This is a genomic window from Enterobacter sp. HK-058-C-ECC (assembly GCF_047531125.1).
In the GTDB taxonomy this organism is placed as follows: domain Bacteria; phylum Pseudomonadota; class Gammaproteobacteria; order Enterobacterales; family Enterobacteriaceae; genus Enterobacter; species Enterobacter quasiroggenkampii.
Genome location: NZ_JBLKCH010000002.1, coordinates 358,218 through 472,099 on the forward strand (window position 1 = coordinate 358,218; position 113,882 = coordinate 472,099).

At 53.2% G+C, this 113,882-nt stretch carries 109 protein-coding genes, 2 tRNA genes, 7 pseudogenes and 1 other annotated feature (2 of these 119 cut by a window edge); of the genes and pseudogenes, 47 read left to right on the forward strand and 71 right to left on the reverse strand.

The window, feature by feature from the left end; translation table 11 throughout:
* The 12 genes from ACMWJS_RS05755 to pspA form a co-directional block, all read right to left on the reverse strand.
* Positions 1–1,737, reverse strand: partial view of a glycoside hydrolase family 65 protein gene (locus ACMWJS_RS05755; protein ID WP_414746786.1) — the 5' portion only. 543 nt of this gene lie to the left of the window's left edge; only the first 1,737 of its 2,280 coding nucleotides appear in the window; its start codon is at positions 1,735–1,737; its stop codon lies off the left edge, out of view.
* The gene (locus ACMWJS_RS05760; protein WP_414746787.1) at positions 1,731–2,789 is read right to left on the reverse strand and encodes a Gfo/Idh/MocA family protein; all 1,059 of its coding nucleotides are present in this window, start codon (positions 2,787–2,789) and stop codon (positions 1,731–1,733) included. The genes ACMWJS_RS05755 and ACMWJS_RS05760 overlap by 7 nt, the downstream gene beginning before the upstream one ends.
* A gap of 11 nt (positions 2,790–2,800) precedes the next feature.
* Positions 2,801–3,589, reverse strand: coding sequence for a sugar phosphate isomerase/epimerase family protein (locus ACMWJS_RS05765; RefSeq protein WP_414746788.1), 789 nt, complete (start codon positions 3,587–3,589; stop codon positions 2,801–2,803).
* A gap of 17 nt (positions 3,590–3,606) precedes the next feature.
* A complete protein-coding gene (locus ACMWJS_RS05770) occupies positions 3,607–4,659 on the reverse strand; it encodes a zinc-binding alcohol dehydrogenase (protein ID WP_334760909.1) in 1,053 nt (350 codons plus the stop codon).
* A 28-nt stretch (positions 4,660–4,687) separates the two neighbouring features.
* Complete coding sequence (locus tag ACMWJS_RS05775; RefSeq protein WP_008501243.1) at positions 4,688–5,530, reverse strand: carbohydrate ABC transporter permease; 843 nt, start codon at positions 5,528–5,530, stop codon at positions 4,688–4,690.
* Complete coding sequence (locus ACMWJS_RS05780) at positions 5,517–6,398, reverse strand: carbohydrate ABC transporter permease (RefSeq protein ID WP_045908871.1); 882 nt, start codon at positions 6,396–6,398, stop codon at positions 5,517–5,519. Before ACMWJS_RS05780 ends, ACMWJS_RS05775 begins: the two co-directional genes overlap by 14 nt.
* A gap of 22 nt (positions 6,399–6,420) precedes the next feature.
* Entirely contained in the window at positions 6,421–7,713 is a 1,293-nt protein-coding gene (locus tag ACMWJS_RS05785; RefSeq protein ID WP_063621847.1) for an ABC transporter substrate-binding protein, read from the reverse strand.
* A 14-nt stretch (positions 7,714–7,727) separates the two neighbouring features.
* Complete coding sequence (locus tag ACMWJS_RS05790) at positions 7,728–9,425, reverse strand: alpha-amylase family glycosyl hydrolase (RefSeq protein ID WP_334760914.1); 1,698 nt, start codon at positions 9,423–9,425, stop codon at positions 7,728–7,730.
* Between the two features lie 196 nt (positions 9,426–9,621).
* Positions 9,622–9,846 carry a phage shock protein PspD gene (pspD, locus tag ACMWJS_RS05795; RefSeq protein WP_023312043.1) on the reverse strand — a complete coding sequence of 75 codons (225 nt, stop codon included), beginning with the start codon at positions 9,844–9,846 and terminating at the stop codon, positions 9,622–9,624.
* A gap of 12 nt (positions 9,847–9,858) precedes the next feature.
* A complete protein-coding gene (pspC, locus tag ACMWJS_RS05800; RefSeq protein ID WP_023617934.1) occupies positions 9,859–10,218 on the reverse strand; it encodes an envelope stress response membrane protein PspC in 360 nt (119 codons plus the stop codon).
* Positions 10,218–10,442 carry an envelope stress response membrane protein PspB gene (gene pspB / locus ACMWJS_RS05805; RefSeq protein ID WP_023312045.1) on the reverse strand — a complete coding sequence of 75 codons (225 nt, stop codon included), beginning with the start codon at positions 10,440–10,442 and terminating at the stop codon, positions 10,218–10,220. Before pspB ends, pspC begins: the two co-directional genes overlap by 1 nt.
* 49 nt (positions 10,443–10,491) lie before the next feature.
* The gene (gene pspA, locus ACMWJS_RS05810) at positions 10,492–11,160 is read right to left on the reverse strand and encodes a phage shock protein PspA (RefSeq protein ID WP_023617933.1); all 669 of its coding nucleotides are present in this window, start codon (positions 11,158–11,160) and stop codon (positions 10,492–10,494) included.
* Positions 11,161–11,326: 166 nt separating this feature from the next.
* Here pspA and pspF point away from each other — a divergent pair, with 166 nt between their 5' ends.
* From pspF to ACMWJS_RS05845, 7 genes are all read left to right on the forward strand, one after another.
* Positions 11,327–12,304 carry a phage shock protein operon transcriptional activator gene (gene pspF / locus ACMWJS_RS05815; RefSeq protein WP_334760916.1) on the forward strand — a complete coding sequence of 326 codons (978 nt, stop codon included), beginning with the start codon at positions 11,327–11,329 and terminating at the stop codon, positions 12,302–12,304.
* A gap of 87 nt (positions 12,305–12,391) precedes the next feature.
* A complete protein-coding gene (gene sapA, locus ACMWJS_RS05820; RefSeq protein WP_045908875.1) occupies positions 12,392–14,032 on the forward strand; it encodes an ABC transporter substrate-binding protein SapA in 1,641 nt (546 codons plus the stop codon).
* On the forward strand, positions 14,029–14,994 hold the full coding sequence (gene sapB / locus ACMWJS_RS05825; protein WP_023616846.1) for a putrescine export ABC transporter permease SapB: 966 nt from the start codon (positions 14,029–14,031) through the stop codon (positions 14,992–14,994). The genes sapA and sapB overlap by 4 nt, the downstream gene beginning before the upstream one ends.
* Positions 14,981–15,871 (forward strand): putrescine export ABC transporter permease SapC, encoded by an 891-nt coding sequence (gene sapC / locus ACMWJS_RS05830; protein WP_045908876.1) that lies wholly within the window; start codon positions 14,981–14,983, stop codon positions 15,869–15,871. Before sapB ends, sapC begins: the two co-directional genes overlap by 14 nt.
* Complete coding sequence (sapD, locus tag ACMWJS_RS05835; RefSeq protein ID WP_008501228.1) at positions 15,871–16,863, forward strand: putrescine export ABC transporter ATP-binding protein SapD; 993 nt, start codon at positions 15,871–15,873, stop codon at positions 16,861–16,863. Before sapC ends, sapD begins: the two co-directional genes overlap by 1 nt.
* A 1-nt stretch (position 16,864) precedes the next feature.
* Positions 16,865–17,671 (forward strand): putrescine export ABC transporter ATP-binding protein SapF, encoded by an 807-nt coding sequence (gene sapF, locus ACMWJS_RS05840; RefSeq protein ID WP_008501227.1) that lies wholly within the window; start codon positions 16,865–16,867, stop codon positions 17,669–17,671.
* Positions 17,672–17,819: 148 nt separating this feature from the next.
* On the forward strand, positions 17,820–18,761 hold the full coding sequence (locus ACMWJS_RS05845; protein ID WP_223539066.1) for an ATP-grasp fold amidoligase family protein: 942 nt from the start codon (positions 17,820–17,822) through the stop codon (positions 18,759–18,761).
* On the opposite strand, the gene ACMWJS_RS05850 is transcribed toward ACMWJS_RS05845, so the two are convergent.
* On the reverse strand, positions 18,742–19,806 hold the full coding sequence (locus tag ACMWJS_RS05850; RefSeq protein ID WP_414746789.1) for an ATP-binding protein: 1,065 nt from the start codon (positions 19,804–19,806) through the stop codon (positions 18,742–18,744). The genes ACMWJS_RS05845 and ACMWJS_RS05850 overlap by 20 nt on opposite strands.
* Entirely contained in the window at positions 19,803–20,507 is a 705-nt protein-coding gene (locus tag ACMWJS_RS05855) for a response regulator (RefSeq protein WP_008501224.1), read from the reverse strand. Before ACMWJS_RS05855 ends, ACMWJS_RS05850 begins: the two co-directional genes overlap by 4 nt.
* Before the next feature lie 271 nt (positions 20,508–20,778).
* On the opposite strand from ACMWJS_RS05855, the gene ACMWJS_RS05860 reads away from it, so the two are divergent.
* The 6 genes from ACMWJS_RS05860 (at position 20,779) to pdeR (ending at position 30,894) form a co-directional block, all read left to right on the forward strand.
* Positions 20,779–21,165: a transporter gene (locus ACMWJS_RS05860; RefSeq protein WP_262802796.1), complete on the forward strand. Its 387-nt coding sequence runs from the start codon at positions 20,779–20,781 to the stop codon at positions 21,163–21,165.
* A gap of 95 nt (positions 21,166–21,260) precedes the next feature.
* Positions 21,261–24,356 carry a multidrug efflux RND transporter permease subunit gene (locus tag ACMWJS_RS05865; RefSeq protein ID WP_414746790.1) on the forward strand — a complete coding sequence of 1,032 codons (3,096 nt, stop codon included), beginning with the start codon at positions 21,261–21,263 and terminating at the stop codon, positions 24,354–24,356.
* Between the two features lie 270 nt (positions 24,357–24,626).
* Positions 24,627–25,415 carry an enoyl-ACP reductase FabI gene (gene fabI / locus ACMWJS_RS05870; protein WP_003856831.1) on the forward strand — a complete coding sequence of 263 codons (789 nt, stop codon included), beginning with the start codon at positions 24,627–24,629 and terminating at the stop codon, positions 25,413–25,415.
* A 154-nt stretch (positions 25,416–25,569) separates the two neighbouring features.
* The gene (locus ACMWJS_RS05875) at positions 25,570–26,556 is read left to right on the forward strand and encodes a CMD domain-containing protein (protein WP_069719060.1); all 987 of its coding nucleotides are present in this window, start codon (positions 25,570–25,572) and stop codon (positions 26,554–26,556) included.
* A gap of 88 nt (positions 26,557–26,644) precedes the next feature.
* On the forward strand, positions 26,645–28,579 hold the full coding sequence (locus tag ACMWJS_RS05880; RefSeq protein WP_032647557.1) for an exoribonuclease II: 1,935 nt from the start codon (positions 26,645–26,647) through the stop codon (positions 28,577–28,579).
* Positions 28,580–28,902: 323 nt separating this feature from the next.
* Positions 28,903–30,894: a cyclic di-GMP phosphodiesterase gene (gene pdeR / locus ACMWJS_RS05885; RefSeq protein ID WP_045908882.1), complete on the forward strand. Its 1,992-nt coding sequence runs from the start codon at positions 28,903–28,905 to the stop codon at positions 30,892–30,894.
* Here pdeR and ACMWJS_RS05890 read toward each other — a convergent pair.
* Entirely contained in the window at positions 30,891–31,760 is an 870-nt protein-coding gene (locus ACMWJS_RS05890) for a crotonase/enoyl-CoA hydratase family protein (protein ID WP_032674921.1), read from the reverse strand. The two genes, pdeR and ACMWJS_RS05890, sit on opposite strands and share 4 nt — an antisense overlap.
* 193 nt (positions 31,761–31,953) lie before the next feature.
* On the opposite strand from ACMWJS_RS05890, the gene ACMWJS_RS05895 reads away from it, so the two are divergent.
* The 3 genes from ACMWJS_RS05895 to osmB all read left to right on the forward strand — a co-directional run bounded on the left by ACMWJS_RS05895 (position 31,954) and on the right by osmB (position 33,412).
* Positions 31,954–32,136, forward strand: a complete 183-nt coding sequence (locus ACMWJS_RS05895) for a hypothetical protein (RefSeq protein ID WP_045908883.1) — start codon at positions 31,954–31,956, stop codon at positions 32,134–32,136.
* A 44-nt stretch (positions 32,137–32,180) separates the two neighbouring features.
* Positions 32,181–32,933, forward strand: coding sequence for a DNA-binding transcriptional regulator YciT (locus ACMWJS_RS05900; RefSeq protein WP_045908884.1), 753 nt, complete (start codon positions 32,181–32,183; stop codon positions 32,931–32,933).
* A gap of 260 nt (positions 32,934–33,193) precedes the next feature.
* The gene (gene osmB / locus ACMWJS_RS05905; RefSeq protein ID WP_008501216.1) at positions 33,194–33,412 is read left to right on the forward strand and encodes an osmotically-inducible lipoprotein OsmB; all 219 of its coding nucleotides are present in this window, start codon (positions 33,194–33,196) and stop codon (positions 33,410–33,412) included.
* 105 nt (positions 33,413–33,517) lie between these two features.
* On the opposite strand, the gene yciH is transcribed toward osmB, so the two are convergent.
* The 5 genes from yciH to pgpB all read right to left on the reverse strand — a co-directional run bounded on the left by yciH (position 33,518) and on the right by pgpB (position 37,167).
* A complete protein-coding gene (gene yciH, locus ACMWJS_RS05910) occupies positions 33,518–33,844 on the reverse strand; it encodes a stress response translation initiation inhibitor YciH (RefSeq protein WP_063145056.1) in 327 nt (108 codons plus the stop codon).
* The gene (gene pyrF / locus ACMWJS_RS05915) at positions 33,844–34,581 is read right to left on the reverse strand and encodes an orotidine-5'-phosphate decarboxylase (RefSeq protein WP_063621865.1); all 738 of its coding nucleotides are present in this window, start codon (positions 34,579–34,581) and stop codon (positions 33,844–33,846) included. Before pyrF ends, yciH begins: the two co-directional genes overlap by 1 nt.
* A 185-nt stretch (positions 34,582–34,766) precedes the next feature.
* Positions 34,767–35,936: a lipopolysaccharide assembly protein LapB gene (gene lapB / locus ACMWJS_RS05920; RefSeq protein ID WP_048029769.1), complete on the reverse strand. Its 1,170-nt coding sequence runs from the start codon at positions 35,934–35,936 to the stop codon at positions 34,767–34,769.
* 6 nt (positions 35,937–35,942) lie between these two features.
* Entirely contained in the window at positions 35,943–36,251 is a 309-nt protein-coding gene (locus ACMWJS_RS05925) for a LapA family protein (protein WP_008501212.1), read from the reverse strand.
* Positions 36,252–36,399: 148 nt separating this feature from the next.
* Entirely contained in the window at positions 36,400–37,167 is a 768-nt protein-coding gene (gene pgpB, locus ACMWJS_RS05930) for a phosphatidylglycerophosphatase B (RefSeq protein ID WP_048223612.1), read from the reverse strand.
* A gap of 197 nt (positions 37,168–37,364) precedes the next feature.
* On the opposite strand from pgpB, the gene ribA reads away from it, so the two are divergent.
* Positions 37,365–37,955: a GTP cyclohydrolase II gene (ribA, locus tag ACMWJS_RS05935; protein WP_008501210.1), complete on the forward strand. Its 591-nt coding sequence runs from the start codon at positions 37,365–37,367 to the stop codon at positions 37,953–37,955.
* A gap of 182 nt (positions 37,956–38,137) precedes the next feature.
* Here ribA and acnA read toward each other — a convergent pair whose 3' ends face one another.
* The 5 genes from acnA to topA all read right to left on the reverse strand — a co-directional run bounded on the left by acnA (position 38,138) and on the right by topA (position 45,622).
* The gene (acnA, locus tag ACMWJS_RS05940; RefSeq protein WP_032674926.1) at positions 38,138–40,813 is read right to left on the reverse strand and encodes an aconitate hydratase AcnA; all 2,676 of its coding nucleotides are present in this window, start codon (positions 40,811–40,813) and stop codon (positions 38,138–38,140) included.
* Between the two features lie 161 nt (positions 40,814–40,974).
* On the reverse strand, positions 40,975–41,073 hold the full coding sequence (gene ymiC / locus ACMWJS_RS05945; RefSeq protein WP_032623144.1) for a small membrane protein YmiC: 99 nt from the start codon (positions 41,071–41,073) through the stop codon (positions 40,975–40,977).
* A gap of 310 nt (positions 41,074–41,383) precedes the next feature.
* Complete coding sequence (locus tag ACMWJS_RS05950; RefSeq protein WP_213327741.1) at positions 41,384–41,524, reverse strand: YmiA family putative membrane protein; 141 nt, start codon at positions 41,522–41,524, stop codon at positions 41,384–41,386.
* A gap of 338 nt (positions 41,525–41,862) precedes the next feature.
* Positions 41,863–42,837, reverse strand: coding sequence for an HTH-type transcriptional regulator CysB (gene cysB, locus ACMWJS_RS05955; RefSeq protein ID WP_008502814.1), 975 nt, complete (start codon positions 42,835–42,837; stop codon positions 41,863–41,865).
* Between the two features lie 187 nt (positions 42,838–43,024).
* On the reverse strand, positions 43,025–45,622 hold the full coding sequence (gene topA / locus ACMWJS_RS05960) for a type I DNA topoisomerase (RefSeq protein WP_414746791.1): 2,598 nt from the start codon (positions 45,620–45,622) through the stop codon (positions 43,025–43,027).
* Between the two features lie 399 nt (positions 45,623–46,021).
* Here topA and ACMWJS_RS05965 point away from each other — a divergent pair, with 399 nt between their 5' ends.
* Positions 46,022–46,273: a YciN family protein gene (locus tag ACMWJS_RS05965; RefSeq protein WP_003856804.1), complete on the forward strand. Its 252-nt coding sequence runs from the start codon at positions 46,022–46,024 to the stop codon at positions 46,271–46,273.
* A 34-nt stretch (positions 46,274–46,307) separates the two neighbouring features.
* On the opposite strand, the gene sohB is transcribed toward ACMWJS_RS05965, so the two are convergent.
* On the reverse strand, positions 46,308–47,354 hold the full coding sequence (gene sohB, locus ACMWJS_RS05970; RefSeq protein WP_063621870.1) for a protease SohB: 1,047 nt from the start codon (positions 47,352–47,354) through the stop codon (positions 46,308–46,310).
* A 251-nt stretch (positions 47,355–47,605) separates the two neighbouring features.
* Here sohB and ACMWJS_RS05975 point away from each other — a divergent pair, with 251 nt between their 5' ends.
* A complete protein-coding gene (locus ACMWJS_RS05975) occupies positions 47,606–48,367 on the forward strand; it encodes a YciK family oxidoreductase (RefSeq protein ID WP_008502811.1) in 762 nt (253 codons plus the stop codon).
* On the forward strand, positions 48,364–48,954 hold the full coding sequence (gene cobO, locus ACMWJS_RS05980) for a cob(I)yrinic acid a,c-diamide adenosyltransferase (RefSeq protein WP_045908891.1): 591 nt from the start codon (positions 48,364–48,366) through the stop codon (positions 48,952–48,954). The genes ACMWJS_RS05975 and cobO overlap by 4 nt, the downstream gene beginning before the upstream one ends.
* Before the next feature lie 35 nt (positions 48,955–48,989).
* Here the strand turns inward: cobO and rluB are convergent, their stop codons facing one another.
* The 3 genes from rluB to rnm all read right to left on the reverse strand — a co-directional run bounded on the left by rluB (position 48,990) and on the right by rnm (position 51,460).
* On the reverse strand, positions 48,990–49,865 hold the full coding sequence (gene rluB / locus ACMWJS_RS05985; RefSeq protein ID WP_008502809.1) for a 23S rRNA pseudouridine(2605) synthase RluB: 876 nt from the start codon (positions 49,863–49,865) through the stop codon (positions 48,990–48,992).
* 96 nt (positions 49,866–49,961) lie between these two features.
* The gene (locus tag ACMWJS_RS05990) at positions 49,962–50,582 is read right to left on the reverse strand and encodes an L-threonylcarbamoyladenylate synthase (RefSeq protein WP_003856793.1); all 621 of its coding nucleotides are present in this window, start codon (positions 50,580–50,582) and stop codon (positions 49,962–49,964) included.
* Positions 50,579–51,460 carry an RNase RNM gene (gene rnm / locus ACMWJS_RS05995; RefSeq protein WP_045908893.1) on the reverse strand — a complete coding sequence of 294 codons (882 nt, stop codon included), beginning with the start codon at positions 51,458–51,460 and terminating at the stop codon, positions 50,579–50,581. The genes ACMWJS_RS05990 and rnm overlap by 4 nt, the downstream gene beginning before the upstream one ends.
* Positions 51,461–51,599: 139 nt before the next feature.
* Between rnm and trpL the strand changes: the two genes are divergently transcribed.
* From trpL to trpA, 6 genes are all read left to right on the forward strand, one after another.
* On the forward strand, positions 51,600–51,644 hold the full coding sequence (gene trpL, locus ACMWJS_RS06000; protein ID WP_106993556.1) for a trp operon leader peptide: 45 nt from the start codon (positions 51,600–51,602) through the stop codon (positions 51,642–51,644).
* Positions 51,621–51,714, forward strand: a sequence feature (Trp leader region). (Overlaps the previous gene by 24 nt.)
* Positions 51,715–51,739: 25 nt before the next feature.
* Positions 51,740–53,302: an anthranilate synthase component 1 gene (locus ACMWJS_RS06005; RefSeq protein ID WP_045908894.1), complete on the forward strand. Its 1,563-nt coding sequence runs from the start codon at positions 51,740–51,742 to the stop codon at positions 53,300–53,302.
* A complete protein-coding gene (gene trpD / locus ACMWJS_RS06010) occupies positions 53,302–54,897 on the forward strand; it encodes a bifunctional anthranilate synthase glutamate amidotransferase component TrpG/anthranilate phosphoribosyltransferase TrpD (RefSeq protein WP_008502806.1) in 1,596 nt (531 codons plus the stop codon). The genes ACMWJS_RS06005 and trpD overlap by 1 nt, the downstream gene beginning before the upstream one ends.
* A gap of 3 nt (positions 54,898–54,900) precedes the next feature.
* Complete coding sequence (gene trpCF, locus ACMWJS_RS06015; protein WP_414746792.1) at positions 54,901–56,259, forward strand: bifunctional indole-3-glycerol-phosphate synthase TrpC/phosphoribosylanthranilate isomerase TrpF; 1,359 nt, start codon at positions 54,901–54,903, stop codon at positions 56,257–56,259.
* Positions 56,260–56,269: 10 nt separating this feature from the next.
* Positions 56,270–57,463: a tryptophan synthase subunit beta gene (gene trpB, locus ACMWJS_RS06020; protein WP_414746793.1), complete on the forward strand. Its 1,194-nt coding sequence runs from the start codon at positions 56,270–56,272 to the stop codon at positions 57,461–57,463.
* A complete protein-coding gene (gene trpA / locus ACMWJS_RS06025; protein ID WP_414746794.1) occupies positions 57,463–58,272 on the forward strand; it encodes a tryptophan synthase subunit alpha in 810 nt (269 codons plus the stop codon). The genes trpB and trpA overlap by 1 nt, the downstream gene beginning before the upstream one ends.
* A 339-nt stretch (positions 58,273–58,611) precedes the next feature.
* On the opposite strand, the pseudogene ACMWJS_RS06030 reads toward trpA, so the two are convergent.
* From ACMWJS_RS06030 to ACMWJS_RS06040, 3 genes and pseudogenes are all read right to left on the reverse strand, one after another.
* Positions 58,612–58,704: pseudogene (locus ACMWJS_RS06030) on the reverse strand (DNA-invertase); the annotation flags it as partial.
* Positions 58,705–59,187: 483 nt separating this feature from the next.
* The gene (locus tag ACMWJS_RS06035) at positions 59,188–59,664 is read right to left on the reverse strand and encodes a nuclear transport factor 2 family protein (RefSeq protein WP_334754979.1); all 477 of its coding nucleotides are present in this window, start codon (positions 59,662–59,664) and stop codon (positions 59,188–59,190) included.
* Between the two features lie 243 nt (positions 59,665–59,907).
* A complete protein-coding gene (locus ACMWJS_RS06040) occupies positions 59,908–60,534 on the reverse strand; it encodes an NADPH-dependent F420 reductase (protein WP_334754980.1) in 627 nt (208 codons plus the stop codon).
* Positions 60,535–60,634: 100 nt separating this feature from the next.
* Here ACMWJS_RS06040 and ACMWJS_RS06045 point away from each other — a divergent pair, with 100 nt between their 5' ends.
* Complete coding sequence (locus ACMWJS_RS06045) at positions 60,635–61,546, forward strand: LysR family transcriptional regulator (protein ID WP_334754981.1); 912 nt, start codon at positions 60,635–60,637, stop codon at positions 61,544–61,546.
* A gap of 196 nt (positions 61,547–61,742) precedes the next feature.
* Positions 61,743–62,714: an alpha/beta hydrolase gene (locus tag ACMWJS_RS06050; RefSeq protein ID WP_334754982.1), complete on the forward strand. Its 972-nt coding sequence runs from the start codon at positions 61,743–61,745 to the stop codon at positions 62,712–62,714.
* Between the two features lie 262 nt (positions 62,715–62,976).
* Here ACMWJS_RS06050 and ACMWJS_RS06055 read toward each other — a convergent pair whose 3' ends face one another.
* From ACMWJS_RS06055 to ACMWJS_RS06070, 4 genes are all read right to left on the reverse strand, one after another.
* Positions 62,977–64,185, reverse strand: coding sequence for an MFS transporter (locus ACMWJS_RS06055; RefSeq protein WP_334754983.1), 1,209 nt, complete (start codon positions 64,183–64,185; stop codon positions 62,977–62,979).
* A gap of 352 nt (positions 64,186–64,537) precedes the next feature.
* Positions 64,538–65,458, reverse strand: a complete 921-nt coding sequence (locus tag ACMWJS_RS06060; protein ID WP_334754984.1) for an alpha/beta hydrolase — start codon at positions 65,456–65,458, stop codon at positions 64,538–64,540.
* A gap of 881 nt (positions 65,459–66,339) precedes the next feature.
* Complete coding sequence (locus tag ACMWJS_RS06065) at positions 66,340–66,867, reverse strand: tail fiber assembly protein (protein WP_334754985.1); 528 nt, start codon at positions 66,865–66,867, stop codon at positions 66,340–66,342.
* A gap of 10 nt (positions 66,868–66,877) precedes the next feature.
* Positions 66,878–67,462 carry a hypothetical protein gene (locus tag ACMWJS_RS06070; RefSeq protein WP_334754986.1) on the reverse strand — a complete coding sequence of 195 codons (585 nt, stop codon included), beginning with the start codon at positions 67,460–67,462 and terminating at the stop codon, positions 66,878–66,880.
* Here ACMWJS_RS06070 and ACMWJS_RS06075 point away from each other — a divergent pair.
* The 3 genes and pseudogenes from ACMWJS_RS06075 to yedF form a co-directional block, all read left to right on the forward strand.
* Positions 67,420–67,815, forward strand: a pseudogene (locus tag ACMWJS_RS06075) (tyrosine-type recombinase/integrase); the annotation flags it as partial. The gene ACMWJS_RS06070 and the pseudogene ACMWJS_RS06075 overlap by 43 nt on opposite strands.
* Positions 67,816–67,980: 165 nt before the next feature.
* The gene (gene yedE, locus ACMWJS_RS06080) at positions 67,981–69,192 is read left to right on the forward strand and encodes a selenium metabolism membrane protein YedE/FdhT (protein ID WP_414746795.1); all 1,212 of its coding nucleotides are present in this window, start codon (positions 67,981–67,983) and stop codon (positions 69,190–69,192) included.
* The gene (gene yedF, locus ACMWJS_RS06085; protein ID WP_003856774.1) at positions 69,189–69,422 is read left to right on the forward strand and encodes a sulfurtransferase-like selenium metabolism protein YedF; all 234 of its coding nucleotides are present in this window, start codon (positions 69,189–69,191) and stop codon (positions 69,420–69,422) included. Before yedE ends, yedF begins: the two co-directional genes overlap by 4 nt.
* Positions 69,423–69,578: 156 nt before the next feature.
* Here yedF and ACMWJS_RS06090 read toward each other — a convergent pair whose 3' ends face one another.
* Positions 69,579–69,788 (reverse strand): hypothetical protein, encoded by a 210-nt coding sequence (locus ACMWJS_RS06090; protein ID WP_223539077.1) that lies wholly within the window; start codon positions 69,786–69,788, stop codon positions 69,579–69,581.
* A 145-nt stretch (positions 69,789–69,933) separates the two neighbouring features.
* Positions 69,934–70,566: an outer membrane protein OmpW gene (ompW, locus tag ACMWJS_RS06095; RefSeq protein ID WP_032674934.1), complete on the reverse strand. Its 633-nt coding sequence runs from the start codon at positions 70,564–70,566 to the stop codon at positions 69,934–69,936.
* Positions 70,567–70,848: 282 nt separating this feature from the next.
* Between ompW and ACMWJS_RS06100 the strand changes: the two genes are divergently transcribed.
* From ACMWJS_RS06100 to yciA, 4 genes are all read left to right on the forward strand, one after another.
* Complete coding sequence (locus ACMWJS_RS06100; RefSeq protein ID WP_032674935.1) at positions 70,849–71,253, forward strand: YkgJ family cysteine cluster protein; 405 nt, start codon at positions 70,849–70,851, stop codon at positions 71,251–71,253.
* Between the two features lie 25 nt (positions 71,254–71,278).
* On the forward strand, positions 71,279–72,022 hold the full coding sequence (locus ACMWJS_RS06105; RefSeq protein ID WP_045908900.1) for a YciC family protein: 744 nt from the start codon (positions 71,279–71,281) through the stop codon (positions 72,020–72,022).
* 56 nt (positions 72,023–72,078) lie between these two features.
* A complete protein-coding gene (locus ACMWJS_RS06110; RefSeq protein ID WP_028018783.1) occupies positions 72,079–72,618 on the forward strand; it encodes a septation protein A in 540 nt (179 codons plus the stop codon).
* A 104-nt stretch (positions 72,619–72,722) separates the two neighbouring features.
* On the forward strand, positions 72,723–73,118 hold the full coding sequence (yciA, locus tag ACMWJS_RS06115; RefSeq protein WP_008502796.1) for an acyl-CoA thioester hydrolase YciA: 396 nt from the start codon (positions 72,723–72,725) through the stop codon (positions 73,116–73,118).
* Positions 73,119–73,156: 38 nt separating this feature from the next.
* Here the strand turns inward: yciA and tonB are convergent, their stop codons facing one another.
* Positions 73,157–73,885 (reverse strand): TonB system transport protein TonB, encoded by a 729-nt coding sequence (tonB, locus tag ACMWJS_RS06120; protein ID WP_414746920.1) that lies wholly within the window; start codon positions 73,883–73,885, stop codon positions 73,157–73,159.
* Between the two features lie 220 nt (positions 73,886–74,105).
* On the opposite strand from tonB, the gene ACMWJS_RS06125 reads away from it, so the two are divergent.
* Positions 74,106–74,402: a YciI family protein gene (locus tag ACMWJS_RS06125; protein WP_023327637.1), complete on the forward strand. Its 297-nt coding sequence runs from the start codon at positions 74,106–74,108 to the stop codon at positions 74,400–74,402.
* Positions 74,403–74,443: 41 nt separating this feature from the next.
* On the opposite strand, the gene ACMWJS_RS06130 is transcribed toward ACMWJS_RS06125, so the two are convergent.
* From ACMWJS_RS06130 to ACMWJS_RS06165, 8 genes and pseudogenes are all read right to left on the reverse strand, one after another.
* Positions 74,444–75,397 carry a helix-turn-helix domain-containing GNAT family N-acetyltransferase gene (locus tag ACMWJS_RS06130; RefSeq protein WP_414746796.1) on the reverse strand — a complete coding sequence of 318 codons (954 nt, stop codon included), beginning with the start codon at positions 75,395–75,397 and terminating at the stop codon, positions 74,444–74,446.
* 236 nt (positions 75,398–75,633) lie between these two features.
* On the reverse strand, positions 75,634–76,653 hold the full coding sequence (locus ACMWJS_RS06135; protein ID WP_414746797.1) for a restriction endonuclease: 1,020 nt from the start codon (positions 76,651–76,653) through the stop codon (positions 75,634–75,636).
* A 148-nt stretch (positions 76,654–76,801) separates the two neighbouring features.
* Positions 76,802–77,023 (reverse strand): DNA-binding transcriptional regulator, encoded by a 222-nt coding sequence (locus ACMWJS_RS06140; protein ID WP_414746798.1) that lies wholly within the window; start codon positions 77,021–77,023, stop codon positions 76,802–76,804.
* 76 nt (positions 77,024–77,099) lie between these two features.
* Positions 77,100–78,269, reverse strand: a pseudogene (locus ACMWJS_RS06145) (phage late control D family protein).
* Positions 78,270–78,314: 45 nt separating this feature from the next.
* A pseudogene (locus tag ACMWJS_RS06150) lies at positions 78,315–78,506 on the reverse strand (phage tail protein); the annotation flags it as partial.
* Complete coding sequence (locus tag ACMWJS_RS06155) at positions 78,440–79,360, reverse strand: baseplate assembly protein (RefSeq protein ID WP_414746799.1); 921 nt, start codon at positions 79,358–79,360, stop codon at positions 78,440–78,442. The gene ACMWJS_RS06155 and the pseudogene ACMWJS_RS06150, both read right to left, overlap by 67 nt.
* Before the next feature lie 5 nt (positions 79,361–79,365).
* Entirely contained in the window at positions 79,366–79,716 is a 351-nt protein-coding gene (locus ACMWJS_RS06160; RefSeq protein WP_414746800.1) for a GPW/gp25 family protein, read from the reverse strand.
* Positions 79,713–80,357 (reverse strand): annotated as a pseudogene (locus ACMWJS_RS06165) (phage baseplate assembly protein V). Before ACMWJS_RS06165 ends, ACMWJS_RS06160 begins: the two are co-directional and overlap by 4 nt.
* An 87-nt stretch (positions 80,358–80,444) precedes the next feature.
* Between ACMWJS_RS06165 and ACMWJS_RS06170 the strand changes: the two are divergent.
* Positions 80,445–81,503 carry a hypothetical protein gene (locus ACMWJS_RS06170; RefSeq protein ID WP_414746801.1) on the forward strand — a complete coding sequence of 353 codons (1,059 nt, stop codon included), beginning with the start codon at positions 80,445–80,447 and terminating at the stop codon, positions 81,501–81,503.
* A gap of 32 nt (positions 81,504–81,535) precedes the next feature.
* Here ACMWJS_RS06170 and ACMWJS_RS06175 read toward each other — a convergent pair whose 3' ends face one another.
* From ACMWJS_RS06175 to ACMWJS_RS06195, 5 genes and pseudogenes are all read right to left on the reverse strand, one after another.
* Positions 81,536–81,985 (reverse strand): phage virion morphogenesis protein, encoded by a 450-nt coding sequence (locus tag ACMWJS_RS06175; protein ID WP_414746802.1) that lies wholly within the window; start codon positions 81,983–81,985, stop codon positions 81,536–81,538.
* The gene (locus ACMWJS_RS06180; RefSeq protein ID WP_414746803.1) at positions 81,978–82,445 is read right to left on the reverse strand and encodes a phage tail protein; all 468 of its coding nucleotides are present in this window, start codon (positions 82,443–82,445) and stop codon (positions 81,978–81,980) included. Before ACMWJS_RS06180 ends, ACMWJS_RS06175 begins: the two co-directional genes overlap by 8 nt.
* Positions 82,408–82,653 carry an Rz1-like lysis system protein LysC gene (lysC, locus tag ACMWJS_RS06185; protein WP_080297781.1) on the reverse strand — a complete coding sequence of 82 codons (246 nt, stop codon included), beginning with the start codon at positions 82,651–82,653 and terminating at the stop codon, positions 82,408–82,410. Before lysC ends, ACMWJS_RS06180 begins: the two co-directional genes overlap by 38 nt.
* Positions 82,541–82,966, reverse strand: coding sequence for an Rz-like lysis system protein LysB (lysB, locus tag ACMWJS_RS06190; protein WP_414746804.1), 426 nt, complete (start codon positions 82,964–82,966; stop codon positions 82,541–82,543). The genes lysC and lysB overlap by 113 nt, the downstream gene beginning before the upstream one ends.
* A pseudogene (locus ACMWJS_RS06195) lies at positions 82,963–83,470 on the reverse strand (lysozyme). The gene lysB and the pseudogene ACMWJS_RS06195 overlap by 4 nt, the downstream one beginning before the upstream one ends.
* An 11-nt stretch (positions 83,471–83,481) precedes the next feature.
* On the opposite strand from ACMWJS_RS06195, the pseudogene ACMWJS_RS06200 reads away from it, so the two are divergent.
* Positions 83,482–84,197, forward strand: a pseudogene (locus ACMWJS_RS06200) (tyrosine-type recombinase/integrase); the annotation flags it as partial.
* Positions 84,198–84,306: 109 nt separating this feature from the next.
* Here the strand turns inward: ACMWJS_RS06200 and leuE are convergent.
* Both leuE and ACMWJS_RS06210 read right to left on the reverse strand, forming a co-directional pair.
* On the reverse strand, positions 84,307–84,942 hold the full coding sequence (leuE, locus tag ACMWJS_RS06205) for a leucine efflux protein LeuE (RefSeq protein WP_196346497.1): 636 nt from the start codon (positions 84,940–84,942) through the stop codon (positions 84,307–84,309).
* Positions 84,943–85,053: 111 nt separating this feature from the next.
* Positions 85,054–85,227 carry a YciY family protein gene (locus ACMWJS_RS06210; protein WP_021240326.1) on the reverse strand — a complete coding sequence of 58 codons (174 nt, stop codon included), beginning with the start codon at positions 85,225–85,227 and terminating at the stop codon, positions 85,054–85,056.
* A 144-nt stretch (positions 85,228–85,371) separates the two neighbouring features.
* On the opposite strand from ACMWJS_RS06210, the gene cls reads away from it, so the two are divergent.
* Both cls and ACMWJS_RS06220 read left to right on the forward strand, forming a co-directional pair.
* Positions 85,372–86,832: a cardiolipin synthase gene (gene cls / locus ACMWJS_RS06215; RefSeq protein WP_008502791.1), complete on the forward strand. Its 1,461-nt coding sequence runs from the start codon at positions 85,372–85,374 to the stop codon at positions 86,830–86,832.
* Positions 86,833–86,865: 33 nt separating this feature from the next.
* A complete protein-coding gene (locus tag ACMWJS_RS06220) occupies positions 86,866–87,195 on the forward strand; it encodes an HI1450 family dsDNA-mimic protein (RefSeq protein ID WP_006810881.1) in 330 nt (109 codons plus the stop codon).
* A gap of 31 nt (positions 87,196–87,226) precedes the next feature.
* Here the strand turns inward: ACMWJS_RS06220 and ACMWJS_RS06225 are convergent, their stop codons facing one another.
* The 7 genes from ACMWJS_RS06225 to ACMWJS_RS06255 all read right to left on the reverse strand — a co-directional run bounded on the left by ACMWJS_RS06225 (position 87,227) and on the right by ACMWJS_RS06255 (position 95,112).
* Positions 87,227–88,096 (reverse strand): ion transporter, encoded by an 870-nt coding sequence (locus ACMWJS_RS06225; RefSeq protein WP_063621888.1) that lies wholly within the window; start codon positions 88,094–88,096, stop codon positions 87,227–87,229.
* 14 nt (positions 88,097–88,110) lie between these two features.
* The gene (gene oppF / locus ACMWJS_RS06230; RefSeq protein ID WP_008502789.1) at positions 88,111–89,115 is read right to left on the reverse strand and encodes a murein tripeptide/oligopeptide ABC transporter ATP-binding protein OppF; all 1,005 of its coding nucleotides are present in this window, start codon (positions 89,113–89,115) and stop codon (positions 88,111–88,113) included.
* Complete coding sequence (locus ACMWJS_RS06235) at positions 89,112–90,125, reverse strand: ABC transporter ATP-binding protein (protein ID WP_024907097.1); 1,014 nt, start codon at positions 90,123–90,125, stop codon at positions 89,112–89,114. Before ACMWJS_RS06235 ends, oppF begins: the two co-directional genes overlap by 4 nt.
* A gap of 11 nt (positions 90,126–90,136) precedes the next feature.
* Positions 90,137–91,045, reverse strand: a complete 909-nt coding sequence (gene oppC / locus ACMWJS_RS06240; protein WP_008502787.1) for an oligopeptide ABC transporter permease OppC — start codon at positions 91,043–91,045, stop codon at positions 90,137–90,139.
* 12 nt (positions 91,046–91,057) lie between these two features.
* Positions 91,058–91,978, reverse strand: a complete 921-nt coding sequence (gene oppB / locus ACMWJS_RS06245) for an oligopeptide ABC transporter permease OppB (protein ID WP_008502786.1) — start codon at positions 91,976–91,978, stop codon at positions 91,058–91,060.
* An 84-nt stretch (positions 91,979–92,062) separates the two neighbouring features.
* Entirely contained in the window at positions 92,063–93,694 is a 1,632-nt protein-coding gene (oppA, locus tag ACMWJS_RS06250; RefSeq protein ID WP_008502785.1) for an oligopeptide ABC transporter substrate-binding protein OppA, read from the reverse strand.
* Positions 93,695–94,464: 770 nt separating this feature from the next.
* Positions 94,465–95,112, reverse strand: a complete 648-nt coding sequence (locus ACMWJS_RS06255; protein ID WP_008502784.1) for a YchE family NAAT transporter — start codon at positions 95,110–95,112, stop codon at positions 94,465–94,467.
* Between the two features lie 478 nt (positions 95,113–95,590).
* Between ACMWJS_RS06255 and adhE the strand changes: the two genes are divergently transcribed.
* Positions 95,591–98,269, forward strand: a complete 2,679-nt coding sequence (gene adhE, locus ACMWJS_RS06260; protein ID WP_028013432.1) for a bifunctional acetaldehyde-CoA/alcohol dehydrogenase — start codon at positions 95,591–95,593, stop codon at positions 98,267–98,269.
* A 68-nt stretch (positions 98,270–98,337) separates the two neighbouring features.
* On the opposite strand, the gene tdk is transcribed toward adhE, so the two are convergent.
* A complete protein-coding gene (gene tdk / locus ACMWJS_RS06265; RefSeq protein ID WP_414746805.1) occupies positions 98,338–98,952 on the reverse strand; it encodes a thymidine kinase in 615 nt (204 codons plus the stop codon).
* Positions 98,953–99,501: 549 nt separating this feature from the next.
* Between tdk and hns the strand changes: the two genes are divergently transcribed.
* A complete protein-coding gene (gene hns / locus ACMWJS_RS06270) occupies positions 99,502–99,915 on the forward strand; it encodes a histone-like nucleoid-structuring protein H-NS (RefSeq protein ID WP_008502781.1) in 414 nt (137 codons plus the stop codon).
* 202 nt (positions 99,916–100,117) lie between these two features.
* Here the strand turns inward: hns and galU are convergent, their stop codons facing one another.
* The 3 genes from galU to rssA all read right to left on the reverse strand — a co-directional run bounded on the left by galU (position 100,118) and on the right by rssA (position 103,234).
* Positions 100,118–101,026, reverse strand: a complete 909-nt coding sequence (gene galU / locus ACMWJS_RS06275; protein WP_008502780.1) for a UTP--glucose-1-phosphate uridylyltransferase GalU — start codon at positions 101,024–101,026, stop codon at positions 100,118–100,120.
* 200 nt (positions 101,027–101,226) lie between these two features.
* Positions 101,227–102,240: a two-component system response regulator RssB gene (gene rssB, locus ACMWJS_RS06280; protein WP_032647605.1), complete on the reverse strand. Its 1,014-nt coding sequence runs from the start codon at positions 102,238–102,240 to the stop codon at positions 101,227–101,229.
* 91 nt (positions 102,241–102,331) lie between these two features.
* Positions 102,332–103,234, reverse strand: coding sequence for a patatin-like phospholipase RssA (gene rssA, locus ACMWJS_RS06285; protein WP_045908968.1), 903 nt, complete (start codon positions 103,232–103,234; stop codon positions 102,332–102,334).
* A gap of 114 nt (positions 103,235–103,348) precedes the next feature.
* Here rssA and ACMWJS_RS06290 point away from each other — a divergent pair, with 114 nt between their 5' ends.
* The 4 genes from ACMWJS_RS06290 (at position 103,349) to ACMWJS_RS06305 (ending at position 105,058) form a co-directional block, all read left to right on the forward strand.
* Complete coding sequence (locus ACMWJS_RS06290) at positions 103,349–103,807, forward strand: YchJ family protein (protein WP_414746806.1); 459 nt, start codon at positions 103,349–103,351, stop codon at positions 103,805–103,807.
* Positions 103,808–103,853: 46 nt separating this feature from the next.
* Complete coding sequence (gene purU, locus ACMWJS_RS06295; RefSeq protein ID WP_023312104.1) at positions 103,854–104,696, forward strand: formyltetrahydrofolate deformylase; 843 nt, start codon at positions 103,854–103,856, stop codon at positions 104,694–104,696.
* Positions 104,697–104,853: 157 nt separating this feature from the next.
* Positions 104,854–104,938: transfer RNA gene (locus ACMWJS_RS06300), tRNA-Tyr, on the forward strand.
* 35 nt (positions 104,939–104,973) lie between these two features.
* Positions 104,974–105,058, forward strand: a tRNA-Tyr gene (locus ACMWJS_RS06305).
* A gap of 138 nt (positions 105,059–105,196) precedes the next feature.
* Here ACMWJS_RS06305 and ACMWJS_RS06310 read toward each other — a convergent pair.
* Positions 105,197–105,640, reverse strand: a complete 444-nt coding sequence (locus tag ACMWJS_RS06310) for an Lrp/AsnC family transcriptional regulator (RefSeq protein WP_334754993.1) — start codon at positions 105,638–105,640, stop codon at positions 105,197–105,199.
* Between the two features lie 107 nt (positions 105,641–105,747).
* Here ACMWJS_RS06310 and ACMWJS_RS06315 point away from each other — a divergent pair, with 107 nt between their 5' ends.
* Positions 105,748–106,644 (forward strand): DMT family transporter, encoded by an 897-nt coding sequence (locus tag ACMWJS_RS06315; protein ID WP_414746807.1) that lies wholly within the window; start codon positions 105,748–105,750, stop codon positions 106,642–106,644.
* Here ACMWJS_RS06315 and narI read toward each other — a convergent pair.
* The 5 genes from narI to ACMWJS_RS06340 form a co-directional block, all read right to left on the reverse strand.
* Entirely contained in the window at positions 106,641–107,318 is a 678-nt protein-coding gene (gene narI / locus ACMWJS_RS06320) for a respiratory nitrate reductase subunit gamma (RefSeq protein WP_023312107.1), read from the reverse strand. The two genes, ACMWJS_RS06315 and narI, sit on opposite strands and share 4 nt — an antisense overlap.
* Entirely contained in the window at positions 107,318–108,028 is a 711-nt protein-coding gene (gene narJ, locus ACMWJS_RS06325) for a nitrate reductase molybdenum cofactor assembly chaperone (protein ID WP_414746808.1), read from the reverse strand. Before narJ ends, narI begins: the two co-directional genes overlap by 1 nt.
* Positions 108,025–109,560 (reverse strand): nitrate reductase subunit beta, encoded by a 1,536-nt coding sequence (narH, locus tag ACMWJS_RS06330; RefSeq protein ID WP_048029747.1) that lies wholly within the window; start codon positions 109,558–109,560, stop codon positions 108,025–108,027. The genes narJ and narH overlap by 4 nt, the downstream gene beginning before the upstream one ends.
* Positions 109,557–113,300, reverse strand: coding sequence for a nitrate reductase subunit alpha (locus ACMWJS_RS06335; protein ID WP_262789646.1), 3,744 nt, complete (start codon positions 113,298–113,300; stop codon positions 109,557–109,559). The genes narH and ACMWJS_RS06335 overlap by 4 nt, the downstream gene beginning before the upstream one ends.
* A gap of 380 nt (positions 113,301–113,680) precedes the next feature.
* Positions 113,681–113,882: the 3' portion of a NarK family nitrate/nitrite MFS transporter gene (locus ACMWJS_RS06340; protein ID WP_045908975.1), read on the reverse strand. 1,196 nt of this gene lie beyond the right edge of the window; the window shows 202 of its 1,398 coding nt (coding positions 1,197–1,398); its start codon lies off the right edge, out of view; the stop codon is at positions 113,681–113,683.

Sequence of the window (113,882 nt, forward strand, 5' to 3'; positions counted from 1 at the left end):
GTCAGCCTGCTTGAGGATTTGCATCTCGTTAATTTCCGCGCGAGAGTAATCCAGCAGGATGGTCTGCTTACCCGCTTTGGCTTTATAGCGGCTTAAATCGATGGCGGGTTTCGCCATGAACGAATCGTCCTGCGGGATCACTCCCCCGGCGTCGGCTTCCGGCAGCCACAAGCGGGCCAGGAAGGTGGTCGCCTTCTCCATGAAGCAGGCCTCTTCACGCTCAAACATCGACATAAACCGGCATGCGCTGGCCACGTTGTGCCAGGCCAGATAGTTGGTGTAGGCGTTGTTATTCACATGCTCGGTGTATTCGTCCGGCCCAATCACATCATGAATTTCCAGGCGCCCGTTGACCTCCGTGGCGCGGCCCATCCAGAACGTTGCCGTCTCCACCAGCAGGGTCAGCCCTTCATTACGCATAAACGCGTCATCGCGCGTGGCCTGCCAGTAGGCCACTACGGCCCAGGCAATGTCCGCCACGATGTGGTGTTCGGCCAGGGCGGAGGCCACTTTCTGCCGCATGCCCGTACGGATGTTGATAGCCGCAAACTCCGGCGTCTCCTCTTTGCCGCTCGCGGCACTCTCCCACGGGAACAGCGCGCCCGGCCAGCCGTTGCGGCGGGCTTTTTCCCGGGCCCCGGCCAGGTTCAGCCAGCGATAGCGCAGCAGACTGCGGGCCACCTGCGGACGAGTGAAAAGATGGAAAGGCAGCAGGAATATTTCGGTGTCCCAGAAGACATGGCCTTTATACCCCTCGCCGGTCAATCCCTTAGCGGCAATGCTGCTCCGCTCATCATGGGCTGGCGTCATAGTGGTCAGATGCCAGACGGCATAGTCCAGCGCCATCTGATCGTCAGGAGATGCAGAAGCCACTTCCACCCTGGCGTCACGCCATACGTCTTCCCATGCGCAGGCTGAACTTTCCAGCAGCGAGGCATAACCCCTTGCTGCACAAACCTTGAGATCCGCCAGCGCGCCGCGCGCGAAAGATTCCTGTGACAGGGCTTTATCGCTGCGATGGACCACCCAGACAAACTTATCCATCGTGACAGTGTCACCCTGCGGTATCGTCAGGGAATAGTGGGCAGAGAGCCGACGATTTTTAGCGGTAAAGCAGCTTTCGCTGTCGGCTGATAGCTGACAAAAGGCTGAGATGACAACATCAGCGGCCCGGTCCTGCGTTTCATACACACCCTGCATATAGTGCTGGTCGAACACCCTGACGGAAATTTCATCCAGATGTTGCCGGCCCGTATTGGTTTGTGTCGCATCAATGCCGGTTTTCATCACCACCTGCGAGGCATCATCCAGCGGGGTGATCGCAAGCTGCATGGCCACAAGCGGCAGCTGATCCAGAGAGACAAAACGACGACTCTCCAGGCGATAGCGCTTTCCATTGGGCGAACGCCAGACGACGCGGCGATGCAGTTCGCCATTGGCAAACGCCAGCTCGCGCTGCCACTCAAGAATGTCCCCGGCCAGAAGGGTGTAATTCACCCCGTCCAGCTCAACCTCGATACCGGTGATATCGGGCAAATTGATCAGCTCAGTGGTCTCGTTACGTCCCGCCTGATGATAGAGGCCCGCAAGATACATTCCTCGGGTTTGCTGGGTGTAATCTTCTTCATGCGCAGCGCGAATGCCCATGTAGCCGTTACCGCATGCCATAATGGATGCGTACTTATTCAGACTGTGCGGACAAAAGCCCGGATCGGTTAATACAGACACGCTCAGCATAATGTTACGCTTTCCCCTGTTTCTGCCGATTGATAAAGCGCCGCGACAAGCTGCTGAATCACCAGCCCCTGTTCAGCATCTGCAATCATTACGGGCTCTCCCTGCACGTGGCGGACAAAGGCCTCCATGCTGCGTAAATGGCGCTGGTCGTCAGCCTCTTCACGCTGAACCAGGGTTTGTAACGTCCCGGCGTCGTCCTGATAAACGTGGGCCGGGAAAAGCGTCGCCCCCGCCTTTTCACCGCAAAAGGCGACATTCATGATCGACTGCTCGCGGATATTCAGCGCGAACGAGGTGTCCAGACGCAAAATGCCGCCGTTGCAGAATTCGATAGTGCCAAACAGGGCATCTTCCACCGTAAACTGTGCGGGATCCCACGCGCCGAACTGGCCGCTGCTTTTTTGGGTTCCCAGCCTCTGGAAGCCGTGCGCCGTGACCCTTTTGACCGCCGGGAAACCCAGTACGTACATCGCGGCATCCATCATGTGAATGCCAATGTCAATCAGCGGCCCACCGCCCTGCAGCGCTTTGTTAGTGAAGACGCCCCAGCCCGGCACGCCACAGCGCCGCAGCGCCTGCGCCGAGGTGAAGTAGATTTCGCCCAGCGTTCCGTTCATCACGGCCTCGCGCAGCAGCTGCGTGTCGAGCGCGAAGCGGTGATGAAAATCATATGCCAGCACCTTCCCCGCCTTGCGTGCAGCCATCCGCATCTCATCGGCCTCTTGCGGCGTCATGGCGGGCGGTTTTTCGCACATCACATGACAGCCAGCCTCCAGCGCCGCCATCACATGCTCAAAATGAAATCGGTTTGGCGAACAAACGCTCACCACGTCCGGCTTAACCGCCTCCAGCATGGCGCACGCGTCCTGCCACGCCGACGGTATGGCATGACGCTCCGCAAAAGCCTGTGCCTGTTCGAGGCGGCTGTCCATGACAGCCACCATTTGAACATCACTGCGCGTGGCGTAATACGAGGCATGCACTTTGTCCGCAACCTGCCCGGCGCCAATGATGGCGACGCGCAGTGGCGACGTTGTTGAAGCACTCATCACGCTCGTCATCCTTAGCATTCACGTAAATAAGTGAGGGAATCCCGATAAGCCTGAGCGGGATCTTCAGCACGTACGCGGCACTCGTAAACCACATAGCCCTGGTAATTATCCGCACGCAGCTGATCGAACAGGCTGGCAAAATCGAGGCTACCGCTTCCCGGCTGGTAACGGTGGTTATCAGCGATGTGCACGTGGCCCAGCAGATCGCGATGCTGATGCAGCGCCTCCGTCAGCGAATCTTCTTCAATGTTCATATGATAGAAATCACCGATGATCTGCACGTGCTTGAGGGCGTTCTCTTCGATATAGCGTCGTGCGTCAGCCAGGGTGTTGATCATGTGATCCTGATAGCGGTTCAGCGGCTCCAGATAGACGGTGGTTCCGGTGCGCGCTGCCACCTCATCCAGCCAGCGCAGCGAAGCACTTACCGCTTTGCGGTCGCTTTCGAGGCTGCGTGGTGAAGTCATTGGCGGTAAACGGAAGGTGAACATGCCCCAGGCTGCAGGCACGATAATGCCCTTGCCGCCCACTTCGGCCAGCGCTTCCAGAATGCGTTCAATCTGCGCTAAGCCGTTCAGACGACGCTCTTCGATAAAGTCACCAATCCAGCCATCGTATCCGCCGCAGGCGGTCGTGACCGGCAGGCCGGTGGCCTTTATCGCCGCTTTCACCTCGGCGAGGTTTTCCACCAGCAGCTTGCCGTCAATTTCATAGCCATCAAAACCCATCGCTTTGATGTACTCGAATTTCTCCAGGATATTGCCCGGGAAAAAGGCCTGATTTTGTGTTGCGATTTTCATGAGTTGCTTTCCTTAGCTTAAAAAGTGACGCCCATTTTGATGCTCAGTTCCGGATGCTGATCCACATATTTCATGTAGCTTTCAGCGCTGCTGGTGAAGGTCACGACCGGGTCGATCAGATCTTCACAATTCAGATAACCGTTCATCAGCAGTTCCCAGCAGGTCTCTTCAATACGCTTGCGGCTCCAGCGCGGGTAGTCCGGGTTTGGCTCACTGCAGGCGCGAGAGAAGACTATCTTCGCGTTGTTGAAGTGCGCTTCACGCCCCAGATTGAAGCCTGCAGCGAACGGTTTAGCGAACGCAACGTAGGAAATGGTGCCGCCGTAGGCGAGGCCGCGCAGTGCGGACTGCAGCGCATCGGCAAAGCCGCTGGTCTCGATGATCACATCTGCGCCCTGCTTTCCGGTCAGCTTTTTAATTTCCAGACCGACATCTGTGCCGATTGGGTTCAGGCAATGGTCTGCGCCATGACGGCGGGCAATGTCGCAACGGTGTTCGATAGGATCCACGCCGATGACGACTGACGCGCCGGCTTTTTTCGCCAGTTGGATCGCAATCTGCCCAATCGCGCCAAGACCTACCACCACGACAAAATCCCCGACTCGCACGTTGGCATCACGCACGCCGCTCATGGCAAACTGTGCCGGATCGTAGCAGACGGCGTTCTTCCAGGAGGCACCCTGCGGCATTTTGCGCAGCTTGTAGTTGTTGACGGCATTCACGATGATCGTCTCCTGGAGCGGCCCGTAACAGCAGACGCGATCGCCCGTCTGGTATTCCGTGACGTCAGCGCCGCATTCGATAATGTCGCCAACAATCATATTGCCCAGCTGGAACTTACCGAATTCGATCCCGCGGGCCGCCCCCTCTTCGCGCCGGGTAAACATCTGCCACTCCGCATTGAACTCTTCATCGATAAACGGACTTGCCGCGCGGAAATCCACCACTTCGGTACCGTGTTTCGGTGCGCCAAAGCAGGCACGAATTTTCACTTCATGTCCCGCAACCGGGCGGTCTTCATACTCTACGAGCGCCGCCACGCGTGGCGCTGTCGCAACTAATTTTTTCATGATTGACTCCTTGTTAAAATTGGCCGCCTCAGCCCTTCACGCCACCGGCGGTCAAACCACTTTTAATAAAACGTTCAGACAGGGCGTACATGATGACCACCGGAAGTGCCGTCACCAGCGATGCCGCCATCATGCGACCCCAGATATAATCGGGTGTGCTAAAGAGCGTGTTCAGCCCGACCGGCAAGGTGAAGTTGCTGGCGCTGGACAGGAAAATGGACGCAAACAGATAGTCGTTCCACGCCACCATGAAGCAGTAGACAAACACCGATACGAGCCCGGATATCGCGAGCGGCACGGTAATACGGAAGATGATTTGCAGGCGGTTAAGGCCGTCCATCATTGCGGCTTCTTCTATTTCGTCCGGAATGGTGTCGAAGTAGCTGCGCAGCATGAACACCGCCGTCGGTAACGTCTGCGTCACCATGGTGATAATCAGCGCCAGCTCGGTGTCGTAGATCCCCAGCGCGGTGATGATTTTGAACAACGGCACCACCAGCAAGATGCCGGAGAACATGTAGACGGTGTAAAAACTCGCATTGATCGTCGTGCGGCCCTTAAAACGCAGCTTGGACAAGGCGTAAGCGCCCAGCGTACCGAGAAACACGGCAATCACCGATGAGGTCAGCGACACCACCATGCTGTTTCTGAAGTAATCCACAAACGGGAAGATCAGCGGGTTAAAGATGTCGATGTAATGCTGCAGCGTCCACGCCTGCGGCAGAATGGTCGGATGGAGCGAGATCGCCTCTTTGGCGCTCTTGAATGACGTCATCAGCATCACGAAGAACGGGAAAAGCGTGATGATCAGAAATACCGCCAGCCCCAGATAAAAACCAATACGGCTCAGTACGCGTTTATTTGTTGCCATTGAGGTTCACCCTTTTTCTGGTCAGCAGAATCACAGCGAAGATGATCACGAACAGCACCACAGAGATCGCCGCTGCTTTGCCCAAATCGTTGAAAGCGAATGCGGTTTTGTAGAGATAGACGCCCAAAATATCGACCTTCGTGGTCAGCAGGTAGACGTCAGCAAACATGTAGAACATCCAGATGGTGCGAAGCGTCACCACCGTGGCCAGAACCGGCATAATCGCGGGCAGCGTGACGATACGAAAACGCTGCCAGGCATTTGCGCCATCCATTTCCGCCGCTTCATACAGGGATTTATCAATGGTCTGTAAAATCGCCAGGAATGAGATAAACGCGTACGGGAAGTAACGCCAGATCGCGAACAGCACCACCAGTACGAAGCTGCTGTTCGGGTTGTCAAACCACAGCGGCGCCTGGTCATACAGGTGCAACAGGTCTACACCCAGATAGTTCACGATGCCGTAGCCGTTGTTGAACATGTATTTCCAGGCAAACACCAGCGAAATAGACGGCGTGACGTAGGATAAAATCACCAGTGAACGTGCCGTCTTGCGCAGGCGAAACTCGCGATTAAAGAAGATGGCGACGGCAAGACCCAGCACCGTGCTACCAATTACGACCAGCGCCGTGTACCAGAAGGTCATCCACAGCGAGTGCCAGAAAGCGGCATCGCTGAGAATGCGAATGTAATTGTCCAGTCCGACAAACACGGCGCTAATGCGCGGATTGAGCGGCAAGCGTAAAAAACTGATTTCAATATTGGAAATCATTGGCCAGGCCACCAGGCCCCCCAGCAGAATCAGGCTGGGGGCCAACAGCAGCATGGCGAAAGGCATATCTGAACGACCAGAAAACAACGTCTTCATAATTTCCTTCCGCAGAGCGCTCCTATCGTTGTGTAATGAGATCAGTCAGTCGCTTCTGGCTGCTGCTTAACGTTGTGTTAAGGTCCTTCTGCCCCACCGTGACGTTATGCACCATGGAACTGATAATGCCGGAGCCCGTCACGTCGCCCATGCGGGTGAAGTTTTTATCCCCCACGGCGCCAAACACCTGCACGTTCGGGAACTGCGCAATCAGCTCATAAGGCAACTGCCCAAACGCTTTAATCACGTCGTTGTTTTTCCAGGTCTCCGTGCCCACCACCAGTTTGTTTACCGGCAGCGCCGCGCCCGGCGACATCATGACCCAGTCCGTCGCGTTTTGAGCCTGTTCCATCCAGGTAACAAACTTCTCGGCCGCTTTGGTCTCCGCTTCGGTTTGTCCGGTGGTGATCGTGAGCGAGGTGATCATGCCGTACACCGCCGATGACGTTTCAGTCGGGACAACGAAGCCCAGATTAGAAGGGTTTCCGTCCTTGTAGACGGCAGGCAGGATGTAGGTGGAGTAAACCGCCATCGGCGCAGAACCGTTCATGAAGGCGTCTTTGATCTCCATGACATCGTTCGAACCCGGCATGGTGGTCGCAGCCAGCGCTTTATAAAACGCCAGCGCTTTTGCCATTTCCGGGGTATCGATATCGACATTGCCTTTTGCATCAAACACGTTCGCGCCACCGGAAAGGGCAAACTGAGAGAATGACTGCTCGGTCATCACGCTTTCCGCCGTCGGCAGCGCGATGCCGTAATGCTTTTTAGCCGGGTCGTTCAGACGCTGGCTGGCTTGCAGAAGCTGTTCCCAGTTATGCGGCTCCTCAATGCCCGCCGCGGCCAGCACATCTTTGTGATACCAGACGCCGGAAAGCCAGGCGCTGACCGGCACGCCCGTCCAGGCTGCGCCATCTTCCGTACGGACTACGCGTAAGATTCCGTCATAGAAGGTGTTTTCCCCCACCGCCTTAACGGCTTCAGCGATAGCGTCACGATCCAGAAGCTGTTCTTTATCCATCACTTTTGCGTAATCATGGCTGACCTCAATCACTTCAGGCAGCGCGCCGGTTCTTGCCAGCGTAATCACCTTGGTGTTGTAGGCATCCTCTTCCACCGGTACCTGTTTTACCGTGATGTCAGGGTTCTCTTTCTCGAATTTTTCGATCAGTTTCGTAATAACGGCCTGACGCTCCTGCTCTACCGACGAGTGCATAAACTCAATGGTGACAGAGGACGCTTTGTCATCCTTACAGCCTGATAACAGGGCGCACGAAACCAGTGCTGATATCAGCACAATTCTGGGTGTTTTCATGTTTAAGGTCCTTTTTAGTTTTCTTTAATCCACAAAACCTGCCATGGATTTAGGGTCAGAGTCGTATCGGTAATATCTTCTCCGCTAATCAATTCCCTTCCGGCGTGAATATCAGATTCAACCGTTTGAGGAGCATCACTGAAATTAAATAGCGCTGTTATTTTTTCACCACAATCCGCCACGCGAACAATTTTTAAAACATGCTCACCTGACGTGCTAAAATAAGCCTGACTGTCAGGGTGGAATGCTTTTTCCGCACGACGCAGTTCGATTAACTGGCTTAACGCACAATAGACCTGATAACGCAGACTATTTTTATCTTCAAGCGCACTATCAATTTGTCCTGCGGTATATTTTTCGCGATTTATCGCACGGTTATATCCCAGACGCTCTACCCCGTCATAATCATTACGGGAGCCGAGAACACTCTGAATATAAATCGCAGGTACACCGGGGAAGCTTAAAAGGACGGCATGGGCCAGAATAAACCGGGCAATACGATCGCTATCATGGCTTTCTCGCGTACTTAATGCATCCAGATAGGTCACATTAATTTCATAAGGGCTTCGCGTGCCATCCGGATTATTTTTCCAGTTAACCAACGCGCCTTCAGACTGAAGCTTCTCTACAAGCGAGAGGATCTCCGACTCAGGTAATATTCCGCGTAATGGGTTAAGACCAATGCCATCATGCGAGGCCAGGAAGTTGAACCAGGTGGTTTTGGTAGAAGGCAACGTAAGCGACGCCGCCCACTGACTCAGCGTGCGCACATCCTGACAATGCACCGCATGCAGCACCAGCGGGGGCAACGAGAACTGATAAACCATCTGCGCTTCATTTTCGCCGTTACCGAAGTAAGAGACGTTATCTTTATGCGGAACGTTCGTCTCGGTGATTATCACCGTGCCGGGGGCAACCGCCTCGGTAATGGCGCGGAAAAGCTGGATGAGCTGGTGGGTTTGCTCAAGGTGAATGCAGCTCGTTCCCGGTATTTTCCACATGAACCCAACGGCATCCAGTCGAATATATCGCGCCCCTTCAATAAGGTAATGCAGCAGCACGTCGACCATCGCAATCAGCACCTGCGGAGAGGCGAAGTTGAGATCAACCTGGTCCTCACTAAAGGTGGTCCACAGGTGTCGTACGCTGCCATCATGAAGCGTGAAAGGGGTAAGAAGCGGTAAGGCACGCGGACGCGTCACCGCGGATAAATCTGTTTCAGGATCGACAGAAATAAAGAAATCATCATACCCTGGCATTTGCTTCAGGTAATTAGCAAACCAGGCACTTTTGGCCGACATATGATTGCAGACGAAATCAAACATCAGGCTAGCTGACTGTTTTAATTCAGCAACATCTCGCCATGTTCCGGTTTCAGGCGCAACTTCATGATAATCAATGACAGAAAAGCCGTCGTCCGAGGACCACGGATAAAAAGGCAAAAGATGGACATGAGAAAAAGAACGCGAAAGCCATTTGTTATAAAAACGTGTAAAAACAGGGAGTGCTTTCTCCCCTTTCGCTGAAAACTGGTCGGCATAGGTTATCAGAACGACATCTTTTTCATCCCAGCCCATTTTACGCTTTTCTGTAATAACAGAGGCGGCCTTTTCAATATTTTCCAGCAGCACATGAAGATGTGCTTCAGAAAACGTTTTTCCATAAACAAGATTAATGAGTGCTTTAATTTTTTCGTTCACTTGATTTTCCATGGTAGCGGTCCCACGGGGTGGCAATCTACTCCCATGAAAAATATCTGTCAACGGACCGGGCAGGAGAAAAACACGATTGCAAAGCAGCTCAGCACAATATTGTGAGCTGCCGCAAAGAAAGCAGGGTTAACGAGGAAGTGCGGTTAATCATCGCCAGCCCCTCTCCTGGAAGAGTAAGGGCTAACGCGTGAGGGAATTACTGGGACAAGTAGCGGCGCGACAGCCGTTTTGCCACTTTTTGCAACAGCGGTTCGAGCGCCACGGCCAGAACCATTCTGACCGGCTTGCGGGCAACGGATTTTATCGCCCACCCCGCCACGCCTGCCGGGCCGAAACGTAACGCGGTCAGCAGGACCAGTTTACCTGCGATTTTGAGGCCGGGTTTAACCTTCTGACCGGCCTGTTGCCAGTGTTGTTTCATCTCTTCTCTCTCTTAAAGCTGACGAAAACGACTTCTCAGCGTAAAAGTATCCGACGTGACATAGCGTTCCATTTCCCGTAACCGCTTCTCCCCGGCAGCGAGTTGTTCATCAACAGCATTAAGGAGATCGCTGCTGGTGGGGGCGCCTTCCGCCGCCAGTTCTCCTTCCGGCATCGGGTCAAGAACAAACGACAGCACGATGTACGCGACCAGGGTAATAAATGCCAGACCAAAGAAGATCGACAGCACCGTCACCACGCGTACCAGCTTAACCGGGACGTCAAGATAATGAGCCAGCCCGGCACAGACGCCGCGTACCATGCCCTGCTGTGGAATTCGCCACAGCTTTTTGTTCAGATTCAGTCCAGACATTAACGGTCCCTCCAGTTTGGATGTTCAGCATCCAGGATGGCTTCCAGCGCCTGAATGCGTTCACGCATTTTGTTCGCCTCATCGGAGAGCTGTACCAGACGCTGTTGTTCACTCTGGGAGAGCTCGCCCCGTGAGGAACGGTTGCTGTAGTGCAGCCATAGCCAAATCGGCAAAACGAACAGCACGAAAATAGTCAGGGGAATAGCCAGAAAAAGCGCGCTCATGTGTACTCCTTGTCTTACGATGCGGCACGTTCAGGTGCCGCACGAATTATTATTGGTTATCTTGCTTCATTTTGGCTTTCAGTGCCGCCAGCTGCTCGCTGATTTCATCATCGGCCTTGAGGTCAGCAAACTGCTGATCCAGCGACTTCTGCTTACCGATACCGTGACTTTCGGCTTCCGCTTCCATCTGGTCGATACGACGCTCAAAGGACTCAAAACGGGCCATCGCTTCATCCAGCTTACCGCTGTCGAGCTGGCGACGCACGTCACGGGAAGAGCTTGCCGCCTGATGACGCAGGGTCAGCGCCTGCTGACGCGCGCGGGTTTCGCTCAGCTTGTTTTCCAGCTCGCCAATCTCTTTTTTCATGCGGGTGAGCGTGTCATCCACCAGCGTCACTTCATGCTCGAGCGTCGCGACCATGTCTGCCAGCTTCTGTTTTTCGATCAGCGCCGCACGGGCCAGATCCTCTTTGTCTTTGCGCAGCGCGAGCTCTGCTTTTTCCTGCCATTCGTTCAGCTGAGCGGTGGCCTGTTCAATACGACGCGTAAGCTGTTTTTTCTCCGCCAGCGCGCGGGCGGAGGTAGAGCGGACTTCAACCAGCGTGTCTTCCATTTCCTGAATCATCAGACGCACCAGCTTCTGCGGATCTTCCGCTTTCTCCAGCAGTGAGTTGATGTTGGCGTTCACGATGTCGGCAAAACGAGAAAAAATACCCATAATTGACTCCTCATAGTTATGTTATCGGGCGATGCCCTGCTGTACAGATAATACAAATCTCATGCCAACTTTTTATCTTATTGATTTAACAGGCCATGGTTGATTTTCATGCAGTGAAGAACTATTCTTGCTTGGTGAATATCGCTAAGGAGTGGTTAATTTCATCATGCCTGGATACAAAGACAATTTACTCGGCGAAGCAAACAGCTTTCTGGAAGTGCTGGAACAGGTTTCTCGCCTGGCGCCGCTCAATAAACCGGTGCTGATTATCGGCGAGCGCGGTACGGGTAAGGAACTCATCGCCAACCGTCTGCACTATTTATCCGGGCGCTGGGACGGCCCCTTCATTTCCCTTAACTGCGCGGCGCTGAATGAAAACCTGCTCGACACCGAGCTCTTCGGCCATGAGGCGGGCGCGTTTACCGGCGCCCAGAAACGCCATCCCGGACGCTTTGAGCGCGCCGACGGCGGAACGCTGTTTCTTGATGAGCTGGCCACCGCGCCCATGCTGGTGCAGGAGAAACTGCTACGCGTGATTGAATACGGCGAACTGGAGCGCGTCGGCGGTAGTCAGCCGCTGCAGGTGAACGTGCGCCTGGTGTGCGCCACTAACGCCAACCTGCCGGAGAGGGTGGCAGAGGAAAAATTCCGTGCCGACCTGCTCGACCGCCTGGCCTTTGACGTCGTGCAGCTTCCTCCGCTGCGCGAGCGAAGAAGCGACATTATGCTGCTGGCAGACCAGTTTGCGATTCAGATGTGCCGCGAGCTCGGACTGCCGCTGTTCCCCGGCTTCAGCGATTATGCACGGGAGACGCTGCTCGCGTACCACTGGCCGGGCAATATCCGCGAGCTGAAAAACGTCGTGGAGCGTTCCGTCTATCGCCACGGCAGCAGCGAGACGGAGCTGGACAACATCATTATCGATCCTTTCCAGCGCGGCGTGCCGCCCTTGCCCGCACCAGCATCTCCAGGCGACGCCCCTGCTCTTCCCCTTGATCTACGCCAGTTCCAGCACGACCAGGAGAAACAGTTGCTGGAGCAAAGCCTGAAGATGGCGAAATACAACCAGAAACGGGCGGCTGAACTGCTGGGTCTGACCTACCATCAGTTAAGGGCATTGCTCAAAAAGCATCAAATGCGCTGACAATATCAGCACTTACCATAGACATTTTTACGAAGCAGGCGTAAGTGCGATACACTTTGCAGATCGAACCTAAAAACCTTAAAAATTATGCGTCTGGTTTTATCGTCCTTTTTTGCACTTGGTCTGTTTAGCAGCCAGGCCTTTGCCGCGCCCGGGCAAACGCCGCAGCCTGACATTCGTGACAGCGGCTTCGTCTATTGCGTAAGCGGCCAGGTGGATACCTTTAACCCGCAAAAAGCCGGCAGCGGCCTGATTGTGGATACCCTTGCCGCGCAGCTTTACGATCGTCTGCTGGATGTTGACCCGTACACCTACCGTCTCGTGCCCGAGCTTGCGGAAAGCTGGGAAGTACTGGATAACGGCGCCACCTACCGTTTTCACCTGCGCGATGATGTCGCGTTTCAGCGTACGCCGTGGTTTACCCCCTCGCGCAAGCTGAACGCGGATGACGTGGTCTTCACCTTCCAGCGTATCTTCAACCGCAACCATCCGTGGCATAACGTTAACGGCAGCAATTTCCCCTATTTCGACAGCCTGCAGTTTGCCGACACCGTGAAAAGCGTACGTAAGCTCGACAACCGCACGGTTGAATTCACGCTGACGCGCCCGGATGCCTCCTTCCTCTGGCACCTGGCAACCCACTATGCATCCGTTATGTCGGCCGAATACGCGGCTCAGCTGACGAAAAAAGATCGTCAGGAACTGCTCGATCGCCAGCCGGTTGGCACCGGTCCGTTCCAGCTGGCCGAATATCGCGCCGGTCAATATATTCGTCTGCAGCGCCATGAACACTTCTGGCGCGGTACGCCGCTGATGCCGCAGGTGGTGGTGGATCTCGGCTCTGGCGGAACGGGGCGGCTCTCGAAACTGCTCACCGGGGAATGTGACGTGCTTGCCTGGCCCGCAGCCAGCCAGCTCACGATTTTGCGCGACGATCCGCGTCTGCGTCTGACGCTACGCCCGGGGATGAATATCGCGTATCTGGCCTTTAACACGGATAAGCCACCGTTGAATAACCCTGCCGTTCGACACGCTCTGGCGCTGGCCATTAACAACCAGCGTCTGATGCAGTCGATCTATTACGGCACGGCGGAAACCGCCGCCTCAATTTTACCGCGCGCCTCGTGGGCCTACGACGGTGAGGCTAAAATTACGGAATACAATCCAGCAAAAGCGCGTGAACAGCTGAAAGCACTGGGGGCAGAAAACCTCACGCTGCAGCTTTGGGTGCCCACCAGCTCCCAGGCGTGGAACCCCAGCCCACTCAAGACCGCCGAACTGCTGCAGGCGGATATGGCGCAGGTAGGCGTTAAAGTGATCATCGTACCGGTAGAGGGCCGTTTCCAGGAGGCGCGCCTGATGGATATGAATCATGATTTAACCCTCACCGGTTGGGCCACCGACAGCAACGACCCGGACAGCTTCTTCCGGCCGCTGCTGAGCTGTGCGGCGATCAACTCACAGACCAATTACGCCCACTGGTGTAACCGGGAGTTTGACGCCGTGCTGCAAAAAGCGCTGGCTTCCCAACAGCTGGCCTCGCGCATCGACGCCTATGATGAAGCGCAGAAGATCCTTGCTCAGGAACTGCCGGTGCTGCCGCTGGCCTCTTCCCTGCGCCTTCAGGCGTATCGCTATGATATTAAAGGCCTGGTGCTGAGCCCGTTTGGCAACGCCTCGTTCGCCGGCGTGTCGCGTGAAAAAGAACAAGAGGTGAAAAAACCATGATTATTTTTACCTTGCGTCGGCTCCTTTTGCTGCTGGTGACGCTCTTTTTCCTGAACTTTGTCGGCTTTAGTCTGAGCTATTTCACGCCCCACGCCCCGCTCCAGGGATCGTCGCTGTGGGATGCCTGGCTCTTCTGGTTTAACGGACTGCTGCACTGGGATTTCGGCGTATCCAGCATTAACGGGCAGCTTATTTCCGATCAGTTGAAAGAGGTTTTCCCGGCCACGATGGAACTGTGCATTCTGGCCTTCGGTTTTGCCCTGATGGTCGGGATCCCCGTGGGCATGCTGGCCGGAATATATCGCAACAAATGGCAGGATAAGTTTATCAGCGCCCTCGCCCTGCTCGGCTTCTCCATCCCGGTTTTCTGGCTGGCGCTACTGCTGACGCTTTTCTTCTCGCTGACAATGGGCTGGCTACCGGTTTCTGGCCGTTTTGACCTGCTCTACACGGTTAAATCGGTGACGGGCTTTGCCATCATCGATGCGTGGCTGTCTGATTCGGTGTGGCGTCACGAGATGATCGTCAGCGCCCTGCGCCATATGGTATTGCCGGTGCTGACGCTGGCGGTTGCGCCAACAACCGAAGTGATCCGCCTGATGCGCCTGAGCACCATCGAGGTGTTTGACCAGAACTATGTCAAAGCCGCCGCCACGCGCGGACTGTCGCGCCTGACCATCCTGCGCCGCAACGTCCTGCATAACGCGCTGCCGCCGGTTATTCCGCGTCTGGGATTACAGTTTTCCACCATGCTCACGCTGGCCATGATCACCGAGATGGTCTTTAGCTGGCCTGGCCTGGGGCGGTGGCTGATTAACGCTATCCGCCAGCAGGACTACGCCGCGATTTCCGCAGGCGTGATGGTGATTGGTTCGCTGGTGATTATTGTCAACGTGTTGTCCGATATTCTGGGTGCCATGGCCAACCCATTGAAGCATAAGGAATGGTATGCCTTACGATAGCGTATACAGTGAAAAGCGCACACCCGGTGTGCTGCGTACCGTGTGGCGTAAATTCTATGGCGATACCACGGCAATGATCGGCCTTTATGGCTGTGCCGGTCTGGTGTTGCTGTGCGTCTTTGGCTCCTGGTTTGCGCCGTACGGCATTGACCAGCAATTCCTTGGCTATCAGCTGCTGCCGCCGTCCTGGTCCCGCTACGGGGAAGTCTCCTTCTTCCTGGGAACGGACGACCTCGGACGTGACGTGTTGAGCCGCCTGCTGAGCGGTGCGGCCCCGACGGTGGGCGGCGCGTTTGTGGTGACGCTCGCGGCCACGATCTGCGGGCTGGCGCTGGGTATTTTTGCGGGATCCACGCATGGCCTGCGCTCGGCGGTGCTTAACCACATTCTGGATACGTTGCTGTCGATTCCGTCTCTGCTGCTGGCGATCATTGTGGTTGCCTTTGCCGGTCCGCACCTGTCGCATGCCATGTTCGCCGTCTGGCTGGCTATCCTGCCCCGCATCGTGCGCTCGGTTTACAGCATGGTGCATGACGAGCTGGAAAAAGAGTATGTCGTCGCTGCGCGTCTGGACGGCGCGACAACCTTCAACATTCTGTGGTTTGCCGTGCTGCCTAACATCGCGTCCGGGCTGGTCACCGAGATCACCCGCGCCCTGTCGATGGCGATTCTGGACATCGCGGCGCTCGGCTTCCTCGACCTCGGCGCGCAGCTGCCGTCGCCTGAATGGGGTGCGATGCTCGGTGACGCGCTGGAGTTAATTTACGTGGCGCCGTGGACGGTTATGCTGCCGGGTGCGGCCATTATGGTGAGCGTGCTGCTAATCAACCTGCTGGGCGACGGTATTCGCCGTGCAATTAACGCGGGGGTGCAATAATGCCGCTTCTTGATATTCGCAACCTCACCATTGAATTCAAAACCGGTGAAGGTTGGGTTAAAGCCGTCGATCGCATCAGTATCACCCTCGCGGAAGGTGAAATCCGCGGGCTGGTGGGGGAATCCGGCTCAGGCAAAAGCCTGATCGCCAAAGCCATCTGCGGCGTGGCGAAAGATAACTGGCGCGTGACCGCCGACCGTATGCGGTTTGATGATATCGACCTGCTGCGCCTCTCTCCCCGCGAGCGGCGTAAGCTGGTCGGTCATAACGTCTCGATGATTTTCCAGGAGCCGCAGTCCTGTCTCGACCCGTCCGAACGCGTGGGCAAACAGCTGATGCAGAACATCCCCGGCTGGACCTATAAAGGTCGCTGGTGGCAGCGCGTTGGCTGGCGCAAGCGTCGCGCCATTGAGCTTTTACACCGCGTCGGGATCAAAGATCACAAAGATGCGATGCGCAGCTTCCCGTACGAGCTGACCGACGGTGAATGTCAGAAAGTGATGATTGCCATCGCGCTGGCTAATCAGCCGCGTTTGCTGATTGCGGATGAACCGACGAACGCGATGGAACCCACCACGCAGGCGCAAATCTTCCGCCTGCTGTCGCGTCTCAACCAGAACAACAACACCACCATTTTGCTGATCAGCCATGACCTGCAAATGCTCAGCAAATGGGCGGATAAAATTGACGTGATGTATTGCGGACAAACGGTCGAAACCGCGCCGAGTGAAGACCTGATCACCGCACCGCACCACCCGTATACGCAGGCGCTAATCCGCGCTATTCCCGATTTTGGCAGCGCCATGCCGCATAAGAGCCGCCTGAATACCCTGCCCGGGGCTATTCCGCTGCTGGAATCGTTGCCGATAGGCTGTCGTCTGGGGCCGCGTTGTCCGTATGCTCAGCGTAAATGTATCGAGACGCCACGCCTGACCGGGGCCAAAAATCATCTTTACGCCTGTCATTTCCCGCTGAACATGGAGAGAGAGTGAAATGGTCGAAACCTTGCTTGAAGTCCGCAACCTGAGTAAGACCTTTCGCTACCGCACGGGGCTGTTTCATCGTCAAACTGTCGACGCGGTAAAACCGCTCAGCTTTACCCTGCGTGAAAAACAGACCCTGGCGATCATCGGCGAGAACGGTTCCGGGAAATCGACCCTGGCGAAAATGCTTGCCGGCATGGTTGAACCCACGGCTGGCGAAGTATTGATTGACGATCACCCTCTGACGTTCGGGGATTACTCTTTCCGCAGCCAGCGCATCCGCATGATCTTCCAGGATCCATCGACCTCGCTCAATCCTCGCCAGCGCATTTCGCAGATCCTCGATTTTCCGCTGCGTCTGAACACCGACCTGGAACCCGAGGCGCGCCGTAAGCGTATCTTCGAAACCCTGCGCATGGTTGGGCTGTTACCGGATCACGAAAGCTACTACCCACACATGCTGGCCCCCGGCCAGAAACAGCGTCTGGGTCTGGCGCGTGCGTTGATTTTGCGCCCGAAAGTGATCATTGCTGACGAAGCGCTTGCCTCGCTGGATATGTCGATGCGTTCGCAGCTGATAAACCTGATGCTGGAGCTGCAGGAAAAACAGGGCATCTCGTATATCTACGTCACCCAGCATCTGGGGATGATGAAACACATCAGCGATCAGGTGATGGTTATGCACCAGGGTGAAGTGGTCGAGCGCGGCAGCACGGCGGATGTGATGGCCTCCCCGCTTCACGAGCTGACAAAACGGCTGATAGCCGGTCATTTCGGTGAAGCACTGACAGCCGATGCGTGGCGCAAAGACCGGTAAACAAACGTTGCGCCGCTTAATAAGGATTAAATAGCCTTAATACGCTGTTTAATCCTTAACTTTTTCATCTCCACAGCGGCTCCATATTCTCAGCAAAATACATCAACAGTTCTTCTCCAGAATATCCGGACATTACGGAGGAGAAGAAATGAACAACGCCACTTACATTCTCAAATATACCGAGTATCTCATCAGAAAATGTCGTTCATTTTTAATGACAGACCTGTACTTTCATACTGTGAGGCTCAAGAAAAAATCGGGGAAGCACCCTGACATTAAATCCCCCACGACGTTGAGTGAAAAAATATGTCATCGTCTGGTTTATGACCACAATAACGTCTATACCCTGCTTGCCGATAAACTCGCCGTTCGGGAATACGTAATCTCCAGAACAACACGAGTCAAAACGGTGCCATTACTTGGCGTGTACAGTAAGGTGTCCCAGATTGATTTTTCGACGCTCCCTGAAAAATTCGTCCTTAAGTGCAACCATGACAGTGGCAGCACAATAATATGTACGAACAAAGCGCAATTTAACGTCAGGGAAGCGTGTAAAAAACTCAGTCTCGCGTTAAAGAAAAATATGTACTACACCACGCGCGAATGGCAGTATAAAAACATTACGCCAAAAATACTTTGCGAACCGTTTGTCGATCTCTTTGATGATGCAGACAGGAACACAGCCCCCGAAATGCTGAGGATCCATTGTTTTCATGGCGTTGCCCACTATGTTGAAGCGGATTTTACGGATGACAGCGGCAAAGGTTTCATCAACGTTTACGACAGGTACTGGAACTTACAACCCTTTCAGATGGAATATCCGAATACACCGCTGGCGCCAGGCGAGCCGGCATTGTTCCGACAAGCGTTGCTGGCATCCCAGGAGCTGGCGGATGGCATTGACTACTGCCGCGTTGACCTCATGCTAAAAAAAGATGAAATCTATTTCAGTGAAATAACCTTAAGCCCGAGACGCGGCAAACTGTCGATTACCCCGCAGGAATGGGATGCTAAGCTAGGAAAAATATGGCATTTACCGCCGGCAGGCACTTTTGACCTGCCGCTGACGCTCACGAGTCGGGCCAGGTGAGTTTAAATATCGAGTGGTTTTGCGTTGATAAGGTATAGGTAACATCGCCACCATGCGCCAGCATGATGGCTTTTACCACCGACAAGCCCAAACCACAGCCTTCCGGGTTCAACTGTCTGGCGCCGTTATCGCGCTGAAAGGGCTGAAACAGGAAGTCATGAAACTCCCTGGGAATACCCGGTCCCCCATCCTGAATCAGGATAAAATTGCCTTTATCCGAAACACCATTTTTTACCGTGAGCTTGCGCGAAGTGGAATAGTGTAAGGCATTGTCAAATAAAACGGTCAGACACTGATTGATGCGTAAGGGATCGAATACGCACTGCTGCTCCCTCAGTTCAGTATGGACGGTAAATGCCTTACGGTTGAACTCGGGCATGAAGGTATCGAGCGCGTCCTGTATTGTCCCTTTCAGATCCGTTCTGGCCTGGTATAACGTGTATCCTGCCCCGCCATCCGAACTGATAACCCGGAGATCTTCAATCAGACGGGTTAATCCTTCCGTCTGTTTGAGGAGGTTACTAAACAGCACCGGGTCCGGGGTAAACACCCCGTCAACCAGCCCCTGAAGCCTTCCGCGTAAAATGGTGACCGGGGTTCTGAGTTCATGTGCAATCGCAGCATTCCAGGATTTCCGCTGGATATCCAGCGTTTGCAGCTTTTCTGCCATTTCATTGAAATCCGTAACCAGGTGATTGATCTCTCCCAGCCGGGAACTGGCACAGAATGCCCTGGCGTCCAGATCGCCCTGAGAAATTTTTTTCAGGCTGGACGCGACCGCGTTTAGCGGGGTGAGTATTCGCGATGAAAGTTTGACCGTAAAGAATACGGCAATGATCAGGCTGATCGTTGTCGCGGTCCCAATCCATACCCAGTCCCACATCGTCATCTGCTCGTCATCGCCCGCAGCAGGGCCGCCGGGAAGATGATCCAGAATAAAGGAGTAAAAAAACCAGGAGCCCAGTATGGCGATGGCAATTATCGTAAACGTCAGCAACAGCATATACGTTAAGATCTGACAACTCAGGACAGACTCTTTATTCATTTCTTTTCCCCAAGCCGGTAACCCATGCCCCTGATGCTCTCGGGAACGCCATAAAGACCGGCCAGCTCCAGTTTTTTTCGCAGCTTGCTCATATGGCTGTCGACGGTTCTGTCGAGCGTATCGCCTTCCGGCAAACACGCGTTGAGCAACTCTTCACGGGAACAGACCTTGCGCGGATACCGCACCAGATAAGAAAGCAATTTAAATTCGGTCGTCGTTAAGACCGGGGAGATAACCTCGGGCCCCGCAGTAACCTCCACGTAGAAATCATCCGGATAGACCGTAATGAATGGCGTTCTGAGCGGCAGGGCCCCCGCCTGCTGAAGCGCAGGCTTTGTTCTACGCAGCACCGCCTCAACCCGTGCGACAACTTCCGAAGGATTGAAGGGTTTGATGACGTAATCATCCGCGCCGAGCCTCAGACCCATAAGTTTATCGACGTCCTGATCGAGAGCGGAAACCATAATGACGGGGACAGCACTTTCATGGCGAAGCGTGGTAAGCACGCTCCAGCCGTCACACACGGGCAGGTGAATGTCCAGCAAGATGAGATCCGGTTTATGGAGGCGATTGAGCGTTATCGCCTGCTCGCCCTGCCTGGCCCTGAGCGTTTTCATTCCCGAACGCTCTAAGTAGCTCATCAGTATATCGGCGATTTCGTCTTCATCTTCAACAACAAGGATCAGCGTATTTTTGTTCATATTATCTCCGCGGGTGAAATCCCTTTAAGCACGCTATCAGATATCTTGAGCACAATAAGACACAGCCTCCGGGAAAAAGTGCCGTAGTCACGAAAATTTCCCGGTTGATTTAAATGCCCGGTTATTTCTCCACACAGCCTACACATTCAGTCAATAAAGACTCGACAATGTCCGTTCAAAATCGCTAATGAGGCATAACGCGTTGTGCATTGCGCGCTGCAAATTACCACTGTTTCTTAAAGATTTTATGAAGTTGGCTGAAATAATGAACATGGAACTTTCTAAATATTTGTCTCCTAAAAAACTGGGTATATATTCCCTGTTTCTGCTGCTGTCGTGGGGATTACTTTATACCTGGCTGGTGCTGGTACACAGAATGGATGAGAAAGTCGCCTCGACGCTGCTCTCCTCACCCCTTATCTATGGCTGCATCGCATTGTCAGTGGTTTTTCTGGTCATACAAAATAAAGCCGGCGCGTTCATTGAGCTACTTATCATCGCCTTCTGGCTGATGGTGATTTTTGTTTATCTCATTATTACGTTCACCGTGCTGTTAAACGCGATGCCCGATATTGAGGATCTGATCTTTTACTATGAATGTTATTTGATCATTTTTTTTGGTGGAGCACCGCTGTACCTCATTATGAGAATGATCTGAGCCCTTGCTCCACACGGCCTCCATAAACCGCCCACTTCCGCTAAACAGGTGCGCGGTAGAGTCTCTGCCTCACTCTTTTGCACAAAAATAACCCAATGCCTCATTTTTTTATCGAACGTCCCATTTTCGCCTGGGTTGTGGCGCTGTTTATCGTCCTGACGGGTCTCCTGTCTATTCCTCGTTTGCCGGTTGCGCAGTATCCGGCGGTGGCTCCGCCAGGCATCATTATTTCCGTCAGTTACCCGGGGGCCAGCCCCGATATCATGAATACGTCGGTGATATCGTTAATCGAACGCGAAATCTCTGGCGTAGATAATTTGCTCTACTTCGAATCATCCAGCGACACAACCGGTTCGGCATCGATTACCGTCACGTTTAAACCCGGTACGGATATCAAGCTGGCACAGATGGATCTGCAGAACCAGATAAAGATCGTCGAGCCTCGTCTTCCTCAGGCGGTAAGACAAAACGGCATTAACGTCGAGGCCGCTAATTCTGGATTTTTAATGATGGTGGGGCTGAAGTCCACCAGCGGTCAATTCGAAGAAGCCGACTTAAGCGATTATTTTGCCCGAAACGTCAGTGACGAGCTTCGTCGCGTGCCCGGCGTAGGGAAAGTTCAGCTGTTTGGCGGCGAAAAAGCGCTGCGTATCTGGCTGGATCCGATGAAGCTCCACAGCTACGGCCTTTCGGTGAGCGATGTGCTTACTGCTGTTGGCCAGCAAAATGCCCTGGTTTCGCCCGGCAAAACGGGAGATGAGCCAGCATCTGCGGGACAAGGCGTAACATATCCCATCACCGTGAAGGGGCAACTCACTTCGGTAGAGGCGTTCAGAAACATTACCCTGAAATCAGATGCATCGGGCGCGAGGCTGAAACTGTCCGACGTCGCGCGCGTTGAGTCCGGCCTGCAAAGTTACGCTTTCGGTATCCGCGAAAATGGCGTGCCCGCAACGGCTGCGGCAATCCAGCTCTCGCCGGGTGCCAACGCAATGAGTACGGCTTCAGGCGTACGCGCGCGCATCGACGAGCTTTCCCAGGTATTACCGGAAGGAATGGCGTTTACGGTTCCCTTCGATACCGCGCCGTTTGTGAAGCTGTCTATCCTGAAGGTGGTTCAGACCTTTGTAGAAGCGATGGTCCTGGTCTTCCTGGTGATGCTTCTGTTTCTGCATAAGATACGCTGCACGCTTATCCCGGCGATTGTTGCTCCCGTCGCACTTCTTGGCACCTTCACGGTGATGTTATTGAGCGGATACTCCATCAATATTCTGACGATGTTCGGCATGGTGCTGGCGATAGGGATTATCGTTGATGATGCCATTGTGGTTGTGGAGAACGTCGAACGACTGATGGCGGAAAAATGCCTCTCCCCACAAGACGCTACACGGCAGGCCATGCAGGAGATCACCCCGGCGATTATCGGGATCACGCTGGTGCTAACTGCCGTCTTTATCCCCATGGGGTTTGCTGAGGGTTCGGTCGGGATTATCTATCGACAATTTTGTATTTCTATGGCGGTCTCCATACTGCTATCCGCGTTTCTAGCCCTGACACTAACGCCTGCCCTGTGCGCCACGTTACTCAAGCCGCACAAGGCAGGAAAGAGCGGAAGTGGAAGGTTCGCGGCCAGGTTTAACGCGCGCTTCCGTTTGCTCACCATCTGTTACGAAGCCGGGCTGGGTGCCGTTCTGAAGCGAACCGGGCGTATGCTGCTCCTGTACGTTGCGCTTTGCACGGCGCTGTTTGTTGGATTGTCTTCGCTACCGTCGTCCTTTCTGCCGGATGAAGATCAGGGCTACTTTATGTCCTCTATCCAGCTGCCTTCTGATGCCACGATGCAACGCACCCTCAACGTGGTTAAAAAATTTGAAGCGGAAATTGCGGCCCGGCCGGACATTGAAAGCAACATTATGATCCTGGGGTTTGGCTTTTCAGGTTCAGGACCGAATTCGGCCATGGCCTTCACCACGCTGAAGGACTGGAAAAATCGGCAGGGCTCGACGGCTCAGGATGAAGCCGACCACATACAGGACAGCATGACGAACGTCACTGATGCCGTCACAATGAGCCTGCTCCCGCCGGCCATTTCGGATATGGGCACCTCCTCGGGCTTCACCTGGTACGTTCAGGACAGAGCGGGAGCAGGCTATGAAGCTCTAAAGAGGGCCGCCGACGCGCTGGTTCTGCAGGCTAATCAACGCCCTGAACTCAGTGATGTCTATATAGACGGTCTGCCGGAAGGAACCAGCCTTGCGCTTCTGGTTGACCGGGAAAAGGCGGAAGCGATGGGCGTCTCATTCGATGAAATCAACCAGACGCTCTCCGTCACCCTGGGCTCAAATTACGTCAACGACTATACGAATAACGGCCGCGTTCAACAGGTGATTATGCAGGCCGACGCCCCCTACCGAATGCAGCCTGAACAGATACTGAAACTATCAGTGAAAAACCGGATGGGTGAGATGGTGCCGGTATCAACGTTTGCGACGATCTCCTGGAAGGTTGCGCCGCAGCAGTTGACGCGATACCAGGGTTATTCTGCTATACGGATTACCGGAAGTGCGGCGTCAGGCGTATCCAGCGGCACCGCAATGAAGATCATGGAGGGTTTGTCCAGGAGCCTGCCTCAGGGCATGGCGGGTGAGTGGGCCGGGAGTTCGTTGCAGGAGAAAAAATCGGAATCGCAGCTTCCGGGCCTGATCGCCCTGTCGATACTGGTTGTGTTTATGGTGCTCGCCGCCCTGTATGAGAGTTGGTCTATTCCTTTTGCGGTCATGCTGGTTGTTCCACTGGGCCTTATCGGCGCGGTGATAGCGGTGTTTGTTGCCGGTATGACCAATGACGTGTTCTTTAAGGTCGGTCTGATTACGCTCATCGGCCTGTCGGCCAAGAACGCCATTCTGATTGTGGAGTTTGCCAGACAGCTGCATCGCGAAGGGCAACCCCTGCTGGCGGCGACCATTCATGCCGCCAGTCAGCGCCTGCGCCCCATACTGATGACATCGTTAGCCTTTACCTTAGGGGTTGTTCCTCTGATGCTGGCCAGTGGTGCAAGCGACAGTACGCAGCATGCCATCGGTACCGGCGTATTTGGCGGCATGATTAGCGGTACGCTTCTCGCGATCTTCTTCGTACCGGTTTTCTTTGTCGTTATTGCGCGCTTCATCGGCAACATCAGGAAAGCGTGAACACCCTTGCGGGATCGCGCCTCCTCGCTGGTTGGATGAGGCGAAGCTGTTGCCGGGTGATATACTGGACGAATGCTGAAATTTCGCGCCCCCGCGTGTCCGCGACGCAATCTTCGGGACATGCGACTTCGGAGAAGTGCGAGAAATATCGTGACACAAGGGGCTGTGAGTGGGCTATAATTTCGAGCTAATTTCGAATGATTTTGAAATACTGCCTGTAACGCTATGAATTACAAGGCAAAATAAGCAATGAATATAAGGATTAAAGCTATGGGTTTTCTTTCCGGTAAGCGCATTCTGGTGACTGGCGTTGCCAGCAAACTGTCCATCGCATACGGCATCGCACAGGCAATGCATCGCGAAGGCGCTGAGCTGGCGTTCACCTACCAGAACGACAAGCTGAAAGGCCGTGTTGAAGAGTTTGCCGCGCAGCTGGGTTCCAGCATTGTTCTGGAATGTGACGTTGCACAAGACGAAAGCATCGACGGCATGTTTGCTGAACTGGCAAAAGCATGGCCGAAATTCGACGGTTTCGTTCACTCCATCGGCTTCGCTCCTGGCGACCAGCTGGACGGCGACTACGTGAACGCGGTAACCCGTGATGGCTTCAAAATCGCGCACGACATCAGCTCCTACAGCTTCGTTGCGATGGCGAAATCCTGCCGCGCGATGCTGAACCCGGGCGCAGCCCTGCTGACCCTGTCCTACCTGGGCGCTGAACGTGCTATCCCTAACTACAACGTTATGGGTCTGGCTAAAGCGTCTCTGGAAGCCAACGTACGCTACATGGCGAACGCAATGGGTCCTGAAGGCGTGCGTGTTAACGCCATCTCTGCGGGTCCTATCCGCACCCTGGCCGCTTCCGGTATTAAAGATTTCCGTAAAATGCTGGCACACTGCGAAGCGGTTACCCCGATTCGTCGTACCGTTACCATTGAAGATGTGGGTAACTCTGCAGCATTCCTGTGCTCTGACCTTTCCGCAGGTATCTCCGGCGAAGTGGTTCACGTTGACGGCGGCTTCAACATCGCTGCAATGAACGAGCTGGAAATTAAATAAGCTGTGACTCTCTTCCCGCCCGGGAAGAGAGTATTTCCCCCCGCGTCACCCCTTCGTTATTCCGTTCTGCTATTTGTTATCACCTAACAATATTTTTCCCTTTATCTGCCTTACGCCAGGATATTGATCGCCATTTTGAGATCAAGGAACGCACATGGAACAACGCCGTTTTTCCGGCAAAGGCCACTGGTATCATGAAACCCAGTCAAACCACGCGCAGACGGATGTTCTGCCCCTGGTGCCCGAAGCCGCTAACGTCGACGATCGTTTTTTGCTCGATTTAGCCCTGCCTGATGAGATTGTCGCCGCCTGTTCTGGCTGGCTTACTCCTGCCAGAGCCTTATGCCACCAGCTGTTTCCACTCTCAATTCCCGTGAACCGACTGCATACGCTCAGCGCTTACGATCGGCTCAGTACCGCGTTAACGGTCGCGCAGGCCTGCGGCGTTCAGCGGCTCTGTAACCACTACGCCGCCCTCCTCGCCCCGCTTCCCGGCCCGGACTCCTCGCGCGAAAGCAACCGCCGCCTGGCGCAAATCACCCAGTATGCCCGCCAGCTCGCCAGCTCTCCTGATGTCATTGATGATAAAGCCCGAAACCAGCTTGATGAGGTGGGCCTGTCCACGTACGACATCGTGGTGATTAACCAGATTATCGGCTTTATCGGTTTTCAGGCGCGCGTGGTCGCGATTTTTCAGGCGCTGTTGGGACATCCTGTTCGCTGGTTGCCGGGGCATCATATTCAGCCGCACACGCTTCCCGCGAGCCACGATGCATGGATGCCGCTTTTACCCGTCGTCGAGCTGCGCTACGCGAATGCGCATCAGCTGGAGTCCCTGTCCCGCTGGCAGTCCGAACCCGCGCTCGAGGCATTGACGCCGGTGCTTTGTCATGAGCCGACGCTGCTCGACCTGACCGGAGAAATCCTGTTAAACAGCCGCGCGGAGATCCCGCAGACCTCCCCCGCACTTTCGGCAGCGGTCGAACTGCTGACCCGCTCTCCGGACCGCTTCAGCGCCGCGCAGTTTACCCCGCTCACGGATCAAGGACTCCAGGGCGAATATGCCATCACGCTGCTTACCCAAAGTGCGTTTGATGGCTGGCTCAATCGTCTGAAAGTGGCGTTTGGTAAAGAGGAATAACCACACTCATTACCCAAAGACCGCTTGCTGAGACAGTGAGAATCGCGTAAAACTGTCAGCCGCTCAATGGCTACGAAAATAGAACATTATGTTTCAGGACAACCCGCTGCTAGCGCAGCTTAAACAGCAACTGCATTCCCAGACGCCGCGTGCAGAAGGGGTCGTAAAAGCCACGGAAAAGGGCTTTGGCTTCCTTGAAGTTGACGCGCAGAAAAGCTACTTCATTCCGCCACCGCAGATGAAGAAAGTGATGCATGGCGATCGCGTCATGGCCGTCATTCATACCGAGAAGGATCGCGAGTCCGCCGAACCGGAAGAACTGATCGAACCGTTCCTGACCCGTTTTGTGGGTAAGGTGCAGCGAAAAGACGATCGCCTTTCTATCGTGCCGGATCATCCTCTGCTGAAAGATGCCATTCCCTGCCGCGCCGCCCGTGGTGTTGAGCATGATTTTAAAGAAGGTGACTGGGCCGTAGCAGAAATGCGCCGTCATCCTCTGAAAGGCGATCGCGGTTTTTATGCGGAACTGACCCAGTTCATTACCTTTGGCGCCGATCATTTCGTGCCATGGTGGGTCACGCTGGCACGCCACAATCTTGAAAAAGAAGCGCCGAACGGCGTGGCAACCGAGATGCAGGACGAAGGTCTGACGCGTCGCGATCTTACCGCGCTGGAGTTTGTCACCATCGACAGCGCCAGCACCGAAGATATGGACGATGCGCTGTACGCTGAAGAGAGTGCCGACGGTAAACTGCACCTGACCGTTGCCATTGCCGATCCCACCGCCTGGATTGTTGAAGGCAGCAAGCTTGACGAAACGGCGAAAATCCGTGCGTTCACGAACTACCTGCCGGGCTTCAACATCCCAATGCTGCCGCGCGAATTGTCAGACGATCTCTGCTCGCTGCGTCCGAATGAAGTGCGTCCGGTCCTTGCCTGCCGCATGACCATTGCTGCGGATGGCGCGATTGAAGACGATATCGAGTTCTTTGCCGCCACCATCGAGTCGAAAGCCAAGCTGGCCTACGATAACGTCTCCGACTGGCTGGAAAATACCGGTAGCTGGAAACCTGAATCAGACGCCATTGCCGCGCAGATCCGTCTGCTGCATCGCATCTGTCTGAACCGCGGCGAGTGGCGTCAAACCCATGCGCTGGTGTTCAAAGATCGCCCGGATTATCGCTTTGTTCTGGGTGAGAAAGGCGAAGTGCTGGATATCGTGGCCGAACCGCGACGCATTGCGAACCGCATCGTTGAAGAGGCGATGATCTCCGCCAACATCTGTGCCGCACGCGTGCTGCGCGACAAGCTGGGCTTTGGTATTTACAACGTCCATACCGGCTTTGATCCAGCGAATACCGAAGCGCTGGCAGCCCTGCTGAAGAATCACGACGTGCACGTCGATCCGGAAGAAGTGCTCACGCTGCCGGGCTTCTGCAAGCTTCGCCGCGAACTGGACGCGCAGCCATCGGGCTTCCTGGACAGCCGCATTCGTCGCTTCCAGTCCTTCGCAGAAATCAGCACCGAGCCTGGCCCGCACTTTGGTCTCGGCCTCGAAGCCTACGCGACCTGGACGTCACCGATCCGTAAGTATGGCGATATGGTTAACCACCGTCTGCTGAAAGCGATTATCAAAGGCGAAACCGTTGCCCGTCCTCAGGAGGACACCACGCTGCAGATGGCCGATCGCCGTCGTCTGAACCGCATGGCGGAACGTGACGTTGGCGACTGGCTGTACGCACGCTTCCTGCAGGATAAAGCCGGTACGGATACCCGTTTCGCCGCAGAAATCATCGATATCAGCCGCGGAGGGATGCGCGTCCGTCTGGTCGATAACGGTGCTGTCGCGTTTATTCCTGCGCCATTCCTGCATGCTGTGCGCGATGAAATGGTCTGTAGTCAGGAAAACGGTACGGTGCAAATTAAAGGTGAAACAGTTTACAAAGTCACCGACGTGATTGACGTCACCATTGCTGAAGTCCGTATGGAAACCCGCAGTATTATCGCGCGTCCTGTCGCCTGATAACCTGTTCAATTGTCGGTCATTTCCTTTCCGGAAGGGCCGACAATTTTTCTTTTTACCCCCGCCACAAAAGCATTATTTTTTCTTACTATTTTCAGTCTCCCTTCGCCCAAATTCGCCATAATTATCTACAGTAAAAGAGTGTTGTTATATTCGGTTACGTGAATTTTTATACGCTCAGTATCCTTTTTAACCTGACTCGTTTTATTATCAGAAATCAGGGAAAAACAATAAGTTCACTTCGGTTTTACCGCTGTTTCTCAACGGAAAAGTCGACTGCAAATGAATAATTTGTGCGCTAATGAACAGCTGCGGGAGAAAACATGATGGACGATCTGGAGCAGAATTTGCTGTTTCGCTACATGGGGACTCACAGCCCATGGTGGCGTTTGTCAGCTGACAGCAATGCTCTGCACCTTGCCGCCAGTGAAAATGCCGATGTCACTCAGGTGATTGCGCTGGACGACGATCAGGCCGATCTTATCCGTCACTTAACCGTGATTACCTCCAGCATTTCCATGACGCTCTCGTTATTCGGGGAAGACCTCCCGGTTCACCTTGTTGGGCGGAAAATTACCCGTAACGAGTGGGCCGGTACCGCTTCCGCCTGGCATGATACCCCCTCCGTGGCGCGCGACCTGGCTCAGGGACTCTCTTTCGCGGAACAGGTCGTTTCAGAGGCTAACTCCGTCATTGTTATCCTCGATCAGAACGGCAATATTCAGCGCTTTAACCGACTAAGCGAAGAGTATACCGGCCTGAAAGAGCAGGAAGTGATTGGCCAGAACGTGTTTAAGCTGTTTATGAGCCGCAGCGAAGCGGCAGCCTCAAAGCGCAATATTTCCGGTTTCTTCCGCAACGGCAGTTCCTATGAAGTCGAGCGCTGGATCAAAACGCGTAAAGGGCAACGACTGTTTCTGTTCAGAAACAAATTCGTTCACAGCGGCAGCGGTAAAAATGAAATTTTCCTTATCTGTTCCGGTACCGATATTACCGAGGAACGCCGCGCTCAGGAACGGCTGCGCGTGCTGGCCAATACCGATACCATCACCGGCTTGCCAAACCGCAATGCGATCCACGACCTGATTTCTGACGCCATCACTCACCGCGGCGACACGCAGGTTGGTGTGGTGTATCTCGATCTGGACAACTTTAAAAAGGTCAACGACGCTTACGGACATATGTTTGGCGATCAGCTGTTACAGGCTGTCGCGCTCGCCATTTTGAGCTGTCTGGATGAGGAACAGGTGCTGGCACGACTTGGCGGTGATGAGTTTATCGTCATGGCCACCAATACCTCTCAGGGCTCTCTGGAAGCGATGGCGTCGCGCATTTTAACCCGCCTGCGCCAGCCGTTCCGAATCGGTCTGATTGAAATTTACACCGGCTGTTCCCTGGGCATCGCCCTCGCCCCACAGCATGGCAACGACCGGGAAAGCGTGATTCGTAACGCCGATACCGCCATGTACACCGCCAAAGAGAACGGCCGGGGCAAGTTCTGCGTCTTCTCGCCCGAGATGAACCAACGCGTGTTTGAGTATCTCTGGCTGGATACCAACCTGCGTAAAGCGCTGGATAACGATCAGCTCCTGATCCACTATCAGCCAAAAATCACCTGGCGCGGCGAGGTCAGAAGCCTGGAAGCGCTGGTCCGCTGGCAATCACCCGAACGCGGTTTGATCCCACCGCTGGAGTTTATCTCTTATGCCGAGGAGTCGGGGTTGATCGTGCCGCTGGGCCGCTGGGTGATGCTCGATGTGGTTCGCCAGGTGGCAAAATGGCGCGATAAGGGAATAAACCTGCGCGTGGCCGTGAACGTCTCTGCGCGTCAGCTGGCCGACCAGACTATCTTTAGCGACTTAAAGCAGGCGCTGAAGGATCTTAACTTTGAATACTGCCCGGTGGACGTCGAATTAACCGAAAGCTGTCTTATCGAGAACGAAGAGCTGGCGCTCTCCGTGATCCAGCAGTTCAGCAGACTGGGGGCGCAAATTCATCTCGACGATTTTGGTACCGGCTACTCCTCCCTTTCGCAGCTGGCCCGCTTCCCTATTGACGCCATAAAACTCGATCAATCGTTTGTCAGGGATATTCACAAGCAGTCCATCTCCCAGTCACTTGTGCGCGCCATCGTTGCGGTGGCGCAGGCGTTAAACCTGCAGGTGATTGCCGAAGGGGTCGAAAATGCAAAAGAAGACGCCTTTCTGACCAAGAACGGCGTCAACGAACGGCAGGGTTTTCTGTTTGCTAAGCCGATGCCCGCTGCCGCATTCGAGCGATGGCTAAAACGCTATCAGGCGCGAAAACAGCATTAACTGGCTTTACGCAAGCCCGCCGCGTGATGGCGGTTTTGCAGCATCACCAGACGCTCCATATAGGCGATATCTTTCGGTTCAAGGCAGAAAGCCGCGTCTACCCAGTCCTCCGTGATGTCCATCAGTTCACTGCGCGGCAATTGCAGAACGCGCGTCCGGGCGCGCAGCATCGCCCTCACGCCATTCAGTTTTGGCCGTAGCGTGTCGATGAAGGTTCGGGTGGAGACATAGCTTTGTCCGGGTTCAAACAGGAGATCCACCAGGCCGTGCTGTTCGTACCATTCCGCTGTATGGGATTCCCCTTTGTAGATGAGCTCCTCTGCCAGCTTCATGCCTGAACGGCGTGCAACCAGGGAATATCCCCCCATGCCCGGAAACAGGTTAAAGGCAATTTCGGGGAAACCTAAGCGGGCGTCGCGCTGAGCCAGAACGAAATGGTGCGCAAGAGCGGCCTCAAACCCGCCCCCTAACGCGCTGCCTTCAACCATAGCCAGAGAGATGGCCCCCGTATCAAATCCCCGCGAGGCCGCATGCACGCAATCAACGCAGGCGCGCGCATAGGCCCGTAACGCTTCACGTCGACCGTGCTGAATGCACTCAACGAAGAACTGCAGGTCACCGCCCGCGTTATACATTTCGGGAACCAGCGATCCGGTCACCCAAAAATCAACCGCAAAACCAGACTGGCGGACGAGCCATGAAAAATTCATGATCTCCTCTATCAACGCATGGTTAAAGCAAGGCCGTGGCTGAGCCCGTAACATCATCCAGACGGTATGTCGCTCCGCCTCGTAATACCCTGACAGCTGGGTGAACCGTTCAGTATCGGTAAACAGTGTACAGGTAGGCTGATTGATAACTGTCATAGTCTACTTCCTCCTATAAAAAAGCGCGTTGCGCGCAGTTTTAGACTAATCCACTCAATAAGCCCGCTGTATGAGGGGGAATAATTTTATCACTTCCGTTTATGTAATTTAGTTATTGCATTTTTTCCCTTCTCTTTTGAACCCAATTTCTGCATCATTGAAAATATTAACTTTTCGCGCCTGGGGTGAGATTATGTCTACGATTGACGCACAAGCTGTAGCACAACGAATTGATACCGTGCTGGATATCCTGGTGGCGGGCGATTATCACTCTGCTATCCGTAATCTTGAGATCCTGAAGTCTGAACTTCTTGCTCAGCATGGTGCTGACGCTGCGCCCGAAAACAGACAGCCAAAAGCGCCGTGGGAAGTTTAACGCCCACCGTTTCCGACCTCGTTTCGCTTTATTAAATGGATGCTATGAATTCCCGACAACAACTCATTTTGCAGATGGTCATCGATCAGGGACGCGTAAGCGTAGTCGATCTCGCGAAAACCACTGGCGTTTCTGAAGTCACCATCCGTCAGGATCTTAATCTGCTGGAAAAACAGAGCTACCTGCGTCGCGCGCACGGCTATGCGGTCCCGCTGGACAGTGATGACGTTGAGACGCGCATGATGAACAACTACGCGCTCAAACGTGAACTGGCGGAATTTGCTGCCTCCCTGGTGAACAACGGTGAGACCGTCTTTATTGAAAACGGCAGCAGTAATGCCCTTCTGGCGCGAACACTTGCCGATCAAAAAGACGTTACCATCATCACCGTCAGTAGCTATATCGCGCATCTGCTTAAAGAGACGCGCTGCGAGGTGATTCTGCTCGGCGGTATTTATCAGAAAAAAAGCGAAAGCATGGTTGGCCCGCTGACCCGTCAGTACGTCCAGCAGGTTCATTTCAGTAAGGCCTTTATCGGGATTGACGGCTGGCAGCCGGAGACAGGTTTTACCGGCCGGGATATGATGCGCTCTGACGTGGTCAATGCCGTACTGGAAAAAGAGTGCGAAGCCATTGTGCTCACCGACAGCTCTAAATTTGGAGCCGTTCATCCTTACACGATGGGTCCCGCTTCACGCTTTAGCCGTGTGATTACCGATGATCGTTTGAGCGAAGCACATCGCAATAAACTCGAAGAGAGCGGTCTGATCGTCAATATTATTGAAACCAGCGCCTGATTTCCCTCCGCGCCCGAATTTCGGGCGCGCATGTTCTTTCTCTGAGATGATTCTTAACCCTGCTTTAAGAGTTTTTACCTGTATAACCTGCCCTAAAGTCGTAAAATTACTGTTAGCGATATAACAGGAAGTGACTATCACCTGCGTGATGAAGTAACGCCTGCGCGACCAGCTTTCACGGGGAAAAGAATTAAGTATTCGATTCGTCTATACTTAACGTGTACATCTTTCCGTGAATCGATAATTCAGGAGAAAGTATTATGACCTTAACCAGCAAAAAATTAGCCGCCGCTGTTCTGGCAATCACTGTAGCAATGTCCCTGAGCGCATGCTCTAACTGGTCTAAACGTGACCGTAACACCGCGATTGGTGCCGGTGCCGGTGCTCTCGGTGGTGCAGTATTAACGGATGGTAGTACGCTGGGTACATTAGGTGGCGCTGCTGTCGGTGGTATTATCGGTCACCAGGTTGGCAAATAATTATTATCTAAGCCTTCCTCGATATTGCGATATTTAAACGCATTTCAGGTCTGACATACGCACGTATATAACACGAGCCACGGCATTTGCCGTGGCTCATTTATTTTAGCCGCCTGCCAGTTTAACTTTCATGCCTTTGGCTTCCAGCAGTGATTTTATTAAATCACGTTTATCACCCTGGATTTCAATAATCCCGTCCTTCACGGCACCGCCGCAGCCACATTTCTTTTTCAGCTCGGCAGCCAGCTTAGTCAGTTCTGCATCATCCAGATCAATGCCGGAGATAAGGCAGACCCCTTTCCCCTTACGTCCGCTGGTTTGACGCTGAATCCGAACGATACCGTCTCCCTTTGGACGCTCCACTTTGGCTTTCGGTTCGTCTATCCGCCCGGAATCGGTTGAGTAGACCAGACGGCTGTTGGAATCGGTCATTACGCCCCCTTGTTCAGCGATGCATTGATAGCCTTAAGCGTCTCAGCCGGGTTTGCAGACTGCGTCACCGGACGCCCGATAACCATATAGTCTACGCCCGCCGCCAGCGCCTGCTCAGGCGTCATAATGCGGCGCTGATCGCCCACGTCGCTGCCCGCAGGGCGAATCCCTGGCGTGACGAGTTTAAAATCCTGGCCCAGTGCTGATTTGAAACGTACCGCTTCCTGCGCGGAGCAGACAACGCCATCCAGGCCGCACTGCTGCGTCAAACGGGCGAGACGTTCAGCATGCTCCGCAGGTGACAACGTCACGCCAAGGTCGCGTAAATCACTTTCGTCCATACTGGTCAGCACGGTGACGGCGATCAGCAACGGCGCGTCCTTACCGAACGGCAGGAGCGCCTCACGGGCGGCGGTCATCATTCTTGCCCCACCCGACGCATGGACGTTGACCATCCATACGCCCAACTCTGCGGCTGCAGCAACGGCGTGGGCCGTGGTATTCGGAATATCATGGAATTTGAGGTCGAGGAAAACGTCAAAGCCGCGCTGTTGCAGATCGCGAACGATTTGCGGTCCAAACAGCGTGAACATCTCTTTGCCAACTTTCAGACGGCAGTCGCGAGGGTCGATACCGTCGACAAACGCCAGTGCAGCGTCACGCTTATTGTAATCAAGCGCAACAACAACAGGAGAATCCGTAATTACGCGGGAAGTGGAGGATGTAACAGACGTCATGACCAGCCCTTTTCGTCTATGGGCGCGCAGCGGCGCGGAACAGATAAACGGCCAGCATTCTACCTGCCGCCGCCGCAAATTGACAGAAGCCATTTATGTCCCTGCCAGGCTGGCAAACCGCACGGTGTTGAGAAAGTGCTAAAAGCCATCAGTATGTTGTAACTAAAATGAAGGCTTTTAAAAAATCACTGCCCGTCCAGGCCGCGGATTGGCTTGATGGTTGACCAGGCCCGGCATGAAGGACAATGCCAGTAGAGGGTATAGGCGGTAAAACCACACTTCTGGCAACGGTAGCGCGGCTTGCTGCGCACCTGTTCGCCAACCATGTCGCGCAGCACCATCAGGCTCTCTTTGGCGCGCCCTTCTTCCGCGTCGTTCAGGTGGTAATCCATCAGCTTATGGAAGACCCGCATCGTCGGATGACGCTGAAGCTGTCGGGTGATATAGACCTGCGCGGTGTCGCCACCCTCATACTGCTCAACAACGTCAGCGAGCATCAGTTCCGCGGTTGCGCCGGTATTCTCTTCCACGCAGCGACGCAGGAACGCCACCCACTCCTCCCGCTTGTCCAGCTGTTGATAGCAGGTTTGCAGCATCTCCAGCGTTTCACTGACCAGCTCTTTGTCCTGGTCGATAACCCGCAGCAGGCTTTCAACGGCTTTGGCGTAGTCGCCATTCGCCATAAAGACGCGCCCCATCATGATAGAGATACGGGCGCTGTTGCGGTCCGCGGCGGCACCTTTCTTCAGCAACGTCATGGCCTTATCCATGTCGTCGTTGCCCATCTGCTGAAGGGCAAGTTCACAGTAGAAATGGGCTATCTCAACGCGCTGCTTATCTTTACCCAGCTTCACCAGACGTTCGGCCGTATCAATGGCTTTTTGCCAGTCGCTGGTGGCCTGATAGATCTGCAGGAGCTGCTGCAACGCGCCGATGCGGAAATCTGTTTCATCCACCAGCTGAGCGAACATATCTTCAGCGCGATCGTACAACCCCGCGGCCATGTAATCTCGTCCCAGCTGTTGTACGGCCAGGAGTCGTTGATCGTAGGTCAGCGAGGCGCTTTCCATCAGGGTCTGGTGAATACGAATAGCGCGATCAACCTCGCCGCGCGAGCGGAACAGGTTACCCAGGGTAAGATGCGCTTCAACGGTCCCCGTATCCTCTTTCAGCATGTCGAGGAACAGGTCCACCGCTTTGTCCTGCTGATTGCTCAGGAGGAAGTTGACCCCCGCAACGTAGTCGCGGGAGAGTCGGTTGGCCTCATCCTGTTTTGTTTGTTGCGCACTTCTGCGGCCCATATACCAGCCATAGGCTGCGGCGACAGGCAAAAGCAGAAACAACAACTCCAGCATCGTCGATTATTCCTTCACGACCGGCACGCCAGAGCTTTCCGGCATGTCGGACGCAGGCGCAATGTGATGTTCGAGTCGTTTGATTTTACGTTCTGCGCGCGCAAGCGAAACACGGACTTTTAACCAGAACAAACCGCAAACCAACCAGCCAATGGCAAAGCCTGCAGCAAATAAGACCGCGAGCAGGCTCGACACACGGTATTCACCCTGAGCCAGCAGATAGTTAAACGTCACCTGCTGATCGTTTTGTGCACCCAATGTGACTGAAATGACAAAAATCGCCAATACCAGTAAGAAAATGAGTAAATATTTCACATTACTTCCCGTTATGTGGTTCAAGCGAATAAAGTGTGTTCAACTTAACGCAATCAGCCTTATAAACTACCATTTTAGTGACGGGCGCGAAACGGAAAAAGTGACGCGCACGTCATGGATCTATGGGCAAAATGCGGAATATCAACCGTCAGGCGTCCGTTTGGTCCCTTTCGGCTATTTCTTCTTTCTCTTCCGGCGGTGGCGTTAGCGGGCCGCAGAATCGTTCAGCCAGCCAGGTCGCCAGCATCACCAGCAGCCACGAGATGAGCGTGGCAACGACCAGATCCCGTGGCCAGTGCATCCCCAGCAGTAAGCGGCTGCCCATGACCGCCGTCGCCCAGACCAGTAGAATCACGATGGTGACCGTACGACGTCTTGGCCAAAGCAGCCCAACCCCCAGCAGCGCCCAGCTGGCGGCAAACATGGTATGGCCAGAAGGAAACGCGAACCCGGTCTCTTTCTGCCAGTGTTTTCGCAAGAATTTCGGGATATCTTGCTGTTCCGCAAGCTGTTCTTTGACCAGCGCGCCGCGATCTTTACGCTTTAAAGTGTAGAACTCATCCACCGGAACATGGTGCGTTTTTTCCAGCCAGACGACAAAAGGACGCGGCTCCTGAACGCGATCTTTCACCCAGGATTTTACGCCCTGACCGATAAGGATAGCGCCACCGAGGATAGCAAAGAGCATCAGCGCCGCGCGCAGACGAAAACGCAGGCACCACAGAAACCAGGCGCAGAGGAGAACGTGGGTAATTATTCCCCAGGGCTGGGTGACCGTTTCCGTAATCCAGTATAACGTTTTCAACCACGTGGCGTTCTGCCCGGGCTGCCACATCCACCCGGAAAGCCATACGGCCAAAGGCATAATCAGTAAAATGGCCGCACCTGCTGCCGTACGTCTGGCGATTGAATGCATGTTTTCTCCTTTTTCGCTAAGCGTCACAATCATAACTGAAATTTATTCACCTGGTGGAGATGTCGGATCGTGCGTTTAACGTTCATATAGCATGGTGCCCATTAGGCGAACATGCTGAGCTTGTGGCAAAATAAACTGATACAGAAAGCAAAACAGGGCACAGGCACGAAACGTGTCAGCCTACTCTGGAGAATCACATGCAGCTTAAACGTGTGGCAGAAGCCAAACTGCCAACCCCATGGGGCGATTTCCTGATGGTGGGTTTTGAAGAACTGGCAACCGGACAGGATCATGTCGCACTGGTGTATGGCGACATTTCAGGGCAGACACCGGTGCTGTCCCGCGTCCATTCAGAGTGTCTCACCGGCGATGCGTTGTTCAGCCTGCGCTGTGATTGCGGTTTTCAGCTGGAAGCAGCCCTTTCTCATATTGCTGAAGAAGGCCGCGGCGTGCTGCTTTATCACCGTCAGGAAGGGCGTAATATTGGTTTGCTGAATAAAATTCGCGCCTACGCGCTTCAGGACCAGGGCTACGATACGGTTGAAGCGAACCATCAACTCGGTTTTGCCGCTGACGAACGTGATTTCACCCTCTGCGCCGATATGTTCAAGCTGCTGGGCGTGGACGAAGTACGTCTGCTGACCAATAACCCGAAGAAAGTGGAGATCCTGACCGAAGCCGGGATCAACATCGTTGAACGCGTACCGCTGATTGTCGGCCGTAACCCGAAAAACGCCCACTACCTTGATACCAAAGCCGCCAAAATGGGCCATCTGCTGAAAGAGTGATGCTACCTGAAATTGATGACAAACCCTGTTATCAACAACTTAGCCGTTTTTTGCCGGGTGACGCTGCGCTTACCCGGCCTACTGTAATTTGTAGGCCCGTGCAAGCGTAGCGCCGCCGGGCGAAACGTACATCAAGCACTTTGTCAGCAGTCTGAGCCCGGTACGCGTGCCGGGCTCGTTCATCAATCCAGCATCTTACGAATCACGTAATGTAAAATGCCGTCGTTCTGGTAGTAGGTCAGCTCGGTTGCCGTATCAATACGGCACCGGCAATCCAGCACCTCGGTTTTCCCGTCTGCCCGCGTTAACGTTACCGGCACCGTTTTACCCGGCTGCAGGTTTTGCAGGCCGCTAATGTCAATCTGCTCTTCCCCGGTCAGGCCCAGCGTTTTACGCGTCACGCCCTGCGGGAACTCAAGCGGCAGGATCCCCATGCCGATCAAATTCGAACGGTGAATACGTTCGAACGATTCGGCGATGACCACCCGAACGCCAAGCAGGCGCGGACCTTTCGCCGCCCAGTCGCGGCTGGAGCCGGAACCGTACTCTTTACCGGCAATCACCGCCAGCGGCGTCCCTTCCTGTTGGTATTTAACGGCCGCATCATAGATCGACACGACTTCCGTTCCAGGCAGATGACGCGTCATGCCCCCTTCCACACCCGGCACCATTTCGTTACGAATGCGGATGTTGGCAAAGGTCCCGCGCATCATGACTTCATGGTTACCGCGGCGCGAGCCGTAAGAGTTAAAATCGCGGCGTTCGACACCCCGGCTTTGCAGGTAACGGCCTGCCGGGCTATCGGCTTTGATGCTCCCCGCCGGAGAGATATGGTCCGTCGTGACAGAATCCCCAAGCATGGCCAGGATACGCGCGCCATGGATATCCTTAAGCGGCGCGGGCTCGGCCTGCATCTCATCAAAGAATGGCGACAGACGAATATAGGTCGAGTCATCCTGCCAGCCATAGGTATCCGAACCTGCAACATTGATGGCTTTCCATTCCGGCGTGCCTTCAAAGACTTCCGCGTACTCTTTGCGGAACATCTCGGTAGAAACCTTCTCAACGGCCAGCGCGATTTCTCGCGAGGATGGCCAGATATCTTTCAGATAGACAGGATCATTCTTGCGATCGTGGCCAATCGGATCGGTCACCAGGTTGATATTCATGTTCCCCGCGAGAGCGTATGCCACGACCAGCGGCGGCGAAGCAAGCCAGTTGGTTTTTACCAGCGGGTGAATGCGCCCTTCAAAGTTTCGGTTACCGGAAAGAACGGCGCCTACCGTCAGGTCACCCTGCTTGATCGCCGTTTCGATGGGTTCAGGCAGTGGCCCGGAGTTACCAATACAGGTCGTACAGCCGTAGCCCACGAGGTTAAAGCCCAGCTCGTCCAGGTACGGCGTCAGTTTGGCCTGAGCCAGGTAGTCCGACACCACTTTGGATCCAGGCGCCAGCGAGGCCTTAACCCACGGCTGAGGTTTTAACCCAAGCTCGACCGCCTTTTTAGCCAGCAGACCGGCTGCCATCAATACGCTGGGGTTGGACGTGTTGGTGCAGGAGGTAATGGCGGCAATAACAACCGCGCCATCCGGAAGCTGATACTGATGCCCGTTCAGAACATAGTCGACGGGACGATGGTCTTTCTGCGCCACGTTCACTTCCAGGGCATTGCTGGCGGCAAACGCTTTCGGCACGTCAGACAAAGCAACCCGATCCTGCGGACGTTTCGGCCCTGCGAGGCTCGCTTCGACGCTTCCCATATCAAGTTCAAGCGTGCTGGTGAAAACAGGCTCATCGCCCGGATTGCGCCACATGCCCTGCGCTTTGGTATAGGCTTCCACCAGCGCGACCTGCTCTTCGCTGCGACCGCTAAGGCGCATGTACTCCAGCGTGACGTCGTCAATGGGGAAAAAGCCGCAGGTGGCACCGTATTCCGGCGCCATATTGGCAATGGTGGCGCGGTCGGCCAGCGGCAGCGAATCCAGACCGTCACCGTAGAATTCAACAAACTTGCCCACCACACCATGCTTACGCAGCATCTGGGTGACGGTCAGTACCAGATCGGTGGCGGTAATGCCTTCAGAAAGCTTTCCGGTCAGCTTGAAGCCCACCACATCCGGGATAAGCATGGATACCGGCTGGCCGAGCATGGCGGCTTCCGCTTCAATACCGCCGACGCCCCAGCCCAGCACGCCCAGACCGTTGATCATGGTGGTATGCGAATCCGTGCCCACCAGGGTGTCTGGATAAGCGACCCACTCTTTATCCTGCAATTCGCTCCAGACGGCTTTACCCAGATATTCAAGGTTCACCTGGTGACAAATGCCGGTGCCTGGCGGGACCACGCTAAACCGGCTGAACGCCTGCTGTCCCCACTTCAGAAATACGTAGCGCTCGTGGTTACGCTCCATCTCCAGACGCACGTTTTCGCCAAAGGCGTCATCATCACCGAAGTGGTCAACGGTGACGGAGTGGTCAATGACGAGGTCAACCGGGGAAAGCGGGTTAACTTTAGCCGTATCCCCGCCGAGACGCTTAACGGCTTCGCGCATCGCGGCCAAATCAACCACGGCCGGAACACCGGTAAAGTCCTGCATCAGCACCCTTGCCGGGCGGTAGGCGATTTCTCTGTCGGCATGGGCCTTCTCAAGCCACCCTGCCAGCGCCTGGATATCATCGAGCGTGACAGAGTCACCGTCCTGCCAGCGCAAGAGGTTTTCCAGTAAAACTTTCAATGACTTGGGTAAACGCGAAATGTCCCCAAGCGTTCTGGCAGCCAGCGGCAGGCTGTAGTAGTGCCAGGTTTTATTTTCTGCCTGTAATGTGTCCTTACTGGCTTCGCGTAGGGTTAACGACATAAGCTCCTCCTTAATCACAGAGATGCCCTGACAATCATCAGGGCCGTAATTAAAGATAACACAAAGATGTCGTAACGTTTTGATAACAACCCAAATTGATAAATTTAGGATTGGTCCAGCGCGGGGAAACAAAAAACCCCGCCGTAGCGAGGTTTTACAATTTAGTGGAGCGCCAGCCAGATGAGCTGACTCCAGAACAGAATCGACACGGTAAAAACGCCGATCCACGACCAGTATTTGTGAGACGTCATGTTATTCATCATAGGGACACCAGGCATTATTTATAAAAATTCCGAGGTCGTTCCTCAGTGCTATATTGCTGATGTGTATTTATTAAAGAGTACAAAAGCGCAGAGTCGATATTCAGACTATTTGCATCATTACGCAATAAACTAAATTATTGTTTTTTGGGTTCGTCTTCTGCGAACACATCAATAAAAGCCTGCTGCTGCGGCGTCAGTTTCCAGGACGCGGGTACAACAGTCGCAGGTGCTTTACGCCCTCTGTGGCCGCTGTCACGATGCTGACACATCTGTTTTACCGAAGCTGTACGTACCGTCACTGACATATTTAACCCCAATATTTCCAGGCCAGGAGAGCAACCACCACCCAAAACAGGGTAGAGACGAGAAAGACCGCCAGCCAGGCTTTACGCTTGAGCGCAGGATCCCTTTGCGGTTCTTCACTTCCTGAAGGCATTGCTAACCTCATACAATCGACATCGCTTATCATTTAGGACCAAACAATTGGTACAATTAATCATCTGTTGAGATAAATCCTAAAGAAACTTTAGCCGAAAAGCCAGTGAATTTACGCACCGGGAGGTATGAAATATTCAATCTTTTGACCAGAAATAAATAATTGAAAAGAAAAATTTGCGAAGGCGTAAATTAGTTTCTACTTTTGTCGCCAATTCACGACATTATAACCTTACTCATTAAATGGATAATGACATTATATGGCAGGGGAATCGCAGATGATGATAATTCTAATTTAGCTTTGAGAGGTTATTTCGGTATCTTTCCCTGGGGGAAAGATACCGGGTGTGATTATTTTTCGGGAAGTTTGATGTCTTTAAACATCTCTTCAATATCTTCATTTGAGCGTAATGCCACGGCGGTATCAACCACATCACGCGTTAAATGCGGGGCAAAGCGCTGAATAAAATCATACATATAGCTGCGCAGGAAGGTGCTGCGGCGGAAACCAATTTTTGTGGTGCTATGGCTGAAAACGTCGTGCGCATCAAGACGCACCAGGTCAGGGTCTGACACCGGATCCACCGCCATGCTGGCAATGACGCCCACCCCCAATCCAAGCCGGACATAGGTCTTAATCACGTCGGCGTCCGTCGCGGTAAAGACAATGCGCGGCGTTAATCCTGCCCGGTTAAAGGCCGTATCAAGCTCAGAACGCCCGGTAAAGCCAAAGGTATACGTCACCAGAGGATACTGGGCCAGCTCTTCGATAGTGACCGACCCTTTACCCGCCAGGGGGTGATCGGGGGTCACCACAATAGAACGGTTCCAGTGGTAGCACGGGAGCATGACCAGATCGTCATAGAGGTGAAGCGCTTCGGTGGCGATGGCAAAGTCTGCATTCCCCTTGGAGACGGCTTCAGCGATTTGCGTTGGCGAGCCCTGGTGCATATGCAACGAGACGCGAGGATAACGCTCGATAAAGCCCTTGATCACGCCGGGCAGCGCATAGCGCGCCTGCGTATGCGTGGTGGCAATATACAGCGAGCCTTTATCCGGCCAGGTATGCTCCCCTGCCACAGACTTAATCGCATCGACTTTGGAGAGGACTTCCCGCGCAATGCGGATGATTTCCTGCCCCGCCGGCGTCACCTGGGTAAGATGCTTACCGCTGCGGGCGAAGATCTGAATGCCTAACTCATCCTCCAGCATACGAACTTGTTTGCTGATGCCCGGTTGCGAGGTATACAACCCCTCGGCGGTAGAAGAGACGTTAAGGTTATGATTCACCACCTCAACGATATAACGAAGCTGCTGTAATTTCATGCCAGACCATCCGATTTAGCGCATGCGGTCAATCGCTTAAGACGATTTAATAATAAGAAACAGGTTAACTATAACCACTATATCATTTATAGCCTGACTGTATAGTACGGAACAAAAAATAATAACAAGGTAATAAAAAAGGGCCGGAAATCCGGCCCTTTCACAGGTAAGTTACGGTTAGGGAAGATTATTTCTTGCCTTCAACCCATTTGCCATCGACAAAGAAGGCTGACCATCCGGTCGCTTTACCCTCTTTCTCTGCCGCAACGTACTGCTGCTTAGTTTTACGGCTAAACCGCACCACGGTTTTGTTGCCTACCGGATCCTGCTGTGGCGCATCGGCCAGATAACGCAGTTTCTCCGGCAGACGATCGCGGAAGCGATGCAGCTCTTCCACCAGCGGCGCGCGGGTTTCACGCGATTTCGGGAAGGTGTTGGCGGCCAGGAAGACACCTGCCGCGCCGTCACGCAGCACGAAGTACGCGTCGGATTTCTCACACGGCAATTCTGGCAGCGGAACCGGATCTTCCTTCGGCGGAGCCACTTCACCGTTACGCAGAATTTTGCGCGTGTTTTTACATTCGTCGTTGGTGCAGGCCATGTACTTACCGAAACGCCCCATTTTCAGGTGCATTTCAGAACCACACTTCTCGCACTCCACAATCGGGCCGTCATAGCCTTTAATGCGGAACTCGCCCTCTTCGATCTCATACCCGTCACACGTTGGGTTATTACCACACACGTGCAGCTTGCGTTTTGGATCGATCAGGTAGCTATCCATTGCCGTGCCGCATTTTTTGCAGCGGCGCTTGGCACGCAGAGCGTTAGTTTCCGCATCGTCACCTTCCAGCACGTTGAGAACTTCGTTCTCCGGCACCAGGTTAATGGTGGTTTTGCAGCGCTCTTTTGGCGACAGCGCATAGCCAGAGCAGCCGAGGAACACGCCCGTGGTGGCAGTACGGATCCCCATCTTGCGGCCACAGGTTGGGCAGTCGATGCTGGTCAGTACCATCTGGTTAGGCAGCATGCCGCCCTCTTCAGGGTCTTTCTCCGCTTTTTCAAGCTGGTCGGTGAAATCGCTGAAGAAGCTGTCGAGGACCTTTTTCCATTCCGCCTGGTGGCTGGCAACCTGGTCGAGACTGTCTTCCATTTGCGCGGTGAAATCGTAGTTCATCAGCTCGCGGAAGTTGGCTTCCAGACGATCGGTGACGATCTCACCCATTTTTTCCGCATAGAAACGACGGTTTTCAACACGGACGTAACCGCGATCCTGAATCGTCGAGATAATTGACGCGTAGGTCGACGGACGGCCAATACCGCGTTTTTCCAGCTCTTTTACCAGAGATGCTTCACTGAAGCGTGCAGGTGGCTTGGTGAAGTGCTGAGCCGGGATCAGCTCAACCAGAGACAGTTCATCACCTTTGTTCACCGCAGGCAGCGTTCGATCTTCATCACCTTTACGCAGCGCAGGCATCACTTTCGTCCAGCCGTCGAAACGCAGAATACGACCGCGCGCCTTGAGACGGAAATCACCCGCCCCGACGGTCAACGTGGTGGAATCGTACTGGGCCGGGGTCATCTGGCACGCCACAAACTGACGCCAGATCAGCTGATACAGCTTCTGCGCGTCGGCTTCCATATCTTTCAGTGATTCAGCGAGCACAGAGACATCAGAAGGACGAATCGCTTCGTGCGCTTCCTGAGAATTCTCTTTGCTGGCAAACTGGTTAGCGCTTTCCGGCAGGTATTTCTTACCGAAGTTGTCGCTGATGTAGCCACGCACCATGTTGACCGCGTCCTGACTCAGGTTGGTTGAGTCGGTACGCATATAGGTGATGTAACCTGCTTCATACAAGCGCTGGGCCATCATCATGGTTTTCTTCACGCCGTAACCCAGACGGGTGCTTGCCGCCTGTTGCAGGGTGGAGGTGATAAACGGCGCACCAGGCTTGCTGCTGGTCGGTTTGTCTTCACGTTCCAGTACCTGATAGCGTGCCTTTTCCAGCAGCGCCACGGCGGCCATGGTCTGGTCGCGGTTTTCCGGACGGAAAGGCTTATCGTTCTGATGGCTTACCTGCAGCGGCAGAGCGTCACCGCCCGGCGTGGTCACATTGGCATCAACTTCCCAGAACTCTTCCGGCACGAAGGCTTTAATTTCGCGCTCACGCTCAACGACCAGACGCACGGCGACGGATTGCACGCGACCTGCGGACAGGCCACGGGCAATCTTCTTCCACAGCAGTGGAGAAACCATGTAACCCACGACGCGGTCCATAAAGCGACGCGCCTGCTGGGCGTTGACGCGGTCGATATTCAGCTCGCCCGGCTTCTCAAACGCCTGACGAATCGCATTCTTCGTAATTTCGTTAAACACTACGCGGCTGTAGCGTTTGTCATCACCCCCGATCACTTCCCGCAGGTGCCACGCAATGGCCTCCCCTTCGCGGTCAAGGTCGGTTGCGAGATAGATGTGGTCTGCTTTTTCAGCCAGCTGCTTCAGCTCGTTAACGACTTTTTCTTTCCCTGGAAGCACTTCATATTGTGCATCCCAGTTATGCCATGGGTTAACACCCATGCGGTTGACAAGCGCGCTACGTTCATCCTTTTTAGGCTTTTTAGCCCCTTTGGTGGAGGTAGAGTCTGCGCTCTTTTTGCTGGCTGAGCCACTGGTCGGCAAATCGCGGATATGACCAACGCTGGACTTAACCACGTAGTCATTACCCAGATACTTATTGATCGTTTTGGCTTTTGCCGGGGACTCAACGATGACGAGAGCTTTACCCATATTCACCTTTACCTAATTTAATTCTTCCAGGAATACGCCGCACGTTGATTTCCCTTCCGCTGACGACGAGCCAATGATATTGCGACTGCGTCAGGAGATATCAACCCCTTTGTCTTACCGGGCGTTAAAGAAAAGCCGCCCAGGTGATTGAGTTCTCGGGTATTTTTCTCACATCTCGTGTAATTCGTGACGAATTCCCGGTTGAATGTCAAGCAATTCTGTTGCCAGAATGACGAAAGCGCACACTCTACCTGATAAAATTCGTTACGCAACTTTATTAGCATGCAAAAGCAAATCCTGCCAGCCAGGCCCCTGCACCTTATCCCCTCACAATACAGGGAAAATTTGCCCCCAAAGCGCCCTCGGCGTAGACTATTGTCACTGTTTAAGGAGTGGATTATGCAGAATACGACCCAACCTATTGACCGAGCCTCTCTGCTTATCGAAGCAAACAAGCTTATTCGTGACCATGAAGATACGCTGGCAGGCATTGAAGCCACCGGCGTAGAGCAGCGAAATGGCGTGCTGGTTTTCAGCGGCGAATACTTCCTTGATGAACAGGGCCTACCGACCCCGAAAAGCACCGCCGTGTTTAACATGTTTAAATACCTGGCGCACACGCTTTCCGAGAAATATCACCTGGTCGATTAACGCAAAACGCGAGGCATAAGCCTCGCGTTTTTGTTTACAGCAGCGGTTTTTGTCCGCGCTGTAGCCAGCGGAGCAGCAGGCGGTCCGCGCTTTCTGCGGCACTGTTGGTAAAGCGGTCAAGGAGTCGCTTGCGCTGGGCAAAGCGGACGCCTACCAGTTCCCGGCCTTCCATCAGGTTGAGCAGCAGATCGTCACTGGTTCCGACTTCATCCACCAGCCCTTTCTCCTGCGCCTGAACGCCGTACCAGTGCTCACCCGTCGCGACCTGCTCAATGTCCAGCGTCGGGCGCATACGGTGCACAAAGTCTTTAAAGAGATGATGCGTTTCGTTGAGATCCTCACGGAATTTTTGGCGCCCTTCTTCCGTGTTTTCACCCAGCAGCGTCAGGGTGCGTTTGTACTGACCCGCCGTGTGAAGTTCGATATCAATCTCTTTATTTTTCAGGAAGCGGTTAAAGTTCGGGATCTGCGCGACCACGCCGATCGAGCCAATAATAGAAAACGGTGCGGCCACAATTTTGTCCGCCACGCAGGCCATCATGTAGCCACCGCTCGCCGCCACTTTATCTACGGCTACGGTCAGCGGGATCTGTTTTTCACGCAGGCGCTGTAGCTGAGACGCGGCCAGGCCGTAGCCATGCACGACACCTCCCGGGCTTTCAAGACGAACAACGACCTGATCCTGCGGCGTCGCCACGGCCAGAACGGCCGTCACTTCCTCCCGCAAAGAGGACACTTCATGCGCATCCATGCTGCCTTTAAAATCGAGCACGTAGACGCGGGGCGCGACCTTATCCTGTGGCGTATTGAGCTTCGCCTTTGCTTTTGCCGCTTTGGCTTCCTGTTTATGCTTTTTCTTCTGCGCTTTGAGCCACAGTTTCTGTTGATGACTGTCAAGCAGCGCCAGAGACATCTCTTCCTGCATCTCTTTATACTGCTCGCTCAGGCGGGTGATGCGTAACTCCCCACGCTGACGCTTGCGCTGCGTCAGGTTGACAATCAGAACGGCAACCACCGCAATGGCAATCACCACCGTCGCGATTTTCGCCAAAAACAACCCATATTGAGAAAGTAATTCCACGCGTTCCACCTTGATTTAACCACGAATCTTTTACGGCAGTGTACAACAGCCCTGCCCATGCGTCTCGCTCGTGACATTACCTCTGCGAGCCGCCTTCAGGAATCCCCGGTCTGGCGTTTAAATATTTGCAAATTGTTAATTTTACAGCAATGCGTCCTGTAGACTGATTGAATTATCAGGCGAATTCGGGCATAAAGCCGAAAAGTCACAAAAGAAGGCGTCTTTGAGTCACCGTGCGCCGAGGAGTCACCTTGCATTATCAACCGCAAAAAAATCTGCTGCAGAACCGCATCATTCTTGTCACTGGGGCCAGCGACGGGATTGGCCGTGAAGCGGCGCTGACCTACGCTGAGTATGGCGCGAGCGTCATCCTGACCGGCCGCAACGAAGAAAAACTTAAAGGGGTGGCGCAGGAGATTGAAGCCGCAGGTGGGATTCCTGCTCGCTGGTACACGCTCGATCTGCTCACCTGCACGCCCGCGTCATGTCAGGAGCTTGCTCACCGCATCAGCACCCATTATCCGCGTCTCGACGGCGTGCTGCACAATGCCGGCTTGCTTGGCGAAGTTCGCCCGATGGATGAACAGGATCCTGAGATCTGGCAGGAGGTCATGCAGGTCAACGTCAACGGGACGTTTTTCCTGACCCAGGCACTGCTTCCTTTATTACTCAAATCGGATTCGGGTTCACTGGTATTCACCTCCTCCAGCGTAGGCCGTGAGGGGCGTGCAAACTGGGGTGCCTATGCCGTATCAAAATTCGCGACCGAAGGCATGATGCAGGTGCTGGCAGAGGAGTACCAAAGCCGCCATCTGCGCGTAAACTGCATTAACCCGGGCGGTACGCGCACCAAAATGCGCGCCAGCGCCTTCCCAACGGAAGATCCGCAGAAGCTGAAAACGCCGGCAGACATTATGCCGCTCTATCTCTGGCTAATGGGCGACGACAGCCGCCGCAAAACCGGGATGACCTTTGACGCCCAGCCAGGCCGTAAACCAGGAATATCGCAATGAGTGAAGAACGTCACCAGCAGCGCCAGCAGCGTCTGAAGGAACAGGTCGATGCGCGCGTCGCGGCCGCTCAGGATGAGCGCGGGATCGTCATCGTCTTTACCGGCAACGGCAAAGGGAAAACCACGGCCGCATTCGGCACGGCGACACGCGCCGTCGGCCACGGACAGAAGGTCGGCGTTATCCAGTTTATTAAAGGTGAGTGGCCTAACGGCGAGCGTAATCTGCTTGAGCCTCACGGCGTTGAGTTCCAGGTGATGGCGACCGGATTTACGTGGGACACCCAGAACCGCGAAACCGATACCGCAGCCTGTCTGGCCGTCTGGGAGCACGCTAAAAGAATGCTGGCCGATCCTTCACTCAATATGGTTCTGCTGGATGAGATCACGTATATGGTCGCCTACGACTATTTGCCGCTGGAAGACGTGCTTAATGCACTGAAAGACCGTCCCGCCCATCAGACGGTTATCATCACGGGCCGCGGGTGTCATCGGGATATTCTGGAACTGGCAGATACCGTCAGCGAGCTGCGTCCGGTTAAACATGCGTTTGATGCGGGAATCAAAGCGCAAATAGGGATTGATTACTAAAGAAAAAAGCCCGGTGTCTTCACCGGGCTTTTACATTAACCGTTGTTATTACGGCTGCCAGAGCGGCGGTTGCTGCTCACCTGGCTGTGACGCTTCACCGCACGGCGAATCTGGTTCGCCTTCATGCGGCGACGATCTTTCTCCACCGCCACTTTAGAGGTGGTTTCCGGCGTCAGGCCGACCAGCTCGCGCAGGTAGTTGGTCTGGGTCAGATCCAGTTCGGTATATCCCCCACGCGGCAGGCCTTTTGGCAGCAGGATGTCGCCGTAACGGACACGGATCAGGCGGCTAACCTGCACGCCTACCGCTTCCCAGAGACGACGCACCTCGCGGTTGCGGCCTTCGGTCAGGGTCACGTTGTACCACTGGTTGATGCCTTCCCCACCGGTAAATTTAATGGTTTTGAACGCCGCAGGACCGTCTTCCAGCTGAACGCCACGCGACAGGTCGCGCAGTTTATTCTCGTCAACCTGGCCGAACACACGCACGGCGTATTCACGTTCCACTTCACGGCTTGGGTGCATCAGACGGTTTGCCAGTTCACCATCGGTGGTAAACAGCAGCAGACCGCAGGTATTCACGTCCAGACGACCAACGGCAATCCAGCGAGCGCCACGCAGTTTAGGCAGACGGTCAAACACCGTCGGGCGACCTTCCGGGTCATTGCGGGTACACAGCTCGCCTTCCGGCTTGTAGTAAGCCAGCACGCGGCAGATTTGTTCAGCAGACTCTTTCACGGAGATAAGATGACCGTCGATACGGATCTTCAGCCCCGGTACGATTTCTACGCGGTCACCCAGCGTGGCGATTTTACCGTCCACACTCACGCGGCCCGCTTCAATAATGGCTTCGATTTCACGGCGTGAACCGTGGCCGGCACGCGCCAGCACTTTCTGTAACTTCTCGCTCATTGAGCTTCCTCAGGTGTCGCCTTCACAGGCGTCGAATCAGGTCAAAAGAGGGCTGAGCCCTGCTTTGATGGCCGCGTAGTATATCTGCTTATACCATTACAAGAAAGGCTTTACGTCACCCACGCCTTCTCGAATCACTTCCGGTGCATCTTCGGTTAAGTCGACCACGGTGGTCGGCTGCTGGCCGAGATAACCGCCATGAATAATCAGCTCGACCACCTTCTCCAGACGATCTTTGATCTCTTCCGGATCGGACTCGGTAAACTCGCTGCCCGGCAGCATCAGCGAGGTAGAGAGCATCGGTTCGCCGAGGGTTTCCAGCAGCGCCTGCGCAATCGGGTTCGACGGCACGCGCATGCCGATAGTCTTACGCTTTTCCTGCAGTAGGCGGCGCGGCACCTCTTTCGTCCCTTTCAGGATGAAGGTGTAGTTGCCCGGCGTGTTGTTCTTGATCAGGCGAAACGCCACGTTATCCACATAAGCATAGGTGGAAAGCTCAGAGAGATCGCGGCACATCAGGGTAAAGTTATGGCCGTCCGGCAGCTGGCGAATACGGCAAATGCGTTCCATCGCCCCTTTATCTTCAATTTTGCAGCCCAGCGCGTAGCCTGAATCGGTCGGATAGACAATCACGCCGCCTTTGCGGACGATCTCCACGGCCTGGTTAATCAGACGTGGCTGCGGGTTGTCCGGATGGATATAGAAAAACTGACTCATACTTCCCTCTCTTCAATTTGCTGCGGCTGTTCCCAGAGCTGCCAGACCGGCTCAACGCCAGCAGGCAGCCAGAGCTTGCGCCCCAGTTCGATCCAGGCGCAGGGCTGATGGAAATCAGAACCCTGTGAGCCAAGCAGACCGTACTGTCGGGCATAGGTCGCGAGCTGCGCGCGCTCATTGGGCGCCTGCTGACACTGGGCGACTTCCATCGCCTCACCACCGTTTTCGGCAAAGTGCGCCAGCAGCCTTTTCAGCCATTTAGCAGAAAGATTATACCGCCCCGGATGGGCCAGCACGGCCTTACCGCCAGAATGATGAATCACATCAATAGCTTGTTTTATTGTACACCACTGTGGCGGAACGTAACCGGTTTTCCCACGCGCCAGATACTTTTTAAAGACATCCGCCATCGTCGTGGCCTTACCCGCCTCTACCAGAAAACGGGCGAAATGACCGCGCGTGACCGCCCCGCCGTTCGCCAGCTTTTGGGCACCTTCCAGTGCGCCCGGAATATGCGCCTTTTCCAGACGTTCGCCGATCATCTCTGCGCGCTGGTTGCGGCGCGTTTTTTGTTCTTGCAAAAAAGCAGTCAGTGCCGGATGGTCTATATCGATGTTCAGACCAACGATATGAATCTCATGGTTTTCCCAGACGGTCGAAATTTCGACACCGGAGACCAGATTAAGCGCCAGCCCGCTGCGGGCGATCTCGGCGCGCGCCGCCGGAATGGCATCCGTCGTATCGTGATCGGTTATCGCCAGCGTACCGACGCGCATTTCAACTGCACGATGAACCAGGGCTTCGGGTGTCAGCAGGCCATCAGAGGCCTGAGTATGGCTGTGTAAATCATAAATAATAGCGTAGGTGGTATCGCTCAAAGCACTTCCCATAACAGGTTGGAGACATCCGAAACCATCATGATACCGACTTATATCGAAATTCTGAAATCAAGGGTTGACAACACGCCATCGAACTAGTTAACTAGTACGCAAGTTCACACGAGAAAGGTATCTGAAAATGACAGCACATTTCACTCTGCACGGTTGGTGGCGTACTTCCTGATCATCGGGCAGTGTCACGCGTCTGCGAAATGCAAACAGATACCCGCCCGCTACCCAGCGGGCTTTTTTTTGAACAGAATAAATGAGAACACCAACATGCAAACAGCCAAACCCCATCTCGAATTGCTGACCTGCGAGGCGGCCTATCGCCACAACCCGACCGCGCTGTTTCATCAGGTGTGCGGGGCACGCCCGGCAACGCTGCTGCTGGAATCTGCGGACATTGACAGCAAGGACGATCTCAAGAGCCTGCTGCTGGTCGACAGCGCGTTGCGCATTACCGCTCTAGGTGACACTGTCACAATCAAGGCCTTATCAGACAACGGCGCCTCGCTGCTGCCACTGCTGGATGCCGCCCTGCCTTCAGGCATCGAAAACGAACGTCATCCAGAAATGCGCATTCTGCATTTCCCGCCGGTTAGCCAGTTACTGGATGAAGACGCGCGCCTGTGCTCACTTTCCGTCTTTGATGCCTTCCGCCTGCTGCAGAACCTGGTCACCGTTCCGCACGATGAGCGTGAAGCGATGTTCTTTGGCGGACTGTTTGCCTACGACCTGGTCGCCGGATTTGAAGATTTACCGGAAACCGAGCAGGGCAATCGCTGCCCGGACTATTGCTTCTATCTGGCCGAAACCCTGCTGGTGATCGACCATCAGAAACAGTACACCCGTATCCAGGCCAGCCTGTTCACGCCTTCGACCGCTGAGAAAAACCGTCTTGAGCACCGTATCGCGCAGCTTCAGCAGCAGATGACGGAAGCGCCACCTGCACTGCCGGTACAGCGCGTGGAAAAAATGACCTGCGATGTGAACCAGACCGACGATCAGTACGGTGCCGTGGTTCGCCAGATGCAAAAAGCGATTCGCGCCGGGGAAATTTTCCAGGTTGTACCGTCCCGTCGCTTCTCTCTGCCCTGCCCGTCTCCGCTGGCTGCTTACGACGTGCTGAAAAAGAGCAACCCAAGCCCGTACATGTTCTTTATGCAGGACAACGACTTCACGCTGTTCGGCGCCTCGCCGGAAAGCTCGCTGAAATATGACGCAACCAGCCGTCAGATTGAGATCTACCCGATCGCCGGAACCCGTCCACGTGGACGTCGCCCAGACGGCTCGCTGGATCGCGATCTCGACAGCCGCATCGAGCTGGAAATGCGCACCGACCATAAAGAGCTCTCTGAGCACCTGATGCTGGTTGACCTGGCGCGTAACGATCTGGCTCGTATTTGCACCCCAGGCAGCCGCTACGTGGCGGACCTGACTAAAGTCGACCGCTATTCATTCGTGATGCACCTGGTCTCCCGCGTGGTCGGTGAGCTGCGCCACGACCTCGACGTGCTGCACGCCTACCGCGCCTGCATGAACATGGGCACCCTGAGCGGTGCGCCGAAAGTGCGCGCTATGCAGCTGATTGCCGCCGCCGAAGGGCGTCGTCGCGGCAGCTACGGCGGTGCGGTGGGCTATTTTACGGCCCACGGTGACCTCGATACCTGCATCGTCATCCGCTCCGCCTATGTTGAAGACGGTATTGCCACCGTCCAGGCGGGTGCCGGGATTGTTCTTGATTCTGTTCCGCAGTCTGAAGCTGACGAAACGCGCAGCAAAGCCCGTGCGGTCCTTCGCGCCATTGCTACCGCACACCACGCACAGGAGATTTTCTGATGGCTGACATTCTGCTGCTCGATAATATCGACTCCTTTACCTACAACCTGGCAGATCAGCTGCGTGCGAATGGCCATAACGTCGTTATCTATCGTAACCATGTACCGGCGCAGACCCTGATTGACCGTCTGGCCACCATGCAAAACCCGGTGCTGATGCTCTCTCCGGGGCCAGGCGCGCCGAGCGAAGCGGGCTGTATGCCGGAGCTGCTGACCCGTATGCGCGGCAAGCTGCCGATTATCGGCATCTGCCTCGGTCATCAGGCGATTGTTGAAGCCTATGGCGGCTACGTTGGCCAGGCGGGTGAAATCCTGCACGGTAAAGCGTCCAGCATCGAACATGACGGCCAGGCGATGTTTGCCGGGCTGCCGAATCCGCTCCCGGTCGCGCGCTACCACTCGCTGGTCGGCAGCAACATTCCCGCCGGGCTGACGATCAACGCCTCGTTTGAAGGGATGGTGATGGCGGTCCGTCACGACGCGGATCGCGTCTGCGGGATGCAGTTCCATCCGGAATCCATCCTGACCTCCCACGGTGCCCGCCTGCTGGAGCAGACCCTCGACTGGGCGTTACAGAAGCTGGAGCAGACCAACACCCTGCAGCCGATTCTGGAAAAACTGTATCAGGCGCAAACCCTGAGCCAGCAGGAGAGCCACCAGCTCTTCTCCGCCGTGGTTCGCGGTGAGCTGAAGCCGGAACAGCTGGCGGCCGCGCTGGTGAGCATGAAGGTTCGCGGTGAAAGCCCGCAGGAGATCGCCGGTGCCGCCACGGCCCTGCTGGAAAATGCCGCCCCGTTCCCGCGTCCGGACTATCCGTTTGCCGATATCGTCGGCACCGGCGGTGACGGCAGCAACAGTATCAATATTTCAACCGCCAGCGCCTTTGTGGCCGCAGCGTGTGGCCTGAAAGTGGCGAAGCACGGTAACCGCAGCGTGTCCAGCCGGTCAGGCTCGTCTGATTTACTCGCGGCATTCGGCATTAATCTTGATATGAACGCCGAACGTTCCCGTGAAGCGCTGGATGACCTGGGCGTCTGCTTCCTGTTTGCGCCGAAGTATCACACCGGTTTCCGCCACGCAATGCCGGTTCGTCAGCAGCTTAAAACCCGCACGCTGTTTAACGTGCTCGGCCCCCTGATCAACCCGGCGCACCCGCCGCTGGCGCTGATCGGTGTTTACAGTCCGGAGCTGGTCCTGCCGATTGCTGAGACGCTGCGCGTGCTGGGTTACCAGCGTGCCGCCGTGGTGCACAGCGGCGGAATGGATGAAGTGTCACTGCACGCGCCGACGCTGGTAGCCGAACTGCGCGACGGTGAAATCCTGAGCTACCAGCTGGAAGCCGCTGACTTTGGTTTAACCCCGTATCACCAGGAAGCGCTGGCTGGCGGTACCCCGGAAGAAAACCGTGACATTCTGACGCGCTTATTACAAGGTAAGGGAGAGGTTGCCCATGAGGCCGCCGTTGCTGCCAACGTCGCCATGCTGATGCGTTTGCACGGCGAGGAAGACCTGAAGGCCAACGTTCAAAAAGTTCTGGATGTACTGCGCTCCGGTGCAGCTTACGATCGCGTTACCGCACTTGCGGCAAGAGGGTAAAGAATGCAGACCGTTTTAGCGAAAATCGTTGCCGATAAGGCCATCTGGGTGGAAGCCCGCAAGCAACAGCAGCCGCTTGCCCGTTTTCAGAATGACGTCGTCCCGAGCAGCCGTCGTTTCTATGACGCCCTGCAGGGTGCGCGCACCGCGTTTATTCTTGAGTGCAAAAAAGCGTCTCCGTCTAAAGGCGTTATCCGTGACGATTTCGACCCGGCGCGTATTGCCGGCATTTATAAGCATCATGCGTCCGCCATCTCCGTGCTGACGGATGAGAAATATTTTCAGGGCAGCTTCGATTTTCTGCCGATCGTCAGCGGCATCGCGCCGCAGCCGATCCTGTGCAAAGACTTTATCATTGACCCGTATCAGATCTGGCTGGCGCGCTTTTACCAGGCTGACGCCTGCCTGCTGATGCTCTCGGTGCTTGACGACGAGCAGTATCGCCAGCTCTCTGCCGTCGCGCACAGCCTGAAAATGGGCGTGCTGACCGAAGTGAGTAATGAAGAGGAGCTGGAGCGCGCGATTGCGCTGGAAGCCAAAGTGGTAGGCATTAATAACCGCGATCTGCGTGACCTGTCCATTGACCTGAACCGCACGCGCCAGCTGGCGCCGCGTCTGGGTTCTGGCGTCACGGTGATCAGCGAATCCGGCATTAACAGCTACGCCCAGGTGCGCGAGCTGAGCCACTTCGCCAACGGTTTCCTGATTGGCTCCGCCATGATGGAACATGACGATCTCAATGCGGCAGTACGTCGCGTGCTGCTGGGTGAAAACAAAGTCTGCGGCTTAACCCGCGAACAGGACGCCCAGGCCGCGTATGAAGCCGGAGCGATTTATGGCGGGCTGATTTTTGTGGATTCCTCCCCTCGCGCGGTCAGCGAAGAGCAGGCGCGTAAGGTCATCGCCGCGGCTCCGCTCAGCTATGTTGGCGTGTTCCGCAATGCAGATATCGCAGAGGTGGTTGAAAAAGCCGACGCGTTATCCCTGAGCGCGGTGCAGCTTCACGGCGATGAAGATCAGGCCTATATCGATGCCCTTCGCGCCACGCTGGCGCCACAGGTACAGATCTGGAAAGCGCAACGCGTTGACGATACGTTGCCCCCGCGTAACCTGAACCACGTGGATAAATACGTCCTCGATAACGGCCAGGGCGGAACCGGCCAGCGTTTTGACTGGTCTCTGCTGAACGGCGAAACGCTGGACAACGTCCTGCTGGCGGGCGGATTAAGCCCGGATAACTGCGTAGAAGCCGCGAAAACCGGCTGCGCAGGCCTCGATTTCAATTCAGGCGTAGAGTCCCAGCCGGGTATTAAAGATGCCAGCAAACTGGCCTCGGTTTTTAAAACTCTGCGTGCATATTAAGGAAGAGAAGATGACGACATTACTTAACCCGTATTTTGGTGAGTTCGGCGGGATGTACGTCCCGCAAATCCTGATGCCCGCGCTGCGCCAGTTGGAAGAAGCGTTTGTGAGCGCGCAGAAGGATTCGGCGTTTCAGGCTGAATTTACCGACCTGCTGAAAAACTATGCAGGCCGCCCAACGGCCCTGACTAAATGCCGCAATCTGACGGAAGGCACGAAAACCACGCTGTATCTTAAGCGTGAAGACCTGCTGCACGGCGGCGCACACAAGACTAACCAGGTGCTGGGTCAGGCGCTGCTTGCGAAGCGTATGGGCAAAACCGAAATCATCGCCGAAACCGGCGCAGGCCAGCATGGCGTGGCCTCGGCGCTCGCCAGCGCCCTGCTCGGTCTGAAATGCCGCATCTATATGGGGGCGAAAGACGTTGAGCGTCAGTCTCCAAACGTATTCCGTATGCGTCTGATGGGTGCGGAAGTGATCCCGGTGCACAGCGGCTCCGCGACGCTGAAGGATGCCTGTAACGAAGCGCTGCGCGACTGGTCTGGCAGCTACGAAACCGCGCACTATATGCTCGGTACCGCAGCGGGCCCGCACCCGTTCCCGACCATCGTGCGTGAATTCCAGCGCATGATCGGGGAAGAGACCAAAGCGCAGATCCTCGAAAAAGAGGGGCGTCTGCCGGATGCGGTCATCGCCTGCGTCGGCGGCGGATCTAACGCCATCGGCATGTTCGCAGACTTTATCGACGACACCAGCGTGGGTCTGATTGGCGTCGAGCCTGCGGGTCACGGCATTGAATCGGGTGAACACGGCGCGCCGCTGAAGCATGGCCGCGTGGGGATCTACTTCGGCATGAAATCCCCGATGATGCAGACCGATGAAGGCCAGATTGAAGAGTCTTACTCTATCTCTGCCGGCCTCGACTTCCCGTCCGTCGGGCCGCAGCACGCCTATCTGAACAGCACCGGTCGTGCGGACTATGTCTCCATTACCGATGACGAAGCGCTGGAAGCGTTTAAAACGCTGTGCCGCAGCGAAGGGATCATCCCGGCGCTGGAGTCTTCACACGCTCTGGCCCATGCGCTGAAAATGATGAAAGACAATCCGGAAAAAGAACAACTGCTGGTGGTCAACCTTTCCGGACGCGGTGACAAAGATATCTTCACCGTTCACGATATTCTGAAAGCACGAGGGGAAATCTGATGGAACGCTACGATAACGTATTTGCAGAACTGAATTCCCGCCAGGAAGGCGCGTTCGTTCCCTTCGTCACCCTGGGCGATCCGGGCCCTGAACAGTCGTTGAAGATCATCGACACCCTGATTGAAGCTGGTGCCGATGCGCTGGAGCTGGGGATCCCGTTCTCTGACCCGCTGGCGGATGGCCCGACCATCCAGAATGCGACGCTGCGCGCATTTGCCTCAGGCGTTACGCCGACCCAGTGCTTCGAGATGCTGGCGGCGATCCGTCAAAAGCACCCCACTATCCCGATTGGCCTGCTGATGTACGCCAATCTGGTGTTCAACCGCGGTATCGATGAGTTTTACGCCGAGTGCGCCCGCGTGGGTGTCGACTCCGTTCTGGTCGCCGACGTGCCGGTTGAAGAGTCCGCGCCGTTCCGCCAGGCTGCGATGCGTCACAATGTCGCCCCTATTTTCATCTGCCCGCCAAACGCGGACGATGAGCTGCTGCGCCAGATTGCCTCTTACGGGCGCGGTTACACCTACCTGCTCTCCCGCGCAGGCGTGACCGGTGCCGAGAATAAAGCCGCATTGCCGCTGCATCATTTGGTGGAAAAGCTGGCCGAGTACCATGCTGCACCTCCGCTGCAGGGCTTCGGGATCTCCTCTCCGGAACAAGTCACCGCGGCGATTGACGCGAAGGCTGCGGGTGCCATTTCCGGCTCTGCGATTGTGAAGATCATCGAGAAGAACGTGGACAAGCCCGAGCAGATGCTGACCGAGCTGAAGGCGTTTGTAACCGCCATGAAGGCGGCGACGCGTAAAGCCTGACCCCTCCACCGTCTGGCATCCCTGCCAGACGGTTACCCTTTATTCCCCGGCATCAACAAAGGATGACGTTAAAATTGATCCTTTCGATATTTTCGGTGTGAATGGCTTTTCAAACCGTCGTGTAAGCGTATGATCTGGACTCTTTTTTATCTTTAATCCTTCTGAGTTCAAAGAATACCAAAAAACACAAATTTATTCTTTGATTCAATAAGATAAGACAACTTTTGGGCATGTTTCTTAATGAATTTTACGCTGTGTGAACGCAAGCATTTTCATACACTTACGCCTTAGTTTTGGAGAAGGTTTTTTTGACCGACTTTGCCATATTTCCCTGCAGTAAAATTTTTTATACATTGTGCACACATCCACCTCATAAATTATCGCTACCTGCTTTCTGTCCACACCGTTCGCAACCAGTTGGCCCGCATGCCCTGATTGAAAAAGCGAATAAACGGTGCGACATCCTGCCCTTGCGTCTTTCTGCCGGAGCACTGATCCACAACTAAGCGTGTGCGGTGTTGATAAGGGGTAATAAACTGTATTAGCTCAGACTTGATCTGACGGTTTTCACTGGCAGCACAGAATCAAATCTGACAGTCTGCTATTAGCGAGTAGCAAAAGTTGGTAATGCTAATCACCGTCAATGTGGACGTGATTTGTATGGACGCTTGTTAAAAATTGGTAAATAAAAATTGCCATAAAGCCTGTCTCTAGGGCGAGTTTAGGGCTTGTTTAATGGATGAGTATATCGGCAGGGTTGTAACGGTAGCGAAGAGAGAAATATATCCCGAAGATATTCGGAAATGTCATGATGAGCAATAATCAGTTGTAAATATCAAGATTAAATTTTATCTGAGACGGTGTCACGTTTATGAAAAGTGCCTGATTAACGTTCAGGCACAGTTTATTGCTTGTTTACTTATCTACAGGTGCAGTTGAGAAGCTGTAATGAGAAAATTTCCACTCACCGTCTTTTTGTTTATCGAGAATAAAAAGCTCCTTGAATGCTGCCTTTTCCGCAGGCTTATCGCTTCCATTAATTTTAACTGTGCCATTAGAATGGCTGCGTAATAAGGCTGTATGCTCATTCAGCAATTTTACTTCATCAACGTTAAATTTTAGTTTCAATGAGATTTCTTTAAGCGTATTTTTGTAAGATTCCTCTATTTTTTCTCTACCCACTGAAGATGGCGCATCAGGAGCCATCAGAACGCCTCCTGGCGTGTACAGGTTTGTGATTTTTGATGTGTCAGATTTATTTAATGCCTCCTCATACGCCGAAAGTGTTGTTATGATTTTTTTCTCATCTTGGTTATCCTGGGCTTGTGCCAGGCATGGAACAAGAGCGGAAACTAACAGAGTGCAAACAATATGTTTTTTGAGAGATTTCATTATTTATTCCGGTTAGCATGTATGATTTTTAAAATTTAGACATTAACTTGGCTATATGGATTTACTGACCTGAGTATATTTCCAGTTGAATTTTCTGGGCAAGTAATGTCGGTTACTTAACTAAGTAACCGAAGGAAATATTAAAGCATATAATAATTCTAAATATATCAATGGATTACCAATCCCATTACTGCCTAATTCTTTGAAAAGGCCTCTCTGAACAAGAGACCTTCTCGTGTTACATCAGAGCTGCACCCATGCAGGGGCAACTACCGTTCCCTTACCTAGGAAAAAGGCGAAATGAATATTCATCTCCCCGACTGGTTCGATGAAGCGACTGTTAGATAATGGACCTGACTCAACTGGCTCAAAACCAATGGATTCGGCTATATCTGCAACAGTGCGTTTGGCAATCGAATTGTCTCCAGCGATAAAAACCTGCAGTTTTTTTCCTTTGCGCACTTCTGATGACAGCAATGAGGAGAAAATGGTATTGAAGGCTTTAACAACCTTTGCTCCGGGGGCAAGTTTCTGAATTTCTTCCGCCGCTGAAGTTGTTAAACCTACAGTAAGTTCTTTGTAGTCAGCACTCACCGGGTTAGTAATATCAATTATCACTTTTCCGGTCAGATCGCCGGCTTGCGCGATGACCTCTTTAATTGAGGCATACGGCAGAGCCAGAACGATTGTCTCGGCCGATTTTGCTGCGGTAGCGACAGAACCGCTCTGTGCCCCCTGTCCAATCTGTTTTGCCAGTGCGTCGGCTTTATTCAGATCACGTGCCCCAATGAATGTCTCATGACCGGCTGCGACCAGCGCCGATGCAAGTCCTGACCCCATTTTACCCGTTCCGATAACTGCAACTTTCATCGTTATTTCCTCTAGGATGTGTACTTTCAGCTATTAAACACTTGAAACATTCAGTGATAAATGAGCATATTGAAAAGACACTTGAAAACAGGAGTTTTTAATGGATCGGCTAAAAAGCATGGCTGTATTTGTTAAAGTTGTTGAATATGGTTCGTTTTCTTCAGCAGGTGAAGCCATGACAATGTCTTCGCAACTGGTTGGAAAACATATCCAGAGTCTTGAACAGCACCTCGGAACGAGCCTTATCAACCGTACTACGCGCAGGCAACATCTGACCGATGCTGGTCGTGTTTTCTATGAGCGAGTCAAAGTCATTCTGTCTGAAGTGGAGTCTGCTGAGAGTCTGGTGGCAATACGTCAGGGGGTGCCGAGAGGGTTGTTGCGTGTGAATGCACCGGTTTCATTCGGCATCCATGCACTATCCAAATCACTTCCTGATTATCTGATGCAAAATCCGGATGTTTCTGTGGACATGTCCCTCAGTAACCGCAATGTTGATATCATTGAAGAAGGCTTTGATATTGCCTTTCGTGTTGGCGAACTTCCGGACAGCGGGCTGGTTGCACGACAGCTTTCACCTTACCGGTTAATACTAAGCGCAGCCCCCTCATATTTTAATAACCGACAGAAGCCTCGACATCCAGATGATCTCAGGATGTATGAATGCCTTAGTTTTTCATTTACTGAGCAGCGTACGAAATGGACTTTTATGGGGCCTGAAGGCTTGATTGTAGTACCTGTTAATGGGAGACTGATGATAGATACTGGTGAGGCATTATTAAATGCCGCACGGGCAGGGCTGGGCCTGCTGTATCAACCTGAAGAGCTGGTTAAAGATGACCTGAATAATGGTCAGTTAATTGAGGTGCTTCCTGATTATCCTATTCCCGTACGTCCTTTTCATATTTTGTATGCACCGGATCGTCGTATGACCCCAAAATTACGCAGCTTTATAGATTTCGTTATGGAGAGATTTGGTCCTGATACGAAGAAAAGTAAACCGCATAAATAGAGAATGCAGAAATGCATTATTTGATTATACTGAAAAGGTAACTCATGTATAAAAGAACATACTCACCTTTGCTTTTTCACATTAATTAACATATGAATGTTGTTCTGCATATCCAGATTATAAATGTAACATCGCGTTAAAAGTTGTTTCTATACCATCGACCTGGCAGTACAGATCTGACAGTAAGGAATTAAACATGAAATCATCAAATGAAAATCGCGTCATCACTATGCCATGCCACCCCTGCCAGCTGCTGGGGCATGACTACCATTTTAAAAATTCTGTCGAGGGTTTCCCTGATTCAATACAGGCTTTTGAAAATCTGATAATTAATTCATTCACTACCAGTGATTCCGTGCGTTTGACCTGGTGGGAAGCCGGTGAAGGTAGCCCATTAGTTTTTGTTCCAGGCTGGTCATCTAATGGTACAGATTACTTCTATATTATCTGGCTCCTCAGTAAGAAGTATCGTGTATATGTACTGGACCACCGAAATCAGGGACTTTCAGCACATTCCCATTATGGAACCCGGGTATCCCGTTATGCTCAGGATCTTAACGAATTCCTTATTCACATTAATGCTCAAAATGTGTATCTGTGTGGTCATTCCATGGGTGCATCAATTCTGTGGAGTTACATAGATAGTTATGGCACTACAGGTATAAAAAAACTGGCTCTTGTTGACCAGGCTCCTGCATTATTTGTACGACAGAACTGGACCGAGAATGAACGTCTTCAGACCGGTGCCTTCTGCAGATCGGCTGAATTGATGATAGATATGTTTTCAGGAAAAGCTTCATTCAATAAAATGGTTGTAAACACGAAGCTTCCGGAATTATTAAGCCTTATGGATTCTCCTTTTTATGAGAATGTCAGGGAATTTGGAAAAACTATAATATCCACTGAATTAGCCACCATGATAGCTGTTCTGTGGGATCATATACATCAGGACTGGCGAGATGTGATATCCACGAAAATCAATGTCCCCACTGCTATTTTTACAGGTGAGAATAGTGACTGGCTTGATAGCCAGAAGTGGATTCACTCCGTTTTACCAGGTTCAGTTCTACATATTTATGATAAAATTGCTTTCGGTGACCATAACTTAATGATGAAAAATCCGCAGAAATTCTCTGATGATCTGGATCGTTTTCTTTCAACACAGTAGGGTCGTTTCTGTCATCTCGTCATTATAACAGCGACGTTCTGATCTCTCGTTACCATCAATAAGGTGTGCAAAAATACTTCGGGATTTTGCTGTTACCCAACAGGCTCCTGCAAGCAGGAGCCTGTTAATTATGCCCTAAAAGGCTTCTCAGCAGGCAAACCACTGTCACGATAGTTCAGGATTTAACTCTTAAATCAGATTAGTTCAGCCGGAATCAATAGAGTGAACATTCTTTAATAACGCTGCACCCGGGATATTCGGGCTAATCTTCCTCAATAACTCTGTCCTTGCCGGCATGCCATGCAAAGTACGCCTGAAAAAATGTTATCAGAAGCATACAAATCAGTGCGACGTTCCAGCTCTGAGAATGCCCCCGGATGATACCTGCAAGATAGGGACCACACGCACCTATTAGATACCCAATGCATTGTGCCTTACCAGATAACTGACCGGCCTGGCTGTGCTCACGTGTTCTCAGACCAAACAGAGTAAGACACGTCACCATCGACATTCCTGCACCCACGCCAGCAAATAACAGCCATAATGCGGACAAAACAGGGACAAGCAAGATCCCAGCGACTCCGACAGAAATGAACAATGAACATGCCAGCCCCAGCAGTCGCTGATCTTTAAGCCGCGAAATAAACGCAGCAGTGGACAGATTGGCGATTACAGCAACAGCCTGATACAAGAACAGATGATACCCTGCCGTGGATGGATTCACACCATACTCAGCTGCCATTGAGGGATACCAGTCAATAAGAGTGTAAAAAACCATAGTGTGCAGAGCCATAAACATCGAAACCTGCCAGGCTATAGCACTGCGCCATACAGAACCGGCCCCCGCAACCGTTGTTTTAGCGGTTTTACCAGCTTCATTCTTAGTACCAGTACAAACCCTAATCCAGACCAGCAAGCCAAGAACCGCAGGTACCACCCATATACCAACTGACATTCGCCACCCTGCGCTACTTTGTTCTGACAAGGGTGCTGCAATCCCGCTGGAGAATGCTGCGGTCAGCGCCATGGTGGCGGCATAGAGCCCAATGCACCGTGCGGTATGCGAAGGGAAATCTCTTTTAACCAAAGGGACTACCAGCACGTTTGCGATGGCAATACCAAGACCGATAACAAACGTACCCAACCATAATCCGGATAACCCCATCAATGAACGAATCAGGCATCCTGCAGCGATGAGAAAAAGTGCAGCTAAAAGTGCTTTCTCAAGGCCTACTTTACGGGTAAGTGTTGGTGCAAATGGTGAGGCAAGCGCAAAAATAAGTAATGGGAGCGCATTAAGTAGACCTGTTGCAGAACCGGATAAGTTAAAAGAAGCGGCAATTTCCTGAAGCACTGGACCCAGTGCGGTAATTGGCGCCCGCAGATTGGATGCAATTAACAGCACCCCTAGAAAGGTTAAGGAGTAGAGGGTATTTTTAGCAAGTGGGGTTTTAGCAGATACGACGGACATACAAAGTCAACCTGTCAAATGCGATACTTCGAGAAGCTCACATGTGGTGCGTTGGTTGACGTTAACGCTTACGCAATTCGGTTCTCCGAAATGTCTGCGCAAGAGGTTACCGTTTCACAGACTTACTGTCAACCGCATCTGATATGTAATCTGCCATAACGTAAAATATTAAGCATTACAAAAGTGGTGACCAGAAACTTAATATCCATATTCAATGCAGGCTAGAAGGTGTTAAGATATCTTCATTGTATTTTGTGTCAATTTTCAATATGTACTCATCCACTGAATAACCGCATAACCTGCACGGTTACATGTTGTTCTTCAGCGGATAAGTATTGGCATCGCAGTGCTCTTACGTGTTTTCAGTTCTGAAAATGGCCTTCAGAAACATTATCCCTTCCTTAAGAGCCTTTTCACCATCAGGATTAACATCCTTATCCTTATAAAACTGAATAAATCCATGATGATGATTTTTATACACTGAAAGATGAGCGTCAACTCCCGCCCGGGCAAGACTTTCTGCATAGGCAATGTTCTCATCGCACAGAGGATCAAGATCGCCAACTTGTATTAATACAGGGGGAAGGTGCTGCTTATTACCCCTTGCCGGAGATATCCGGGGGTCACACGGACTCATTCCAAACGGAACATAAGCAGCATAAACAGTTTCATTGATTTGTCTGGTAGGGAAGTTTGTCTCACCGAGTCTAGCCCAGGATTTGGTCTCCATCCGGTAGTCAAGACATGGGTACATAAGCCATTGTGCCACCAGTTCAGGTCCTCCTGAATCTCTTAACTGCATGGCCAGTACGGTAGCAAGATTCCCGCCGGCACTGTCTCCGGCAATTGCAATTCTTGAGGTATCTGCACCAATTTCAGACCCATGCACAGAAACCCATTTTAGGGATGCGCGAATATCGTCAAGTCCAGACGGGAAGGGATTTTCCGGAGCAAGCCGGTAATCAATTGCCAGGACAAGCGCTGCGGAACCATTAGCAATACTTCGTGTTAAAACGTCATGAGTATCAAAATCTCCGGATACAAACCCGCCACCATGAATGAAGAGAACCACCGGTAATTGTACCTCGTCCTTTTTTATCCCTGCAGGCACATATAGGCGCGCCGGGATTTCCCTGTCGGGATTTGTGGCTTTGATACGAAGCGTTCTGATTTCCGATACTGCATCTGCCACACCCGTCTGGGTAATTTTCTCCCGGTATTCATTGCGCATTTCCTCAGCAAACCTGAATAAATCTTGTTTTTGTTCTTTCATATTGTCACGACCTAATTTGATTAAAACTCGATTGCCAGACAAGGCAACATAATTTATGAATTTTCATGTGTTCGACACTCTAGCAGCAGGGCCATTTTTTTAGTCAAGGCTCTGGTGAAATTTATGATTTGTCGAGTTAAAACGTTTTATCTGCTTAACAGAATGGTAAGGGAAACAAATAAAAACTATGACATATAGTCAAATCCAGAAAAAGTGGAGTTGTGTTTCAAGAATTGAAACGAGGAGTTTATAATAGTCCGGACTGAAGCCATTTTTAGACACATATCTGTATACCTGCCGTTGCAGGATGCATTCTCTGACGGTTGTGGTTAATCACACCACAATTATTAGTTTGCTACAAATTTGACATGTATCAGATAGAAGCGTATTTCCCGGTTACCTGGGGTAAACCAGAAAACAGGCCTGACACGATCTGCTTTGTCGTTAAGAAAAGTGGAGCATTATTCACAGACTGATATGATTCAAAAGCCCTACGACCATCATATGCCTTATTTTTGTGGTCGGATGCTTGACGTCATCCTTAAGGTATATCGCATAATGTTTTTTGCGTACTGTCTGATCCCGTTTTTCAGCCACCATCCACGTTTTGTCTTCTGTCATGCTACTTCACTATATCTGTCAAGAATCGTTTGTCTGTAACAATACTCCTCCTCGATTGCCCTTCTGGCACCAGTCTTTCGTTTATTCTCCTGAGATCCGAAAATCGTCAAACAGGCTACCAGAGCAACGGTGTAAGCACACCCGTTTTAGTTCCACAACTTCCGCTTTTGGCACAGAGCGGACTGTCAGCCCAGGTTAAGCTCTGTGCAGTAACAGTGCCAGATCACGTTTGAGCTAATACAAATAACCCCCTTGTACTATTACACTTCAGGCGGCGACGGCCAGCTGATCTCCTGATCATTTGTGAACACCAGGCGGTTTAGTTTCACCCGGTAGGACTTCCACGCCATCAGTTGATCCGCTTCCACTTTTGTGGCAATACCCAAATCGCTGGCATCCTGGAGTGGTGCAATTTTTTCCCCTGCAGCGGCGATCAATTCTGAACGATGGGCTTCCGCCTGGTCGATTTTTTCCTGCCGGGTAAACTCGCGTGGAATTATTCTTTCGCCGTTCCACATCCATTCACCGTAAATATTCAGGCCATCCGGCACATCGGCGATATTGACCTCAGTTACCGAAAGATTCAACGGATAAAGGCGTGACGCGTCAGCATGGTATGATCGGATTACCCCTTTATCATCAAAACAAATTTTCAGCGTATCAGGCTGGAAGCGGGTCAAATGTAGATACCAGTCCAGACCATCTTCTGTTTGAAGATAGATCGCCCGAATCATCAGGTCATAATATTCAGGTGTGTAAATCGTTAAATTTTTAAGTGTTAATGCCATACCATGTGTCCTATGCAGTGTGACCAATGACCATCCAGCCGACAGTCGGAACATATTTCTGAATTGGGCGGTAAAATAAGGTATCGTTTACAGGTTCGTTACCCTCGGCGTTGTAACCAGTAAGGACACATCCAGCAGGCGCGCGCTGCCATGCATTTTTAGCAATGATGAATGACCCCTCGGCACCCAGCGCGACATCAGTGATGAAATTTGACTGCACCCAGTTAATTTCCGCCTTCGCCCTAAGCCGCCCAGTTAGCCAGTTTGACAGCCAACCGCCCCATACAGAGCCGTAGAGATTCCCGTCATAGCTCAGTCTCGCTCCATTCGGGCCCCACAAGATGTCACCGGTACGGGAGATAACAAAATCTCCGCCCCCCTCGTTACCGTTATTAAGACGAAGATCGGAATTACGGTCTTTATAAATATATGCTCTCGGGGTGCCATCTTTATTTTGAAAAATAATATGCTGACGGTCGTCACTCTCGATGAAAACACTTGTATTCGACGTAATTGAATTTGCAGTAATTCCCGCAGGAGCCTTAACTACATTATCTGTACATCGAGCAAAGCAAAACGGGGGCCCGCATTGCATTGCCGCTGAACCTTCGTTGTGAAGCCATTGGCTTATCTCTGGAGGATGTAATACGGAAGTGTAGGGATAGGTTTGTCAGCCCCTACTTTTTGCACGGGAAGATGAAAACTAAGGCGAAACCTGTGAATCTCATTTTGGTTTCTAAAGAGTTTGCCGCGGCACGTGATGCAGCCGGTATCGTACCGCCTGCAGGAAAAACACCAACAACATTTCACGAACAGCGTTCATTGTCCGAAAGACTTTACCGCGCCCAGGGGATCGATACGAAAATTATGCTGGGCCATAAAACACAGTCAACCACTGACAGATACAACGACGATCGCGGGAAGGAATGGACCAAACTTGCAATTTAATTTTTCGCTGCGGTGCTCTTAGGGATCGGATTAATTACTGATGGAGGTCATAAAAAAGGTAGGTATTTTGGAGAAAAGTTTTGGAGAGGTTTTGGAGAAGGGAAAAAGGGTATATATTCCAGTCCTTTAAACCAACATACACCTTCTGAGTTCAGAGGCTTATTCATGTCATGGCAATCCTTCAAACAGGCTTACCTGGTTAAGTTCTGGTCACCGGTTCCGGCCGTTATCGCGGCAGGCATTCTCTCTACTTATTATTTTGGCATTACCGGTACCTTCTGGGCCGTGACCGGCGAGTTCACCCGCTGGGGTGGACAGCTGCTGCAGCTCGCAGGCGTGCACGCCGAAGAGTGGGGATACTTTAAGCTCATCCACCTCGACGGTACGCCGCTCACCCGTATTGACGGGATGATGATCATCGGCATGTTCGGCGGCTGCTTCGCTGCCGCGCTGTGGGCAAACAACGTTAAGTTGCGTATGCCCAAAAGCCGGATCCGCATTGTGCAGGCGGTTGTCGGCGGCATGATTGCCGGATTCGGCGCGCGTCTGGCGATGGGGTGTAACCTTGCCGCCTTCTTTACCGGGATCCCGCAGTTCTCGCTTCACGCCTGGTTCTTTGCCGTCGCCACGGCCATCGGCTCTTACTTTGGCGCAAAATTCACCCTGCTGCCGCTGTTTCGTATTCCAGTGAAAATGACAAAAGTCAGCGCAGCATCTCCGTTAACCCAGAAGCCCTCTCAGGCCCGCCGCCGTTTCCGCCTCGGGATGCTGGTCTTTTTCGCCATGGTGGCATGGGCGCTCTGCACCGCCCTGAACCAACCTAAGCTCGGTCTGGCGATGCTGTTCGGTGTGGGTTTTGGTCTGCTCATTGAACGCGCGCAGATCTGCTTCACCTCCGCGTTTCGCGATATGTGGATCACCGGGCGCACGATGATGGCGAAGGCGATTCTCGCCGGGATGGCGGTCAGCGCCATCGGCATCTTCAGCTATGTTCAACTGGGCGTCGAACCAAAAATCATGTGGGCCGGTCCTAACGCGGTCATTGGCGGCCTGCTGTTCGGCTTCGGGATCGTGCTGGCTGGCGGGTGTGAAACCGGCTGGATGTATCGCGCCGTCGAAGGCCAGGTGCACTACTGGTGGGTGGGACTGGGAAATGTGATTGGCTCGACAATCCTGGCGTACTACTGGGATGACGTGTCTCCCGTCCTGGCCACCAACTGGGACAAGGTCAACCTGCTGAATACCTTCGGGCCTCTCGGCGGCCTGCTCGTCACCTACGCCCTGCTGTTGGTCGCTTTTTTACTGGTCGTCGCACAGGAGAGACGTTTCTTCCGCCGTGCGAGCGTTAAAACAGAAACGCAGGAGAATGCAGCATGAAAGAGATTGTGCCTGATTATCGTCTGGATATGGTTGGCGAGCCCTGTCCATATCCGGCGGTGGCTACGCTTGAAGCGCTGCCGCAGCTTAAGAAAGGTGAAATTCTGGAGGTGGTCAGCGACTGCCCGCAGTCCATCAACAACATACCGCTGGATGCGAAAAACCACGGTTATACGGTGCTGGATATCCAGCAGGATGGCCCAACCATTCGCTATCTGATTCAAAAATGATCGTTAAGGGCCTCGTCAGGGGCCTTTATCGTATTGAATTATAAGACATCTTGATCCACGGCAAAAACGTGATTTTTGACTTAAGTAAAATCTCATTTCCCTTTTGAAGGAGGTTTTCGCGGTTTGATGTATTTACGAGCTTTACTGGTTTTCGCCTTATTGATTCCCTTCCATGCGCTGTCCCTGAATTTCTCTTCTACCTTCCTGCGCCTGAATTGTCCGCAACGAGGACTTGTCGAGGTTATTCTGCACGTCTATGACCACACTCAGGAACGGTGGCGCGGTCATTTTGAAACCGGCGCGGGACACAAACGTGCGGGTGATACCGAAATTATCCCGTTTGCCAACGGCGATATTCTCTTCCATTCCCTGTCCAGCGACGCTTTCAGCTATTTATATGATGGGGAAACGCTCCTGAGGCAGTGCGTAAAGCTTGATGAGCGGCCGGTTTATCCGTCGTTTTGATGTGAACAAAGCAAACTGGCCACCCTGTGGCCAGTTTGACAGGGGATCAGAAACGATAACCCGCAGAGAACATAAACACCCACGGATCCAGGCGAGTATTGATACTTTGCTGCTGGCCGCCCGCCTTGAAGCGTACGTCCGTATCAATATCCATATACCAGACCGAGGCGTTGATCAGCCAGTCGCGGTTAATCAGGTAATCCAGACCGACCTGTCCCGCCATGCCCCACGAATCTTTCAGGCTGAGGTCCGTCAGACCCGCCTCTTTACCGGTATCGTTGAATTTCTCATCAAAGAAGGTGGTGTAGTTCACACCGGCGCCAATATATGGACGCACCTTGCTGCTTGAGTCGCCAAAGTACCATTGCGCCATCAGCGTTGGCGGTAAATGGTGAACCGTGGCGATATCACCGGTTGGTCCTAAACCGACGCGATGACGGAACGGCGTTGCGGCCAGAAGCTCAACGCCCACGTTATCCGTCGCCATCCAGGTAAAGGTTAAACCTAACTGGGTGTTATTACTGACGTTAAAACCGCCCATTCCCAGCACGTTATCCGATCCTTCAGTTGGGCGAACCGTAGCCGAACCGGCACGAATAAAGAATTCGCCTGCTTCATGCGCATACGCGCCGCCAGAGAGACTGCTTAATACAAGGGCTGCCACCGCTAATTTTTTCATATCCGCTCCATCGTTGTGGTTTTAATCGCGGATGAGAATATACTCACAAAAGGGTAATAAGTGATCTGCCACAGATCACATTAAAACCAGTAACTTAACATTCATTGATCTGGATTAATTTTTTGTTACGCATCCAAAACCAGTAAGTTGTTTCCATGTCAATTTTTGGCATTTCACGGTTACAAAATTTTCCCTTTTCCCCCTCTTGCTCTTCCTCTGGCGGCTGGATAATTTATCGCTCTCACAAGTTGATTTGATGCGTTCTTCTTTTGCAGGTGTGCCATGAGTGATATTAACCCGTGCATGACGTGCGGAGCCTGTTGTGCGTATTTTCGAGTCTCTTTCTACTGGGCCGAAGCCAGCGATGGCGGCGGTACCGTTCCGGTTCATCTTACCGAGCCGTTAACCCCCTTTCTGCGCTGCATGAGCGGCACGAACCAAAAGCAGGCCCGCTGTGTGGCGCTACAGGGTGAGCCTGGGGTCGCGACCCGCTGTTCCATCTATGAGGATCGCCCCAGCCCGTGCCGGGAATTTGCCATGTCGGGGGAAGATGGGCAGGTCAACGAAGCCTGTAACCGCGCCCGCGCCCGCGTTGGATTACCGCCGCTTTACAAAGATATGCTTTTCCATACAAGCCTTGATGCTGCCACAGCAGGTGCATCCGGTGTACAATTGCCGGCTAATTAACACCTGCAATACTCAAGGAGAGTGCATGTCTATCACGGCGAAGTCTGTCTACCGTGACACGGGAAACTTTTTCCGCAATCAGTTCATTACCTTTTTACTGATCGCGTTGCTTTGCGCCTTTATCACGGTGGTGCTGGGTCATGCGTTCTCACCGAGTGAAGAACAGATTGCCAGCCTGAGCCAGGGCGACCATCTTGCGGGTAGCGTGGGGTTGTTTGAGCTGGTGCAAAACATGACGCCGGAGCAGCAGCAAATTCTGCTGCGCGCTTCTGCCGCGTCCACGTTCTCAGGCCTGATTGGTAATGCGGTTCTGGCAGGAGGCGTTTTGCTGATGATTCAGTTGGTATCAGCGGGTCACCGGGTCAGCGCCTTACGGGCGATTGGTGCCAGCGCGCCGGTTTTACCTAAGCTGTTTATCCTGATCTTTTTGACCACCCTGCTGGTGCAGATGGGGATTATGCTGGTTGTGGTGCCGGGGGTATTACTGGCTATCGTGCTCTCATTTGCCCCGGTGATGGTCGTGCAGGATAAAATGGGTATTTTTACCGCGATGCGCAACAGCATCAGACTGGCATGGGCTAATATGCGTCTGGTGGCGCCCGCCGTGATCGGCTGGCTGCTGGCCAAAACGCTGCTGTTATTGTTTGCGCCGAATTTTGCGGTATTAACGCCTAATGTTGGCGCCGTGGTGGCGAATACGCTGAGCAATCTCATTTCAGCGGTACTGCTCGTCTATCTGTTCCGCCTGTATATGTTAATTCGTCAGTAATCCCGAGGCGGGGGGCATCGCTGTCTCCCGCCCCGCTCAGAAGATGGAATCACAGAATGAAGCAGTTTCTTGATTTTTTACCACTCGCGGTGTTTTTCGCTGTCTATAAGTTGTACGACATTTTTGCTGCAACAAAAGCATTAATCGTTGTGACCGCCGTTGTGCTGATCTATAGCTGGATTCGCTATCGCAAAGTCGAAAAAATGGCGCTTATTACGTTCATCCTAGTGGCGGTGTTCGGTGGATTGACCATTGCCTTGCATGATGTTGAATTTATTAAGTGGAAGGTGACTGTTATTTATGCATTGTTTGCAGCAGCATTACTGTTCAGTCAATGGTTCATGAAAAAGCCTCTTATCCAGAGCATGTTAGGTAAAGAACTCACGCTGCCGCAGGTAGTCTGGTCGCGTCTGAATACTGCCTGGGCAATCTTCTTTATTCTCTGCGGTCTCGCTAATATCTATATCGCCTTCTGGCTGCCGCAGGATATCTGGGTCAACTTTAAGGTCTTTGGCCTGACTGCGCTGACGCTTATCTTCACGCTGTTGAGCGGTGTATACATCTATCGTCATATGCCGCAGGACGACAACCACTGATTACTGACTGACCAGAACGTCAACGACGGGCGTTCTGGTCTATTCTCTCCGCACGCGAATCATAGTAGCATCCCGCCTGAAGTCTTCCGTTACGAGTTAAAACAATGACAACAACTAACGCCCCTCAGGGCGAACTGGTTTTACGCACACTGGCAATGCCCGCTGACACCAATGCCAATGGCGATATTTTTGGCGGCTGGCTGATGTCGCAGATGGATATGGGCGGCGCAATTCTGGCAAAAGAGATTGCCCACGGGCGCGTGGTCACCGTGCGAGTGGACGGCATGACCTTCCTGCGCCCGGTTGCGGTGGGTGATGTGGTTTGCTGCTACGCGCGCTGCGTGAAACGCGGTAATACCTCCATTTCCATCAACATCGAAGTCTGGGTGAAGAAAGTCTCTTCTGAGCCGATTGGGCAACGTTATAAGGCCACTGAAGCGCTGTTTATTTATGTCGCTGTGGACAGCGAGGGTAAACCTCGTCAACTTCCACAGGCCTGATCGACAGGCAAAAAAAAGCCTCCTTTCGGAGGCTTTTTTTATTCCATCTGCGCCCCGCCGTTCAGGCGGAAAACAATATTGACGATCAATCCGCTACCCGGCTTGCCTGGCTCATAGCGCCATCTGCGCATGGCAGATTTCACTTCGCGCTCAAACATATTAGAAGGTTGCGCAGATAAGATTTCCACGTTATCCACGCGGCCATCCGCAGTGACATCAAATTTCACCCGTACACGGCCTTCAATACGCAAGGCCTGAGCTCGCGCCGGATACTGAGGCTGATTGCGGCTTACGGCTCGCGGGCCCGCTGGCGCGGTAACCGTTGGCTTTGACGTCGTTGCCGTATTGTTCATCACCGGACGTGAAGGCGCTGCATTTTCGACCGGCTGGGTCGCGCGCGGTTCAACCGGACGTTCCTCGCGTTTCGGACGCTCCTCGACCTTCTTCACCGGCTTTGGCTTCGGCTTAGGTTTTGGCTTCGGTTCAGGTTTGTGGATCACCACCGGGGCTTCCTTCGGTGGCTCCGGAACGGGTTCGGGTTCGGGTTCTGGCTCCGGTTCAGCCACCGGCTGTGGCGGCGGAGGGGCAACCTGCGGCGGTTCAAGATCCGCTGGCGATACCATCGTCACGGAAATCGGCTGCGCGGGCGCGGGCATTTCAATAACCTGATGAACCGAGGTATACAGCAGACCCGCCACAACGGCACCGTGAATCACGACAGAAAGCAGCGTCGGCCAGGGAAAGCGGCGAGGTAAATCAAGGGTCATCGAAGTCATATTCATCAACGTTAAAAAACCGAACCCTGATTTTAAATGCAAATAGCAATCATATTCAATAAGACACTTTGCTCTGGCGCAATTTTAGCGCCTGAGAGGCCAAAAAAGGCGCATTCAGATCAGGGTATTAACATTGTTTTTATTTTACATTGCAGTCGTTTGCCCTTTCACATAACGTAACTGACACTTTTACCGGTTAAGGAGCTTCGCCGTGTTTTACGTGATTTACTCTGAAGATGTTGCTGATTCGCTCGAAAAACGCCAGTCTGTGCGCCCTGCGCATCTGGCACGTTTGCAGTTGCTTCAGGATGAAGGCCGATTACTGACCGCTGGCCCCATGCCCGCAGTAGACAGCAACGATCCGGGTGCTGCCGGTTTCGCCGGCTCCACGGTTATTGCTGAATTTGAATCCCAGGAAGCCGCTCAGGCCTGGGCTGACGCAGACCCGTACGTTGCAGCGGGTGTGTATGCAAAAGTGACGGTCAGACCGTACAAGAAAGTGTTCTGATACCAAAGCGGCTCCGAAAGGAGCCTTTTTTATGGCGGCGATTACGCGCCTCTGTACCGGGTAAACTGCTGCTCTGTAATCAGGCTCCCCCACTGGTCGCCTTCCCACTCTTTTACCAGCGTAAACCCAAACGACTCGTACAGACGCCGGGCGGCGGTCAGCTTATTGAACGTCCAGAGGTGCACGGCAGAAAAACCGACACTGTCGCAGAACCGCATCGCTTCATTCAGCAGTTTTTTCCCCACGCCCTGTCCCCGGCAGCCATCATCAAGAATAAACCAGCGAAGATGGGCTTCACCCGGCGCCAGATCCTCGCCATCGATTGCCACCGAGCCGACAATTTTATCGTTGAGCACTACCAGCCAAATCTGATTACAGGGCTTCTCCAGTCTTTCACTGAACTCGGCCAGCCCTGAAGCCACTTTAGCCTCGAAGAAGCGACCAAAGTTATGTTCGCGCGAATAATAGCTGCCATGCATCTCCGCGATACGGCCAATCATGCCGGGGATGTACCCCTGCACTATCTTCAGCTCGTCGGGCTGCATATCGCTGCCCGCCTCACGGCATGCCAGCAGCGCGTTGGCATAAAGGGAGAGCCCCTCAGAAATGGTCTGCTGCTGGGCAGGAGCAAGACGCTTTATTGCTGTGACCACGCGCTCATTGCTGAAGGCATTAATTTTGCTGACCGTCTCGTGACCTTTCGCGGTCAGCCTGAGGCTCTTCGCTCTCGCATCCTCAACAGAAATGACTTCCTCGAGTTCGCCTGCGGCAATCAGGCGAGCCAGCATCCGGCTGACGCTGGACTTTTCCAGGCCCAGCAGTTGCACCAGCTGGCTCGCCGTCATCTCTTTGCGTAGAGCAATTTCGACCAGAGTATGGACGGCAGAAGGCGAGTAATTCGTTGAGGCCAGGGTAGACCCCATAAAACCTAACTCTCGCACCATCAGGCGCGAGGAACGTCGAATAACACTGACTACCGGGGTTTCGCTGTGCATGTTGTGTCCTCATCACTTAGTTGTACTATACAACTAAATGGTGAGGGATTGTCAAACAGAATTAAAAAGGCTCCCGCAGGAGCTTTTTGAAATGCTTCAACATACTGAAATAAAGGGATTTATTTCAGAAAATGTCCACGTATTGACCACATCTAGATTGATAGCCCCGTAAAACGGGGCTTTTGATTTTCAAATCTCAATATACATATCAACAGGATCTGGTAAATAAAGTTCAATCATTTACCCATGAAAATACCATTACCCGGCGTCTTCATTTTTTCAAGCCATTGAGCGATGGTATTTTTATTAGCCTCTTCGATTTTATATCCTCGGGCTTGACAGTCAGAAAGCCCCCCGGGTGAGATGCCAGATGTTGTCACAATAAGTCCAGAACCTGCTTTTTCCCATTCCATATCAGCCCACAAAGCTTTTACCACTGTACGTTCGATTTTATCTTTGTATCGTTTACATTGGATAAGAATGAGTGGAGGATCACCTGCTTTTTTATTATTTTTCCAAACGCGGACATCGATTCCTCCATCATTGCGGCCTGGACCAAGCTCAACCTCATAACCTTCTCGGCTGAAATATTCAGCTGTTAGCCCCTCAAATTTTCGCCAATGCATCTCATTTAATTTGTCAGTGTTTCGTTGTAAATAATCAATGAATCTCTGGTCTATGAAGTTTCCATACTCACTCTCTAAAGATTCTGACTTGAATAAACCTTTAAGTTCTATTTCATCTTTCCAGTCCACTCGTCTTATTTGGCTAAGCCGACGATATAAATCATCTTCGTTACCAGTTATGATCTCCATGCTCATATTAAGACCAGTACGACCAAATCTTTCTGCGCAGGCAGTCATAAATGGAGTTGGGTCGAGAGTGCTACCTCCTTCACTGATAGTTTTTTTCATAGCAAGGTCAAAATGCATCACCCATAATTCCATAACCTCTTTAAATATCGCTGAAAGTTCTGGATCTGATTTGTACTTGTGTAAAAGGCGAATCGTACTGGAGATACATCCGGGAGTTTCAATACTACCTAATCGAAATAGAATATGAGCAAACATCTCATCAACATCTTCTGGATAAATTCGTATATATGCCTCATCACTTTTTGAGAGATAGTGCCTATATCCTGAGTCATCAGGAAAAAGTTCAATTATTTCATCTTTATCAAGGGCGAGTCCTGTTTTAAACCCAGCAGACTCTCCTAAAATTGATACTAATTCTATGTTTTTAAATGTAACCGCCATGATTTCCCTCTTCTCTTTCATGATTTTTATCACTACAGCTGAATTGTTTTATCAGTTCCAGTTTATAAAAGTACAGAAGAACCATTCAACAACATCCATAGAGTCTTTATAGAGTAAAACTTCACTTCGGATGAGGCTGATTTATGCATCACATCCAACGTATTTGTTGTTGTCCTGAAGCTGTCGGATGCGGCGGTGCTGGTTCAACCTTACCCGGCGATACGATAAAACGCTCGACTGTCTCAGTGGTGACAAACGTGGCGCTGCAGTTGATGTTTGTGCACTGGTGATACCGTTCTTTGGTCGTGTCGGTAAAATAGCGACTTGTGCGGGCGTGAGCGGCAAAATGGCATTTTGGACAGTGAAACATGTTGGGCACCTCATTTAATTTTCGATGCGCTAAATTTACTAAATTTATCCTTATACAACAAACAGTTAAAAACATATTACTGCGTTAATTCTTCGCTTTCGTACTCCACATCCGAAACCTTAACCTCAAGCTCTAAGCCCGTCGTGTAGCCGTTCCCGTTGAGGTTATGCACCACCCGGCTGATTATCCACGCCTGATCGACTATGACGCGTTTAAACCCTTTCACCGCGATTGGCGTTTCAGGAAATAAATCTGCCCGGCCAATAGCCAGCGAAATTGAAAACTCCGCGACACCTCGCTGCAGCTTGTCCCACTTCGCCTGAGCGGCGCGCATGGCCTGCGCCTTTGACGCGTAAATCGTCGTGAGCTCCAGCACTATGTCAGCCTCACCGGCCATTTACTCACCCTCGCGCGCTTCCTGCTCTTTTTTGGCTTTGGCCTTTGCCGGGGATTTGGTCGCTTTCGGATGCTGTAGCGCACGGAGGTGCTTCTCTTTAGGCTTACGCCTGAGCTTCACCTTTTGCTTTTGCGGCTTCGGGTCTTTGGTGTGCAGCCATTTTGCCGTAACGCCTGTATAGGCTTCCCGGTCAGCAATGGCAAACTGATGACGATCGCCGTCCCCGCGCTCAAGGGTCATCTGCGGAATGTGCTTCCCGCTGGCCGTCTTACCGCTCCCCGCTTTCAGGAATAACAGTTTCCCCGCTTTTACCGAAACCGCCGCACCGTTCCGGTCAGCCAGACGGGACAGAAACACCGCGTCGGATTCCTGCGACTGGTCAATGTGAGGCACTGCGACGGCTTTCAGCGTGTCGGCCACGCTGGCCGTCAGCTTATTGCGTGCCGCAATCGTCTCGACAATTTGCCCGAGCGTGGTGTCATGCCATGACTGTTCCCGGCGCGAGTTCAGCGACCCGCGAAAATCAGCGCTGCGCCCCCTGATGGTCAGCGTATCAGGCGTGCCCCTGTGCTCGATTTCGTCGACAGTGAACGTTCCTTTTTTTATCAGCGCGGAATCCTGCCAGCCTAACCACAGCGTCAACGTTGCTCCGCGCGGTGGCAAAGCTATCTGGCCGTCGGTGTCATCGAGCTCGATATCGAGCTGTTCGGCCTCGAATCCGCGATTATCGGTCATGGTCAGGCTGATAAGGCGGTCACTAAAATCCTGGGTGATATCGTCGTTATCGAGCTTGAGTATAAACGCCGGGGCAATCTTCGCCCCGGCCTGAATGTCCATTCGTGTAATCATCCTGCCAGCCCTCCCAGCCAGTCACCGGCAGACGTGACCAGATTGCCCGAACGCGCGCAGGCTCTGGCATGTCGACGCAAGAGCGGTAGCCACTTCCTGAGAATCAAGCCCCGGCACGCCGAGAATGCGCGGCTTAACGCCGGTGACGGTTTTCGCCGTTAACAGCGCTTTCAGCCCGGTGTATTTGCCGTTTTCGTCAGTCGTGCCGATGATGTTGGAAATGGTTTCTTTCTGCGCCGCTTACTCAGCACAATGTCGGCCTGCGGTGATACCAACTCGACACGCTGCACCCCCTCAACATGCAGCGTCGCATAAATGGATGACAGGCGGATATCACGCCCGAGGCGGTGCTGCGCACTGATATAGCTCTGAAGCCTCTGCTCCGATGCCTGCCTGATGGGCTCAGACTCGGGGCCGGGGTAAACGTAGATCGTCGCATCAATCTGGTACGGCACAATCTCGGCTGACTGGACGGTCACCCGGTCGGCCACCGGGCGAACATCTTCGGCGTTCAGTGCCTTTTCAACGATCGCCAGCAGTTCAGGGCTGGCGGTTCCGTCCCCCTCTCGGGATAACACGGTAATTGTCACGCATGCGGGTGAAGGACTCGTGACCGAGACGTCAGCGACCCGCCCGTCAGCGCTGCGGCCGTGATACTCATAGGCGCCGACCGGACCCGCGACGCTTAACCCTTCAAAAGCTTGTTGTGTGCGCAGCCGCAGGTCAGCATCTGATTCCATAACGGCAGGCGTTGGCGGTATGGTGGTTTCATCAGCCGGGGTGATGGTCAGGCGTTCGGTATTGTTGTTCCCGGCCACGACGTCGAGGTCGTTAGCGGTTGAATAAGCCAGCGTCACCGCCTTCGCGGCTTCGTTCACACGCTGACGCCATATAACTTCACGATAGGCGTTTTCCTGCAGCAGCTTCACAATCGGCTCTGATTCAAGTATGAGCGTCTGGGCAATGGCCTCCTGCTGGTCTTCTGGATAGAGTGAAATTAGCGTCGCAATGCGTTCGGCAAGAATGGTTTCAAAGTCCAGTTCTTCCACCACATAGGGAACGGGTAACTGATTCAGGTCAACGGTTGCCATAGTGATTAGCTCAGTGGAATGGTGATGGAAAATGGCTTGCCGCCGGTCGAACGGGTGCCGGTGATGTCGACATACAGCCCGCCGTCGGTCTCCGACCGTTCAAAGGTAATGGTCGAGAGGTCTACGCGTGGCTCCCGCTTCTGGATCGCGGAATAGCACGCGGCCATAATCTGCAGGCGCAGCACCGGGGTCTGCGGCTGGTCAATCATCTGCGACAGGAGCGAGCCATATTCACGACGCATGACGCGCGAGCCAACCGGCGTCACCAGAATGTCGCGCACGCTTTGCCGGATATGCTCAACCTCAAAGATACTGAGGCCGGTCCGGCTGTTCATTCCCAGATAACGCACCGTCATTGCGTCTCCTCAGTCCAGCTTCCGCCGCTCTGAACGTTGCCGTGTGCGTGGTTATCCACCTGCACGCCGTTTGATTTCAGTGTCCCGCCGGTGTGCTCGATGTTCCCGCTCATCGTCCCGCCTTTCTGCACTTCGAGCGTGCCGGTCGTCAGCTTGTTGGTGCATACCACCTCCGGCGTATCGAGCGTGATGCGGGTAGAGGCTTTCACCAGCACCACCGGCACGGTGGCCGTAATGGACTCATATGCGGTGACGTCAGCGGTTTTGATACCTGACACGGTGAGCGCCCCGTTTTCAGGTTCGTACTCGATGACCGCCCCGTCAGGAAAGGAAACATGAAGCGCATCAGGGGAGGCAGACGGCGCAGGATTGTCATCAGAGAAAATGCCCGGCAGCACAAAGGCCATATCGAGTTCCCCCCCGATCGCCAGTAAAAGCACCTGCTCGCCAACAGACGGAGCCTACCATACGCGCGAGCGACCGGCGCGACAGGTAAGCCAGTTCAGCCAGTTCAGCCAGGTGGTTTCCATCCCGCCGATCTTGACACGACATAGCCCTGCATCGGAATTGACATCAATGATCATTCCAATTCGAATCAAGTTACGTAGAACACGCATAATTTCATTGAGTTGAGTTTTCATATCTGCATAATGCGTGGTTTGGATAAAGTTTTGAAATCATCCAAGTCCGATGGACTAACATACAACAATCTAGATCTGGAGCAGAATATGGGTGTTTACTTCGCCAACTCAAGAATTAAGAGCTTCATCAATAATAAACTGTCCCAATTTGAATTAATGGCCTTACAAGATGAATTCGAAATAAAACTACTTAGAAACACCAAGTCCATACTTGAAACTATAAATTCATCCCCTGCAATATGGGATGAAAAATGCACCATCACCACAGAGTTATACATCCAAAAGTTCACAGAAACCTTAAGAGAGGACGCCAACAGAGAAAACTTAGAATTACTATTTTTTTATTGCCTAAACTTTTTACTGGAAGCAAATATAAAAACACAAGAACCGTTACTCCATCAATTAGATTTGATTATTGACTTCAGCATCAATGAACTTAACTCATTCCTCCCACAAACAAAAGTAGAAATAAAAAACAGCATTAACAAACTCCCTATCCTTATCACCAAAGAAAGCCTGAGCAACCCAAATTTAGAAATATATAAAAGCGCCCCTAATTTTTTAACCCAAGCGAAAACTGCAATAGAAGAATGGGACTCGAATTTCCAAGAGCGTGAAAAAACAATCATTAACCAAATAAATAAACTAGAAGAGCATAAGTCAGCGTTTAACTTTGTAGGGTTGTACAATGGATTCAACAACCTCAGCATTGAGAAAAAAAATGAGCTCAATTGGTCTAAAGCTTTTTTATTTATTCTGGGATTACTCGCTATATTACCAATAACCACCGAAGCAATTTACCTCATATATTACGCACCTGAATTAACCCTAGATAAAATCGCCATTCGGTCCATTCCAGTTATCTCAATAACATTTATTCTGATATACTACTTCAAAATAGCATTATCAAGCTTTAATTCTATACGAGCACAGATGACTCAAATAGAGCTTAGAAAAAGCCTCTGCGCCTTCATTCAAAACTACGCAGAATACGCCAAAGAAATCAAAACAAATAACACAGACATCCTTAAGAAATTTGAAGAAATCATATTCTCAAACATAATGACAAGTGACGAGAAAATACCATCAACATTTGACGGAATTGAACAAATTGCATCTTTAATTTCGGCAGTAAAACCCAAATAAAAAGGTGGGGTTAACCCCACCTTTTTCGTCCCTCACCAACCAAGGACTTGAATTATTAAATTTTCAATGAGTTGCTTATCTTCCCAACTGAATCCGAGCAACCGACGTTCTGCGTATTGCACTTGAGAGCCCTGAGGACTTGGCTGGTCTTTAAGCCCGTATTGATGGACACGCGCAATCCGCTGCACTTTTCCGGTAAACTCCACCACGGCAGCATCATTAGAGCCACTTGCTTTCATGTATCGGCTTGTTCGTAGCTTCTGAAACATCGCTCGTTTAATCCGCCCGGTCTTTGCCCTGAGCAGCTGACGTTTTCGCGCCTGATACGGTGAGCCGTCCGGGGCTTTTTGCTGTTTGATACGTTGCTGTTGCGCCGTGCGCAGTTGTTTCGCTATTTCCCCGGCCAGCTTCCGGCGCGCAGCCGGTGACAGGGAAGCAATCAGACCACTGAGCCGGTCGTCAAAGGGCTTAAATTCACTCATCCCATTTACTCGCCAGCTCTCCGTCAAGATAAAGCTCTTTTGGTGGTGTTACCGGTTCCGGTAGTGGAGGCTCAGCGGCATAGCTCACATGCAGCGCACCGTTTTCCTCCCTGATAATGGTGCGCTCGGTGAGCTGCAGGCTGATGATGATATCGACGCTGTCCCCGTCGTTTAAATCCATCTGGAAACGGTAGCCCTTTTTGCGGCCGTCATCGAGCGTGCAGATATCCGGCTGGTTTTCCCTGAGCCATGCGGCCACCGGCACGAAAATCAGGTCAGGGTCGCCGACAAAGTCACATACGATCACATTCAGGGTATAAATTTTCTCATGCGACAGCGAGGCCGCGAGACGCGCATCGATATTCCCCTCATCTGCAAAGATGCGCATCATTTCGGGATTCGTTTCTAACTGCGGAACGGCTTTAATCAGCGCTTCGCGCAGGCTGCGTGCTTTCTTCATCGAGTTTATCCTGACAGTCTTTGATGGTTTCAACCTGCAGCGCGCAGGCGGCTAGCGCGTGCTCAAGCCTGCGAATATCGGCGCTCAGGTCGCCATTAGTGGCCGGGTCGCTTCCCGGCATCGGGCAATAGCTCACCTTCGGGCAGGCGCTGTAAACAATGACAGGCGGAGGCGCAGGCGGCGCGGGTGTGCAGCCGACGCACAACATCAGGCAGCTCAGTGCTATACCAGCGGCGTAACGTTTCATTCTCATTTATCAGCCTCGTAATGGTTTCTTCACGTCGCACGGCCATTGCACCGGCGGCCAGCAGTTCGCCGCGTAGATTGACCTGCGCGGTTTCATTTCGCCTGGCAATTCCCTGCGAAACGGAAAGCTGATTTTTCAGCATTCCGATCGCGGTTTTTTGTTCCGTGGCGACCCTGTTCGCCCGTTCAAACGAGCGCGTCAGGTTGCCGTTTTCATGACGCTGCCAGAGCACAACTGCAATAAGCGCGGCCAGTAAAAACAACATCACTTTCATTGAATCCCCCTCAGGCAGTAAGCACGCTCGCGCGCGGCGGTTTTCCAGCCCCTTGTTAATTTCGCCATTCACGTAAACCCAGCGGGTGAGCTGGTCGCACGCCTGCGGCCATTGCTGGCGCTTAATAAACGAGACCAGCGTCGACCGGCAGGCCGCGCCGGTTCCCACGTTGAATGAGAAACTGACCAGCGCGTCGTAAACGTGCTGCGGCATTTTCACCGGCGCGCATACGGCCAGACGTTTCTCGACGTTCAGCACATCCGCGACAAGGTTCGCCGCCGCCTGACGTTCGGTGATTTCTCCCTTTGGCACGACGCCTGCAGTGTGGCCGATGCCCGACGTCCACACTCCCGCGCTGCACTGGTAAGGCGTCAGGCGACAACCTTCGAGGTCGGCAATCAGCGCCAGCCCCATGGGCGAGGTGTTAAGCAGACGAAAGTCAGGCATCAGCGCTGCCAGCGCCAGCACGGCGGCCACACTGCATTTTTTAACGATTGATTTCACGAATAGCCCCTTTCCAGATCACCAAGAGCCTGATAACGCAATATTGTGCTCAACGCTGGGGTGAAGGTATTAAGCCAACTACCATCAACCGCGACCTGATCACGCTAGGTGGGATGTTCACAACCCTGATTGAGTCAGAACTGTATAACGGTGAGCATCCATTCAGGGGATTCAAAAAACTGAAAGAGCAGACAGCCGAAACGGGCTATCTCACTCTTGAGGAAATTGATGCCTTACTTGCTGCGCTCTCAGGTGATAATCGTAAAATTGCGGTTTTGTGTTTGAGTACCGGGGCAAGATGGGGAGAAGCTGCGCGATTGAAGGCGGAGAATGTGATTCATAACCGGGAGTCTTTCGTTAAGACGAAAACCAACACACCGCGCACGGTCCCGATCTCTGATGACGTTGCGGCTTACGTAGTCGGCAAAGCACGAGGTTTTCTGTTTCCTGACGCCAGTTATGCTGAATTCAGGCGAACCCTCAAAGTGTTAAGCCCGATTTACCGGCCGGACAAGCAACACATGCGCTACGACACTCTTTCGCCACGCACTTTATGATTAACGGAGGCAACATCATCACACTGCAGAGGATCTTAGGTCATACAAAAATTGCTCAGACAATGGTCTATGCGCACTTCGCTCCTCAGTACCTGCAGGACGCGATTTCGCTTAACCCGTTGAAGGGTGCTAATGGTGGTCAGAGTGTCCACAATGTGTCCACACCCTAGCCGCTTTTTATGGCTTTTGGCTGCTAGTAGTAAAACGTGAAGCCTTGTCTGGCGCGGCTTTCCAGCTACGCCAGACATTAAAAAGGCTCCCGCAGGAGCCTTTCATCAATCAATGCAACGACGCTAACCTCGCCGCAAACCCGACAAACAGCAGCCCTATCAGCCCATTCCCCAGCTTTGCCAGTTTCTTTTTCGTTTTGAGATAACGCGTGACAAACGCACCGGAGAAGATCAGGAAGCTCATGTACATAAAGCTGATTAACTCAAGCGTCGTCGCGAGGATAAGGAAAGAGGTGCCAGTGCTCTGTGCGTTCACGTCAATGAACTGAACGAAGAACGATACGTAGAACAGAATCGCTTTTGGATTCGTCAGGCTCAATACCAGCGAACGTTTCATGATCGTGCTGGCAGGCTCGGTACCGCTCTCCTGAGCGTGATTCTGCCGGGTAATGACCGACCAGAGCATTTTGCCGCCCAGCCACAGCAGATAGAAGGCGCCGAGATAGCGCACGATATTAAACAGTACCGGCGTGGTCTGAATTAATGCCGCGACACCCGCCCAGGCCAGAAACATCAGTACCGCATCGCCGATAAATACGCCCGACGCGGCAAGGTACCCTTTTTTAACGCCGTGTCCAATTCCGGTTTTGAGCACAAACAGGGTATTCGGCCCCGGTACCAGCACGATAAAAAACGCGCCAACAACATACGTCCAGAAATTCAGTACGCCAAACTCCGCAAACACTTCTTCTCCCTCCTTTTGCTCAATACAGCAGGAGTAGCGCTGCAACCACGCTACTCCCAAAAATCAGATCCTATAAAATCAGCGGGCACCATTACGGTGCCCTCATGGTACTCAGATATCCTGGACTGCGAACAGCAACGCGTTGCGATGCCGGGTCATTCCACATTTTCTGATGGCGTGAATACGCATATTGCGGCGGGATTGTGCTTCCAGCCAACGAGCCTTGCGACGACTCACCTGTCGCAACATGCGCCAGCGCCCTACTTCTGTTCTACTGCGCTTCATGTCTACAACTCTTTCTCTAACAGAGACGACATTATAAACCCATGCTGGCAGCAAACCAGCGCTTTTACCTGGCGTTTTTATTTGCCAGATGAATCCTGATGCGTACACTCATAACAATACGCTTTCAAAAGGATTTTTTTACCTATGACAACCTTCTACACCGTGGTGAGTTGGCTGGTCATTTTAGGATACTGGCTGTTAATCGCGGGTGTGACGTTACGCATCCTGATGAAGCGCAGAGCCGTACCCTCTGCCATGGCCTGGCTTCTGATCATCTACATCCTGCCGCTGGTGGGAATTATTGCCTATCTCTCTTTCGGTGAGCTTCATCTCGGCAAACGCCGCGCCGAGCGTGCCCGCGCCATGTGGCCCTCAACCGCAAAGTGGCTGAACGATCTTAAGGCCTGCAAGCATATCTTTGCCGAGGAGAACAGCAGCGTCGCCTCGTCACTGTTTAAGCTGTGCGAGCGCCGTCAGGGGATTGGTGGTGTTAAAGGCAATCAACTGCAGCTGCTGACCTCGTCCGACGACGTCATGCAGGCATTAATCCGCGATATCCAGCTGGCGCGTCATAACATCGAGATGGTTTTTTATATCTGGCAGCCCGGCGGGATGGCTGACCAGGTCGCTGAATCGCTGATGGCCGCGGCGCGACGCGGCATTCACTGCCGTCTGATGCTTGACTCCGCAGGCAGCGTGGCATTTTTCCGTAGCCCCTGGGCGGGCATGATGCGCAATGCCGGTATCGAGGTGGTTGAGGCGCTGAAGGTCAATCTCCTGCGCGTGTTTCTGCGCCGGATGGATCTCCGTCAGCATCGCAAAATGATCATGATCGATAACTATATTGCCTACACCGGCAGCATGAACATGGTTGATCCGCGCTTCTTCAAGCAGGACTCGGGCGTGGGCCAGTGGGTGGATTTGATGGCGCGAATGGAGGGGCCGATTGCCACCTCGATGGGCATCGTTTACTCCTGCGACTGGGAGATAGAAACCGGCAAACGCATTCTGCCGCCCCCGCCGGACGGCAATATTATGCCGTTTGAAGAGGCCAGCGGTCACACCATTCATACCATTGCTTCCGGGCCGGGCTTCCCGGAGGATTTGATCCATCAGGCGCTGCTGACGGCGACGTACTCGGCGCGTGAATACCTGATCATGACGACGCCCTACTTTGTTCCCAGCGATGATCTCCTGCACGCGATCTGTACCGCGGCGCAGCGCGGCGTCGATGTGAGCATTATTTTGCCGCGCAAAAATGACTCCCTTCTGGTGGGCTGGGCCAGCCGGGCATTCTTTAGCGAACTGCTGGCCGCAGGGGTGAAGATCTACCAGTTCGAAGGCGGATTACTCCACACCAAAAGCGTGCTTGTCGACGGCGAGTTAAGCCTGGTGGGGACAGTGAACCTGGATATGCGCAGCCTGTGGCTCAACTTTGAAATCACGCTGGTTATTGATGATGCCGGCTTTGGCGGCGATCTCGCGGCGGTACAGGATGATTATATCTCCCGCTCGCGGCTGCTGGATGCCAGACTGTGGGTAAAACGTCCGCTGTGGCAGAGAATTGCCGAACGACTGTTTTACTTCTTTAGTCCGTTGCTGTAAAACGTGCCCAACGATGTTAAACAGGTAGTCATCATGGAAATGGATCTGAACAATCGCCTGACCGAAGACGAAACGCTCGAGCAGGCCTATGACATTTTTCTCGAACTGGCGGTTGATAACCTCGATCCCGCAGACGTGATCCTCTTTAATCTGCAGTTCGAAGAGCGCGGCGGTGCCGAACTGTTCGACCCTTCAGAAGACTGGGCTGAACATGTGGATTTCGATCTGAATCCTGACTTCTTTGCCGAAGTGGTCATCGGGCTGGCCGATGAAGACGGTGGCGAGATTAACGATATTTTCGCCCGCGTCCTGCTCTGTCGAGAGAAAGACCACAAGCTGTGCCATATTCTCTGGCGCGAATAATAAAAAAGGCTGCGATTGCAGCCTTTTTTATTTACTCCGGCAACGCACTTCCGCAGCGGTTACAATACCGCGCGTTAAGGTCATGTTCACCCTGGTGACATGCCGGACATTTGCGCTGCTGCTTGCGGCTCTGAAATGCGCTGCTCATGTGCGTGGTAATAAGCCCGGTCGGAATAGCAATGACCGAATAGCCAATCAAAATCAGCACTGAGGCCACAATGCGGCCCAGCGGCGTATGGGGCGTGATATCACCGTACCCGACGGTCGTCACGGTCACTATCGCCCAATAAACGGACGCATTGAGCGTCGTGAAACCATATTTCGGCCCCTCTATCAGATACATCAGCGCGCCAAAAACGATCATGACGATGGCAATAAACGAGTAGAAGAGAATAAGCTGATGCCGCGCGCTGACAATTGCGCTCCAGAACACGCGCAGTGAGGGCATAAAGCGCAGTAATTTCAGAATACGTAATACGCGAATAACGCGCATCGCCCGCCAGGCAAAGACATAACTCAGGCTGATTTCCGGCCACAGCCACATGACGTAGAGCGGTAGAATGGTGGCTAAATCAATAAATCCCCAGAAGCTGAAAACATATCGGGCCGGGTTGGGCCAGGCAATTACTCTGAGCAGATATTCAGCGGTAAAAACAAGGGTTATCGCCAGCTCAAGCCAGACAAAGACATGCCATTCGTCAAACGTCAGGTGGTATTGCGTCCCGGCGCCTGACTCAATAAAGATGACCACCACGCTGAGGAGCGCAAATAAACCGCAAAGACCTTCGAAGCGTCGCCCGGATACCGTTTCAGGATCGAATAAAACATGATAAAGCCGCCGACGGGCTGACGTGAATAAACGCGACACAGTGACCTCGCAAAATATAAGGGCTGACATCATGTCAGCCCTTGCGATTATAACGGGTCTACTTTCAGGCAGGAAACCGCATGTCGGAAACTGCCTTCCAGAACCGGTCGCGTTTTCGCACATTCCGGTCCGGCCATTGGGCAGCGCGTGCGGAAGACACAGCCCGACGGCGGGTTAATCGGTGAAGGCAATTCCCCTTCCAGAAGCTGGATGGTCTTATTCTTTTCCAGATCGGGATCGGGGATCGGCACTGCCGACATCAGCGCTTTGGTGTAAGGGTGCAGCGGATTGTGGTACACCTCGTCATAGGTGCCCAGCTCCACGGCGTGCCCCAGATACATCACCAGCACGCGGTCAGAGATGTGTTTCACCACGGCCAGGTCATGCGCGATGAAGATCAGCGACAGCCCCATTTCGCGCTGCAGCTTCTGCAGCAGGTTAACCACCTGCGCCTGAATGGAGACGTCGAGCGCGGAAACCGGTTCATCACAGATAATCAGCTTCGGTTCGAGGATCAGGGCGCGCGCAATACCAATACGCTGACACTGACCGCCGGAGAACTCGTGCGGATAGCGGTTGATGAGGTTAGGCAACAGCCCGACTTTTAGCATCATCGCCTTAACGCGATCGCGCACTTCCTGACGGGACATCTTCGGATGATAGGTCCGCAGCGGCTCGGCAATAATCTCACCGATGGTCATACGCGGGTTTAACGACGCCAGCGGATCCTGGAAAATCATCTGGATATCGCTGCGCACGTCGCGCCACTCGTCGGGTTTCATGCCCAGCAGATCTTTACCCAGCCAGGCCACTTTGCCGTCGGTGGCTTTCACCAGACCGATAATGGCGCGCGCAAAGGTCGATTTACCGCAGCCGGACTCGCCCACCACGCCCAGGGTCTCCCCTTCATACAGGCGCAGCGTGACGCCGTCCACCGCTTTCAGGGTCTTCGACGGCTGCCAGAACCACTGTTTGCCGTCTTTGATGTCGAAATGCACCTTAAGGTCAGCAATCTCGAGCAACACATTGCGTTTTTCATCTAATGCGTTCATACCAGCTCCTCCTGCGGCTTAAAGCAGGCGCGCAGGCGGCCTGGTGCAAACTCTTCCAGCGGCGGTGCGCTGTTGCAGATTTCCATCGCGTGCGGGCAGCGCGGCTGGAACGGACAGCCTTTCGGCAGGCGCAGCAGGTTTGGCGGATTGCCCGGAATGGTGAGCAGGGATTCCCCTTCCGCATCGAGACGCGGTACCGCGTTCAGCAGGCCAATCGAGTAAGGATGAGCAGGCTGATAGAAGACGTCACGCGCTTTGCCGTATTCCATGGTACGGCCGGCATACATCACCAGCACTTTGTCACAGATGCCCGCCACCACGCCCAGGTCGTGGGTGATCATGATAATCGCCGTGTTAAACTCACGCTTCAGCTCGTTCAGCAGGGTCATGATTTGTGCCTGAACGGTAACGTCCAGCGCGGTGGTCGGTTCGTCGGCAATCAGCAGTTTTGGCCGGCACAGCAGCGCCATCGCAATCATCACGCGCTGACGCATACCGCCGGAGAACTCGTGCGGGAACATGCGCATACGCTTGCGCGCTTCCGGCATTTTCACCGCATCGAGCATTTTGACCGACTCTTCAAAGGCTTCGGCTTTGCCCAGACCTTTGTGCAGCATCAGGACTTCCATCAGCTGCTCACCGACGCGCATATACGGGTTCAGCGAGGTCATCGGATCCTGGAAAATCATCGAGATCTGCTCGGCGCGCAGCTTGTTCAGCTCGTGCTCCGGCAGGTTGAGGATTTCACGACCGTTGAATTTTGCGGAACCGCCAATTACACCGTTAGCGGCCAGCAGGCCCATTAGCGCAAAGGCGGTCTGGGACTTCCCGGATCCGGATTCACCCACGATGCCGAGCGTTTCGCCCGCGCGCAGGTTGAAGTTGAGATCGTTCACGGCGGTCACATCCCCGTCCGGGGTCTTAAAGGTGACGCGAAGATCTTTTACGTCCAGCAGAAGGTCGCTCCGCTGCTGCGCCTGTGGCGCGGTTGCCGTTTCAATCATTGTCATGACGGCGCTCCTTAACGGTCTTTCGGGTCGAGGGCATCACGCAGGCCATCGCCGATAAAGTTAAAACAAAACAGGGTAACGACCAGGAAACCCGCCGGGTATAACAGCAGCCACGGTGACACTTCCATTGAGTTTGCACCGTCACTCAGCAGCGCGCCCCAGCTGCTCAGCGGCTCTTGCGTACCCAGACCGAGGAAGCTCAGGAAGGATTCAAACAGGATCATGCTTGGCACCAGCAGTGAGGCATAAACCACCACCACGCCCAGCACGTTAGGAACGATATGGCGAACCACGATATTCCCGGTAGAGACACCGCCGACCTGCGCGGCTTCGATAAACTCTTTGCGTTTGAGGCTCAGCGTCTGGCCGCGGACAATACGCGCCATATCCAGCCAGGAAACCATCCCGATGGCCACGAAGATTAACAGGATATTCTGACCGAAGAAGGTCACCAGCAGGATGACGAAGAACATAAACGGGAAGGAGTTCAGGATTTCCAGCAGACGCATCATCACCGAGTCCACTTTACCGCCAAGGTAGCCGGACAGTGAGCCGTAGAGCGTCCCCACGATCACCGCCACCAGCGCGGCAGCAATCCCGACCATCAGCGAGATACGCCCCCCGATAGCGACACGCACCAGCAGATCGCGTCCGGAAGAGTCCGTGCCGAAATAGTGGCCAGACTCCATATCCGGCGCGCTGGACATCATGCCCCAGTCGGTGTCGAAATAGGTAAATTGCGACAGCATCGGCGCCAGGGTCACAAACAGCGCGATGATCACCAGAACCACCAGACTCGCCACCGCCGCGCGGTTGTGCATAAAGCGACGGCGCGCGTCCTGCCAGAGGCTACGACCTTCCACTTCCAGTTTTTCACTGAAGTTTTCCAGCGCCTCGCTGTTTTTCTTACTCAACATCATGGCGTGCTCCAGTTAGTAACGGATTTTCGGGTCGATGACGGCGTACAGAACATCGACGATTGCGTTAAAGAGAATGGTCAGCGCACCGACGAGAATGGTCAGGCTCAGCACCAGCGAATAGTCGCGGTTGAGCGCGCCGTTAACAAACAGCTGACCAATGCCCGGCAGGCCGTAGATTGTTTCGATAACCATCGAGCCAGTGATGATCCCGACGAATGCCGGTCCCATGTAGGAGAGCACGGGCAACAGCGCCGGTTTAAGCGCGTGGCGGAAGATAATCCGACGCATCGGCAGCCCTTTCGCGCGCGCGGTACGAATGAAGTTCGAGTGCAGCACTTCGATCATTGAACCACGGGTGATACGCGCGATACTGGCGATGTACGCCAGAGATAATGCCACCATCGGCAAAATCATGAACTTGAGTGCCCCGCCGTTCCAGCCGCCGCCAGGCAGCCACTTCAGCGTGATGGCAAATATCATCACCAGTAATGGCGCGACAACGAAGCTGGGTATGACTACCCCGGTCATCGCCACCCCCATTACGGCATAATCCCATTTGGTATTTTGTCTGAGCGCGGCGATGACGCCTGCGGTGACCCCGAAAACGATCGCCAGAATGAATGCCGCAGCACCCAATTTCGCCGACACCGGGAAGCTGGACGCCACCAGGTCGTTAACGGAATAGTCTTTATATTTAAATGACGGTCCAAAATCACCGTGCGCCAGCTGCTTCAGGTAGTTGAAGTACTGGGTCGAGATAGGATCGTTTAAGTGGTATTTCGCTTCGATATTCGCCATGACTTCTGGCGGCAGCGTACGCTCACCGGTAAATGGACTTCCCGGCGCAAGGCGCATCATGAAGAAGGAAATCGTGATGAGAATAAATAGCGTCGGAATCGCTTCCAGACAGCGACGTAGGATAAATTTCAACATTGCCCGTACCTTCTGGCGTGTGCCTATATAATGTGACGTTGGTTAGACACCGTGGGGCGAGCACGCCCGCCCCACTCATTGCCATTAATGCTTGATAATATACAAGTTTTTAACGTAGATATTATCCATCGGGTCTTTACCGGTATATCCACCTACCCACGGTTTCACCAGACGGGCGTTAACGTAGTAGTAAACCGGAACGATCGCGGAATCTTTATCCAGCTGCTGCTCAGCTTTAGAGTACAGTTCAGTACGCTGTGCTTCGTCAGTGGTTTTCAGCGTGTCGGCGATCAGCTTGTCAAACGCCGGGCTCTTATAGTGCGCGGTGTTGTTTGAGCTGTCACTCAGCATGGTGTTCAGGAAGGAGGTCGGTTCGTTATAGTCCGCACACCAGCCAGCACGCGCCACGTCAAAGGTGCCCTGATGACGGCTGTCGAGGAAGGTCTTCCACTCCTGATTCTCCAGCTTCACGTTCGCGCCCAGGTTCTTTTTCCAGATCGAGGCAACGGCGATAGCCAGTTTTTTGTGCAGATCGGAGGTGTTGTACAGCAGGCTAAAGGTCAGCGGCTTATCCGCGGTATAGCCCGCTTCGGCCAGCAGTTTCTTCGCTTCTGCGTTACGCTGTTCCTGCGTCTGTTTGAACCAGTCTGGCTCAGTCAGTTTTGCGCCATCGGTGTATGGAGGGGTATAGCTGTATGCCGGCAGATCGCCCTGGTTTTTCACTTTGTTCACGATGATATCGCGATCCAGTGCCAGCTTCAGCGCAGTACGAACGCGTACGTCGGTGAACGGTGCTTTCTGGTTGTTGATTTCATAGTAGTAGGTGCACAGGTACGGGTCGACGTGAACTTCTTTAGGGATCTCTTTCTTCAGTTTCTGGAACAGTTCAATCGGCATGTTGTTATAGGTCATGTCGATTTCGCCGCTGCGGTAGCGGTTAACGTCAGTCACTTCGGACGAAATTGGCAGGTAGGTAACCTGATTAATCACGGTTTTCGCGTTGTCCCAGTATTGCGGGTTACGCTCAAGTACCATACGCTCGTTGACCACCCAGTCTTTAAGCTTGTAGGCACCGTTGGTCACGATATTGGCAGGCTGGGTCCATTTTTCACCAAATTTTTCCACGGCGGATTTTGGTACCGGGGAGACGGACGGGTGAACCAGCAGCTTATAGAAGTACGGAACAGGTTCGCTCAACGTGACTTCGAAGGTATTGGCATCGATCGCCTTAACGCCCAGATCGGTGATCGGTTTTTTGCCCGCGATGATGTCATCAATATTGGCAATATGGCCATATTGCAGGTAGCTCGCATACGGAGAGGCGGTCGTTGGATTCGCCAGACGCTGCCAGCTATAAACGAAATCTTCAGCCGTCACCGGCGTACCGTCGGACCATTTCGCATCTTTACGCAGATGGAAGGTCCAGACTTTGAAATCTTTGTTTTCCCATTTTTCTGCCACGCCCGGTGCCGGGTGGCCGTCTACGTCCGTTACCAGCAGACCTTCGAACAGGTCGCGGTTGACGTTAGACTCAGGAACACCTTCAATTTTGTGCGGGTCGAGAGACTGAACTTCCGCACCGTTGTTACGCACCAGCGTCTGCTTCTCCGCCAGCTGAACACCTGCAGGAACGTCCGCAGCCATTGCAGCGTTTCCCGCGATTAGCGCAGTTAAAATCCCCGCCGCTACCAGATTTTTTTTTGTGATGATGGACATTGTGTTGGTACTCCACTCATTATAATGACTGGCCTTCGCCAGCTGTGTAATCCCCTGTTGGGGCCTGTACAGCGCAGGAGTTTTTTTTGCTGCTGTCAGGTTCTTCTTTTACTGCTTGCTATCACCGACTTTTTTATTACTGACCGCTCGTATGGCCGTCTTGCGTCGATTCTTTACAGGCCTCCCCTGTTTGAGGCCTGCGCTGGATATCTGAGAAGAGAACGATATGAAAATAATTCTCATCTGATTGTTTTATGCTGCAAAATATTAGGCCGGAAAGTATCAAATGGCGTAAACGTGCGCCAATACATTTTGCAAATTTGTTAAGCAATTCTCTTTTACGGTGAGTACCGTATCGTTGAGGGCAGCCCTGCCAGACATCGAACATCAGTAAAACAACATGACATTCAACAGGATAGAGAAAATTTTCTCTACAAGCGCGTCGCTGCGCTATCATCGAGTGACTTTGTACAAAAATTTAACAACTGGTTATTATTTAGCACATTCGTCTAGGGGAATGTTGAAATTACTAATATCATTTCGGTTATCTCTCAGCAAGCCCAAGAGTATCATGTGAGTAAAATAACAGAGCGATCGAAGATTTTCTGTGCAGGCGGGTTGAGGCGGAATTAATAACCTATTGAAATACAAGCAATGAACATTATTAGTAGAATTTATTATGATATGTGAGCATTTCAACTTTAGTTATATGATTTGCTGATAATCACGTAAAAAAACGGAGCCGTCGCTCCGTCCTTTCATATGAAGTATTAATGCAACAAACCGGGGAAAATGCTTTTAATACCCGTGACGATGAATTCGATCCCTAATGCCATCAGCAACAGGCCCATGATACGCGTAATGACGTTGATGCCCGTTTGACCCAGCAAGCGCACCAGCCAGGGTGCCATGCGGAACACACCCCAACAGCAGAGCGCAAAAATGGCAATAGCCACTGAAAAGCCAATCAGGTGCATCAGGCTATGGTAACGCGTCCCCCAGACGATGGTTGAACTGATGGCACCCGGACCGGCCATCAGCGGTAAGGCCAGCGGCACTACGCCAATGCTTTCGCGGATAGCGGTTTCTGACTTCTCTTGTTTATTCTGCTTATCCTCGCCCAGCTTACCGCTGATCATGGACATGGCGATGGTCACCACCAGGATCCCGCCGGCAATACGGAATGAATCAATGGAAATCCCGAACAGCTGAAGAATCGTGTCGCCGAGAAAAAGAGAGGTCAACAATATGATCGCTACCGACAGGTTAGCGGTGAGGTTAGTTTTGTTCCTGGCCGCCGCTGTCTGGTAACTCGTCATACTAATGAAGACAGGAATGATCCCCACCGGGTTGACCAGGGCAAACAAACCAATAAAAAATTTAAAATACGTTGGAAAATCAAAGAGCGTTTGGATCACGTTTTGCTCCGCTTATACACATGCCCTGGACTGACAATTTGTCGTGAGAAATCGCGCTGAAGATACCCTTTTTATCAGCATACTTCACTTGAAATCTGTACCAAAACGTTATCATTTCAGGATGTTAAACATATGTATAATCAATGATAGCGCCGCTTCCAATACTTACGTAATTATTTAACACTGGAAAAATCAGCACGAAATAACCCTGCTGAAAGGTATCAGCTTGGGGGAAAATTGACACAGATCATGATTTTCGTACTCAGAAGTGAGTAATCTTGGTTACACCCCCAGGGAGGTCACCTGACAAAAAGGGATGATGCTAAGGTAAGGCTCTTTTAGTAAATTAGTGTGCTGACGCAGAAAGTAACTCTTTGTTTTACTTTGTGTTACGCAAGTCGTATCGGCTCTGTCTATACTGTGTGACGTATCGAGCGCTGGTTTACTAAAAGAGTTTAAACATTATCAGGAGAGCATTATGGCTGTTACTAATATCGCTGAACTGAACGCCCTCGTCGAGCGCGTAAAAAAAGCCCAGCGTGAATATGCCAATTTCACCCAAGAACAGGTTGATAAAATCTTCCGCGCGGCCGCACTGGCTGCTGCAGATGCTCGAATCCCTCTCGCTAAAATGGCCGTTGCCGAATCCGGCATGGGTATCGTGGAAGATAAAGTGATTAAAAACCACTTCGCTTCCGAGTATATCTACAACGCCTATAAAGATGAGAAAACCTGTGGCGTGCTGTCCGAAGACGACACCTTCGGTACCATCACCATCGCTGAACCTATCGGCATCATCTGCGGTATTGTTCCGACCACTAACCCAACGTCTACTGCAATCTTCAAATCACTGATTAGCCTGAAGACTCGTAACGCAATCATCTTCTCTCCACACCCACGTGCGAAAGACGCGACTAACAAAGCTGCAGATATCGTCCTGCAAGCGGCTATCGCAGCGGGTGCACCAAAAGACCTGATCGGCTGGATCGACCAACCTTCTGTTGAGCTCTCCAACGCGCTGATGCATCACCCGGACATTAACCTGATTCTGGCGACCGGTGGTCCAGGCATGGTGAAAGCCGCATACAGCTCCGGTAAACCTGCTATCGGCGTGGGCGCGGGTAACACCCCTGTTGTTATCGATGAAACCGCTGATATCAAACGTGCTGTCGCGTCTGTGCTGATGTCTAAAACCTTCGATAACGGCGTGATCTGTGCATCTGAACAGTCTGTTGTGGTCGTGGATTCCGTATATGACGCGGTTCGCGAACGTTTCGCCAGCCACGGCGGCTACCTGCTGCAGGGCAAAGAGCTGAAAGCGGTTCAGGACATCATCCTGAAAAATGGCGCGCTGAACGCCGCTATCGTGGGTCAGCCTGCCTACAAAATTGCTGAACTCGCAGGCTTTACCGTTCCGGCAACAACCAAAATCCTGATCGGTGAAGTAAAAGTCGTTGACGAAAGCGAGCCGTTTGCTCACGAAAAACTGTCTCCTACGCTTGCCATGTACCGTGCGAAAGATTTCGAAGACGCGGTTGAGAAAGCAGAGAAGCTGGTTGCCATGGGCGGTATCGGTCACACCTCTTGTCTGTACACTGACCAGGACAACCAGCCAGAGCGTGTTGCTCACTTCGGTCAGATGATGAAAACTGCACGTATCCTGATCAACACCCCTGCTTCTCAGGGTGGTATCGGTGACCTGTACAACTTTAAACTCGCACCTTCCCTGACTCTGGGTTGTGGTTCCTGGGGTGGTAACTCCATCTCTGAAAACGTTGGTCCAAAACACCTGATCAACAAGAAAACCGTTGCTAAGCGAGCTGAAAACATGTTGTGGCACAAACTTCCGAAATCTATCTACTTCCGCCGTGGCTCTCTGCCAATCGCGCTGGATGAAGTGATTACTGATGGCCACAAACGTGCGCTCATCGTGACTGACCGTTTCCTGTTTAACAACGGCTACGCTGACCAGATCACCTCCGTGCTGAAAGCGGCTGGCGTCGAAACTGAAGTATTCTTCGAAGTTGAAGCTGACCCAACTCTGAGCGTTGTACGTAAAGGTGCTGAACTGGCTAACTCCTTCAAACCAGATGTGATTATCGCACTGGGTGGTGGTTCCCCAATGGACGCCGCGAAAATCATGTGGGTTATGTACGAGCATCCAGAAACGCACTTCGAAGAACTGGCGCTGCGCTTTATGGACATCCGTAAACGTATCTACAAGTTCCCGAAAATGGGCGTAAAAGCGAAAATGATCGCGGTCACCACCACTTCCGGTACCGGTTCAGAAGTTACGCCATTCGCGGTAGTAACCGACGATGCAACAGGTCAGAAATACCCCCTGGCTGACTATGCGCTGACGCCAGACATGGCTATCGTTGATGCGAACCTGGTCATGGAGATGCCGAAGTCACTGTGTGCATTCGGTGGTCTGGATGCGGTGACTCACGCCCTGGAAGCTTACGTTTCTGTGCTGGCGTCTGAGTTCTCAGACGGTCAGGCACTGCAGGCTCTGAAACTGCTGAAAGAAAACCTGCCAGCGTCTTACAACGAAGGCTCTAAAAACCCTGTAGCACGTGAACGTGTCCACAGTGCAGCAACCATCGCCGGTATCGCGTTTGCCAACGCCTTCCTGGGTGTTTGCCACTCAATGGCGCACAAACTGGGCTCACAGTTCCACATTCCTCACGGTCTGGCGAACGCCCTGTTGATCAGCAACGTTATCCGTTATAACGCTAACGACAACCCAACCAAGCAGACAGCTTTCAGCCAGTACGACCGTCCACAAGCCCGTCGTCGCTATGCTGAAATCGCTGACCACCTTGGTCTGAGCGCACCGGGCGACCGCACTGCTGCGAAGATTGAGAAACTGCTGGCATGGCTGGAAAGCCTGAAGGCTGAACTGGGTATTCCTAAATCAATCCGTGAAGCGGGCGTACAGGAAGCTGACTTCCTCGCTCACGTAGACAAGCTGTCTGAAGATGCATTCGATGACCAGTGTACTGGTGCTAACCCGCGCTACCCACTGATCTCCGAGCTGAAACAGATTCTGCTGGATACCTACTACGGTCGTGAGTTCAAAGAAGGTGACGTTGCCGCTGTGAAAACAGAAGCCCCAGTCATCAAAGCTGACAAGAAAGCGAAGAAAAGCGCTTAATTGACAGCAGCAGATGAAAAACCCGCCTTAATGGCGGGTTTTTTTATGTCTGAATAATAAGACTGACGTTATTTTCTGTTGTCGTGCTGAATCGCCGTCAGCGAGCCTACAGACAACGCTTCTTTATAATGCTTACGGCAGACCGAAACATAGCGTTCATTGCCGCCTATCACCACCTGCTCGCCATCTGCATAAGGTTTCCCGGACTGGTCGAGACGAAGCACCATGCTCGCTTTACGACCGCAGAAGCAGATCGTTTTCAATTCGACAAGTTTATCCGACCAGGCGAGCAAATACTGGCTCCCGTCAAAAAGCTCCCCGCGGAAATCCGTACGCAGGCCGTAACAGAGCACGGGGATATCAAGCTCATCGACTACCTCTGACAGGGCATGGACCTGTTCACGCGTCAGAAACTGGCTCTCATCGACCAGTACGCAGTGAATGGGCTGTGCCGCATGTTCTGCACGAATGTCTTCAAACAGATCGGTTTTCGGGTTAAACAGCCTGGCAGGCGACGAGAGCCCTATTCTGGAGCTCACCTTCCCTGCGCCAAAGCGATCGTCAATTTCAGCCGTATAAACAACGGTACGCATCCCGCGTTCCTGGTAATTGTACGAGGATTGCAGCAGCGCGGTGGATTTCCCGGCATTCATTGCCGAATAGTAGAAATAAAGTTGTGCCATTGGCCGTAAAACCCTAATCAATGTGTAATATTCCCGATGAGTCATTGTACCATATTTTGTCCGGTCATCAGCGATGCAGCGCACAGAGGATGCGGTTCAGTGCCGCGTTCAGTACCTTCTGTTTATGAAAATAACCCGTTAAAACATGAAGTAAACCCATTCAGCCACGCCAATATGTTATAAGTTAAGCCAAACATAACACTTCTTTTTATAGTGGAATCCCGACCCTTTAAAATTCACTATTTATTAACTATTTCAGGCTTAACACCAGGGGTGAGAACTAATACAAAAGGCTGATATTTCTCCGCCGCAACTATAATTCCTGCGGGAAATGTCACAAAAAAAAGACGCAATCGACCGGGTTAAGCAGGTTCCGGTGATAACAACCGAGACAGCTGGGTGGTGGAATTTAAGTTAGCGTAATTAATAATAGCGGCATTATTTAGTATTTTTTGAATTCCTTACATTCCTGGCTATTGCACATCTGAATTTATGGCTCTATTATTAGGTCAACAAACCACCCCCCATTATAAGTTTGAGATTACTACAATGAGCGAAGCACTTAAAATTCTGAACAACATCCGTACTCTTCGTGCGCAGGCAAGAGAATGCACCCTCGAAACGCTTGAAGAAATGCTGGAAAAATTAGAAGTTGTAGTTAATGAACGTCGCGAAGAAGAAAGCGCTGCTGCGGCTGAAATCGAAGAACGTACTCGTAAACTGCAGCAATATCGTGAAATGCTGATTGCTGATGGTATCGATCCAAATGAATTGCTGAACAGCATGGCTGCCGCTAAAACCGGTACTAAAGCTAAGCGTGCTGCCCGTCCTGCTAAATATAGCTACGTTGATGAGAACGGCGAAACTAAAACCTGGACTGGCCAGGGTCGTACTCCTGCAGTTATCAAGAAAGCGATGGATGAGCAGGGTAAACAGCTGGACGACTTCCTGATCAAGGATTAATCGAGCCTCATTCAGAAAAATCCCGCATATTGCGGGATTTTTTTTAACCTAAATTTGTCACATACATCTTCTTACACTCTGTCATAAAGCATTATTTAGCAATTTCATCGACTGTACTTTCAGACAGGTTTTCGGGAGTGTTATGGGCATAAAAAAACCGGTGGGCAGCGCCTCACCGGTTTCGAACATTTACAACCGTGGCTTATTTCTTAATACCTACGCTCTCTTTGAGCCAGGTTTTAAATTCTTCGCCAAGGGTATTGTGGCGGATACCATATTCAACAAACGCCTGCATATAACCGAGCTTATTACCGCAGTCATGGCTCTTACCTTTCATATGGTAGGCCTCAACAGTCTCTTTCTCGATCAGCATATCGATGGCATCCGTCAGCTGGATCTCATCACCCGCTCCTGGAGGCGTTTTAGCCAGCAGAGGCCAGATTTCAGCACTCAGGACATAGCGACCTACAACAGCAAGGTTTGAAGGCGCGACATCGGCTTTAGGCTTCTCTACGACGCCCACCATTGGCACACTCTCACCCGGCTCCAGGTTAACGCCTTTGCAGTCAACCACACCGTATGCCGTTACGTCTTCAACAGGCTCAACCATAATCTGGCTGCTGCCGGTTTCGTCGAAACGTTTGATCATTTCTGCCAGGTTATCCTGAGAAAGATCGGATTCGTATTCATCCAGAATAACGTCAGGCAGAATTACCGCTACAGGCTCATCACCCACGACAGGGTGCGCGCACATAACAGCGTGGCCCAGACCTTTAGCCAGCCCCTGACGAACCTGCATAATGGTGACGTGTGGAGGACAAATAGACTGAACTTCTTCTAACAGCTGACGCTTAACACGCTTTTCCAGCATGGCTTCAAGTTCAAAGCTTGTATCGAAATGGTTTTCGATAGAGTTTTTAGATGAATGCGTAACCAGCACAATTTCAGTGATGCCGGCTGCGATACATTCATTCACGACATACTGGATTAATGGCTTATCAACCAGAGGCAGCATCTCTTTAGGAATCGCCTTAGTTGCTGGTAACATCCTGGTCCCCAATCCCGCTACCGGGATAACGGCCTTTCTGACTTTCGAATTTAGGGCAGCCATTCAAATTCTCCTGAGCTGTTCAAGTTTTGAACTTTTATGCAATAAATAACGCGTTGAGTATATCAGCCTCACCCCGCAGTCCGGGTCTGAAAAGAACGCGTTGCCGATCAATTAGGATAAATACGCATGAAACCGGGCAGCGATAGTAGCACTCCCCGTAAAACACAGGTAAAGCAATCTTAAAATGACGATCCAATTGCTTATTCCGTGGACAACATTAAGCGTAACCGTCCCCCGGCACCCCAAATTTGGCACTGCCACGAGGAACAGCGGTGGCTAATTTGATTAAGATACGCCGTTCCCAACGTCCCAAGCGGTACACCGTTACTCACCTGAATATGGTGTTCACCGGTATTCAGTGATGCATTGAGACCGGCTGAAACGAGGATCAGATTTTTTAAACCGCTATGGTAATAGCCAACCAATAGCGGGAACTGTCCAGGCAGATTGGCCTGACGAAAAAGCTGGTTTACCTGTTTGAGTAAACTGCCTAACTCAGGCAACCGTTGCCCCTGATGGGATAACTGTTCCTGCAACAAGCCATTAAATAGCGCACGAAGAAGTAACGCCGCTAATACACCGTTATCCCCCGCCCGGGTGACGTCCAGAGAATAAAACGCAAGGTCGGAATCTGACAGTGGCGCAATATCCAGCACCAGTCCTGGCTGGTCAGCGGCCACCAGCTGCCGATAATTTACGCGACAGTGTGAAATAGTTTGCTGGACGGGCGGCTGGAGTTCTTGCAACAGTTTCGCCGCGGCAGGCGGATTACTCACCAGAGCGTCCCAGTCCTGGAAAAGACGCTCCTCTTCCTCTACCCGGGAATTAAACATATTCGGATAAAGGCACGCCAGGACCGTTTCTCGCAGCCGGTGCAAATCCTTGACCGGCTTAAGCAGAATATCCTGTACCCCAAGACGTAATGCTTTTGCGATGTCCGCCATGTTCTCGGTGGCAGAGATCACAAGAATTGGCGTCTGATTGCCTTCGTTACGCAGATGTTCAACCAGCTTCAGTCCATTCATACGCGGCATCGCAATGTCGCAAATCATCAAATCGGGCGTAATGCTGATCATTTTTTCCAGGGCGTCGATGCCATCTTCAGCCAGTGACGTCATTGCGCCCAGCGAGGATAACCACGAATCCAGTAGCGATCGGAAAACGGGCTCGTCTTCAACAATCAAAATGTGTTTTCCGGCCAATGGCTGCGTCATGGTTCCTCCCCTGGCTGACAGTAACTAAATAGTGGCATGCGATCGGCACTATCGCCTGTCAGATTTTGCTGAAGTAGTCAAAAAAAGGTGCTTAACGTGCGGTCTGCACAAAAGGCAACAATTCGTCCATTTTCTTTTCGACGGCTAACGAGCCCGCTGCGATGGCGGCCTCAGCCCGATGGAAATCAAGGGTAGAGATTTGCGGACAGTACGGCTGAATAAGAATATCCGGAGGATCGCCTGCCATACGGTTACGTTTAAGGCGGTTCTCGAGAACCTGAATTGACGTGGTCATGATTTCAATCGCCGTCGGCGCGGCAACCGAACGACGCGCGGCCAGACGCCCGATTCTTCCGCGCAGGCGTTCATGCCAGGCCAGTTTCTCGCCCTCAGCATCTTCGCTCTGGAGATTGACCGGCATGAGATCCTGTTGCATCAGGTGGGCATCGTGCTGCAAGTCGACGGCAATCACAATGTCCGCCCCCATAGCACGCGTCAGAGAGATCGGAACCGGGTTAACGACGCCACCATCGACAAGCCAGTAACCGTTGTGTGGGACAGGCGCCATGAGTCCCGGCATACTGCAGGAGGCACGGACGGCAAGATGGATATCGCCTTCGGTGAGCCAGAGCTCGCGTCCTGTGCTGAGGTTTGTCGCGACGGCGCCGAAAGGCATCTGACAATCAGTGAAGTCTTCGAGAGGCATGACCTGGCGGAACTGGTTAAAGACGCGTTCGCCGCGCAGCAGTCCCCCACGCTGCCAGGAGAGGTCCATCAGACGCAGCACGTCCCAGTAGCTGAAGGAGCGCACCCATGTCTCGAGCTCCGGAAGCTTCCCGCACGCGTAAGCGGAGCCGACAAGCGATCCGATTGAACACCCTGCAACAATATCGACGGTAATGCCCATCTGATTTAAGGCATTAATCACGCCGATGTGCGACCATCCCCGGGCGGCACCTGAACCCAGCGCCAGCCCAATTTTAACCTTTCTCATTAGTCCTGTTTTACTTCCCCTGGATTCCTGACATAGCGTCAACGCAACGCCTCAGTTAACATAGTGCTACCCGAAGCGTTTAACGCCTTTATATTTTGTTCCAGGAAGAGAATCGTGTCTCAACTCTGCCCTTGTGGTAGCGCTCTGGAGTATAGCCTATGTTGCCAGCGATATCTTTCTGGCGATCAGGTTGCACCAGACCCGTCACACCTTATGCGTTCACGGTACACTGCTTTTGTGATCAAAGACGCAGACTATCTGATTAAAACCTGGCATCCATCCTGCCGCGCAGCCGATTTCAAACAGGACATCGAAGCCGGGTTTGCGAACACGCAGTGGCTCGGCCTCACCGTCTATGGATCCTCGCCAGGCAGTCATGTGGATGAAGGTTACGTCACCTTTGTTGCCCGTTTTACCGAGAATAATAAACCGGGTGCCATTATCGAGCGTTCCCGGTTCTTAAAGGAAAGCGGGCAATGGTATTATATTGACGGAACGCGCCCACAGTTTGGTCGTAACGATCCCTGCCCGTGTGGTTCAGGTAAAAAATTTAAAAAGTGTTGCGGGCAGTAATGCCTGACAACCCAGACTTCGCAAATACAAACAGGATTTCCCGGCGATGCAATCATTACAACGTAAAGTTCTGCGCACCATCTGTCCCGATCAAAAAGGGCTGATCGCACGAATTACCAACATTTGCTACAAACATGAACTGAATATCGTGCAGAACAACGAGTTCGTTGACCACCGTACCGGCCGCTTCTTCATGCGTACCGAACTGGAAGGTATTTTCAACGACACCACGCTGCTGGCCGATCTGGACAGCGCGCTTCCGGAAGGCTCCGTGCGCGAATTGACCCCTGCGGGTCGACGCCGCATCGTGATCCTGGTGACCAAAGAAGCACATTGCCTGGGTGATCTGCTGATGAAGGCCAACTACGGCGGTCTGGACGTTGAAATTGCTGCCGTGATTGGCAACCACGAGACGCTGCGTACGCTGGTCGAGCGCTTTGATATTCCGTTCGAGCTGGTCAGCCATGAAGGTCATACCCGTGAAGAACACGACGATTTGATGGCGCAGGCCATTGAAGCGCATAACCCGGACTACGTAGTGCTGGCGAAATACATGCGCGTGTTAACGCCATCTTTCGTGGCGCGTTTCCCGAACAAGATCATCAACATTCATCACTCGTTCCTGCCGGCCTTTATTGGCGCGCGTCCATACCACCAGGCCTACGAGCGCGGCGTGAAGATCATCGGCGCGACCGCACACTACGTGAATGACAACCTGGACGAAGGTCCCATCATCATGCAGGACGTGATTCATGTAGATCACACATACACCGCAGAGGACATGATGCGCGCAGGCCGTGACGTTGAGAAGAATGTGTTAAGCCGCGCGCTGTATCAGGTGCTGGCTCAGCGAGTCTTCGTTTACGGTAACAGAACCATCATTCTTTAATCTTTCGGAAAATGAATTGATTAGCTTTGCGCCTTTACGGATAAAAAGCAGGCAAACAACTTCGTTTCCCTAAAGGAATGCTTTACAGGGGCGTCTCATTTGATATGATGCGCCCCGCTTCCAGCAGGAAGCAGGCCAGTAAAAAGCATTACCCCGTGGTGGGGTTCCCGAGCGGCCAAAGGGAGCAGACTGTAAATCTGCCGTCATCGACTTCGAAGGTTCGAATCCTTCCCCCACCACCATCTCTCAGCACGACCTCAAAATTTGAATTACCCCTGGTGGGGTTCCCGAGCGGCCAAAGGGAGCAGACTGTAAATCTGCCGTCATCGACTTCGAAGGTTCGAATCCTTCCCCCACCACCATCACTTTTAAACGACTCCAAACCTTCTGTTCGCACCGGGCATCATACATTTCCGTAACGGGGAAGGATGAGAAGCTAAAAAAACCAAGTCCGCCTTTGTAGGCCGGGTAAGGCGCAGCCGCCACCCGGCGAAAAATGGCTACATCGGCGGCAAACGACGCCTGACAGGCGAACTCTTCACAATCGACGTATTACACTGAGCATGCTCTGCCAGACCGTCCAGCAGCGCATCCAGCTGCTCTATCGATCGCACCACCAGCCTAATCACAAAGCAATCTTCCCCGGTCACTTTGTCGCTCTCAATACACTCCGGCATCGCCTGAATGTACTTATCCACTTTATGCAACAGACCCGGTAAGGGGCGAACCCGTACCAGCACCTGCAGCGTATACCCCAGCGCCGCCAGATTCACCCGCGCACCATAACCCTGGATCACACCGCGCTCTTCCAGCCTCTTCAGGCGTTCTGCCGTGCTGGGGGACGTCAGACCGATGCGGCCGCTGAGCACCTTCAACGACATGCGCGCATCCTCAACCAGACAGGCTAAAATTTGTCGGTCGATATCATCGATAAGGCATTCCATTCTTTTCACCTAATTTTAAAAAGTCATTTACCTTTTCAACCTTATATCACACCTGTAAAACCCGACAGCGATTTTCGACAATAGCGTCATTAATCAGGAGGTGGATGATGCGTGATTTACATAAAGGCGTCTGGCAAATGAGCCTGGCGATGTTAATTTCCGGCTCTATCGGCGCGTTTGTTTTGCTCTCCGGTCTGCCGGTGACGGAAGTGGTGTTCTGGCGCTGTCTTATCGGGGCTATGGCGCTTTTTATTTTTATCCGGGTCAGTCAAAAGCCCTTTAGTCCCCTCACCCGCACCACGCTGCTGCTGGCTATTCTCGGCGGCGTGGCGCTCGTGGTGAACTGGCTGCTACTCTTCGCAGCCTATGAGCGGATCTCGATTGGCCTTTCGACCGTGGTGTATAACACCCAGCCGTTTATGCTGGTCTTGATGGGGATGTTTTTAGGGGAACGCGTCAGCCTGGTGAAATGGGGCTGGTTGTTCCTCGCCTTTGGCGGCGTGGTGATACTGCTCTCCAGCGAGCTGACCGGCGCGCATGGCGGTGAATGGCTCGCCGGAATCGGTCTGGCCATGGCCGCGGCCTTCTTCTACGCGCTAACGGCCATGATTGCCCGCAAGCTGAAATCCATCGCACCGCAGCATATGGCCTTTATCCAGGTACTGACGGGCGTCGTGATGCTTTTGCCATTTGCCAGCCTGCCGTCATTTTCCGGTGATTTCCCGTGGCCGATCCTGCTCACGCTGGGCATTGTCCATACCGGCATTATGTACCAGTTGCTCTACAGCGCGCTTCAGAAGCTGCCGACGCCCATTACCGGCTCCCTGTCGTTTATCTATCCGGTGGTAGCAATTGTGGTTGATAATCTGCTGTTCGGACATGCGCTGAGCCTGACGCAGCTGGCGGGTGGCGCGCTTATCCTGTTTGCTGCCGCGGGTAACAACCTGGGCTGGGGCAAAAAAAAACCCCGCGAGTGCGGGGTTGGTATCAAAACGGCAAATTAGCGACGGGCGCGTACTATCTGGTATTTGCGCGTCAGGTACTCCACCGGCGCGCTCCAGATATGCACCAGGCGGGAGAACGGGAACAGCACAAACAGCGTCATCCCCAGCACCAGGTGAACACGGAAGATAAACGCTACGCCGTCCAGGTGCGCAGACGCTCCGCCGTGGAAGGTCACCACGGACTGCGCCCAGCCCACCAGCTTCATCATTTCACTGCCGTCCATATGCTGCGCCGAGAACGGAATGGTCAACAGACCCAGCGCGCACTGCACCATCAGCAGGGAGAGGATCAGGATGTCCGCAGCGGTCGTGGTAGCACGCACGCGTGGGCTGAACAGACGACGTTTCAGCAGCAGCAGGCCACCGACTAACGTCATCACCCCGCAGGCACCGCCGGCGATCATCGCCATCTTCTGCTTCACCTCAATCGGTAGCCACGCTTCATACATCCAGTGCGGCGTCAGCATCCCGAGGAAGTGACCGGCAAAAATGCCCAGAATACCGATGTGGAACAGGTTAGAGCCCACATGCATCCCTTTGCGATCCAGCATCTGGCTGGAGGCGGCACGCCAGGTGTACTGACCGTAGTCATAACGCAGCCAGCTTCCCACCAGGAACACGGTGCCCGCGATATACGGGTAAATGTCAAAGAAGAACATATTCAGGAAGTGCATTAGTGCCGTCCTCCGTTAGAGATATTCAAATATTGCGGGGCCACGGCACCGGCAAAACGACGCTGATGCGCTGAGATTTCAGATTCCCCGCAGTTCTGGTCAGCGAAGAATTTCACCTGCTCTTCTTCCCATACCGCATCCAGCGCCTGTGGCGTATCGTCACGGGCTTCATCGGCGATTTTCTCCGCCACTTTTTCACTGTCGACCGCGGCGTTGGCCAGCTTCACCAGCAGATCGAACAGCACCGCATAGCGGCTCTCACGCTGCTGAAGGCGCGCGCCGAGCAGCGCCAGGATCGGCGCGATGTCCTGCAGACCACCCAATGCCTCCTCTTTCGGCAACTGCGCCAGATACTCCAGATAGAGCGGCAGATGGTCCGGCAGCTCGCGGCTGTCGAGCTGCAGGCCGTGCTGTTCGTACTGGGCCATCAGATCCACCATCGCCTGACCGCGGTCGCGAGATTCACCGTGAACGTGTTCAAACAACAGCAGGGACGTTGCACGTCCACGGTCAAACAGCTGGCTGTAGTCCGCCTGCACGTCCAGAAGGTCGCGCGCTAACAGGTCACGTAGGAAAACGCCAAGCTTCTGGGCATCCTCTTTATTCAGGTTTTCTGAAGACGCGAGCGCGTCAAAGAGTTCCTGCTGATGCTGCGCTAGCGCCGCATCCGGGTACTCAAGCAGTCGAGAAATAATGACAAGTTCAATCATGAGTGCGGCTCCGTTTTACTGGTCACATCCATGGCGTCGATGCGGCGGCTGTTGAACAGGTTGAATTTGCTGTCTGACCCGTGGCAACCGTCGCCAAAGCTAAAGCCACAGCCGTTTTTCTCCGGGAAGGCTTCGCGGGCCAGCTCACGGTGGCTGCTCGGCACCACGAAGCGGTCTTCGTAGTTGGCAATCGCCAGATAGCGGTACATCTCCTGCGCCTGCGCTTCGGTCAGACCAACCTCTTCCAGCGCGCGGGTATCGGTCACGCCGTCCACGGTTTCGGCACGCTTGAAGTGGCGCATCGCCAGCATTCGTTTCAGCGCCAGCAGGACCGGTTGGGTATCCCCTGCGGTCAGCAGGTTTGCCAGGTACTGCACCGGAATGCGCAGGCTCTCCACGTCCGGCAGAATGCCGTTGCTGCCCAGCTCGCCCGCGTCAGCGGCAGACTGAATCGGCGACAGCGGTGGCACGTACCAGACCATCGGCAGCGTGCGGTATTCCGGATGCAGCGGCAGGGCCAGCTTCCAGTCCATCGCCATCTTGTACACCGGCGACTGCTGCGCGGCGTCAATCACGCTCTGCGGAATGCCGTCCTTCAGTGCCTGCTCAATGATCTTCGGATCGTTCGGATCGAGGAACACGTCCAGCTGACGCTGATACAGATCTTTCTCGTTCTCGGTGCTCGCTGCGTTTTCAATCGCGTCCGCGTCGTACAACAGCACGCCGAGGTAGCGAATACGGCCTACGCAGCTTTCGGAACAGACGGTCGGCATACCGGCTTCGATACGCGGGTAGCAGAAGATGCACTTCTCAGACTTGCCGCTCTTCCAGTTGAAGTAGATCTTTTTGTACGGGCAGCCGGTGATGCACATACGCCAGCCGCGGCACTTGTCCTGGTCGATCAGCACGATGCCATCTTCTTCACGCTTGTAGATGGCGCCGCTCGGGCAGGTCGCCACGCACGCCGGGTTAAGGCAGTGCTCACACAGGCGCGGCAGATACATCATGAAGGTGTTTTCGAACTGGCCGTACATCGCCTTTTGCATGTTCTCGAAGTTCTGGTCTTTGGCGCGTTTCTCGAACTCGCCGCCCAGAATCTCTTCCCAGTTTGGACCGCTGGTAATTTTATCCATGCGCTGACCGGTGATCAGCGAGCGAGGACGGGCGATCGGCTGGTGTTTGCCTTCCGGCGCGTTGTGCAGGTTCTGGTAGTCGTAATCAAACGGCTCGTAGTAATCATCGATGCCCGGCAGATGCGGGTTAGCGAAGATTTTTCCCAGCAACATCGCACGGTTACCCATGCGCGGCTGCAGCTTGCCGTTGATTTTGCGGATCCAGCCGCCCTTCCACTTCTCCTGGTTTTCCCAGTCGGTCGGGAAGCCGGTGCCCGGCTTGCTTTCCACGTTGTTGAACCAGGCGTATTCCATACCTTCACGGCTGGTCCAGACGTTTTTACAGGTGACCGAGCAGGTATGGCAGCCGATGCATTTATCCAGATTCAGCACCATGCCGACTTGTGAACGAATTTTCATTTTACGCTCTCCTGTACCTGGTCATTACCTTCGCCGTCTAACCAGTTAATATTCTTCATCTTACGTACCACCACGAACTCATCGCGGTTCGATCCTACGGTGCCGTAGTAGTTAAAGCCGTAGGCCAGCTGCGCATAGCCACCGATCATGTGGGTCGGCTTCGGCGTAATGCGGGTCACGGAGTTGTGGATCCCGCCGCGCTGCTCGGTGATCTCTGACCCCGGCAGGTTAACGATACGTTCCTGCGCGTGGTACATCATGGTCATCCCGGCCGGTACGCGCTGGCTCACCACCGCACGCGCCGTCAGGGCGCCGTTGCTGTTGAACACTTCGATCCAGTCGTTATCTTCAATACCCAGATCTTTGGCATCCGTTTCGCTCATCCAGACAATCGGACCGCCGCGCGACAGGGTCAGCATCAGCAGGTTGTCGCTGTAGGTAGAGTGGATCCCCCACTTCTGGTGCGGCGTCAGGAAGTTCAGCGCCTTCTCCGGGTTACCGTTCGATTTCGCGCCCATCACCGCTTTCACGGAGCGGGTGTCGATTGGCGGACGGTACACCAGCAGGCTTTCACCGAAGTCGCGCATCCACTGGTGATCCTGATACAGCGACTGGCGGCCGGACAGGGTGCGCCATGGGATCAGCTCGTGAACGTTGGTGTAGCCCGCGTTATAGGACACATGCTCGTCTTCCAGACCTGACCAGGTCGGGCTGGAGATAATCTTGCGCGGCTGGGCCTGAATATCGCGGAAGCGGATTTTCTCTTCCTCTTTATTCGTCGCCAGGTGCGTATGGTCACGACCGGTGAACTCGCTCAGCGCTGCCCAGGCCTTCACCGCCACGTGGCCGTTGGTTTCCGGCGCCAGGGTCAGGATCATCTCTGCGGCATCAATCGCTGTGTTGAGCATTGGCTGGCCTTTCGCTGGACCGTCCGCTTTGGTGTAGTTGAGCTTGCGCAGCAGGTCCATTTCGCTCTGGGTGTTCCAGGCGATCCCTTTCCCGCCGTTACCGATTTTCTCCATCAGCGGGCCGATAGAGGTAAAGCGCTCGTACGTTGCCGGGTAGTCACGTTCAACCGGAATGATGTGCGGTGCGGTTACGCCCGGGATCAGGTCGCATTCGCCTTTTTTCCAGTCCTTAACGTCCAGCGGCTGCGCCAGTTCGGCGGCGGAGTCGTGCTGGATGGGCAGCGTCACCACGTCGGTCTCTTTGCCGAGGTGCCCCACGCAGACTTCGGAGAATGTCTTCGCGATGTCTTTGTAGATCTCCCAGTCGCTTTTCGATTCCCACGCCGGGTCAACGGCCGCAGACAGCGGATGAATAAACGGATGCATATCCGAGGTATTCATGTCGTCTTTTTCGTACCAGGTGGCGGTAGGCAGCACGATGTCGGAGTACAGACAGGTACTGGACAGGCGGAAGTCGAGGGTGACCACCAGATCCAGCTTGCCGTCGAGACCGTTGTCTTTCCACTCCACCTCTTCCGGCTTCACGCCGCCCTGCTTGCCGAGATCTTTACCCTGGATACCGTTTTCGGTACCAAGCAGGTATTTCAGCATGTACTCGTGGCCTTTACCGGACGAGCCCAGCAGGTTGGAGCGCCAGATGAACAGATTACGCGGGTGGTTTTTACCGTTCTCCGGCTGTTCCGCCGCGAAGCGGATTGAGCCATCCTTCAGCGATTTCACGGTGTAATCCACCGGTGACATGCCCGCCTGCTTTGCCGCTTCCGCGATGCGCAGCGGGTTAGTGCCCAACTGCGGCGCAGACGGCAGCCAGCCCATACGCTCGGCGCGCACGTTGAAGTCAATCAGATGGCCGCTGTAGCGGGATTTATCCGCCATCGGCGACAGCAGCTCCTGCGCGGTGACCGTCTCGTAGCGCCACTGGCTGGAGTGGTTATAGAAGTAAGAGGTGCTGTTCATGTGGCGTGCCGGGCGCTGCCAGTCGAGGGCAAACGCCAGCGGCTGCCAGCCGGTCTGCGGACGCAGTTTTTCCTGGCCCACGTAGTGTGCCCAGCCGCCGCCGCTCTGACCGACGCAGCCGCAGAAGATCAGCATGTTGATCAGGCCACGGTAGTTCATATCGAGGTGATACCAGTGGTTCAGACCCGCACCGACGATAATCATTGAACGACCATGGGTTTTGTCGGCATTTTCCGCGAACTCGCGGGCGATACGCACGATCTGCGCGCGTGGAACACCGGTGATCTGCTCTGCCCATGCCGGGGTGTAGGCTTTCACATCGTCATAGCCGGTGGCGCAGTTTTCATCGCCCAGGCCGCGTTCCAGGCCGTAGTTCGCCATGGTCAGGTCATAAACGGTGGTGACCAGCGCGGTAGTCCCGTCGGCCAGCTGCAGGCGTTTTACCGGCAGCTTGTGCATCAGTACGTTTTTCAGTTCAACCTTGTTGAAGTGCTCGGAACCTTCACCGCCGAAGTACGGGAAGCCCACCTCGGCGATCTCGTCCTGGCTACCCAGCATGCTCAGGCGCAGTTCCGTCTCTTCACCGGTCGTGCCGTTACGCTGCTCAAGGTTCCACTTGCCCTTCTCGCCCCAGCGGAAGCCGATAGAGCCGTTTGGCGCCACCAGATCGCCGTTGCTGTTATAGGCAACGGTTTTCCACTCTGGGTTATTTTCCTGGCCCAGCGCGTCCACCAGATCGGCGGCGCGCAGCGTACGGCCTGCTGCGTAGTACCCGTCACGCTCTTCCAGCATCACCAGCATCGGCATGTCGGTGTAGCGACGGACGTAGTCGGTGAAGTACTGGCTTGGTTTATCCAGATGGAACTCGCGCAGCATGACGTGCCCCATTGCCATCGCCATCGCCGCATCGGTACCCTGCTTCGGTGCCAGCCACAGATCGCACAGCTTGGCGATTTCGGCGTAGTCCGGGGTGACCGCCACGGTTTTGGTACCTTTGTAACGGACTTCGGTAAAGAAGTGTGCGTCCGGCGTACGGGTCTGCGGCACGTTAGAGCCCCAGGCGATGATGTAGCTGGAGTTGTACCAGTCCGCAGACTCCGGCACGTCGGTCTGCTCGCCCCAGGTCTGCGGAGACGCCGGCGGCAGGTCGCAGTACCAGTCGTAGAAGCTCAGGCAGGTACCGCCGATTAAGGAGAGATAGCGCGCGCCGGAAGCGTAAGAGACCATCGACATCGCCGGGATCGGCGAGAAGCCCGCCACGCGGTCAGGACCGTAGGTTTTCACGGTGTAGACGTTGGAGGCGGCAATCAGCTCGTTCACCTCTTTCCAGGAGGAACGCACAAAGCCGCCGCGGCCGCGAGCCTGCTTGAAGCTTTTTGCTTTATCCGCGTCTTCAATGATAGAGGCCCAGGCATCCACCGGATCGCTGTGCTGCACTTTCGCTTCACGCCACATTTTCATCAGGCGCTTGCGCATCAGGGGGTATTTCAGACGGTTCGCGCTGTAGAGATACCAGGAGTAGCTGGCGCCACGCGGGCAGCCGCGCGGTTCGTGGTTCGGCATATCCGGGCGGGTGCGCGGATAGTCGGTCTGCTGCATTTCCCAGGTCACCAGACCGTTTTTAACGAAAATCTTCCAGCTACATGAGCCGGTGCAGTTCACGCCGTGGGTCGAACGGACGACTTTGTCATGCTGCCAGCGCTGGCGGTAACCGTCTTCCCAGTCCCGGTTGGTATCCAGAACCTGGCCGTGCCCATCGGCAAACGTTTCGCCCTTCTGCTTGAAGTAGCGAAACCGGTCCAAAAATTTGCTCATCGGGTATCTCCTGTATGGAGCCTGTGGCTCTCTAAATCGACATTGCTGATTTGCAGCGAAGGTAACGCCCTGAAAGAGGGGGAGAATTGATAACGATCAAGACGACGAGGGACTTTCAGGCGAGGAGTTACACCGAATACCACCAAAGCGGTATCATTTAAAATTTCACATCTATATGAAATATATCGTTTTTTTTGATTTATCGTACAAACCGCCAGGCAAAATCTAACCTCACAGGTATTAAGGGGTAGAGCGCCCTGTAAAGCGATGGCGATCACAGTGCTGCCTGCGGATTTCCTCTGCATGGCAACCAGTATGTTGTAACTATTTTGACGCCAAAAAAAACGCGGCCCGAAGGCCGCGTAAACGGATAATCATACTTACTTATTTTTCTTGGTATTACGGCCATATACCAGCCACGTAATCACGACGCAGGCGATATAGAAGACGAGGAAGACTTTCATGGCACCGGCCGGAGAGCCGGTCAGGTCCAGAGAGATACCGAACGCTTTCGGGATAAAGAAGCCGCCAATCGCGCCGATGGCGGAGATAAAGCCCAGCGCCGCAGCCGTATCCGTCGCC

Bases quoted from the DNA above. Each gene is read 5' to 3' on its own strand.
- ACMWJS_RS06335 (WP_262789646.1), bottom strand. From the start codon at position 113,300: ATGAGCAAATTTTTGGACCGGTTTCGCTACTTCAAGCAGAAGGGCGAA.
- ACMWJS_RS06110 (WP_028018783.1), top strand. From the start codon at position 72,079: ATGAAGCAGTTTCTTGATTTTTTACCACTCGCGGTGTTTTTCGCTGTC.
- ACMWJS_RS06065 (WP_334754985.1), bottom strand. From the start codon at position 66,867: ATGGCATTAACACTTAAAAATTTAACGATTTACACACCTGAATATTAT.
- ACMWJS_RS06155 (WP_414746799.1), bottom strand. From the start codon at position 79,360: ATGGCAACCGTTGACCTGAATCAGTTACCCGTTCCCTATGTGGTGGAA.
- cls (WP_008502791.1), top strand. From the start codon at position 85,372: ATGACAACCTTCTACACCGTGGTGAGTTGGCTGGTCATTTTAGGATAC.
- pspF (WP_334760916.1), top strand. From the start codon at position 11,327: ATGCCTGGATACAAAGACAATTTACTCGGCGAAGCAAACAGCTTTCTG.
- trpCF (WP_414746792.1), top strand. From the start codon at position 54,901: ATGCAGACCGTTTTAGCGAAAATCGTTGCCGATAAGGCCATCTGGGTG.
- pspA (WP_023617933.1), bottom strand. From the start codon at position 11,160: ATGGGTATTTTTTCTCGTTTTGCCGACATCGTGAACGCCAACATCAAC.
- topA (WP_414746791.1), bottom strand. From the start codon at position 45,622: ATGGGTAAAGCTCTCGTCATCGTTGAGTCCCCGGCAAAAGCCAAAACG.
- rssA (WP_045908968.1), bottom strand. From the start codon at position 103,234: ATGAGAAAGGTTAAAATTGGGCTGGCGCTGGGTTCAGGTGCCGCCCGG.
- ACMWJS_RS06210 (WP_021240326.1), bottom strand. From the start codon at position 85,227: ATGAAGCGCAGTAGAACAGAAGTAGGGCGCTGGCGCATGTTGCGACAG.
- oppA (WP_008502785.1), bottom strand. From the start codon at position 93,694: ATGTCCATCATCACAAAAAAAAATCTGGTAGCGGCGGGGATTTTAACT.
- ribA (WP_008501210.1), top strand. From the start codon at position 37,365: ATGCAGCTTAAACGTGTGGCAGAAGCCAAACTGCCAACCCCATGGGGC.
- lysC (WP_080297781.1), bottom strand. From the start codon at position 82,653: ATGTTGTGCGTCGGCTGCACACCCGCGCCGCCTGCGCCTCCGCCTGTC.
- yciH (WP_063145056.1), bottom strand. From the start codon at position 33,844: ATGACCGATTCCAACAGCCGTCTGGTCTACTCAACCGATTCCGGGCGG.
- ACMWJS_RS05950 (WP_213327741.1), bottom strand. From the start codon at position 41,524: ATGAGGTTAGCAATGCCTTCAGGAAGTGAAGAACCGCAAAGGGATCCT.
- sapF (WP_008501227.1), top strand. From the start codon at position 16,865: ATGGTCGAAACCTTGCTTGAAGTCCGCAACCTGAGTAAGACCTTTCGC.
- ACMWJS_RS05900 (WP_045908884.1), top strand. From the start codon at position 32,181: ATGAATTCCCGACAACAACTCATTTTGCAGATGGTCATCGATCAGGGA.
- adhE (WP_028013432.1), top strand. From the start codon at position 95,591: ATGGCTGTTACTAATATCGCTGAACTGAACGCCCTCGTCGAGCGCGTA.
- ACMWJS_RS06055 (WP_334754983.1), bottom strand. From the start codon at position 64,185: ATGTCCGTCGTATCTGCTAAAACCCCACTTGCTAAAAATACCCTCTAC.
- ACMWJS_RS05890 (WP_032674921.1), bottom strand. From the start codon at position 31,760: ATGACAGTTATCAATCAGCCTACCTGTACACTGTTTACCGATACTGAA.
- sapC (WP_045908876.1), top strand. From the start codon at position 14,981: ATGCCTTACGATAGCGTATACAGTGAAAAGCGCACACCCGGTGTGCTG.
- narJ (WP_414746808.1), bottom strand. From the start codon at position 108,028: ATGATTGAACTTGTCATTATTTCTCGACTGCTTGAGTACCCGGATGCG.
- ACMWJS_RS06060 (WP_334754984.1), bottom strand. From the start codon at position 65,458: ATGAAAGAACAAAAACAAGATTTATTCAGGTTTGCTGAGGAAATGCGC.
- ACMWJS_RS06235 (WP_024907097.1), bottom strand. From the start codon at position 90,125: ATGACAATGATTGAAACGGCAACCGCGCCACAGGCGCAGCAGCGGAGC.
- pdeR (WP_045908882.1), top strand. From the start codon at position 28,903: ATGATGGACGATCTGGAGCAGAATTTGCTGTTTCGCTACATGGGGACT.
- tdk (WP_414746805.1), bottom strand. From the start codon at position 98,952: ATGGCACAACTTTATTTCTACTATTCGGCAATGAATGCCGGGAAATCC.
- ACMWJS_RS05965 (WP_003856804.1), top strand. From the start codon at position 46,022: ATGCAGAATACGACCCAACCTATTGACCGAGCCTCTCTGCTTATCGAA.
- ACMWJS_RS06220 (WP_006810881.1), top strand. From the start codon at position 86,866: ATGGAAATGGATCTGAACAATCGCCTGACCGAAGACGAAACGCTCGAG.
- ACMWJS_RS06160 (WP_414746800.1), bottom strand. From the start codon at position 79,716: ATGACGGTGCGTTATCTGGGAATGAACAGCCGGACCGGCCTCAGTATC.
- ACMWJS_RS05860 (WP_262802796.1), top strand. From the start codon at position 20,779: ATGGAACTTTCTAAATATTTGTCTCCTAAAAAACTGGGTATATATTCC.
- ACMWJS_RS06310 (WP_334754993.1), bottom strand. From the start codon at position 105,640: ATGGAATGCCTTATCGATGATATCGACCGACAAATTTTAGCCTGTCTG.
- ACMWJS_RS05785 (WP_063621847.1), bottom strand. From the start codon at position 7,713: ATGAAAACACCCAGAATTGTGCTGATATCAGCACTGGTTTCGTGCGCC.
- hns (WP_008502781.1), top strand. From the start codon at position 99,502: ATGAGCGAAGCACTTAAAATTCTGAACAACATCCGTACTCTTCGTGCG.
- ACMWJS_RS06170 (WP_414746801.1), top strand. From the start codon at position 80,445: ATGGGTGTTTACTTCGCCAACTCAAGAATTAAGAGCTTCATCAATAAT.
- pspD (WP_023312043.1), bottom strand. From the start codon at position 9,846: ATGAAACAACACTGGCAACAGGCCGGTCAGAAGGTTAAACCCGGCCTC.
- pyrF (WP_063621865.1), bottom strand. From the start codon at position 34,581: ATGACGTCTGTTACATCCTCCACTTCCCGCGTAATTACGGATTCTCCT.
- ACMWJS_RS05895 (WP_045908883.1), top strand. From the start codon at position 31,954: ATGTCTACGATTGACGCACAAGCTGTAGCACAACGAATTGATACCGTG.
- ACMWJS_RS06070 (WP_334754986.1), bottom strand. From the start codon at position 67,462: ATGCAATGCGGGCCCCCGTTTTGCTTTGCTCGATGTACAGATAATGTA.
- ACMWJS_RS05880 (WP_032647557.1), top strand. From the start codon at position 26,645: ATGTTTCAGGACAACCCGCTGCTAGCGCAGCTTAAACAGCAACTGCAT.
- yciA (WP_008502796.1), top strand. From the start codon at position 72,723: ATGACAACAACTAACGCCCCTCAGGGCGAACTGGTTTTACGCACACTG.
- ACMWJS_RS05990 (WP_003856793.1), bottom strand. From the start codon at position 50,582: ATGAGTCAGTTTTTCTATATCCATCCGGACAACCCGCAGCCACGTCTG.
- ACMWJS_RS06180 (WP_414746803.1), bottom strand. From the start codon at position 82,445: ATGAAGAAAGCACGCAGCCTGCGCGAAGCGCTGATTAAAGCCGTTCCG.
- narH (WP_048029747.1), bottom strand. From the start codon at position 109,560: ATGAAAATTCGTTCACAAGTCGGCATGGTGCTGAATCTGGATAAATGC.
- ACMWJS_RS06315 (WP_414746807.1), top strand. From the start codon at position 105,748: ATGCGTGATTTACATAAAGGCGTCTGGCAAATGAGCCTGGCGATGTTA.
- rssB (WP_032647605.1), bottom strand. From the start codon at position 102,240: ATGACGCAGCCATTGGCCGGAAAACACATTTTGATTGTTGAAGACGAG.
- ACMWJS_RS06140 (WP_414746798.1), bottom strand. From the start codon at position 77,023: ATGTTTCACTGTCCAAAATGCCATTTTGCCGCTCACGCCCGCACAAGT.
- pspB (WP_023312045.1), bottom strand. From the start codon at position 10,442: ATGAGCGCGCTTTTTCTGGCTATTCCCCTGACTATTTTCGTGCTGTTC.
- ACMWJS_RS05775 (WP_008501243.1), bottom strand. From the start codon at position 5,530: ATGGCAACAAATAAACGCGTACTGAGCCGTATTGGTTTTTATCTGGGG.
- rluB (WP_008502809.1), bottom strand. From the start codon at position 49,865: ATGAGCGAGAAGTTACAGAAAGTGCTGGCGCGTGCCGGCCACGGTTCA.
- oppF (WP_008502789.1), bottom strand. From the start codon at position 89,115: ATGAACGCATTAGATGAAAAACGCAATGTGTTGCTCGAGATTGCTGAC.
- ACMWJS_RS06100 (WP_032674935.1), top strand. From the start codon at position 70,849: ATGAGTGATATTAACCCGTGCATGACGTGCGGAGCCTGTTGTGCGTAT.
- pgpB (WP_048223612.1), bottom strand. From the start codon at position 37,167: ATGCATTCAATCGCCAGACGTACGGCAGCAGGTGCGGCCATTTTACTG.
- oppC (WP_008502787.1), bottom strand. From the start codon at position 91,045: ATGATGTTGAGTAAGAAAAACAGCGAGGCGCTGGAAAACTTCAGTGAA.
- fabI (WP_003856831.1), top strand. From the start codon at position 24,627: ATGGGTTTTCTTTCCGGTAAGCGCATTCTGGTGACTGGCGTTGCCAGC.
- osmB (WP_008501216.1), top strand. From the start codon at position 33,194: ATGACCTTAACCAGCAAAAAATTAGCCGCCGCTGTTCTGGCAATCACT.
- ACMWJS_RS05850 (WP_414746789.1), bottom strand. From the start codon at position 19,806: ATGAATAAAGAGTCTGTCCTGAGTTGTCAGATCTTAACGTATATGCTG.
- tonB (WP_414746920.1), bottom strand. From the start codon at position 73,885: ATGACCCTTGATTTACCTCGCCGCTTTCCCTGGCCGACGCTGCTTTCT.
- ACMWJS_RS06040 (WP_334754980.1), bottom strand. From the start codon at position 60,534: ATGAAAGTTGCAGTTATCGGAACGGGTAAAATGGGGTCAGGACTTGCA.
- cysB (WP_008502814.1), bottom strand. From the start codon at position 42,837: ATGAAATTACAGCAGCTTCGTTATATCGTTGAGGTGGTGAATCATAAC.
- pspC (WP_023617934.1), bottom strand. From the start codon at position 10,218: ATGTCTGGACTGAATCTGAACAAAAAGCTGTGGCGAATTCCACAGCAG.
- ACMWJS_RS05765 (WP_414746788.1), bottom strand. From the start codon at position 3,589: ATGAAAATCGCAACACAAAATCAGGCCTTTTTCCCGGGCAATATCCTG.
- sapD (WP_008501228.1), top strand. From the start codon at position 15,871: ATGCCGCTTCTTGATATTCGCAACCTCACCATTGAATTCAAAACCGGT.
- ACMWJS_RS06005 (WP_045908894.1), top strand. From the start codon at position 51,740: ATGCAAACAGCCAAACCCCATCTCGAATTGCTGACCTGCGAGGCGGCC.
- lapB (WP_048029769.1), bottom strand. From the start codon at position 35,936: ATGCTGGAGTTGTTGTTTCTGCTTTTGCCTGTCGCCGCAGCCTATGGC.
- ACMWJS_RS05845 (WP_223539066.1), top strand. From the start codon at position 17,820: ATGAACAACGCCACTTACATTCTCAAATATACCGAGTATCTCATCAGA.
- ACMWJS_RS06050 (WP_334754982.1), top strand. From the start codon at position 61,743: ATGAAATCATCAAATGAAAATCGCGTCATCACTATGCCATGCCACCCC.
- ACMWJS_RS05770 (WP_334760909.1), bottom strand. From the start codon at position 4,659: ATGAAAAAATTAGTTGCGACAGCGCCACGCGTGGCGGCGCTCGTAGAG.
- ACMWJS_RS05780 (WP_045908871.1), bottom strand. From the start codon at position 6,398: ATGAAGACGTTGTTTTCTGGTCGTTCAGATATGCCTTTCGCCATGCTG.
- galU (WP_008502780.1), bottom strand. From the start codon at position 101,026: ATGGCTGCCCTAAATTCGAAAGTCAGAAAGGCCGTTATCCCGGTAGCG.
- acnA (WP_032674926.1), bottom strand. From the start codon at position 40,813: ATGTCGTTAACCCTACGCGAAGCCAGTAAGGACACATTACAGGCAGAA.
- yedF (WP_003856774.1), top strand. From the start codon at position 69,189: ATGAAAGAGATTGTGCCTGATTATCGTCTGGATATGGTTGGCGAGCCC.
- ompW (WP_032674934.1), bottom strand. From the start codon at position 70,566: ATGAAAAAATTAGCGGTGGCAGCCCTTGTATTAAGCAGTCTCTCTGGC.
- lysB (WP_414746804.1), bottom strand. From the start codon at position 82,966: ATGAAAGTGATGTTGTTTTTACTGGCCGCGCTTATTGCAGTTGTGCTC.
- ACMWJS_RS06175 (WP_414746802.1), bottom strand. From the start codon at position 81,985: ATGAGTGAATTTAAGCCCTTTGACGACCGGCTCAGTGGTCTGATTGCT.
- oppB (WP_008502786.1), bottom strand. From the start codon at position 91,978: ATGTTGAAATTTATCCTACGTCGCTGTCTGGAAGCGATTCCGACGCTA.
- ymiC (WP_032623144.1), bottom strand. From the start codon at position 41,073: ATGAATAACATGACGTCTCACAAATACTGGTCGTGGATCGGCGTTTTT.
- ACMWJS_RS06090 (WP_223539077.1), bottom strand. From the start codon at position 69,788: ATGGAAGAGAATATCGCCGTTGGCAAACGGGATAATTTCGGTATCACC.
- purU (WP_023312104.1), top strand. From the start codon at position 103,854: ATGCAATCATTACAACGTAAAGTTCTGCGCACCATCTGTCCCGATCAA.
- ACMWJS_RS06105 (WP_045908900.1), top strand. From the start codon at position 71,279: ATGTCTATCACGGCGAAGTCTGTCTACCGTGACACGGGAAACTTTTTC.
- trpA (WP_414746794.1), top strand. From the start codon at position 57,463: ATGGAACGCTACGATAACGTATTTGCAGAACTGAATTCCCGCCAGGAA.
- trpB (WP_414746793.1), top strand. From the start codon at position 56,270: ATGACGACATTACTTAACCCGTATTTTGGTGAGTTCGGCGGGATGTAC.
- ACMWJS_RS06225 (WP_063621888.1), bottom strand. From the start codon at position 88,096: ATGATGTCAGCCCTTATATTTTGCGAGGTCACTGTGTCGCGTTTATTC.
- ACMWJS_RS06045 (WP_334754981.1), top strand. From the start codon at position 60,635: ATGGATCGGCTAAAAAGCATGGCTGTATTTGTTAAAGTTGTTGAATAT.
- yedE (WP_414746795.1), top strand. From the start codon at position 67,981: ATGTCATGGCAATCCTTCAAACAGGCTTACCTGGTTAAGTTCTGGTCA.
- ACMWJS_RS05790 (WP_334760914.1), bottom strand. From the start codon at position 9,425: ATGGAAAATCAAGTGAACGAAAAAATTAAAGCACTCATTAATCTTGTT.
- ACMWJS_RS05875 (WP_069719060.1), top strand. From the start codon at position 25,570: ATGGAACAACGCCGTTTTTCCGGCAAAGGCCACTGGTATCATGAAACC.
- narI (WP_023312107.1), bottom strand. From the start codon at position 107,318: ATGCACTTCCTGAATATGTTCTTCTTTGACATTTACCCGTATATCGCG.
- ACMWJS_RS06035 (WP_334754979.1), bottom strand. From the start codon at position 59,664: ATGAAATCTCTCAAAAAACATATTGTTTGCACTCTGTTAGTTTCCGCT.
- ACMWJS_RS06135 (WP_414746797.1), bottom strand. From the start codon at position 76,653: ATGGCGGTTACATTTAAAAACATAGAATTAGTATCAATTTTAGGAGAG.
- cobO (WP_045908891.1), top strand. From the start codon at position 48,364: ATGAGTGAAGAACGTCACCAGCAGCGCCAGCAGCGTCTGAAGGAACAG.
- trpD (WP_008502806.1), top strand. From the start codon at position 53,302: ATGGCTGACATTCTGCTGCTCGATAATATCGACTCCTTTACCTACAAC.
- ACMWJS_RS06130 (WP_414746796.1), bottom strand. From the start codon at position 75,397: ATGCACAGCGAAACCCCGGTAGTCAGTGTTATTCGACGTTCCTCGCGC.
- sapA (WP_045908875.1), top strand. From the start codon at position 12,392: ATGCGTCTGGTTTTATCGTCCTTTTTTGCACTTGGTCTGTTTAGCAGC.
- sapB (WP_023616846.1), top strand. From the start codon at position 14,029: ATGATTATTTTTACCTTGCGTCGGCTCCTTTTGCTGCTGGTGACGCTC.
- ACMWJS_RS05865 (WP_414746790.1), top strand. From the start codon at position 21,261: ATGCCTCATTTTTTTATCGAACGTCCCATTTTCGCCTGGGTTGTGGCG.
- ACMWJS_RS05855 (WP_008501224.1), bottom strand. From the start codon at position 20,507: ATGAACAAAAATACGCTGATCCTTGTTGTTGAAGATGAAGACGAAATC.